Origin of the sequence: Frateuria terrea (genome assembly GCF_900115705.1) — a bacterium.
In the GTDB taxonomy this organism is placed as follows: domain Bacteria; phylum Pseudomonadota; class Gammaproteobacteria; order Xanthomonadales; family Rhodanobacteraceae; genus Frateuria_A; species Frateuria_A terrea.
The window spans coordinates 1-114245 of sequence record NZ_FOXL01000003.1 but is presented as its reverse complement, the minus strand read 5'-3'; the positions used below and the strand labels follow the sequence as shown (position 1 = coordinate 114245).

The 114245-nt window shown below is 68.5% G+C and carries 100 protein-coding genes, 1 tRNA gene and 1 other RNA gene (1 of these 102 running past the window's edge); 63 read left to right on the top strand and 39 right to left on the bottom strand.

Annotation, left to right across the window (positions count from 1 at the left end; all coding sequences use genetic code 11):
* The 3 genes in view from recC to recD are tightly spaced (each overlapping or abutting the next) and all read left to right on the top strand, a layout consistent with a single transcriptional unit that may run on beyond the window.
* Positions 1–3431, top strand: partial view of an exodeoxyribonuclease V subunit gamma gene (gene recC, locus BMZ38_RS04340; RefSeq protein WP_091334644.1) — the 3' portion only. It extends 40 nt beyond the left edge of the window; only the last 3431 of its 3471 coding nucleotides appear in the window; its start codon lies off the left edge, out of view; it ends in the stop codon at positions 3429–3431.
* On the top strand, positions 3428–6976 hold the full coding sequence (locus tag BMZ38_RS04335) for a UvrD-helicase domain-containing protein (RefSeq protein ID WP_091334640.1): 3549 nt from the start codon (positions 3428–3430) through the stop codon (positions 6974–6976). Before recC ends, BMZ38_RS04335 begins: the two co-directional genes overlap by 4 nt.
* On the top strand, positions 6973–8805 hold the full coding sequence (recD, locus tag BMZ38_RS04330) for an exodeoxyribonuclease V subunit alpha (protein ID WP_091334637.1): 1833 nt from the start codon (positions 6973–6975) through the stop codon (positions 8803–8805). The genes BMZ38_RS04335 and recD overlap by 4 nt, the downstream gene beginning before the upstream one ends.
* 163 nt (positions 8806–8968) lie before the next feature.
* Here recD and BMZ38_RS04325 read toward each other — a convergent pair whose 3' ends face one another.
* The 7 genes from BMZ38_RS04325 to BMZ38_RS04295 form a co-directional block, all read right to left on the bottom strand.
* On the bottom strand, positions 8969–10015 hold the full coding sequence (locus BMZ38_RS04325; protein ID WP_091334634.1) for a serine hydrolase domain-containing protein: 1047 nt from the start codon (positions 10013–10015) through the stop codon (positions 8969–8971).
* 163 nt (positions 10016–10178) lie between these two features.
* The gene (locus BMZ38_RS04320) at positions 10179–10856 is read right to left on the bottom strand and encodes a M15 family metallopeptidase (protein ID WP_091334629.1); all 678 of its coding nucleotides are present in this window, start codon (positions 10854–10856) and stop codon (positions 10179–10181) included.
* 62 nt (positions 10857–10918) lie between these two features.
* A complete protein-coding gene (locus BMZ38_RS04315; protein WP_091334627.1) occupies positions 10919–12526 on the bottom strand; it encodes a serine hydrolase domain-containing protein in 1608 nt (535 codons plus the stop codon).
* Positions 12513–13727, bottom strand: coding sequence for a dipeptidase (locus BMZ38_RS04310; protein ID WP_091334625.1), 1215 nt, complete (start codon positions 13725–13727; stop codon positions 12513–12515). Before BMZ38_RS04310 ends, BMZ38_RS04315 begins: the two co-directional genes overlap by 14 nt.
* Positions 13728–13741: 14 nt before the next feature.
* Positions 13742–15028 carry a diaminopimelate decarboxylase gene (gene lysA, locus BMZ38_RS04305; RefSeq protein ID WP_091334622.1) on the bottom strand — a complete coding sequence of 429 codons (1287 nt, stop codon included), beginning with the start codon at positions 15026–15028 and terminating at the stop codon, positions 13742–13744.
* Between the two features lie 65 nt (positions 15029–15093).
* Positions 15094–18129 carry a TonB-dependent receptor gene (locus BMZ38_RS04300; protein WP_091334620.1) on the bottom strand — a complete coding sequence of 1012 codons (3036 nt, stop codon included), beginning with the start codon at positions 18127–18129 and terminating at the stop codon, positions 15094–15096.
* A 63-nt stretch (positions 18130–18192) separates the two neighbouring features.
* On the bottom strand, positions 18193–19704 hold the full coding sequence (locus tag BMZ38_RS04295; RefSeq protein WP_091334615.1) for a transglutaminase-like domain-containing protein: 1512 nt from the start codon (positions 19702–19704) through the stop codon (positions 18193–18195).
* Between the two features lie 294 nt (positions 19705–19998).
* Here BMZ38_RS04295 and BMZ38_RS04290 point away from each other — a divergent pair, with 294 nt between their 5' ends.
* The 12 genes from BMZ38_RS04290 (at position 19999) to BMZ38_RS04235 (ending at position 32697) form a co-directional block, all read left to right on the top strand.
* The gene (locus BMZ38_RS04290) at positions 19999–21150 is read left to right on the top strand and encodes a DUF819 family protein (protein ID WP_091335610.1); all 1152 of its coding nucleotides are present in this window, start codon (positions 19999–20001) and stop codon (positions 21148–21150) included.
* A 19-nt stretch (positions 21151–21169) separates the two neighbouring features.
* Complete coding sequence (locus BMZ38_RS04285; protein ID WP_091335609.1) at positions 21170–22570, top strand: C40 family peptidase; 1401 nt, start codon at positions 21170–21172, stop codon at positions 22568–22570.
* Between the two features lie 89 nt (positions 22571–22659).
* Positions 22660–23757 (top strand): dipeptide epimerase, encoded by a 1098-nt coding sequence (locus tag BMZ38_RS04280; protein ID WP_091334612.1) that lies wholly within the window; start codon positions 22660–22662, stop codon positions 23755–23757.
* The gene (locus BMZ38_RS04275; protein WP_091334610.1) at positions 23757–24608 is read left to right on the top strand and encodes a MurR/RpiR family transcriptional regulator; all 852 of its coding nucleotides are present in this window, start codon (positions 23757–23759) and stop codon (positions 24606–24608) included. The genes BMZ38_RS04280 and BMZ38_RS04275 overlap by 1 nt, the downstream gene beginning before the upstream one ends.
* Positions 24609–24896: 288 nt before the next feature.
* A complete protein-coding gene (locus BMZ38_RS04270; protein ID WP_091334608.1) occupies positions 24897–25661 on the top strand; it encodes a L,D-transpeptidase family protein in 765 nt (254 codons plus the stop codon).
* Entirely contained in the window at positions 25658–26917 is a 1260-nt protein-coding gene (locus BMZ38_RS04265) for a dicarboxylate/amino acid:cation symporter (protein ID WP_091334606.1), read from the top strand. Before BMZ38_RS04270 ends, BMZ38_RS04265 begins: the two co-directional genes overlap by 4 nt.
* Before the next feature lie 69 nt (positions 26918–26986).
* Complete coding sequence (locus BMZ38_RS04260; protein ID WP_091334604.1) at positions 26987–28141, top strand: NAD(P)/FAD-dependent oxidoreductase; 1155 nt, start codon at positions 26987–26989, stop codon at positions 28139–28141.
* A 292-nt stretch (positions 28142–28433) separates the two neighbouring features.
* Positions 28434–29033, top strand: a complete 600-nt coding sequence (locus BMZ38_RS04255; RefSeq protein WP_091334602.1) for an anthranilate synthase component II — start codon at positions 28434–28436, stop codon at positions 29031–29033.
* The gene (gene trpD, locus BMZ38_RS04250; RefSeq protein ID WP_091334599.1) at positions 29030–30082 is read left to right on the top strand and encodes an anthranilate phosphoribosyltransferase; all 1053 of its coding nucleotides are present in this window, start codon (positions 29030–29032) and stop codon (positions 30080–30082) included. The genes BMZ38_RS04255 and trpD overlap by 4 nt, the downstream gene beginning before the upstream one ends.
* Before the next feature lie 64 nt (positions 30083–30146).
* Positions 30147–30941: an indole-3-glycerol phosphate synthase TrpC gene (trpC, locus tag BMZ38_RS04245; RefSeq protein ID WP_091334597.1), complete on the top strand. Its 795-nt coding sequence runs from the start codon at positions 30147–30149 to the stop codon at positions 30939–30941.
* Between the two features lie 3 nt (positions 30942–30944).
* The gene (locus tag BMZ38_RS04240; protein WP_091334595.1) at positions 30945–31619 is read left to right on the top strand and encodes an HAD family hydrolase; all 675 of its coding nucleotides are present in this window, start codon (positions 30945–30947) and stop codon (positions 31617–31619) included.
* A 124-nt stretch (positions 31620–31743) separates the two neighbouring features.
* Positions 31744–32697: a bifunctional helix-turn-helix transcriptional regulator/GNAT family N-acetyltransferase gene (locus BMZ38_RS04235; RefSeq protein ID WP_091334593.1), complete on the top strand. Its 954-nt coding sequence runs from the start codon at positions 31744–31746 to the stop codon at positions 32695–32697.
* Between the two features lie 64 nt (positions 32698–32761).
* Here BMZ38_RS04235 and crp read toward each other — a convergent pair whose 3' ends face one another.
* Positions 32762–33457: a cAMP-activated global transcriptional regulator CRP gene (gene crp, locus BMZ38_RS04230; RefSeq protein ID WP_091334591.1), complete on the bottom strand. Its 696-nt coding sequence runs from the start codon at positions 33455–33457 to the stop codon at positions 32762–32764.
* Between the two features lie 274 nt (positions 33458–33731).
* Between crp and speD the strand changes: the two genes are divergently transcribed.
* Positions 33732–34517 carry an adenosylmethionine decarboxylase gene (speD, locus tag BMZ38_RS04225; RefSeq protein WP_091334588.1) on the top strand — a complete coding sequence of 262 codons (786 nt, stop codon included), beginning with the start codon at positions 33732–33734 and terminating at the stop codon, positions 34515–34517.
* Between the two features lie 136 nt (positions 34518–34653).
* Here speD and coq7 read toward each other — a convergent pair whose 3' ends face one another.
* A complete protein-coding gene (gene coq7 / locus BMZ38_RS04220; protein ID WP_091334585.1) occupies positions 34654–35295 on the bottom strand; it encodes a 2-polyprenyl-3-methyl-6-methoxy-1,4-benzoquinone monooxygenase in 642 nt (213 codons plus the stop codon).
* A complete protein-coding gene (locus BMZ38_RS04215; protein ID WP_245747175.1) occupies positions 35292–36485 on the bottom strand; it encodes a (Fe-S)-binding protein in 1194 nt (397 codons plus the stop codon). The genes coq7 and BMZ38_RS04215 overlap by 4 nt, the downstream gene beginning before the upstream one ends.
* Before the next feature lie 140 nt (positions 36486–36625).
* Here BMZ38_RS04215 and rplM point away from each other — a divergent pair, with 140 nt between their 5' ends.
* The 4 genes from rplM to BMZ38_RS04195 all read left to right on the top strand — a co-directional run bounded on the left by rplM (position 36626) and on the right by BMZ38_RS04195 (position 39471).
* Positions 36626–37054: a 50S ribosomal protein L13 gene (rplM, locus tag BMZ38_RS04210; protein WP_091334580.1), complete on the top strand. Its 429-nt coding sequence runs from the start codon at positions 36626–36628 to the stop codon at positions 37052–37054.
* Positions 37055–37062: 8 nt separating this feature from the next.
* Positions 37063–37455, top strand: coding sequence for a 30S ribosomal protein S9 (rpsI, locus tag BMZ38_RS04205; protein ID WP_091334577.1), 393 nt, complete (start codon positions 37063–37065; stop codon positions 37453–37455).
* 52 nt (positions 37456–37507) lie between these two features.
* Positions 37508–37581, top strand: a tRNA-Gln gene (locus BMZ38_RS04200).
* 312 nt (positions 37582–37893) lie between these two features.
* Positions 37894–39471, top strand: coding sequence for an MASE1 domain-containing protein (locus BMZ38_RS04195; protein ID WP_091334574.1), 1578 nt, complete (start codon positions 37894–37896; stop codon positions 39469–39471).
* Positions 39472–39559: 88 nt separating this feature from the next.
* On the opposite strand, the gene BMZ38_RS04190 is transcribed toward BMZ38_RS04195, so the two are convergent.
* Positions 39560–40048, bottom strand: a complete 489-nt coding sequence (locus tag BMZ38_RS04190; RefSeq protein ID WP_091461977.1) for a hypothetical protein — start codon at positions 40046–40048, stop codon at positions 39560–39562.
* A gap of 293 nt (positions 40049–40341) precedes the next feature.
* On the opposite strand from BMZ38_RS04190, the gene BMZ38_RS04185 reads away from it, so the two are divergent.
* Positions 40342–42228, top strand: a complete 1887-nt coding sequence (locus tag BMZ38_RS04185; RefSeq protein ID WP_091334569.1) for a chloride channel protein — start codon at positions 40342–40344, stop codon at positions 42226–42228.
* Positions 42229–42269: 41 nt separating this feature from the next.
* On the opposite strand, the gene rpiA is transcribed toward BMZ38_RS04185, so the two are convergent.
* The 6 genes from rpiA to BMZ38_RS04155 form a co-directional block, all read right to left on the bottom strand.
* Positions 42270–42908 (bottom strand): ribose-5-phosphate isomerase RpiA, encoded by a 639-nt coding sequence (gene rpiA, locus BMZ38_RS04180; RefSeq protein ID WP_091334566.1) that lies wholly within the window; start codon positions 42906–42908, stop codon positions 42270–42272.
* A 54-nt stretch (positions 42909–42962) separates the two neighbouring features.
* On the bottom strand, positions 42963–43430 hold the full coding sequence (locus tag BMZ38_RS04175) for an EVE domain-containing protein (protein ID WP_091334564.1): 468 nt from the start codon (positions 43428–43430) through the stop codon (positions 42963–42965).
* The gene (locus BMZ38_RS04170) at positions 43427–44032 is read right to left on the bottom strand and encodes a 5-formyltetrahydrofolate cyclo-ligase (protein ID WP_091335608.1); all 606 of its coding nucleotides are present in this window, start codon (positions 44030–44032) and stop codon (positions 43427–43429) included. Before BMZ38_RS04170 ends, BMZ38_RS04175 begins: the two co-directional genes overlap by 4 nt.
* An 88-nt stretch (positions 44033–44120) precedes the next feature.
* Positions 44121–44306, bottom strand: a non-coding RNA gene (gene ssrS, locus BMZ38_RS04165) — 6S RNA.
* Between the two features lie 7 nt (positions 44307–44313).
* Positions 44314–44631, bottom strand: a complete 318-nt coding sequence (locus tag BMZ38_RS04160) for a cell division protein ZapA (protein ID WP_091334562.1) — start codon at positions 44629–44631, stop codon at positions 44314–44316.
* Positions 44631–44855, bottom strand: coding sequence for a TIGR02449 family protein (locus tag BMZ38_RS04155; protein ID WP_091334560.1), 225 nt, complete (start codon positions 44853–44855; stop codon positions 44631–44633). The genes BMZ38_RS04160 and BMZ38_RS04155 overlap by 1 nt, the downstream gene beginning before the upstream one ends.
* Positions 44856–44969: 114 nt before the next feature.
* On the opposite strand from BMZ38_RS04155, the gene BMZ38_RS04150 reads away from it, so the two are divergent.
* From BMZ38_RS04150 to cydB, 4 genes are all read left to right on the top strand, one after another.
* Positions 44970–45536 carry a UPF0149 family protein gene (locus tag BMZ38_RS04150; RefSeq protein WP_091334558.1) on the top strand — a complete coding sequence of 189 codons (567 nt, stop codon included), beginning with the start codon at positions 44970–44972 and terminating at the stop codon, positions 45534–45536.
* Positions 45533–46843, top strand: a complete 1311-nt coding sequence (locus tag BMZ38_RS04145) for an aminopeptidase P N-terminal domain-containing protein (protein ID WP_175483672.1) — start codon at positions 45533–45535, stop codon at positions 46841–46843. The genes BMZ38_RS04150 and BMZ38_RS04145 overlap by 4 nt, the downstream gene beginning before the upstream one ends.
* A 347-nt stretch (positions 46844–47190) precedes the next feature.
* Positions 47191–48594: a cytochrome ubiquinol oxidase subunit I gene (locus tag BMZ38_RS04140; RefSeq protein ID WP_091334556.1), complete on the top strand. Its 1404-nt coding sequence runs from the start codon at positions 47191–47193 to the stop codon at positions 48592–48594.
* A gap of 2 nt (positions 48595–48596) precedes the next feature.
* On the top strand, positions 48597–49607 hold the full coding sequence (gene cydB, locus BMZ38_RS04135) for a cytochrome d ubiquinol oxidase subunit II (RefSeq protein ID WP_091334554.1): 1011 nt from the start codon (positions 48597–48599) through the stop codon (positions 49605–49607).
* Positions 49608–49643: 36 nt separating this feature from the next.
* Here cydB and pepQ read toward each other — a convergent pair whose 3' ends face one another.
* From pepQ to rph, 8 genes are all read right to left on the bottom strand, one after another.
* On the bottom strand, positions 49644–50966 hold the full coding sequence (pepQ, locus tag BMZ38_RS04130; RefSeq protein ID WP_091334551.1) for a Xaa-Pro dipeptidase: 1323 nt from the start codon (positions 50964–50966) through the stop codon (positions 49644–49646).
* A gap of 105 nt (positions 50967–51071) precedes the next feature.
* Positions 51072–51419, bottom strand: coding sequence for a PilZ domain-containing protein (locus BMZ38_RS04125; RefSeq protein WP_091334548.1), 348 nt, complete (start codon positions 51417–51419; stop codon positions 51072–51074).
* Complete coding sequence (locus BMZ38_RS04120) at positions 51416–53557, bottom strand: DUF1631 family protein (RefSeq protein ID WP_091334546.1); 2142 nt, start codon at positions 53555–53557, stop codon at positions 51416–51418. Before BMZ38_RS04120 ends, BMZ38_RS04125 begins: the two co-directional genes overlap by 4 nt.
* A gap of 69 nt (positions 53558–53626) precedes the next feature.
* Positions 53627–53968, bottom strand: coding sequence for a hypothetical protein (locus BMZ38_RS04115; protein WP_091334543.1), 342 nt, complete (start codon positions 53966–53968; stop codon positions 53627–53629).
* Positions 53965–56235 (bottom strand): DUF1631 family protein, encoded by a 2271-nt coding sequence (locus BMZ38_RS04110; protein ID WP_091334540.1) that lies wholly within the window; start codon positions 56233–56235, stop codon positions 53965–53967. The genes BMZ38_RS04115 and BMZ38_RS04110 overlap by 4 nt, the downstream gene beginning before the upstream one ends.
* A gap of 82 nt (positions 56236–56317) precedes the next feature.
* The gene (hemW, locus tag BMZ38_RS04105; protein WP_091334538.1) at positions 56318–57484 is read right to left on the bottom strand and encodes a radical SAM family heme chaperone HemW; all 1167 of its coding nucleotides are present in this window, start codon (positions 57482–57484) and stop codon (positions 56318–56320) included.
* Between the two features lie 2 nt (positions 57485–57486).
* Positions 57487–58083 (bottom strand): RdgB/HAM1 family non-canonical purine NTP pyrophosphatase, encoded by a 597-nt coding sequence (gene rdgB / locus BMZ38_RS04100; RefSeq protein ID WP_091334535.1) that lies wholly within the window; start codon positions 58081–58083, stop codon positions 57487–57489.
* Positions 58084–58086: 3 nt separating this feature from the next.
* Positions 58087–58815, bottom strand: coding sequence for a ribonuclease PH (gene rph / locus BMZ38_RS04095; protein WP_091334532.1), 729 nt, complete (start codon positions 58813–58815; stop codon positions 58087–58089).
* A gap of 77 nt (positions 58816–58892) precedes the next feature.
* On the opposite strand from rph, the gene BMZ38_RS04090 reads away from it, so the two are divergent.
* The 7 genes from BMZ38_RS04090 to BMZ38_RS04060 all read left to right on the top strand — a co-directional run bounded on the left by BMZ38_RS04090 (position 58893) and on the right by BMZ38_RS04060 (position 64008).
* Positions 58893–59756, top strand: coding sequence for a YicC/YloC family endoribonuclease (locus tag BMZ38_RS04090; RefSeq protein WP_091334529.1), 864 nt, complete (start codon positions 58893–58895; stop codon positions 59754–59756).
* Positions 59753–60376 (top strand): guanylate kinase, encoded by a 624-nt coding sequence (gene gmk, locus BMZ38_RS04085; protein ID WP_091334526.1) that lies wholly within the window; start codon positions 59753–59755, stop codon positions 60374–60376. Before BMZ38_RS04090 ends, gmk begins: the two co-directional genes overlap by 4 nt.
* Before the next feature lie 174 nt (positions 60377–60550).
* Positions 60551–61378, top strand: coding sequence for an ABC transporter ATP-binding protein (locus BMZ38_RS04080; protein ID WP_091334524.1), 828 nt, complete (start codon positions 60551–60553; stop codon positions 61376–61378).
* Positions 61375–62145, top strand: coding sequence for a lipid asymmetry maintenance ABC transporter permease subunit MlaE (mlaE, locus tag BMZ38_RS04075; protein WP_091334521.1), 771 nt, complete (start codon positions 61375–61377; stop codon positions 62143–62145). Before BMZ38_RS04080 ends, mlaE begins: the two co-directional genes overlap by 4 nt.
* A 20-nt stretch (positions 62146–62165) precedes the next feature.
* Positions 62166–63014, top strand: coding sequence for an outer membrane lipid asymmetry maintenance protein MlaD (gene mlaD / locus BMZ38_RS04070; protein ID WP_091334518.1), 849 nt, complete (start codon positions 62166–62168; stop codon positions 63012–63014).
* Positions 63015–63040: 26 nt separating this feature from the next.
* Complete coding sequence (locus tag BMZ38_RS04065; protein WP_091334516.1) at positions 63041–63712, top strand: MlaC/ttg2D family ABC transporter substrate-binding protein; 672 nt, start codon at positions 63041–63043, stop codon at positions 63710–63712.
* Positions 63709–64008, top strand: a complete 300-nt coding sequence (locus tag BMZ38_RS04060; RefSeq protein ID WP_091334513.1) for an STAS domain-containing protein — start codon at positions 63709–63711, stop codon at positions 64006–64008. Before BMZ38_RS04065 ends, BMZ38_RS04060 begins: the two co-directional genes overlap by 4 nt.
* Before the next feature lie 67 nt (positions 64009–64075).
* Here BMZ38_RS04060 and BMZ38_RS04055 read toward each other — a convergent pair whose 3' ends face one another.
* Positions 64076–64906: an MlaA family lipoprotein gene (locus tag BMZ38_RS04055; RefSeq protein ID WP_091334511.1), complete on the bottom strand. Its 831-nt coding sequence runs from the start codon at positions 64904–64906 to the stop codon at positions 64076–64078.
* Positions 64907–65096: 190 nt separating this feature from the next.
* Here BMZ38_RS04055 and rpoZ point away from each other — a divergent pair, with 190 nt between their 5' ends.
* From rpoZ to BMZ38_RS04015, 8 genes are all read left to right on the top strand, one after another.
* Positions 65097–65387, top strand: a complete 291-nt coding sequence (rpoZ, locus tag BMZ38_RS04050) for a DNA-directed RNA polymerase subunit omega (RefSeq protein ID WP_091334509.1) — start codon at positions 65097–65099, stop codon at positions 65385–65387.
* Positions 65388–65500: 113 nt separating this feature from the next.
* Positions 65501–67660: a RelA/SpoT family protein gene (locus tag BMZ38_RS04045; RefSeq protein ID WP_091334506.1), complete on the top strand. Its 2160-nt coding sequence runs from the start codon at positions 65501–65503 to the stop codon at positions 67658–67660.
* A gap of 3 nt (positions 67661–67663) precedes the next feature.
* Positions 67664–68194 (top strand): isochorismatase family protein, encoded by a 531-nt coding sequence (locus BMZ38_RS04040; RefSeq protein ID WP_091334504.1) that lies wholly within the window; start codon positions 67664–67666, stop codon positions 68192–68194.
* 70 nt (positions 68195–68264) lie between these two features.
* Positions 68265–68648 (top strand): RidA family protein, encoded by a 384-nt coding sequence (locus BMZ38_RS04035; protein ID WP_091334502.1) that lies wholly within the window; start codon positions 68265–68267, stop codon positions 68646–68648.
* 97 nt (positions 68649–68745) lie between these two features.
* A complete protein-coding gene (gene recG / locus BMZ38_RS04030; protein ID WP_091334500.1) occupies positions 68746–70860 on the top strand; it encodes an ATP-dependent DNA helicase RecG in 2115 nt (704 codons plus the stop codon).
* A gap of 103 nt (positions 70861–70963) precedes the next feature.
* Positions 70964–71896, top strand: a complete 933-nt coding sequence (locus tag BMZ38_RS04025; RefSeq protein WP_091334498.1) for a nucleoside hydrolase — start codon at positions 70964–70966, stop codon at positions 71894–71896.
* Between the two features lie 109 nt (positions 71897–72005).
* On the top strand, positions 72006–72251 hold the full coding sequence (locus BMZ38_RS04020; RefSeq protein WP_091334496.1) for a type B 50S ribosomal protein L31: 246 nt from the start codon (positions 72006–72008) through the stop codon (positions 72249–72251).
* A gap of 252 nt (positions 72252–72503) precedes the next feature.
* Positions 72504–73799 (top strand): citrate synthase, encoded by a 1296-nt coding sequence (locus BMZ38_RS04015; protein ID WP_091334494.1) that lies wholly within the window; start codon positions 72504–72506, stop codon positions 73797–73799.
* A gap of 144 nt (positions 73800–73943) precedes the next feature.
* On the opposite strand, the gene BMZ38_RS04010 is transcribed toward BMZ38_RS04015, so the two are convergent.
* Both BMZ38_RS04010 and BMZ38_RS04005 read right to left on the bottom strand, forming a co-directional pair.
* Positions 73944–74618 (bottom strand): hypothetical protein, encoded by a 675-nt coding sequence (locus BMZ38_RS04010; protein ID WP_091334492.1) that lies wholly within the window; start codon positions 74616–74618, stop codon positions 73944–73946.
* A gap of 63 nt (positions 74619–74681) precedes the next feature.
* Positions 74682–77213 carry a penicillin-binding protein 1A gene (locus BMZ38_RS04005; RefSeq protein WP_091334489.1) on the bottom strand — a complete coding sequence of 844 codons (2532 nt, stop codon included), beginning with the start codon at positions 77211–77213 and terminating at the stop codon, positions 74682–74684.
* 250 nt (positions 77214–77463) lie between these two features.
* Here BMZ38_RS04005 and BMZ38_RS04000 point away from each other — a divergent pair, with 250 nt between their 5' ends.
* The 11 genes from BMZ38_RS04000 to BMZ38_RS03950 all read left to right on the top strand — a co-directional run bounded on the left by BMZ38_RS04000 (position 77464) and on the right by BMZ38_RS03950 (position 89770).
* Positions 77464–78522 carry a pilus assembly protein PilM gene (locus tag BMZ38_RS04000; protein WP_091334486.1) on the top strand — a complete coding sequence of 353 codons (1059 nt, stop codon included), beginning with the start codon at positions 77464–77466 and terminating at the stop codon, positions 78520–78522.
* Entirely contained in the window at positions 78522–79166 is a 645-nt protein-coding gene (locus BMZ38_RS03995) for a PilN domain-containing protein (protein WP_091334484.1), read from the top strand. The genes BMZ38_RS04000 and BMZ38_RS03995 overlap by 1 nt, the downstream gene beginning before the upstream one ends.
* Positions 79163–79825, top strand: a complete 663-nt coding sequence (locus BMZ38_RS03990) for a type IV pilus inner membrane component PilO (protein WP_091334481.1) — start codon at positions 79163–79165, stop codon at positions 79823–79825. Before BMZ38_RS03995 ends, BMZ38_RS03990 begins: the two co-directional genes overlap by 4 nt.
* Positions 79822–80364, top strand: a complete 543-nt coding sequence (locus tag BMZ38_RS03985; protein ID WP_091334479.1) for a pilus assembly protein PilP — start codon at positions 79822–79824, stop codon at positions 80362–80364. Before BMZ38_RS03990 ends, BMZ38_RS03985 begins: the two co-directional genes overlap by 4 nt.
* Before the next feature lie 53 nt (positions 80365–80417).
* Positions 80418–82610 carry a type IV pilus secretin PilQ gene (locus BMZ38_RS03980; RefSeq protein WP_091334476.1) on the top strand — a complete coding sequence of 731 codons (2193 nt, stop codon included), beginning with the start codon at positions 80418–80420 and terminating at the stop codon, positions 82608–82610.
* Between the two features lie 176 nt (positions 82611–82786).
* Entirely contained in the window at positions 82787–83782 is a 996-nt protein-coding gene (locus BMZ38_RS03975) for an AAA family ATPase (RefSeq protein ID WP_091334474.1), read from the top strand.
* A complete protein-coding gene (locus BMZ38_RS03970; RefSeq protein ID WP_091334472.1) occupies positions 83782–84711 on the top strand; it encodes a DUF58 domain-containing protein in 930 nt (309 codons plus the stop codon). The genes BMZ38_RS03975 and BMZ38_RS03970 overlap by 1 nt, the downstream gene beginning before the upstream one ends.
* Positions 84708–85202, top strand: a complete 495-nt coding sequence (locus tag BMZ38_RS03965; RefSeq protein WP_091334470.1) for a DUF4381 family protein — start codon at positions 84708–84710, stop codon at positions 85200–85202. Before BMZ38_RS03970 ends, BMZ38_RS03965 begins: the two co-directional genes overlap by 4 nt.
* Positions 85195–86193 (top strand): VWA domain-containing protein, encoded by a 999-nt coding sequence (locus BMZ38_RS03960; RefSeq protein ID WP_175483671.1) that lies wholly within the window; start codon positions 85195–85197, stop codon positions 86191–86193. The genes BMZ38_RS03965 and BMZ38_RS03960 overlap by 8 nt, the downstream gene beginning before the upstream one ends.
* Positions 86190–88094, top strand: coding sequence for a VWA domain-containing protein (locus BMZ38_RS03955; protein ID WP_091334465.1), 1905 nt, complete (start codon positions 86190–86192; stop codon positions 88092–88094). Before BMZ38_RS03960 ends, BMZ38_RS03955 begins: the two co-directional genes overlap by 4 nt.
* A complete protein-coding gene (locus BMZ38_RS03950; protein WP_091334463.1) occupies positions 88091–89770 on the top strand; it encodes a BatD family protein in 1680 nt (559 codons plus the stop codon). The genes BMZ38_RS03955 and BMZ38_RS03950 overlap by 4 nt, the downstream gene beginning before the upstream one ends.
* On the opposite strand, the gene BMZ38_RS03945 is transcribed toward BMZ38_RS03950, so the two are convergent.
* A complete protein-coding gene (locus BMZ38_RS03945; RefSeq protein WP_091334462.1) occupies positions 89757–90284 on the bottom strand; it encodes an O-acetyl-ADP-ribose deacetylase in 528 nt (175 codons plus the stop codon). The genes BMZ38_RS03950 and BMZ38_RS03945 overlap by 14 nt on opposite strands.
* 54 nt (positions 90285–90338) lie before the next feature.
* Between BMZ38_RS03945 and BMZ38_RS03940 the strand changes: the two genes are divergently transcribed.
* The 4 genes from BMZ38_RS03940 (at position 90339) to BMZ38_RS03925 (ending at position 95858) form a co-directional block, all read left to right on the top strand.
* Positions 90339–90809, top strand: coding sequence for a MarR family winged helix-turn-helix transcriptional regulator (locus BMZ38_RS03940; protein WP_245747174.1), 471 nt, complete (start codon positions 90339–90341; stop codon positions 90807–90809).
* A gap of 158 nt (positions 90810–90967) precedes the next feature.
* Complete coding sequence (locus tag BMZ38_RS03935) at positions 90968–92074, top strand: efflux RND transporter periplasmic adaptor subunit (protein ID WP_091334460.1); 1107 nt, start codon at positions 90968–90970, stop codon at positions 92072–92074.
* Between the two features lie 195 nt (positions 92075–92269).
* A complete protein-coding gene (locus tag BMZ38_RS03930; RefSeq protein WP_091334458.1) occupies positions 92270–95368 on the top strand; it encodes an efflux RND transporter permease subunit in 3099 nt (1032 codons plus the stop codon).
* A gap of 100 nt (positions 95369–95468) precedes the next feature.
* Entirely contained in the window at positions 95469–95858 is a 390-nt protein-coding gene (locus tag BMZ38_RS03925; RefSeq protein WP_091334455.1) for a hypothetical protein, read from the top strand.
* Positions 95859–95985: 127 nt separating this feature from the next.
* On the opposite strand, the gene BMZ38_RS03920 is transcribed toward BMZ38_RS03925, so the two are convergent.
* The 3 genes from BMZ38_RS03920 to BMZ38_RS03910 all read right to left on the bottom strand — a co-directional run bounded on the left by BMZ38_RS03920 (position 95986) and on the right by BMZ38_RS03910 (position 98684).
* Positions 95986–97419, bottom strand: coding sequence for a M20/M25/M40 family metallo-hydrolase (locus BMZ38_RS03920; RefSeq protein ID WP_091334453.1), 1434 nt, complete (start codon positions 97417–97419; stop codon positions 95986–95988).
* Positions 97420–97551: 132 nt separating this feature from the next.
* Positions 97552–97953: a large-conductance mechanosensitive channel protein MscL gene (gene mscL / locus BMZ38_RS03915; RefSeq protein WP_091334451.1), complete on the bottom strand. Its 402-nt coding sequence runs from the start codon at positions 97951–97953 to the stop codon at positions 97552–97554.
* Between the two features lie 44 nt (positions 97954–97997).
* Complete coding sequence (locus BMZ38_RS03910; protein WP_091334450.1) at positions 97998–98684, bottom strand: fumarylacetoacetate hydrolase family protein; 687 nt, start codon at positions 98682–98684, stop codon at positions 97998–98000.
* 471 nt (positions 98685–99155) lie between these two features.
* Here BMZ38_RS03910 and BMZ38_RS03900 point away from each other — a divergent pair, with 471 nt between their 5' ends.
* The 4 genes from BMZ38_RS03900 to BMZ38_RS03885 all read left to right on the top strand — a co-directional run bounded on the left by BMZ38_RS03900 (position 99156) and on the right by BMZ38_RS03885 (position 103660).
* Positions 99156–100391: an efflux RND transporter periplasmic adaptor subunit gene (locus BMZ38_RS03900; protein WP_091335604.1), complete on the top strand. Its 1236-nt coding sequence runs from the start codon at positions 99156–99158 to the stop codon at positions 100389–100391.
* Between the two features lie 79 nt (positions 100392–100470).
* A complete protein-coding gene (locus BMZ38_RS03895; RefSeq protein WP_091334445.1) occupies positions 100471–101157 on the top strand; it encodes an ABC transporter ATP-binding protein in 687 nt (228 codons plus the stop codon).
* A gap of 10 nt (positions 101158–101167) precedes the next feature.
* Positions 101168–102334: an ABC transporter permease gene (locus BMZ38_RS03890; protein ID WP_091334443.1), complete on the top strand. Its 1167-nt coding sequence runs from the start codon at positions 101168–101170 to the stop codon at positions 102332–102334.
* 9 nt (positions 102335–102343) lie between these two features.
* Positions 102344–103660, top strand: coding sequence for an ABC transporter permease (locus BMZ38_RS03885; protein WP_091334441.1), 1317 nt, complete (start codon positions 102344–102346; stop codon positions 103658–103660).
* A 38-nt stretch (positions 103661–103698) separates the two neighbouring features.
* Here the strand turns inward: BMZ38_RS03885 and BMZ38_RS03880 are convergent, their stop codons facing one another.
* The 5 genes from BMZ38_RS03880 to BMZ38_RS03860 form a co-directional block, all read right to left on the bottom strand.
* Entirely contained in the window at positions 103699–105117 is a 1419-nt protein-coding gene (locus BMZ38_RS03880) for a short-chain fatty acid transporter (protein WP_091334439.1), read from the bottom strand.
* A gap of 73 nt (positions 105118–105190) precedes the next feature.
* Complete coding sequence (gene yedA, locus BMZ38_RS03875; RefSeq protein ID WP_091334437.1) at positions 105191–106099, bottom strand: drug/metabolite exporter YedA; 909 nt, start codon at positions 106097–106099, stop codon at positions 105191–105193.
* Between the two features lie 28 nt (positions 106100–106127).
* Complete coding sequence (locus BMZ38_RS03870; protein ID WP_091334435.1) at positions 106128–106514, bottom strand: VOC family protein; 387 nt, start codon at positions 106512–106514, stop codon at positions 106128–106130.
* 198 nt (positions 106515–106712) lie between these two features.
* The gene (locus tag BMZ38_RS03865; protein ID WP_091334433.1) at positions 106713–107588 is read right to left on the bottom strand and encodes a methylated-DNA--[protein]-cysteine S-methyltransferase; all 876 of its coding nucleotides are present in this window, start codon (positions 107586–107588) and stop codon (positions 106713–106715) included.
* 72 nt (positions 107589–107660) lie between these two features.
* Complete coding sequence (locus BMZ38_RS03860; protein WP_091334432.1) at positions 107661–107936, bottom strand: hypothetical protein; 276 nt, start codon at positions 107934–107936, stop codon at positions 107661–107663.
* 77 nt (positions 107937–108013) lie between these two features.
* On the opposite strand from BMZ38_RS03860, the gene BMZ38_RS03855 reads away from it, so the two are divergent.
* On the top strand, positions 108014–108355 hold the full coding sequence (locus tag BMZ38_RS03855) for a Rieske (2Fe-2S) protein (RefSeq protein WP_091334418.1): 342 nt from the start codon (positions 108014–108016) through the stop codon (positions 108353–108355).
* 97 nt (positions 108356–108452) lie between these two features.
* Here BMZ38_RS03855 and BMZ38_RS03850 read toward each other — a convergent pair whose 3' ends face one another.
* Both BMZ38_RS03850 and BMZ38_RS03845 read right to left on the bottom strand, forming a co-directional pair.
* Complete coding sequence (locus tag BMZ38_RS03850) at positions 108453–109535, bottom strand: polysaccharide biosynthesis/export family protein (protein ID WP_091334413.1); 1083 nt, start codon at positions 109533–109535, stop codon at positions 108453–108455.
* 91 nt (positions 109536–109626) lie between these two features.
* Complete coding sequence (locus BMZ38_RS03845; RefSeq protein ID WP_091334411.1) at positions 109627–109890, bottom strand: hypothetical protein; 264 nt, start codon at positions 109888–109890, stop codon at positions 109627–109629.
* A 312-nt stretch (positions 109891–110202) separates the two neighbouring features.
* Here BMZ38_RS03845 and BMZ38_RS03840 point away from each other — a divergent pair, with 312 nt between their 5' ends.
* The 3 genes from BMZ38_RS03840 to BMZ38_RS03830 form a co-directional block, all read left to right on the top strand.
* Positions 110203–110637: a low molecular weight protein-tyrosine-phosphatase gene (locus BMZ38_RS03840; RefSeq protein WP_091335602.1), complete on the top strand. Its 435-nt coding sequence runs from the start codon at positions 110203–110205 to the stop codon at positions 110635–110637.
* A gap of 24 nt (positions 110638–110661) precedes the next feature.
* Complete coding sequence (locus BMZ38_RS03835) at positions 110662–112878, top strand: polysaccharide biosynthesis tyrosine autokinase (protein WP_091334409.1); 2217 nt, start codon at positions 110662–110664, stop codon at positions 112876–112878.
* 39 nt (positions 112879–112917) lie between these two features.
* The coding region (locus tag BMZ38_RS03830) for a UDP-glucose dehydrogenase family protein (RefSeq protein WP_091335599.1) at positions 112918–114245 on the top strand (1328 nt) is incomplete at its 3' end.

Sequence of the window (114245 nt, the reverse complement as noted above, 5' to 3'; positions counted from 1 at the left end):
GCGGGCTTTCCGTGATCCGCGCCAGCCGGCTGGAGGCGCTGCTGGATCCGCTGGTGGCGCTGCTCGACGCGGCACCGCCGGCCAACGTGCTGGCACCGCAGACGGTGATCGCCGCACACCCGGGCATGCGCCACTGGCTGGCCGGCGCGCTGGCGGGCAAGCGTGGCAGCGGCGGCATCGTCGCCAACCTGCGCATCACCCTGCCCAGCACCTGGCTGGATGAACTGGCGCTCGCCGTGCTGGACAGCGCCGCGGTGGCGCTGGCGCCGTTCCGCCGCGACCGGCTGCGCTGGCGCATCCACGAACTGCTGCCGGGCATCGACGACCCGCAGGTGCGCGCCTACCTGGACAGCGGCGATGCCGCGCGCCGGCGCTACCAGCTCGCCGACCGCCTGGCCCGGTTGTACACCCAGTACCTGACCTACCGGCCCGACTGGCTGCAGGCGTGGGAGCGGGGTCGGGACGACATCCCCGAGCCGACCTTCATGGCGCCGCTGTGGCGCCAGCTGCATGTGGCTATCGGCACGCCGCACCGTGGGGAACGGGTGCATGCGCTGGTACGCGAGCTCGCCAGGCATCCGGAAAAACAGGCCACCTTCGAGCCGCTGCACATCTTCGGCGTGAGCCACCTGGCGCCGGCAGAGCTTGATCTGCTGCGCGCGGTAGCCCAGGTGCGCCCCGTCGTGCTCTACGTACCCGATCCCTGCCGTGAATACTGGGCCGGCCTGCGCGGCGAGCGCGCCCAGTTGCGCGAGCTGGCCCGGCGTACCGACTTCACCGAGGACTCCGAGCGGTTCTTCCAGCAGCTGGGCCACCCGCTGCTGGCCGACTGGGGCCGCATGGGCCAGCACTTCATGCTCAACCTGCAGGAGGTCGACGACGCCATCCGCATGGACGTGCGCCACTGGCAGGACGAGCGCCCGATCGAAGGCGGCGGTCTGCTGCAACGCCTGCAGGAAAGCCTGCGCCAGCTCGACCCGGCGCGCACCGCGCCGCTCGCCGGCGGTTACGCCACGGCCATGGTCGACCGCTCCCTGCGCATACACCTGTGCCACACGCGCCTGCGCGAACTGGAAGTGCTGCGCGACGTATTGCTGCAGGAGCTCAGCGAGCGCCCGGAACTGAAGCCCTCCGACATCGTCGTGATGGCGCCGGACATCCAGGCCTACGTGCCGCTGCTGCCGGTGGTGTTTGGCGAGCCCGGCCGCGCACACGGCCCGCTGCCTTACCACCTGGCCGACGTGGCGGTGGCACGTACGCATCCGATGCTCGAAGCGTTCAGCCGCCTGCTCGGCATTTCGGACGCCCGGCTGGGCGCGCCCGAGCTGCTCGACCTGCTCGAGGTCCCCGAGATCGCCCGCGCGCTGGCGCTCTGCGAGGGCGACCGCGAAACGCTCACCCGTTGGCTGCGCCAGAGCCGCGTGGCCTGGGCGCTGGACGGCGAACACCGCGCGCGCTTCGGCGTGCCGCCGATCGAGGAAACCACCTTCGCCTGGGGCATGGACCGGCTGCTCGCCGGCTATGCCATGGGCGACGATGCCGCAGGGCAGGGCGAAGCCTGGTCGCTGCCGGACGGCGAGCTGTGGCCGGTCGAAGGCGTGCACGGCCCGCAGGCGCAGGTGCTCGGCGCCCTCGACCGCCTGCTGCTGGAACTGGCCGCGCTGCAGCGCGACGCGGCGCAACCGCGCACCGCGTCGGCCTGGGCCACGCGACTGGAACAACTGCTCGACGCGCTGTTCCGCATCGACGCGCGCGACGGTCAGGCGGTCGAGGCGCTGGCGCTGCTGCGTCGCTTCATCCAGGCCACCGCAGCGGAAACCGCCGATTGCGGGCTCGATCCGCTGCTCGATTTCGTGGTGGTGCGCGACGTGCTGCGCGAGCGCCTGGCCGCCGCGCCGGAGCGTCAGCGCTTCCTGCTCGGTGGCGTCACCTTTTGCGGCATGGTTCCGCAGCGTGCGATCCCGTTCGAAGTGGTCGCCGTGCTCGGGCTCAACGACGGCGAGTTCCCACGCAATGCCAGCGACGCCGGGCTCGACCTGATGGCGCGCCACCGCCGCCTGGGCGACCGCGACGTGCGCAACGACGACCGCTACCTGTTCCTGGAAACGGTGATGGCCGCGCGCGAAGTGCTGCACCTGTCCTATCTCGCCGAGGGCGTGCGCGACGGCAAGCCGCGCAATCCGGCCGCGCCGCTGGCCGAACTGATGCAGTTTCTCGACGAGCAGGCGCACTTGCGCGCGGTCGACGCGGACATCGACGAACAGCCGCTGCCACCGGGTACGACACGCAAGTTCCGCCGCCCGTGGCGGGTGCGCCACCCGCTGCAGCCGTTCGACGCACGTTACTTCGACGGCAGCGACCCGCGGCTGTGCTGCTACGACGCCGGCTTCGCCGCGATGCGCGCGGGCGCCGAGGCGCCGCGTCCTTTCCTCGATGGCGCGCCTGTGCAGGAGGCGGCCGCCGAAGCCGCGCCGATCCCGCTGCGCGAGGTGCGGGCCTGGTTCCGTGATCCCTCGCGCCAGGTGCTGGCGGGCCAGTTGCACGTGCGCCTGGACGCGCTGGAAGATGATCGCCTGCAGGGACGAGAGCGTCTCAGTGACGACATCCCGGCGCTGGAGCGGGTGTCCCAGCAGCTCTTCTTCGAGGCACTCGGCAACCGGTTCGAACTGCATGAGCAAGCGCCAGCGTGGCTGCGACTGAGCGGATTGCTGCCGCCGGGGCGTCTGGGGGTCGAGGCATGGATGAAGGAGCGCGCCAAGGTGCAGGTCCTGCTCGCGCGCGCCGCCGACCATCCGCTGTTCGCCGGTGCGCTGCCGCATCGCACGCCGGTGACGTTGCTGGAGCCGGTGGTCGGCCTGCTGGTCGAAGGGACGCTCGATCGCGTCTGGAGCACCGGTGAGGCCCGTTGGCAATTCGACGTCTATCCCGGCAAGGCCGAGGACAAGCTCGGCTTCCGCGAGCGGGTACCGTTCTTCATCGAGTGGGCGCTGCTGCGCCTGGTCACCGAGCCGGCCACGCCTGTACGTGCGTGCTTGCTCGCCGACGGCGACGAGCACGCCTGGGAGTCGATGTTCAACGACTGGGATGATGCCTATCGCACGGCGGGCCTCCAGACAGCGCAAGCGATGCGCGAGGATCTGGCGGCGCGCGTCCGCGCGTTGCTCGATCTGTGGCGCCAGGCCCAATGCCATCCGCTACCGTACTTCCCCAGGACCAGTTGGGCCGCGCTGGACGAGCGTCCGGACAGGGCACAGCAGACCTGGGCCGGCAGCTTCGGCCATCCCGGCGAGCGCGACTACGCGCCGGGTTACGCCTGGCTGCTCGCCGGCGACGCGGACTTCTCGCCGGGCCAGCCTGCGTTCGTCGAACTGCAGGCGTTCGCCGAACGGCTGCGGCACCTGATCAACCTTCACGTGGCGGTGGCCGCATGAGCCCCACCGTCGCCCGCGACTGGACCGCGCTGGACCTGGCCAGCCCTGGCCGCACGCTGATCGAGGCCAGCGCCGGCACCGGCAAGACCTGGACGATCTCGGTGCTGTACCTGCGCCTGCTGCTGGAGCATGCCCTTTCGCCCGCACAGATCGTGGTGACCACCTTCACCGACGCCGCCGCGCAGGAACTGCGCGAGCGGCTGCGCGCCCGGCTGGCCTGGGCCGAGGACCAGGCGCTCGCCCGGCCGTCCGAATCGCGGGCCGACGCACCGGCCGACCTTGCCTGGCTGCACGCGCGCTGGCGCACCGATGCCGCGCAGGCCGGGCGTGACCGCTTGCGCCTGCGGCTCGCGCTGGCCGACCTCGATCGTGCGCCGGTCACCACGCTGCACGGCCTGTGCAAGCGCATCCTCGGCGACTATCCGTTCGAGAGCGGCGCCAGCCTGCAGGCCGGCGAACTGGTTTCGGCCGAGGCCCTGCTCGACGAGTGGGCCGAGGACCTGTGGCGCCAGCTGCAGCAGGGCGCGGCAGCGCCGCCACCGGTCGCGCCGGCTTCTTTGACGGAATTGCGCAAGCTGCTCAGGGCTTACCTACGCCCGGGTGTCGAGTTGTGGGTACCGAGCGAGGACGAGCTGGCTCAGCTGACAACGGTATCCAAGGCCGCCGAGTTGGAAGCCTTCGCGGACCGGCCGGGCATCTGGGCGAAGACACCAAAGAAGGGCGATGACGTCACCAGCTTGAAAAATGCTTTGCGGGCGCTAGCAAGCTGGATGCGCGACCGCGACAAGCTGCCTTCCCAGACCCACCTGGATTACCTCGCCAAGCCCGAGAAGTTTCTTGATCCTGCACAAGCAAGCGCGCTGGTGGACGATCCTGCGCTGATCCTCGCCGCCAAGGCTTGCCGCATGCTCGGCTACGCCCAGTACGCCGATCATGTGCATGCGTGGCAGGGCTGGCTGGCCCAGGTCGACGCCTGGCGCGCCGAGCGCCTGGCTGCGCGCGGCCAGCTCACCTTCGATGAACTCATCGCGCGCGTGGGCGGTGCGCTGGGGCGATTGGACCGGCGGCTCGCCGAACGCCTGTTCGCGCAGTGGCCGATCGCGCTGGTGGACGAGTTCCAGGACACCGACGCGCAGCAGTACGCCATCCTCGACGCCATCTACCGCGACCGCGACGGTGCTGCGCGCGGCCGGCTGGTGATGATCGGCGACCCCAAGCAGGCGATCTATCGCTTCCGCGGTGGCGACATCCAGGCGTACCTGGCCGCCGCGGATGCCGCCGACGAGGTGCTGCGGCTGGGCGTGAACCAGCGCTCCGCCAGCGGCCTGGTCGAGGCGACCAACCAGTTCTACGCGCTGGTCGGCAAGACATTGGGCCGCGCGCCCGATACGCCGATCCGCTATGAAGAGGTGCACGCCGCTGGCCGCCGCGACCACGCGCCGCTGAGCATTGATGGCGTGCCGTTAGCGCAACCGCTGCAACTGCACTTCAACGTCGACGTACCCGAAAGCGCGCCGGCCCGCCGCCGCGCCGCGCTGGAAGCGTGCGCCGCGCAGATCGCGTCCATGCTGGGCGACGGTCGCCACCGCATCGGCGAGGCGCCGTTGGCGCCCGGCGACATCGCCGTACTGCTGCCGGGCAACGCCGACATTACCGCGCTGCGCGCACTGCTGCAGCGCTACCGCGTGCCCTGCGTCGGCGCCGGTCGCAGCAGCGTGTTCGACCTGCCGGCGGCGCGCGAGCTGCACGTGCTGCTGCATGCGGTCGAACACGCCAGTGACGAGGGCGCGGTGCGCGCCGCGCTCGCCACCCGGTTGTACGGCCTGACTTACTCCGCACTCAAGGCGCTGCGCGAGCAGCCCGATGCGTGGCTGGCGTACGAGCAGCAGTTCGCCGCCTGGCGCGCGCGCTGGCAGCGTGAAGGCGTGCTCGCCGTCGTGCGCGCGCTGATCGAGCATGCCGCGCCGCGGCTGCTGGCCGGCGAAGACGGCGAGCGCGCGCTCACCGACCTGCGCCACCTGGGAGAGCTCCTGCAGGCGCAGGCCGAGGCCACGCCGGGCCCTGCGCAGCTGCTCGACTGGCTGGCCCGCCAACGCGACGGCGAGGACGCCGGCGGCGATGCGGCGGAGGAACGCCAGCTGCGCATCGAAACCGACGCGCACCGCGTGCGCCTGCTGACCCTGCACGCCAGCAAGGGCCTGGAGTTCCCGGTGGTGTTCCTGCCGCTGATGTGGAACCACTGCCGCAACGACAGGGACACCGATGTGGCCATCCACGAGCCGCTGTGCGGCCGGCGCGTGGTCGGCTTCGGCAAGGCGGCCAAGGCGCAGTACGACGCTGAAGGCCAGGACGAGCGCTACCGCGTGCTGTACGTGGCGCTGACCCGCGCGGTCCACGCCTGCCACGTCTACGCGATGCCGCCCGACCGGCTGGCCAAGGCCAATGCGAAGGAACCGCAGAAGGATCCCGAGCGTGCGCCGCTGGATGCCTCGATCGAGCGCCTGCTGCAACGGTTGGAGGCGGGCGATGACCTCGCCACGATCGCCCCTCGGCTGGCCTGGTCGGCCGAAGGTTGGCCCTGGCATGCCTCATCACTGCCGCAGGTGCAGGACGATGCGCCGACACGCCAGGCGCATCCGCTGCCGCCGGCGCGACCGATGGCCCAGGTCTACAGTTTCTCCAACCTCACCCGCGGCGTGCACGCCGGCGCGCTGGAGGACCAGGCCGCAAGCGACGAGAGCGCGCCCGTGCCAGTCGGTGATGCCTTGGCCGTATCGGCCTTGCACTCGGCGCCGCATCCGGAGCTGCTCGCGATGGCCGGTGTGCGCGGTGCGGACGTCGGCAATGCGATGCACGCGATGTTCGAGCTGCGCACCATCGGCCAGCCTATGGATGTGCAGAAGGACCTGATCGACCGCTGCCTGCGCGAGTTCGGCGTGCGGCTGGAGGAGGCCGGTCGCGAGGCCTTCGTCGCGCGACTCGCCCGCCGGCTGCAGGCCAACCTCGACACGCCGCTGCTGCCGGGCCTGCGTCTGGGCACGCTGCCGGCCGAGCGGCAGCTGGCCGAGATGGAATTCCACTACACGCTGGACGACACCTCGATGGCCGCCCTGCGCGAAGCCTGCACGGCGCTGGGCGAACCGGCGCTGGTGCCGTTCGCGAGTAGCGGCCACCTGCGCGGGCGCATGACCGGCAAGATCGATCTGATCTTCGAGCACGACGGCCGCTACCGGGTGCTCGACTACAAGAGCAACTACCTGGGCGAGCACGTCGAGGACTACCTCCCCAGCGCGCTCGCCGTCGCCATGGACGCGCACCACTACCGCTTCCAGGCGCTGCTCTACACCGTGGCGCTCGACCGCATGCTGCGCCAGCGCCTGCCCCGTTACTCGCGCGAACAGCACCTGGGCGAGGCCATCTACCTGTTCGTGCGCGCGGTGGGCCTGGGGGCAGACGCCGGCGTGTGGCGGCACCGCTTCGACGATGCGCTGATCGAGGCCGTCGACAACGTGCTGGCCGGGCGCGAGCTGGAGGTGGTCGCATGAGCACCTACCGTTTCCAGCGCGCGCCCGCGGAATTGGCCGACACGCCGTGGCGTCCGCTCGACCGCGCGCTGCTGCGCTGGACGCTCGCACATGGCGGCTCGCCGCTGGTGGCGCGGCTGGCAGCGTGGGCCAGCTTCGCCGACGGCGAAGGCGACACGGCGTTGCCGCTCGCCGGTCCGCAGGCCGGACGCCACGGCGCGCCTGTCCTGTCGTTCGACGAGCTCGACACGGCGCGCGCCGATCCCATGGTCAGTGATGGCAGTACGCCGGCGCCGTTCGTGCTCGACGCGCATGGCCGTTTCTACCTGTGGCGCAACCATGCCGACGAGGCGGCGGTGGCGCAGCAGCTGCGCGCGCGTCGCGCGGCGGCCAGCCAGGCTGATGTGCACGAAACGACGCTTGATGAATTGTTCGGCGGCGTCCGCAGCGAAGCGGTCGCGCGCCAGCGCCAGGCCGTGACGCAGGTCGGCGGAAGGCGCCTGTTCGTGCTTACCGGCGGCCCGGGCACCGGCAAGACCACCACCGTGCTGCGCATGTTGCTGATGCTGCAGCATCTCGAACCCGGCAAGGCACCGACCATCCAGGCCGGCGCCCCTACCGGCAAGGCGGCGCAGCGGCTGGTGCAGTCGCTGCGGCAGGGCAAGCAGGCGCTGCAGGCGTCGTTGCCGGAAACCTGGCAACCGCTGCTGGAGCGTATTCCCGACAGCGATGCGCTCACCCTGCACCGCATGCTGGCCTACGATCCACGCCGCAACCGCTTCGCGCGCGATGCGGAGCATCCGTTGCCCGCCGACATCGTGGTGGTCGACGAAGCTTCGATGATCGACCTGGCGCTGTTGCGCGCGCTGCTCGAAGCGGTGCGTCCGGACGCGACCCTGGTGCTGGTCGGCGACGCGGACCAACTCACCTCGGTAGCGGCCGGCTCCGTGCTGATGGACGTGGTGGCGGTGATGGAAGCCGAACGGGCATCCGACATCGTGCGGCTGGAGCACAGCTTCCGCGCCGGCCAGCAGCTGGTGCCCGTCAACCGCGCCGTGCGGGCGGGCGATGCGACCGTCCTCCGCGACGCTGTGGCGCACGCGGGCGAGCATGCACGCTGGATCCCGGTCGAAGACACGGCGCGGCTGCGGCGGGAGCTGGTCCACTGGACCGAGGCGTTGGCGCAGCTGCCGATCCGCCCCGGCCTTCCCGCGCGGCATGCCGACCTGGAAGAGGCCGGGTCCGAACGCGGCACGCTCGCGCTGCGGGCACTGCACGCGCTGGCCCGGCGCCAGTTGTTGTGCGCGCTGCGCGAGGACGGCTTCGGCGCCCTTGCGCTCAACCAGTGGATCGAGCAACGCCTGAAACAGGCCTGGGGCGTACCGGAAGATCGCGCCTGGTATGCGGGCCGTGCCGTGCTGATCACGCGCAACGACTACGCCACGCGCCTGTACAACGGCGACGTCGGCCTGTGCCTGGCCGACGCGGGCGGCACGCTGCGGGTATGGTTCGAGACCACCACCGCCGACGGCCGGCCGACCGCGCGCAGCTTCGCGCCGGGCACGTTGCCCGCGCACGAGGGCGCCTTCGCGATCACCATCCACAAGAGCCAGGGCTCCGAGTACGACGAGGTCGCCGTGCTGCTGCCGCCGGATCCGGACAGCCGCATCCTGTCGCGCCAGCTGCTCTACACCGGCCTTTCGCGTGCGCGGAAGACGGCTTTGCTGTGGTCGTCCGAGGCCGCACTGGATGCGGCGCTGGCGCGTCCGGTGCGCCGTGCCGGCGGGCTGGCCGATCGGCTCGCCGGTGCGCGGCCCGTCGAAGAACCGCAGCAGCTCTCGCTGTTGTAGAACCCTCCGCTTGCGAAGACCTCCCGGCACCGCCCCGGGTAAGTCTTCTCTCGAGCGCCCTATGCCCGCAGGAGCGCGGCTGTGTGCGACCCCAGGGATGGCGTCGCGCACGGGTGCGCTCCCTGCCAACGGCCACGCGTGAGGCCGCTCTCTTTCCCGCCCGCTATTTCTGCAGGAACGGTTGCGCGATCTTCAGCACGGTCCGGTACGGCTCCGGATCGTTGCGGTTGCTGAGCAGGATCACGGTCAGGTGCTGCTTCGGCCAGCGCACGATCACGTTGCGGAAGCCGATGCTCTCGCCCGAGTGCCAAAGGGTGTCGCCGGTGACACGCCAGCCGTAGCCGTAGCTCGCCTGGTAGGGTTCGCCCGTCACCTTCACGTGCGGGCTGAAGGCGGCCTTGCGCGAGGCGTCGCTGAGCAGGCGGTCGTCGTAGAGCGCCGCGTCCCATTTTGCGAGGTCGTCGATGTTGGAGTAGATGCCGCCGTCGCCGCGGGTGGCCGAGGTGAGGTCCTGGTCGGTGCGCAGCCAGCGGCCGCCGGTCCTGCTGTAGCCGTAGGCGCGGTTCGGCACCCTCCTGGCATCGTGCACGTAGAGCAGTGTGTGGTCCATGTGCAGCGGCGCGAAGATGCGCCGCTGGAGGAAATCCTGCAGCGTGCTGCCGGACGCCTTTTCCACCACCAGCCCGAGCAGCACGTAGCCGGAGTTGCTGTAGCGGTAGGCGGTGCCCGGCGCGAAGTAGCTGCGGGGCGTGGCCGAGAGCATGCGCAGCACGTCCTGGTCGTTGAGCTGGGCCGTCTGGTCGGGCGGGATCAGGTCTTCGTAGTCGATCAGCCCGCCGGTATGGCTGAGCAGTTCGCGCAGGGTGACCTTGTCGGTGGTGGCCGGCAGCGACGGCAGCCAGTGGCGGATCGAATCGTCGAGCGTGAGCTTGCCGTCCTGCGCCAGCAGCAGGATCGCCGCGGCGGTGAACTGCTTGCTGACCGAAGCCAGGCGAAAGTCGGTGTCCGGCGTGACCTTCGCGTGCTGCTCCAGGTTGGCCAGGCCGAAGCCCTTGCTGAGCAGCGGCTTGCCGTTCTTGATCACGAGCAGGGCGGCGCCGGGGACGTCGCCCTGGTACTTCTGCATCAGATGGTTGGCGTTCTGCAGGGCGTCGGTGGCGTGGACGGCGCCGGCGGCGATGAGCGAGGCGAGCAGCAAGGCGAGACGCATGGTGTATCTCCGTGCTTTGGCTTGGAGCCCCTCTCCCGTTGGCAGAGGGGTTGGGGTGAGGGTTCGGCCAGCGCGGGATGCTCGCTCTGCCCGAACCCTCACCCGCCTGTCGGCAACCTCTCCGAGAGGGAGAGGGGTTCAGCCGTGTGCCATGCGGCAGGTGCTACTTCACCGGCACGTCGTAGATGGTGTGCGGCGTGGGCTCCGTGGCCCAGGTGTAGTGCCACCATTCCAGCGGGTAGTTCCTGAAGCCCTCGCGCTCCATCGCCACCCGCAGGCGCAGCCGGTTGGCGTGCTGCGCGGGCGTGACGTCCGGCGCGTCGGTGTGCGCGCGCACGTCGAAGAAGTCGAAGTGCGTGCCCATGTCCAGCTTCTTGCAGTGGCTGCCGTGCTCGTCGCACTGCTCCATCGTCAGGTCGGCCGTGCCGCCACGGCTGTGCCCCGAGACCGGCGCGATGTAGTCGCCCAGCAGCACGCTCTTGGCCAGGCGCGGATAGTGCCCGGCCTTGGTGCGTTGGTCGGACAGGTCGTGCGCCCAGCGCACGAAATGCGTCACCGCGCGCGCCGGGCGGTAGCAGTCCCACAGCTTCAGCCGCTGGTGTTGCGCGCGCAGGTCGCGCTCGACGCGTGCCAGAGCTTCGGCGACAGGGCGCTTGAGCAGGCACTTCGGCGCGAGATAGCCGTCCACCGGCGCGCCGACGAAATTGTCGTGGCCGGCATACTTGATGTCCTCGGCGATGTCGGGGACGAGCGTGCGGATGTCGACCAGGTCGGCTTCGGCGGCGGTTTTGGCGGGCGACAGCGTGGTCGCCTCTTCCGCCCGGGCTGTCGTGGCCGCCATCAAAAGACACAGGGCGGCCAGAAGCGCCGGCGCGGGCCTCCGCGGCGTTATCGAGCGTGCGGTCACGGGCAACCTCCGATGCGTTCGAAGTGCAGGTCCTCGTAGTCCGAGCTGAAATCGCCCAGCGGATCGAGCTTGGCCATGGTGAGCGTGGGCGGCGAGCCGGCGTGCGGGTCGAGCCAGGCGTCGAGGTCGACGGCCGGGTCGTCCCAGTGGACCAGGTAGCGCTTGCCCAGCTGCCGGACCGTGCCGTGCATGTGCGGCGACTTGAGCGATGCCCATTGCACGGTATCGCCACGCGGGCACAAGGTGATCTGTCCGAACCACGGATCGCGGTAGCGGCCGCTCCAGGCGAAGGCGCCGGGCTTCACCGTCGTTGCCGCGGACGTATCCGGCGGCCGGGCGGCCGCCGGGCGCTGTGCTGCTTCGTGGTCGAGCGCATCGGCATACCACGTCACGCCGCGGCCGTCGCCCGGCGCGGTGAAGTGCTTGGTCAGCACCTCGCCAAGCACCGTGCGTGCGTCCTCGGCCTCGCCGTTGATCATGAACACGAAGCCGCTCTTGCGATCCGGCAGCAGCGCCAGCATCGAGTACATGCCGCCCAGCGTGCCGGTGTGCCAGACCACCCATTGCCCGTCCACGTCGGCCATGCGCCAGCCGTAGCCGTAGGCCATGACGTGGGAGTGGTCCCAGGTGCGTCGCTGGTTGGAGACCGGGATCAGCATGTGCGGCGACTGCAGCACCTGGCGCTGGGTGGAGGAGAGCCACTGGAGCTGCGTTGGCGTGGGCACGAGCCAGTTCTTCGCCCAGCTCAGCATGTCGGTGAGGTCGCAGCGGATCCCGCCGGCGGGGTCGGAGGTGATCGCGGGGATGGTCGGGCCGTCCTCGCGCATGACCAGGTTGCGACCGTCCTTGCGGTAGTGCGGCTGGGCCACGTTGCCGACGGCGTCGCGACCCCATGTGCCGACCTGGCAGCGCGACAGGCCCAGCGGCTCGAACACCTCTCGGTGCATCAGCGTCTCGTACGGTGCGCCGCCCGCGGCCGCCGCCACTTCCCCCGCGACCACGTAGAGCAGGTTGTCGTACTGGTACTGCGAGCGGAAGCTGTAGCCGGGCTTGATGTAGCGCAGCCCGTGGATGATGTCCGCCCGGGTGAAGGCGTTGGGTTCGGGCCACAGCATCAGGTCGCCGCCGCCCTCGGGCAGGCCGCTGGAGTGGGTGAGCAGATCGGCCACGCGCATGTTCTTCGTGACCCACGGGTCGGACATGCGGAGGTCGGGCAGGTACTTGGTGACCGGGTCGTCCCAGGAGAGCCGGCCGGCATCGACCAGATGGCCGAGCAGGGCGGTGGTCATGGCCTTGCTGTTGGAGGCGATCTTGAACAGCGTCTCGGGCGTGACCGGCTGGCCCGATTCGGCGACCGTCTCGCCGCGGGTGGCGGCGTAGACGACCTGGCCGTTCTCGATCACGCCCACCGCGATGCCTGGGAGCTGGTAGCGGGCGACGACCGCATCGACGATCGGATCGTAGGTCGGATTGGCGGGTTGCGCCGCCACGCCGAGCGTGGCGAGCAGGAACGGAAACCCCAATGCGACGGTGCAGAAGCGCTTCCTGCTCCCAGACGGGCGCCGGTACGGGAGAGCGGGCGTCCTCCGCTCAATGGTGTGCATCGCGCTCCACCTCGCGCCACACGCGCAGCAGGTTGCCGCCCCAGATCTTGGCGATGTCGGCGTCGCTGAAGCCGGCGCGACGCAGGGCGGCGGTGACGTTCCGGGTCTCGCTGGCGTCCTTCCAGCCGGTGATGCCGCCACCGCCGTCGAAGTCCGAGGCGATGCCGACGTGGTCGATGCCGGCGACCTCGGCGATGTGGCGGATCTGCTTGACGTAATCGTCGACCGTGGGCAGCGGGAACTTTTCCTGGATCTTCGCCATGCCCGCGGCCATCGCGGGCAGGTAGTCGTGCTTGTCGCTGTCGTATTCCTTGTCGCCCGCCGCGTGCGCGACCTCGGCCTGCAGCTTCTTCTCGGCCGCCTCGCGGCCCGGGTCGCTCTTGAGGAACTCCTTGTAGGCCACCGCCTGGATCACGCCGCCCTTGGCGGCGATCGCGCGCAGCAGGTCGTCGGGCAGGTTGCGCGGATGGTCGAGCACGGCGCGGGCCCCGGAGTGCGAGGCGATCAGCGGCGCCTTCGACACCGCCAGCGCGTCGTGCACGCAGGCGTCGGAGGCGTGCGAGATGTCGACCATGATGCCCAGCGCATTGGCGCGCGCGACCACCTGGCGGCCGAAATCGGTCATGCCGTGGTCGCCCTTGCTGTTCATCGCCGGCTCGCCGTTGTCCTTGTCCGGCAGCGAGCTGGTGCACAGGTCGTTGTTGCCCACGTGGACCAGCCCGACGTAGCGCGCGCCGCGGTCGTAGGCGGCGTCCAGCCGGTTGAGGTCGTGGCCGAGCGAATAGGCGTTCTCGATGCCGATCATCGCCGAGAGCAGTCCGGCCTTGCGGTTGGCCATGGCCTGTTCCGGCGAGGTGGCCAGGCGGATGCGGTCCGGGTACATCATCAGCATGCGGCCGATCGCCTCGTACTTCTCTTCGGCCTGGTTCACCGCCTTGGCGTAGCCGGCCGCATCGAGCTTGTGCTGCGGTACCCAGATCACGAAGAACGCGGCATTCAGTCCGCCGCGCTCCATCTTGCCCAGATCCACCAGCAGCGGCGTGTCCTTGCCGGCGTCGAAGCGCGCCTCGCGCATGTAGGTGAACGGGATATCGACGTGAGTGTCGATGGTGATCGGCGGATCGGGCGGCGCCATCTGCGCGAACGCCGGGAACGTGCTGCCGAGCAGGGCGAGGAGGGCGAGGTGGCGAAGTCGGTTCATGCGTGTTCCTGCGGTCAGGGGGCCTGCCAATCCTGCGCCGGTTGTTCGCCGGCGACCATCTCTTCGTACGTTTGCCGGCGCCGGATGACCGCGTAGCGGCCCTCGTCGAGCAGGACCTCGGCGACGAGCGGGCGCGAGTTGTAGGTGGAGGCCATCGAGGCCCCATAGGCGCCGGCGCCCTGGATGGCGAGCAGGTCGCCGGGCGCGCATTCGGGCAGCTCGCGACCGCGGGCGAAGGTGTCGCCGGTCTCGCAGACCGGGCCGACGACGTCGTAGGTGGCGGGCGGACGCGGTTCGGGCGAGACCGGCACGATGTCGTGCCAGGCGTCGTAGAGGCTGGGCCGCAGCAGGTCGTTCATCGCCGCGTCGAGCACCAGGAAGCGTCGTTCGGTGCCTTCCTTGATGCGCAGCACGCGCGTGAGCAGCACGCCGGCCTCGGCCACCAGGTAGCGGCCCGGTTCCAGCAGCAGGCGGCCGTCGAAACCGGCCAGCGCCTCGCGGACCACGGCGGCGTAGTCGCCGGCGTCGATCGGCTGGTCCTGCCCGGCGCGGTAGCGCACGCCCAGCCCGCCGCCGACGTCGATGCTGGCGAGCGGGTGGCCGGCCTGCACCAGCTCGCGCCAGAACGCGGCGACGCGGTGCAGCGCCAGCCGAAACGGATCGAGGTCGAGGATCTGCGAGCCGATGTGCACGTGCAGGCCATCGAGCCGGACATGTCTCAGCTGCGCGCGTTCGGCGAACCAGCGGCGCGCCTCGGCAATGCTGACGCCGAACTTGTTCTCGGCGCGGCCGGTGGAGATCTTGGCGTGGGTGAGCGCATCGACGTCGGGGTTGATGCGCACGGCGGCGTTCGCCGTGGCGGAACGCGTCCCTGCCACGCGCTCGATCGCGTGCAGCTCGTCCAGCGACTCGACGTTGAAGCGGGCGATGCCGGCCTCGAGCGCCGCATCGATCTCGTCGTCGGTCTTGCCGACGCCCGAAAAGACGATGCGTGCGGCGGGAATGCCCGCCGCCAGCGCGCGCTTGAGTTCGCCAGCCGAAACGATGTCGGCGCCGAGCCCTGCGTCCGCCATCAGGCCGAGGATCGCCAGGTTGCTGTTCGCCTTCACCGCGTAGCAGATGGTGGCGTCGAGTCCGGCCAGGGCGGTCTGGAGCCCGGCGATGCGTTGGCGAATCGCGGTGGCGGAGTAGGCGTAAAGTGGTGTGCCCAGGCGCCCGGCCAGCGCGTGCAGATCCACGCCGTCGAATGCGGGTTGGGCTGCGGTTACGCGTGGTGAGTCGTTGGCGGAGGAGGCGCTCATCAGGGTCGTCAACAGCCTGAAAAAAGGACGGCCCGCGGAATGCCGCGGGCCGTCAGGCGGGGGGCTTAGAAGTCCACGCTCACCGTCAGCTGGGTGAAGCGCGGCGACTGGAAGCCGATCGGCAATCCAAAGGTCGAGTCGGTCTGGTTGGAGATCGCGCTCTGCAGGTCCTGGTCCACCTGCACCTTGCGCTGCTGGTTGAGCAGGTTGTAGACCGCCAGCTTCACGCGCAGGTTGCCGCCGCCCTCGAACGGCAGGATGTAGCTCAGGCTGGCGTCGAAGGTGTAGGTCCACGGCAGGCGGCCCTGGGCGCCACGCGCCGAGTGCGTGTAGACGCGCTCGGCGGAGAAGTCCGAATCACAGTTCTCCACGCAGATGTAGTAGCTGTGGTAGTTGCTCGCGTCGAACGGGTTGCCCACGCCGAAGCCGGTGATGGGGCCGCCGGAGTGGACGTCGGCGTTGGCGCCGAGCTGCCAGTGCGGCGTGATCGCGTAGGTGCCGCGCAGCTTGAGCTGGTGGCGGCGATCGTTGGGCAGGTAGCCGTTGCCGCCGAAGTTCACCCACGGATCGTCGAAGTTCTCGGTGCGGCCGGTGTCGTCGAAGTCGGTGTCGGAATTGACCGGGCCCTCGGCGTTGCCGCGGTTCCAGGCCAGTACGTAGGAGGCGTTGAACGCCCACTTCTCGTCCCATGCGCGGTCGAGCTGGAACTCGAGCGCGGAGTAGGTGCGCTTGGGCTTCACCCAGCCGCGCTGGCCAATGTAGGTCATGATCGGGTCGCCATTGGCATCCACGCCATCCTGCCGGTACATGGCCCAGCCTTCCTTGGACGTGTCCACGGTGACGTAGCCGTCCGCGGTGCCGTCGCAGTTGGTGTCGCCCCACACGGTGACCTTCTTGCCCGGATTGGCCATCACCCAGCCGATGTAGCCGTTCTCGCCGCATTGTGCGGTGGCGCTGATCTCCATGTCATCGATGGCGTTGTGCAGGCGGCGGTAGGTGCCGCTGACGCCCCACGACCAGCTGGCGTCGATCATCTGCTGGAAGCCGAGGATCGCCTCGTCCTGGTAGACCGGATCCATGTTGTGGTCGACCTCGGCGCGCAGGTCGCCCACCGTGCCGTCACCCTGCGAGGTGTCGGTGTGGCTGCCCGGCAGCGGATCGCCGACGATCGGCATGGCGTACTGGAAGCCGTTGATCTCCTGCGTCTGCCAGCCGAGGAAGCGGTGCGCCGAGCGCTCGTCGAGCAGGCCGCCGGCCTGCTTGATGTTGATCACGTTGGCCACCGGCAGGTAGTAGCGGCCCAGGTTGCCAAACAGCTTGGTCGTGCCGTCCCCCTTCATGTCCCAGGAGAAGCCCAGGCGCGGCGCCATCTGCTGGTCGATCTTGATGTAGCTGCGGCCCGCGGCATCCTGGTTGTCGAAGCTGTCGTTGCGCAGGCCGGCGTTGAGCACCAGGTTCGGGGTGAGATGCCAGTTGTCCTCCAGATACCAGGCGGCATTCTTGGTCGCGAAGGTGCCGGCGATCTCGTAGCGGCGCACGCGCACGTAGGCCACGTCGCCTACCGGTACGCGTCCGCCGCCATTGGAGTTGGTGACCTGGCCGTTGTCGGGAGCGTTGTACACGTTGTAGTAGTAGCCGCCGGGGCCCGGATAGCGGCGCGCATAGTCGGACGTGTCGACCTCGTGGTCATAGCCGAAGCGCAGCAGGTGATCGCCCAGCGTCCATTCGAAGTCGGCGCGGTACTGCTTGCGGGTGTCCTCGCGTGAAGCGACCTGCGAGCTGCTGGTGCAGCCCAGCGGGAGGTCGCCGGGCAGCGGCACGCCGGCCTCCACCGCCACGCGGTTGCACTCGGTGTCCAACTGCGAGCTGATGTTCGCCTGGCGCTGGTTGCGCCCGTACATCAGCTTCATAGACAGGTCGTTGGTCAGGTAGCTGGTCCAGGTCAGCGCCCAGTTGCGGCCGCCCGTGTCGGTGTAGACCTCGTTGGTCTTGGCAATGCGCGTGTTGGTGTCGAAGTTGTAGCTGTAGACGTCGCCGGTGTCCTTGTTCTTGTCCGAGAACGCCATCAGCGACAGCGTGTTGTTGTCGGTGATGTTCCAGTCGATGGTGCCGCCCCAGAAGCCCTGGTTGGCGCTGTGGTCGGTCATCGTGGTGCCGACGTTGTCGGTGTTGCGCGGGCTGGCGCCGCGCGCCTCGTACATGGCGAAGAAGAACAGCTTGTCCTTCACGATCGGGCCGGATGCCCAGACGTTGGTCTTGATCAGTGAATCCTGGTCGCGGCTGGAGGTGTAGTAGCGCTCGCCGTCGAAGTAATAGTCATGGCCGTGCGAATGCCAGTTGCCCGGCTCCATCGTGATCTCGGCGCCACCCTTGAACTCGTTGGTGCCAGAGCGTGCCACCGCGTTGACCACGCCGCCGGTGGTGCGGCCGAATTCCACCGAGTAGCCGCCGGTCTTGACCTGGAACTGGTCGTAGAAGGCGAACGGTGCCTCGGAGAAGCCGTTGCGGTTGTAGAAGTCGGTAACGTTGAGGCCGTTGACGTAAAAGGCGTTCTCGGCGATCGACGAGCCGCCGAACGAAATGCCGCCGAAGCCGGCGTTGCCCTTGACCACGCCCGGCGCAAGCAGCGCCACCGAGGTCACGTTCTGGTCGACCGGCAGGCGCACCAGGTCGGCACGCGAGACGATCGTGGCCGACTCGGTGGAGCTGACGTCGATCACCGGCAGCACCGAGCTCGTGACGTTGATGGTGGCCAGGCTGGTCGCGTTCACCGCGCCCAGGTCCACCGTGGTGGTGGTGCCCAGCGCCACCGTGACGTTGCGCGTCGGGCCGACCTGCTGGCCGCCGCTGCTCGCGCTGATGGTGTACTGGCCGACCGGCAGGAACGGCAGGCGATAGCTGCCGTCGCTGTCGGCGACCACGCTGCGGGTCAGGCCCGTGTCCGGATTGGTCACCGTGACCGTGGCGCCGGCCTGGGTGTGGCCGGCGACGGCGCCGTCGTTGTTGGCGGCGTGCGCCGGCGGCGCGCCGAAGGCGGCCAGCGCCAGCCCGAGTGCCGTGCCGAGCACGGTCCTGCGCATGTTCCAAACCTTGCTGCTCATTTCCCCTACTCCCCTCGACGCCGGGTCGATGTCAGTTGAATCGTTGATTGCTTGTGTTGTTGGTTACTTCTTGTTGTCGCGTCCGTGCAGGAACTGCCAGTCGAAGTGGTAATCCCACTTGTCGAAATAGAGGTTGCCGCCGCGCCACTCGACTTCGCCTCGCTGCGAGTCCACCGTCTCCGAGCGCGGGAACTGCTTGGCCGGCACGAACGGGCGGCTGTAGTCGTCGTTGAAGGCGATGCGGTAGGCGTCCAGACCGCCCAGGTAGAACCAGCGCAGGCGCGGGTCGTCGCCCGGCTTGGGCTCGAGCTGGCCAAAGGTGACATCGACGGGCACCCAGCCGTAGGGCGCGAAGTAGACCTGGCCCCAGTCGTGGATGTTGTCGTAGCTGCCGTCGGAGAACATCCAGCCGGACTGCCAGCGCGCCGGGATGCCGTTCATGCGCAGCAGCGTGAGCAACAGCAGGGTCTGCTCGCCGCAGTCGCCATGGCCAGCGTGCAGCGTGTAGTCGCCGATGTTGCTGATGGTCGAGTACTCGCGCGCGCCGGCCCAGGGGATCCTGTCGACGGCGGCGAACAGCTTCTGCGCGATGCGGTAGGGATTCTTCTCGTCGCCCACGACCTTGCGCGAGAACGCACGCATGTCGTCGGTGAACACGATGTGCGGCGGGCGCTGCTCGACGAAGGGCCTCAACTCGGGCGTGATGGTGGCCGGGACGACCTTGGCAGGATCGATCCGATGGTATTGCGCGCGCAGCGTCACCTCATAGGTGAGCTTGAATACGGTCGGCTGGCCGGCCCTGGCCGGCGCTTCCATGTAGGCGGTGCGCTGCAGCGTGTCGACCGGCGCGACGCGCGCGCCGGCCGGCTGGCTCGCGACCAGCCGGATGTCGTCCTGCTGGCCAGGGATGGCGCGCGGGTAGGGGATCCATGCCTTGAGCGTTTCGCCGGCGGGCACGGCATCGGGGTCGACCGTGAGCGTCTGCGTCACCCGCACACGCATCGGCAGCACGCCGGTCTTGCCGCTTTGGAGTGCCTCTCGGAGGGCGGCGCGGTGGTGGTCGTTGAGCGTTTCGTTCGGGCCGTTGGGGGGCGAGGTCGGCGGCGCGCCGCGGCGATCACGCGCCTCGGCGCTGAGCAGGAACAGGTTGGACGGGCCACGGTTGAAATACAGCGTGCGGCCGTCGATCACCATGTGCTCGATCAGCCCGGCATCGTCCCAGCGCGCGAACTCGGCCTCGGTGAGGTCGGGGATCTGCTTGCGGATGCGTGCCTTCGCGTCCTCGGCCGTGAGCGAGAAGTCGAGCAGGATGCGGCGCATGCGCTCCCGCTGGAACTCGAGCGCCTGGCGCGCTTCGGGCGTGAGGCCGGGCTGCGCCAGCGCCTGCGCGATGGCGGCGCGGGCGGCGTCGAAATGCCCGTGGTCGATCTGCGCCACGATCGCCGGCGGCGCGGACGGCGGCAGGCTGGCCAGCGCCGGCACCGCGCAGCACAGCAGGCCGGCGAGCACGGCGCCTGCCAGCGCGCGCCGGTGGCTCGTTTCGTGTTTGCGTTGCTTGCCTGGCACCTTCGTCATCCCGCGAACGCCCCCGCCAGTTGGCATCAAGGTCTTGTGTAGCACGCTTGCAAAAGGTGGTCAATAATTTATGCTTCATGTCAATCTATGAGGAATGACCTATTCCCGACGACGAGCGAACTCCGTATACCCGGCGTGTTTTTCCTTCGTACGGGCGATCCCATCCGCAGCCTTGGCGGCAGGATCACAATGGGCTCCCGCCTTCACGGAAGGGCCGCGGTGGATCGGGGCGCCGCAGGGGATGAAGCAAATGAGTAGAGGTTGCCCGGCCGGGCGCCCATCGAGGGGGACGAAGTGATCCACACGGTATGGCCGTACCTGGCCGTGATGCTGCTTGCCGCCGGCGTGTTCCCGGCCATGGAGCGGCGCTTCGGCTGGCGCGTGTTCAACGTGCTGCCGCCGATCGTCTTCACCTACCTGCTGGTGACCGCGCTGGCGGTGTCGGGCCTGTGGCAGGTCAACGAGGAGATCCACACCGCGCAGGCGATGCTGGTCTCGCACATGGTGCCCGCGCTGCTGTTCCTGCTGATGATCAACTGCGACTTGCGCGCAATCTTCGCGCTCGGGCCGCGCGTGCTGGGCGTGTTCGCCTGCACCTCGGTGGCGCTGTTCATCGCCTTCATCAGCACCTTCCTGATCTATCACCGCTGGCTGCCGGGCGATGCCTGGCATCCGCTGGCGGCGCTCTCGGGCAGCTGGGTGGGCGGCACGGCAAACATGATTGCGGTCAAGCAGGCGATCGGCATGTCCGACCAGCACCTGGCGATGAGCCTGCTCACCGACGCGCTCTGCTATTCGACGTGGGTGGCGGTGCTGTTCGCGCTGGCCCGCGTGGCGCCGGCCTTCAACCGCTGGACGCGCGCCACATCCAGCGGCGACCTGCAGGTGGCAGAGACGAAGGCGACCGGGCCCACCAACTACGAATCAGTCCTGCTGTGGCTGGGACTCGCGCTGGGCGTGGCGGCGCTGAGCGCGTGGCTGGCCGGCTATCTGCCGACCTCGACCATGATCAGCGGCACCACCTGGACCATCCTGCTCGCCACCGGCGCGGGCCTGGTCGCGGCGCACACGCCACTGGCGCGGTTTCCCGGCGCCAGCACGATTTCCAGCGCGATGCTGATCAGCGTGGTGGCCGTGCTCGCTTCGCAGAGCAACTTCCACGGCATCGGCGCCGCGCCGTTGTACCTGCTCTGCGGCGTCACCATCATTTCCATCCACGCCGTGATCCTGGCCGGCTTTGCCAGGCTGTTCCACTTCGACCTTTACCTGTGCGGGATCTCCTCGCTGGCGCACATCGGCGGCGTAGCCGCCACGCCGGTGCTGGCGGCAAGCTATTCGCGCGCGCTGGTGCCGGTCGGCATCCTGCTCGCGCTGCTGGGCTACATACTGGGCACCGGCTTCGGCCTGGTGGTGGCGTCGGTCATGTCGATGCTGGCCGGAACGTAAGGCCATGAGGACCACGATCATGCGAACTTCCCTCACTTCCGTGCTGCTGGCGCTGTTGCTGGCGGCTTCGCCATTGCACGCGCGCGACCAGGTCCCGGCGCTGCCGGTACCGCCTTCGGGCGTGCTGGGCGTGGGCGAGGCGCAGCTGACGCCCGCCTTCTGGATCGGCCTGCAGCCGCAGCCGGACCGGGAGATCATGAGCCGCCGGCAGATCGAGGCGCAGAACGAGGCGCTGTTCGCGCAGGACAAGTCCATGCACGAGCTGCGCAAGCTGCCGGCCACCTTGAGTGCGGCGCAGGTGCGCGGCTGGATCCAGGATCTGGCCCAGCCGCCTGCCAAGCCGCTCTACGACGTCGACGGCAAACCGGTACCGCAGGCCACGCTCGACGCCATCGTCGCGGCGCGGGCGCTCGATACGATCCCGGCGAGCCAGGCGACGCGGTACGGCATGGTGGTGCGCCGCGCGGCACTGCGGACGTTCCCCACCACGTTGCGCGTGTTCAGCCATCCGGGCGACACCGACATCGATCGTTTCCAGGAGACGGCCGAATTTCCGGGTACGCCGGTGGTGATCGCGCACGCCAGCCGCGACGGCCGTTGGCTGTTCGTGGTGAGCCCGCGCTACGCCGCCTGGACCGAGGCGGCCAACATCGCCGAGGGCAGCAAGACCGCCGTGTTCGGCTATGCCGACAGGACGCCGTATCGCATCGTGACCGGTGCGAAGGTCTATACCGTCTATACGCGCGAGGCGCCGGCGGTCTCCCAGGTGGAGCTGGACATGGGCACGCGCGTGCCGGTGCTCACCGACCTGCCGCCGGACCAGGCGGTCAACGGTCAGACGCCCTATGCCGCGCACGTGGTGGAGCTGCCGGTGCGCAAGGCCGACGGCTCGCTCGACTTCAGCCCCGCGCTGATCCAGAAGAACGCCGACACCGCCGCCGACTACCTGCCGCTGACCCCGCGCAACCTGATCACCCAGGCGTTCAAGTTCCTGGGCGAGCGCTATGGTTGGGGCCATGCCTACGACGGGCGGGACTGCTCCGGCTTCGTTTCGGACGTCTATCGCTCGATGGGCGTGCAGATGCCGCGCAACACCTCCAGCCAGGGCGTGAGCCCGGCCTTCGCCAAGCACACGTTCACCCAGTCGAGCTCGCACGACGAACGCCTGCAGGCGGCGCACGCGCTCCAGCTCGGCGACCTGGTCTACATCCCCGGCCACGTGATGCTCTCGCTGGGCCAGTGGAAGGGCCAGCCGTGGGTGATCCACGACGTGCTCGGCATGAGCTACCGCATGCCCGACGGCTCGACCCGGCACGTCAAGCTCAACGCGGTCTCGGTGACGCCGCTGCTGCCGATGCTCTACGGCAGGGACTCCACGTTCATCGACCACATGACGAGCAACGTGCGCATGCGGCCCTGAGCGGGCCGTCGGGCAGGACGCCCGCCACACGCCAAGAAAGGGCTGGTGGGCGCAAGCCCGCCCTACGGACAACACAAGACCGACAACCCATGAAGATCACAGACATCCAGTTCGGCATGCTGCGGGTGCCCTTGAAGACACCCTTCAAGACCGCGCTGCGCACCGTCAACCAGGTGGAAGACATCGTGGTGATGGTGCACACCGACACCGGCCAGGTCGGCTATGGCGAGGCGCCGGCCACCGCGGTGATCACCGGCGACACGCACGGCTCGATCGTCGATGCCATCCGCCACTACATCTCGCCGCGGCTGATCGGGCAGGAGATCGCCAACCTCAACCGCCTCACCCACCTGGTGCAGGGCTCGATGGAGAAGAACTCCAGCGCCAAGGCGGCGGTGGAGATCGCCATCTACGACCTGTGGGGCCAGCTCTACGGCGCGCCGCTGTACAAGCTGCTGGGCGGTGGCGATCCGGTGATCACCACCGACATCACCATCAGCGTGGACTACATCGACAAGATGGTGGCCGATTCGGTGGCCGCGGTGGAGCGCGGGTTCGAGTCGCTGAAGATCAAGGTCGGCAAGGACATCGGCGTCGACATCGATCGGGTCAAGGCGATCTACGCGGCGGTCGAGGGTCGCGCGCTGCTGCGCCTGGACGCCAACCAGGGCTGGACCGCCAAGCAGGCGGTCTACGCGCTGCAGACGCTGGAAGAGGCCGGCATCAAGCTGGAACTGGTCGAGCAGCCGGTCAAGGCGCGCGACCTCGAAGGCATGCGCTACGTCACCGAGCGCGTGCACACGCCGGTGATGGCCGACGAGAGCGTGTTCGGCCCGATGGAGGTGATCGAGCTGATCCGCATGCGCGCGGCCGACATCATCAACATCAAGCTGATGAAGACCGGCGGCATCTCCAACGCGATCAAGATCGCCGACATCGCGCAGCTGCACGGCATCGACTGCATGATCGGCTGCATGCTGGAGACCTCGATCAGCGTGGCGGCCGCCGTGCACGTGGCGGTGGCGCGCGCCGACGCGATCAGCAAGATCGACCTGGACGGGCCGTCGCTGGCGCAGTTCAACCCGGTCGACGGTGGGGTAATCTTCAATGAATCGGAAATCTCCGTGACCGACGCCCCAGGCCTCGGCATCCGCGAGATCCGGGGCCTGGAGAGGATCGACGACTGATGTCGCCGCTGGTCAAAATCCGCTCGGAACGCGACCAGATGTCGGCGGTCGAGCGGCGTGTGGCCGACTTCATCCTGGAAAACGCGCACCTGTTGCGCGACTACTCCTCGCAACAGCTGGCCAATGCCCTGGGCATCAGCCAGTCCAGCGTGGTCAAGTTCACCCAGAAGCTGGGATTCAAGGGATATCCAGATCTCAAGTACTCGGTCAGCGAGGCGATCGCCCGCGCCGACAACGGTGACGCGCCCGCGCTGGCGCGGGCCGGCGAGAGCGGCGAGGAAGGCCCAGGCGCGCTGTGGCGGCGCAAGTCCGAGGCGGAGGAGGCCACCCGGCTGATCAATCCGCCGGAAGTGATCCACGCCATTGCCGCGGCGATCGAACAGGCCGGGCGCGCGGGCAAGGTTTTCATGATTGGCCTGGGCGAGGACGACATCTACGCGCGCAACTTCGCGCTGCGGCTGTCGCTGCTGGGCATCCTCACCGTGCACAACTTTGACACGGCACGGATGACTGCCAATGTGTCGGCGGCCGGTGCTGGCGACGTGCTGCTGGTGTTCTCCGAGCACGGCAACCATCCGGCGCTGTGCAAGATCGCGCGCTATTTCCGCGAACGGCGCGGGCAGGTGATTACCGTCACCCGGCACACCGCCAACCCGTTGCGCACGCTGGCCGACATGCAGTTGCTGGTCAGCGCGCACGACGAGCGGCCGTACATCCAGCCGCTGCTCTACCAGTCGGCACTGCAGCACCTGCTCGACTGCGTGTTCGTGCTGCTGTGCGAAGGCCAGGACGACCGCCATGCGCAGCTGCTCGCCAACCTCGACCGCATCCAGCTGATGCTGGAGCCCTGAGTTGGGCGTCCCGACGTCCGCACTCTTGCTTCTGGGCCCCTCTCCCTCGGGAAAGGGCTTGGGGGAGGGCTCGGCCGCGCATACCCCGCTTCGCCCGAACCCTCACCCGCCTGGTCGGCATCCTCTGCCGAGGGGAGAGGGATTTGCCCCCGGGGCTTATGGCAGGCGCTTCGACTTCGGCCTGCGGCCCACGCTCAGCGTGAACGGCCATGGTCACCAGAAACCGTTCGCGCTGAGCGTAGCGAAGCGAAGTCGAAGGGAACCCACCCGTTTACCTCAGGAGTATCCATGCGCAATTGCGTGCTGCTGACTCTCGCGCTCGCCTTTGCCGGCAGCGCCTTCGCCGCCACGGACGAAACCACCGCCTGGTCGGACGCCCGCCAGATGGTCGTCGTCACCACGCCCGGCTGGAACGTCGACCACGGCACCTTGCGCACCTACGCGCGCACCGCCGATGGCTGGAAGGAAATCGGCCAGCCAGCCCCGGTCACGATCGGCAGGGCCGGCGCCGGCTGGGGGCTCGGGCTCAACGCTGCCCGCCACGACGGCCCGGTCAAGCGCGAAGGCGACCTGCGCAGCCCGGCCGGCGTGTTCGACATCGGCGAGGCGTTCGGCTACGCCGCCAAGGCGGACACGGCGATGCCGTACCGCGCGCTGAGCGCCACCGACTACTGCGTCGACGTCAGCGGCTCGCCGCAGTACAACCGCATCGTCGATGCCAAGGTGGTGGGCGAGAAAGCGGTCGAGGGTTCCACCGAACCCATGCGCCGCGACATCCACGTGCACGGCGACCAGCGCTATCGCCAGGGCTTCGTGATCGAGCACAACAGGCAGCAACGACCGCTGGGCGGAAGCTGCATCTTCGCCCATCTGTGGAATTCGCCGGTGGACGCCACCACCGGCTGCACGGCCATGACGCCTTCGCTGATGCATCGCCTGCTCGCGTGGCTGCGCCCGGAGGAGCATCCGGTGTTCGTGCTGCTGCCCACGCCTGCTTACGCCAAGCTGCAGGGCCAGTGGCATCTGCCCGTGCTGGGCGGAGTCGCCCGATGAGTCCTACCGCACGCGTGCTGGGCGGCCTGGCTGCCGGCGCCATCCTCGGCCTGGCGCTGGCGGCCTGGAATCCGCTCGTCGCCACGCAGGTGGCCGACATCGTCCAGCCGGTCGGCAAGCTGTGGCTGAACGCGCTGCAGATGACCGTCGTGCCGCTGGTGCTGGCGCTGGTGGTGGTCGGCGTCAACACGGCGACCGACGCCGCCGCGTCCGGCCGCATCGCGCGGCGCGCGATCGTGGTGTTCATCCTGTTGCTGCTGCTCGGTGCGCTGTTTACCGCCGCCGCTGCGCCAGCGCTGTTCTCGCTGTTCCCGCACAACCCGGCCTTGCGCAGCGCACTGGACCACGCGGTGGTGAGCGGCGCTGCGCGGACCGCTCCTGTGAGCTGGTCGGCATCGCTGATCGCGATGATTCCCAGCAACGCCATCATGGCCGCCGCGCAGAGCGCGATGGTGCCGCTGGTGGTATTCGCATTGTTCCTGGGCTTCGCATTGACGCGCATCGCGCCCGCGCGCCGCAGCATGCTGGTGGAGTTCTTCCAGGCGATCGCCGACGCGATGATCGTGGTCGTGCGCTGGGTGCTGTGGGTGGCGCCGCTGGGCGTGTTCGCGCTGATCCTGGGGGTGTGCGCACGCTCGGGGCTTAGCATGCTGAGCGCGCTGGGCGTGTACGTGCTGGCGGAGATCCTGCTCTACCTGGCGGTCACCGCGATGATGTACGGCGTGGCGGTGTTCTGGGGCGGCGAGAAATTCAGCCGCTTCGTCGCCGCATTGCTGCCGCCCCAGGCGGTGGCGATCAGCACGCAGTCCTCGCTCGCCTCGCTGCCGGCGATGCTGGAAAGCGCCGAGCAGAGGCTGGGCTATCCGAAGCAGGTCAACGCCCTGGTGCTTCCGATGGCGGTCACGCTGTGCCGCCTGACCAGCCCGGTGCAATACCTGACCTCGGCCGCGTTCATTGCCTGGGCTTACGGTGTCGACCTGTCCGCCAGCCAGCTGATCGCCGGCGCGGTACTGGCGGTGGTGATCAGCCTGGGCTCGGTGGGCCTGCCTGGCGCGGTGACCTTCATCGCCACCAACCTGCCGGTGGCGCAGTCGATGGGCCTGCCGGTCGGCCCGCTGGGCCTGATGCTGGCGGTCGACACTTTGCCCGACGCCTTTGCCACGCTGGGCAACGTCACCGCCGACGTCACCGCCACCAGTGTGGTGGCGCGGCAATCGCGCGACGTGGTTCCGGCGCAGGAAGCGGGCGAGAGGTAACCCGACCACGCACAACCTTCCCCGACCTCTCCCCCAACAGGGGAGGGAACACTTGAGACGAATCCGCGCATGCAATCGATCGAAACCGACGTGATCGTGATCGGCGCCGGCATGGCCGGCGCCTCGGTGGCCTATTTCCTCGCGCCGCACGCACGCGTGCTGGTACTGGAACGCGAGAGCTACGCCGGCATGCACTCCACCGGCCGCTCGGCGGCGCTCTTCAGCGAGACCTACGGCTCGCCGCAGGTGCGCGCGCTGACCCGCGCGACGCGGCCGTTCCTGGTCAGCCCGCCGGAAGGCTTTGCCCGTTCGCCGATACTGACGCCGCGCGGCGCCACCGTAATCGGTACGGCCGAAGATGCCGACCGCGTGCGCGCCGAATACGAGGCGATCCTGCCGTACACGCGCGATCTCGAACTGCACGATGCCGCCCGTCTGCGCGCGGCGGTGCCAGTGCTGCGACCGGAGGCGGCCGCGATCGGCATGCACGAGCCTGGCGCCGCGGACATCGACGTCAACGAACTGCACCAGGGCTTCCTGCGCGAACTGCGCGCGCGCGGCGGGCAGTTGCGCCTGGACGTGGCGATCCGCGCGATCGAACGCACGGCCGCCGGCTGGGAGGTCGAAGCCGGCGAAACGCTCTACCGCGCACCGCTGCTGCTCGATGCCGCCGGCGCCTGGGCCGACCAGGTCGCGCGAATGGCGGGCGTGGCGCCGCTGGGCCTGCAGCCCAAACGCCGCTCGGCGTTCGTGTTCGAACCGCCCACCGGCGTGGACATACATCGCTGGCCGTTCGTCTGCGATATCGCCGAGACGTTCTACTTCAAGCCCGACGCCGGCCTGCTGCTCGGCTCGGCTGCCAACGCCGACCCGGTCGATCCGCACGACGTGCAGCCGGAGGAGTACGACATCGCGCTGGGCATCCACAACATCGAGCAGGCGACCACCATGGAGATCCGCCGTCCGACCCGCACCTGGGCCGGCCTGCGCTCCTTCGTCGCCGACGGCGACCTGGTCGGTGGCTTCGCTCCCGACGCGCCCGGCTTCTTTTGGGTCGCCGCCCAGGGCGGCTACGGCATCCAGACCAGTGCCGCCATGGGCGAGTCGTGCGCGAACCTGGCGCTCGGGCGGCCGTTGCCCGGCCACCTGGTGGATGCGGGCCTGTCGGCCGCCCTGCTCAGCCCGCACCGGCTGCACTCCGTCGCCGCGGTGTCGGCTCCGTAACAAAGGCTGACGGGAGCTGGTCGGGCGCCGCCGGTGGTGAGGTGGCACCAGCCGTTCGATGGCAGTGGGATACCGTCGCAGTCCTGGCAAGGCAGCGGACGCCGCCGGCGTGGCAGGGCCACGCGTTTCGTGCCAGGCAGCCTGGCGCGGGTGGGCGTTCAGTGCGCTGCGACGGGCCGACTCACGGGAGAGGCTTGCCGTATGGACGTCCGTTGCTGACGGCAGTGGCCGAGGCACCGGTTGCCGGGGCGGGCTATCATGACGATTCGCCCGGCTTATCTGCGTGCCCACCATGCTCCTGATGATCGACAATTACGACAGCTTTACCTTCAACCTCGTCCAGTACCTGGGAGAGTTGGGGCAGGAGGTGAAGGTGGTGCGCAACGATGCGCTGGACGTGGCGGGCATCCGCGCGCTCAAGCCTGCGCACATCATGATTTCGCCCGGGCCGGGCACGCCAGACGACGCGGGCGTATCGCTGGCGGTGCTGCGCGAGCTCGCCGGCGAGATTCCGGTGTTCGGGGTGTGCCTGGGCCACCAGGCGATCGGCCAGGCATTCGGCGGCAGGGTGATCCGCGCCAAGCAGATCATGCATGGCAAGACTTCGCCGGTCCGCCATCGCGGGCAGGGCGTGTTTGCCGGCCTGCCCGATCCGTTCGAGGCGACGCGCTACCACTCGCTGGTGGTCGAGCAGGGCTCACTGCCCGAATGCCTGGAAGTGACCGCCTGGACGGAGCATGCAGACGGCTCGCTCGACGAGATCATGGGGCTGCGCCACAGGACGCTGCCGGTCGAGGGCGTGCAGTTCCACCCCGAGTCGATTCTCACCCAGTACGGCCACGACATGCTGGCCAACTTCCTCGGCCTGCCGCGGCGGAAGCTGGCGGCATGAGCCCGCGCGAAATTTCGATCACGCCGCAGGAAGCACTCCAGCGCACCATCGAACACCGTGAAATCTTCCACGACGAGATGATCGCGCTGATGCGCCAGATCATGCGCGGCGAGGTAAGCCCGCTGATGACCGCGGCGATCATCACCGGCCTGCGCGTGAAGAAGGAGACCGTGGGCGAGATCACCGGTGCCGCGCGGGTGATGCGCGAACTTTCGGCCAAGGTCGAAGCGCCGGCGCACCCGCACTTCCTCGACATCGTCGGCACCGGTGGCGATGGCGCCTCGAGCTTCAACATTTCCACCGCTTCGATGTTCGTCGCGGCGGCGGCCGGTGCGCGTGTGGCCAAGCACGGCGGGCGCAGCGTGTCGTCCAAGTCCGGCAGCGCCGACGTGCTGGAGGCGCTCGGCGCGGTGATCGACCTTGCGCCGGAACAGGTCGCCCGCTGCATGGAGGAGACCGGCATCGGCTTCATGTTCGCACCCAACCATCATCCGGCGATGAAGGTCGTCGCGCCGGTACGCAAGGAGATGGGGGTGCGCACGCTGTTCAACATCCTCGGTCCGCTGACCAACCCGGCCGGCGCGCCGAACATCCTGATGGGCGTGTTCCACCCCGACCTGGTCGGCATCCAGGTGCGGGTGCTGCAGGCGCTGGGCGCGCGCCACGCCATGGTGGTGTGGGGCCGCGATGGCATGGACGAAATCTCGCTGGGCGCGGCCACGCTGGTCGGCGAGCTGCACGGCGGCGAGGTGCGCGAGTACGAGATCGAGCCGGAGGATTTCGGCCTGGCGATGGCCTCCAGCCGCAACCTCCGCGTGGAAAGCGTGGACGAGTCGCGCGCCATGCTGCTCGACGCGCTGGGCGCCCGGCCCGGTGTCGCGCACGACATCGTCTGCCTCAACGCCGGCGCGGCGCTCTACACCGCCGGGGTGGCGGGCGACATCGACGAAGGCATCGTGCTGGCGCGCCAGACCATCGCCAGCGGCGCCGCCCATGCGAAAATGACCGAGTTCGTTGCTGCCACGCGCAGGCTGGCCGGTTCGTCGTAAGCGGCACCGGCGTTGCCGCTCCGTTGGCTTTTCGCGCACAGGTGCGCTCCTACCGTTCGACGCCATGACCGACATCCTTCAACGCATCCTCGCCCGCAAGGTCGAGGAAATCGCCGAGCGCAGCGCCTCGCTGCCGCTGGCCGAGCTTTCCTCGCGCATCGGGGACCTGCCGCCCACCCGCGGCTTTGCCGCCGCCATCGAGGACAAGCTCGCCGCTGGCCTGCCGGCGGTGATCGCCGAGGTCAAGAAGGCCAGCCCCAGCAAGGGGGTGATCCGTGCGAACTTCGACCCCGCCGCCATCGCGCGCAGCTACGCCTGCGGCGGTGCGGCCTGCCTGTCGGTGTTGACCGACTGCGATTTCTTCCAGGGCAGCGAGGACTACCTGAGGCAGGCGCACGAAGCCTGTGCCTTGCCGGTGCTGCGCAAGGACTTCGTGATCGATCCCTATCAGGTGTACGAGGCGCGCGCGATCGGCGCCGATTGCATTCTGCTGATCGTGGCGGCGCTGGACGATGCGGCGCTGCTCGAGCTCTCGCTGCTGGCTGCCGAGCTCGACATGGACGTGCTGTGCGAGGTGCACGACGGTGACGAGCTGGAGCGTGCGCTGGCGCTGCCGGTCCCGCTGATTGGCGTCAACAACCGCAACCTTCGCACCTTCGAAACCAGCCTGGACACCTCGCTGGCGCTCGAGCCGCGCATGGCGGGCGATGACCGCGTGCTGGTGGCCGAATCGGGAATCCACACGCGCGAAGACGTGGCGCGCCTGCGCGCGGCGGGCATCCACGCGTTCCTGGTCGGCGAGGCGTTCATGCGGGCCGAGGATCCGGGCCAGGCGCTCGATCGGTTGTTCGCGGCCTGACGCATGGAAGGGCAGGAAACCGCGGCCGCCGGTGTACCGCCGGTCGTGCTCTTCGATTTCGATGGCGTGCTGACCCACGCCGATACCTTCGAGCTGTTCGTGCGCGAGCGCTATGCACGTTCGGCCTGGCGCAAGCTGCTGGCCCTGCTGGCACTGCCCTGGCTGCTGTTGCTGTGGCCGCTCACGCGCCGGCTGCAGCGCCCGCTGGTGCACATCGCCCTGTTGGGCCTGGACGAAAAGCGCTATCGCGCTACCGTCAATGCCTTTGCCGCCGAGCTGGTGCGCCGCCCCGGCCACTTCTGTCGTGACGGCGTGCGTACGCTGCGCCGGCACCAGGCTGCGGGCGAACGGGTGATCGTGGTGACCGGCTGCGAGCACACGTTGGTCGAAAGCCTGCTCGCCCAGCTGGGCCTTGCCGGGGTGGAGCTGGTCGCGTCGCGGCTCAGGCGCGGCGCATTGGGCCTGCGCGTCGCATACCACAACGTCGGCGCCGGCAAGCTCACCGCGCTCACCGCGCACGGCGTGCCGGCCTGGCGGCGCGCCTACGGCGATTCGCTGCATGACCTGCACATGCTGCGAGCGGCGGCCGAACCCGTTCTGGTCAACGGCACGCCGAAGCTTTGCAAGCGAATGGAGCGGGCGCTCGGGCGGACGCTCGAGCGGGTGGCCTGGCGCTGAGAGTCTGCGGCGAACCGGCCGATGCCACATGCTTGGTTGCTTCCCTCCGGGCTCGCGAGAGGCTTGCGGGGATCGCTTTTCCAGAATACGTTAGCGCTTACATATTTTAACCGCGGCGCGATCCATGTATCTGGCATCCCTCGGCAAGCTGGCCCTCGGCAGCCGCCTGAAGGCCCTCAGCGACCACTTCTACGGAGCCGCGGACGAGGTATACCGCACGCTCGGTGCGCCCATCGAGTCGCGTTGGCTGCCGGTGCTGCGCTATCTGTGGGACGCAGGTCCCAGCACGGTGACCGACGTGGCCAATGCGATCGGCCAGACCCATTCGGCGGTGAGCCAGCTTACCGACAAGCTGGTCCGCGCCGGCATGGTCCGGCGCCGGCGCGACCCGGCCGATGGCCGGCGCACGGTGCTGGCACTTACCGACAAGGCGCGCGGCGCGCTCTCCACGCTCGGGCCCATCTGGTGCGCCGTGCGGCGCGGCGTGAATGCCTCGCTGGATGAGCATGCCGCGCATCTGCTGGATGCCATCGCGGCATGCGAGCGTGCGCTGCAGGATCGTCCGGTGGCGGAGGCGATCCTGGCAGAGCATGCCGCCATCAAGGCGGCGCCGCTGCAGATCGTGCCTTACGCGCCGGCGTTGCGCGGTGACTTCTACCGCCTGAATGCGCAGTGGCTGGAGCGTCATTTCCAGCTCGAGGAGATTGATCGCGCCGTGCTCAGCGAGCCGGAGCGCCACATCCTGCAGCCGGGTGGCGCGATCTTCTTCGCGCGCCTCGGCGACGAGGTCATCGGTACCTGCGCCTTGCTGCAGGAATCGCCGGGCATATTCGAGCTCACCAAGATGGGCGTGGACGAGACCTTCCGCGGACTGGGCGCGGGCAGGCGCCTGCTCGACGCGTGCATCGCCGAATTCCACCGCCGCGACGGCCGGATGCTGTTCCTGGAGTCCAACAGCCGTCTGCAGACCGCGCTGCGGATGTACCAGAAGGCCGGCTTCGTGATGCAGCCGTCGGTGCGTCCGGGTTCGCACTACGAGCGGGCAGACGTCTACATGATCTACCAGCCGCAGACGTGACCATGCGGTCGCACCGTCGGCGGTGCGGCTGCATGGTCACGCCCAGAAAACCAGTGGCGCAGCTTCAGCGCGTGCCACGCACCACGATGGTCTTGCCGGACACGTTGATCATGCCCTGTTCCTCGAGCTGCTTGAGCACGCGGCCGACCATTTCGCGCGAGCAGCCGACGATACGGCTGACTTCCTGGCGGGAGATGCGGATCTGGGTGCCTTCCGGATGGGTCATCGCGTCCGGCTCCTGGCACAGGTCCAGCAGCGTGCGCGAGATGCGGTTGGTGACGTCCATGAAGGCCATGCGGCTGACCTGGCGCGAGGTGCGCAACAGGCGGTTGGTCAGCTGCGAGCCGATCGCGAAGAGGATCTTCGGGCACTCCTCGCGCAGCGGACCTTCCATCAGCTGGAACAGTCGCTCGTAGCTGATCTCGGCCATTTCGCACGGCGTGCGGCTGCGCACGATCGACTCGCGCTGCGCCTGTTCGACGAACAGGCCCATTTCGCCGATGAACTGGCCGCGGTTGAGGTAGGCCAGGATCAGCTCACGGCCCTGCTCGTCCTCGGTGCAGACCGCGAGCGAGCCCTCGATGATGTAGTAGAGCGTGTTGGCCGGATCGCCAGGGCGGATGATCGCGGTCTTGCCCGGATAGCGCCGACGATGGCACAGCGCCAGGAAGCGTTCCATCGATGCCGGGTCGGGCGCGAAGCTCAGGGGCGCCTGGGACCGTTCGAAAGCCTGCTGAAGTTGGTATTTGAGTTGCGCCACGTTGGATTCCCGCTGGTGAGCCACGGCGCTGCCGCCAAGGCGTTACCATGCAACACGTGTCTCGCCTGATCAAGAGATGGCGCGACAAGGCGCACGTGAGTTCTGTTTTTCCGGGTTTTGCCGCATACTTCGCAGTCCTTCGGCCAGGCTGCGCTTCGGCCGGAACTTCAGGTCGCGCAGGATAAGGGTCCTGGCGCGTCTTTTTTCCTTCGCGGGGACCCTTGCTGCTAACCCGCCTCATCTGCTGGCCGTGTCCCGGCCATGGAGAGTCGCCGTGGTGAAACCGCTCCCGCGCCTGCGCCTGCAGGGCTTCAACAACCTGACCAAGGCCCTGAGCTTCAACATCTACGACATCTGCTACGCAGTGTCCGAAGACCAGCGCCAGCGCTACATCGAGTACATCGACGAGCAGTACGACGCCGACCGCCTCACGCAGATCCTCACTGACGTGGCGGAGATCATCGGCGCGAACATCCTCAACATCGCGCGCCAGGATTACGATCCGCAGGGTGCTTCGGTCACGATCCTCATCTCCGAAGAGCCGGTGGTGGAGAAGCTTGGCCGCGACACCATTTCCGGCGCCGTGGTGGCGCACATGGACAAGAGCCACATCACCGTCCATACCTACCCGGAAACGCATCCGCACAACGGCATCGCGACCTTCCGCGCGGACATCGACGTGGCCACCTGTGGCGTGATCTCGCCGCTGAAGGCCCTGAACTACCTGATCGACAGCTTCGAGTCGGACATCGTTGTGTGCGACTACCGCGTGCGCGGCTTCACCCGCGACGTCAAGGGCAAGAAGCACTTCATCGACCACAAGATCAACTCGGTGCAGGACTACCTGGCGCGCCACATCCGCCAGAAGTACGAGATGTTCGACGTCAACGTTTACCAGGAGAACATCTTCCACACGAAGATGCACATCAAGGACTTCGACCTGGACACCTACCTGTTCGAGGCGCACGCGGACGATCTGTCGTTCAAGGAGCGCCAGCGCATCGAGTCGCTGCTCAAGCGCGAGATCGAGGAACTGTTCCACGGCCGCAACCTGATGTGACGAAAGCCCCGCCGCCCGGCGGGGTTTTTCGTTGGGGGCATGTCCGCCAATCTGCCGTGCCGGTGTCCGGCTGCCGATGGTGATGTCGCGAACGACGCCAGCGCGACCGCATCACCCGTGGGCCCCGCCGCGGGCATCAGATGCGATAGGCGATGCTCTTCATCACCAGCGAACTCAGGTGCATCAACCCGGGAACCGGGAAGGGCAGATCGATGCCGCCGCGCGCCTTGGCCTCGTCCGCATGGCGCGTTTCGTCAGCCTGCATTTGAACGAGCACGGCGCGCGAGCGTTCGTCCTGCGGCGGCAGGCGCTGCAGGTGGTCTTCCAGGTGCGCCTCCACCTGGCGCTCGGTCTCCACCACGAAACCCAGGCTGACCCTGTCGCCGACCAGTGCAGCGGCGGCGCCGATGGCGTAGCTGCCGGCGTACCACAACGCATTGAGCAGGCTCGGGCGGCTGTCCAGTTCGCGCAGGCGTTGCGCGCACCAGGCGAGGTGGTCGGTTTCCTCGTCGGCCGCGTGCTGCAGGTGGAGGCGAGTGCCGCCGTCCCGCGCCAGTGCGGCCTGGCCGTCGTAAAGCGCCTGGGCGCAGACCTCACCGGTGTGGTTCACGCGCATCAGGCCGGCAGCATGCCGGCGCTCCTGCTCGTCCAGCGTGGCTTCCTCCAGCGGGCCTGCGGGTGAAGGGCGGGTCGCTTCCGGCGCGCCGGCCACGGTTTCGAGGGCGCGCTCGACACCGGCAAGCAGGCGGTCGAGCGGAGAGAGCGTGCGTACGTTCATGATGGACTTCCATGGGCAAGTTGCTGCGCGAGCAGCACCAGCGGATGCAGGGTTGGAACCGCCCGGTCTTGCTCGGCAAGGCCCGCGGCCAAGTGCAACCGGCAGCCGATATTGGACGACAGCAAAGCCTGTGGCGCCAGCGCATTCATGGCCTCGAGCACAGGCGCCCGCAACGATGCAGCGCGCTCGGGGAATTCCAGCATGTGGCTGCCGGCTGCACCGCAGCAGCCGGGCGGCAGCGGCACGATTTCCAATGCCGGTACGCGCCTGAGCAGGGACCGCAACGCTTCGTCGCTGCGCGCGACGTTGACCTGTGTGCAAGGCAGGTGCAGCGCGACGTGCAGGGGCAGCGGATCGAACTGGAATCGCCCGGCCTGCGCCGCAAGCAGCGCGTAGGGGTCGGTTACCGGCACGCCGGGCAGGGCGGTGCGCAACTGGCCGATGCAACCGGGCGTGACCGTCACCAGCATCGAGGCGCCGCTGGCCTGCCAGGCGTCCCGGACGCGCTGCATGGCGCGCACGGCCGCATCCGCCAGGCCACCATGGGCGTCCAGTGCACCACAACACGAGGCAGGCAGCCGGGTGACCGGATGGCCGGCGGCCTCGAGCAGGACGATGGCCGCCTGTTGCGCGGCGGTATCCTCGACGCTGGCTACGCAACCGACGAACAGGGCTACGCGTGCGAGCGTCGGCGAGGAAGCGAAATGGGTGGGAGCGGATTCGGCTTGCCGCGGCACAGCCATCATCGCCATTGCCGCGCGCCACGCGGAATGCCTCGGCAACCACCGCGAGAGGCGTGCCTGCCAATGAGGTAGCCAGGCCCAGCCAGCCAGCCTGCGGATCGTGCGCAGCCAGGCCGGGCGCTTGGTCAGAGCGAGCAGCACGCGCGGCCGCCGCGGCGCAGGGCCGAGCAGCGCGCGTGTTTCCACCAGCAGGTCGCCGAAGCGCACCTGGGCAGGGCAGACCCGCTCGCAGCTGAGGCAGCCCAGGCAATGGTCCAGCGGCTTGCGCAGCTCGTCGCTCACTGGCGCTGCCCCCCGTGCCAGCGCCGCTGCGATGGCGATGCGCCCGCGCGGCGATTCGGCCTCGTTACCGTCCAGCGCGTAAGTCGGGCACGCGGGCAGGCACAGGCCGCATTGCACGCACTGGTCGGCCAGTGCGGCAAGGCGCTCGGACTTGTTCTCGGGCATGACCGGCATGCTATCATTGGCAGCTCACAGCCGGCCGACCGGCGGGCTTGCGTGATCGATGACGGCTCCGCTATCATCTCGCGCCTTTGTTCCATCGATTCCGCTAACCGCCCCCGTGGCGGCAGACAGGTATTCTTCAAATGAAAACGTTCAGCGCCAAGCCGGAAAGCGTCAAGCGCGACTGGTACGTGGTCGACGCCACGGGCAAGACGCTCGGTCGTCTCTCCACCGAGATCGCCCGTCGCCTGCGCGGCAAGCACAAGCCGGAATTCACTCCGCACGTGGACACCGGCGACTACATCGTCGTGGTCAATGCCGAAAAGGTCGCGGTCACCGGCGCCAAGCTGGACGACAAGATGTACCACCGCTTCACCGGCTACGTCGGCAACCTGAAGACCATGAGCCTGAAGGACATGCTGGCGACGCACCCGGAGCGGGTGATCGAGATCGCCGTCAAGGGCATGCTGCCGAAGAATCCGCTGGGCCGTGCGATGTACCGCAAGCTCAAGGTGTACGGCGGCGCCGAACATCCGCATACCGCCCAGCAGCCGCAGGCGCTGGAGATCTAAGGAAACCCATGGCTATCCAGCAGAATTACGGCACCGGCCGTCGCAAGACCTCCGCCGCCCGCGTGTTCCTGCGCAAGGGCAACGGCGCGATCGAAGTCAACGGCAAGCCGCTCGACCAGTTCTTCGGCCGCGAGACCTCGCGCATGATCGTGCGCCAGCCGCTCGAGCTGACCCAGAGCGCCGACAAGTTCGACATCAAGGTCACCGTCGCCGGTGGCGGCATCACCGGCCAGGCCGGCGCGATCCGCCTGGGCATCGCCCGCGCGCTGGTCGAGTACGACGAAACCCTGAAGTCGCCGCTGCGCAAGGCCGGTTTCGTGACTCGTGACGCCCGCGAGGTCGAGCGCAAGAAGGTCGGTCTGCACAAGGCCCGCCGCGCCACCCAGTTCTCGAAGCGCTAATCGGCTTCGAGGGGCGATGCACCGGGTCAGAGCGCATCGTTCCCAAGGGTTTTGGGAGATCGTCTAACGGTAGGACAACGGACTCTGACTCCGTTTATCTAGGTTCGAATCCTAGTCTCCCAGCCAACCTAAGAGGCCCGCCATTGGCGGGCCTCTTTTTTGCACGTCTTCCTGGCAAGTTTTCGCGGTGACGGAAGAGTGGTGGCAGACCCGGGGTTCGGATACGAATCCTGCGACGCAGGGCACACCGGTGACGGCTCGACAATACGGCGCAGGGGTTGGCTTGCGCTAGGATGGCGAGGCCGACAGGGGCCGATAGGTTATTGGTTTCACTGGTTTTTCACGTAAAAAATTGTTGGATTGTCGGAATATCGCGCCGACGCGGGGCGCGTCGCCGGGTTGGGGTGACCCGGCCGAACGCGCCAAGGGGGAAGGACGATGCTGACGAGGATCTGGGAAAAAATCTGGCTTCGGCACCTGGCCGTCGCGGCCGGCTATGCCCTGGGTTACGCCCTGCTTCGTGAGGTTTCCTTTTCCCATTGGGTGTTGTTCGCGGGCCTGCGCCTGTGTGCATTGATGCTGATGCCCTACCGCTACTGGCCTGCGCTGCTGGTGGGTGAGCTGGTGCCGCTGGGCTACATCAGTCTCGCCTGCCTGGATCAGTACGGCTGGATGTGGTCGGCCGTCATGCTGGTGCCGCCGATAGGCCTGGCCATGCCGATCGTGCGCTTCTGTCGCGAGCAGCGGCGTCTGTTTCCCGCCCGCTCGATTACGAGCATCAACGTGATGCTGCTTTGTTCCCTGCTGGTGTCGGTCGTATGGACGTTCGCCGACACCATTGCCCTGATCCTCGCGACCATCCACACCTCCTATGACTATCGCGCAGCCGCCGGCCGCTATTTTCTCGGCTCCTACATCGGCATCCTCACGGTGGTGCCATTGGTGCTTGCCGTGCGCGAAGAACTGATCGGCAAGCCGGTCAGGCAGATCCTGGCAGGCGTGCCGGAAAGCCGCCTGGTGCTCGAAAGCATTTCTTTGCTGTTGCCGGCCCTGGCACTGCTGGTATGGCTGGCTTCGGGCGTCGCCGGCGATGCGACCCAGGCCGCGCGGATGGCCATGTTCCTGCCGGTCGCCTGGCTGTCCTTGCGCCATGGCTGGCGCGGTGCTGCGGTGGGTGGCACTGCGGCCAGCATTGCGGTGATCCTGACGATGCCCGTCCTGCGCGACCATGGGACCGTCCAGGCCCAAGCCTTCATCGCCTTCACGATCACCACCATGCTGATGCTCGGCGCACGCATCGCGGCGCTGCACGAACTGGAAAGGCAAGAGCGCATGGACTCGCGCCTGGCATTGGCCATGGCGCAGAGGAACGTCTACCTGGGCGAGCTGCAACTGCGGCAGACGTCCTATGCGCTGGAGCAGATGAGCAGTGCGGTCCAGGCCTCCTATACCCAGCTGCTGGGACGTATGCGCAGCCTGTTGCCAGGCAACGACGAACGTACCTACTACCGCCAGGCAGCAGTGGCACAGCACCAGATGTACCGCCTCGCCGATTCGCTGTATCCGCTGACGTGGCGGGACCGCGGACTGCCAGCCGCACTGCGCGAAGGGTCCATTCCCCGCGCGCTGGACGAGGGCGGCATCGTCTACTGGTGCGACATCCAGGGCGACGTCGAGCAGCTTTCCAGCAGTGTCCACATGGCGCTCTACCGGCTGGCATCGGAAGCCATCGGCATGGCCTGTTCCAAGCGCAACGTCAGCAAGATCCGCGTGAGCCTGCGCTGCGGCCAGTCCCGTGGCCGGCGCTGGGCGGTGCTTTGCGTGGACAGCGACGTGGACTACGAGCGGCTGGCCCGCGTGCGTTGGGACGAGGTCATGTCGGCGCTCGGCGGGACCGGCATGGGGCTGGGGGCGCTCAAGGACCGCGCCGGCATTTTCGAGGGCACGATCCATGCGCGTGTCCGCGGCACCGGCAACCGCATCAGCATGTTGCTGTTCGATCCCATGCTTTCCTGACTGCGGGCCGCCTCGCGGCGGCAGCAACGGTTGGTCGCAAAAAAAACCGCCCGAGGAAGGCGGCTTTTTGCTGTCCATGACGTCGGACTTACGGGGAATGGCTGCTGCATTCTTCCGGATCGTCACAGGGCGTGGTTGCAGCAGTCGTCGTGTCGGGGCCGGCGGTGAACATGGTCGTGCCGTCACTCATCGGCACGGCGTTCAGCTGCAGGGTCCCGTCGCGAAATACCGTTTCGGCGTAGGGGGTCAGCGGTACCGCCGTGGCGCTGGTCGAAGCGCTCTGCTGCGGTGTGGAAATGCGCCGGGCATCGCGCCCCATGGGCAGTACCAGGAATTGGCCGTTAATGTCCGCGAAGACCACGCGCACGTTCCCGTACAGGTCGTTTACCTGCACGTACTGCACCCCGCCGTTGCCGAACATGTAGACGTGCCAGTGCCTGCTCGCACTCAGGTCGCGAGCGTTGGGCCAGGCTTGACCCAGACCTGTGCCGGGCGTTGTCGCTGCCATGGCGGCGCCCGAGAGTCCCATGACGACCAGGCCGGCGCAAAGGGCGCGGCACGGCAGGAGGTTGATCATAGCCATGTCCCCTTGTTGGACTGCTCACTGACTGAGCTATCGCACTCTACCAGCAGGAAAAGTGATGTTTTTGCGAAGGTGCTGGTCAAATCTGGGCACCTTGTTAAGGCGCCTGGTTAAGGCTCCGGGGTACTTGTCGAACCGGATTCCGGCCGCCTCATGGAGCAGGAAGTGCTTACCGTACGGGCAGAAAAATCCCGGGGCGGGCGCCTCTTGGACGAACCGTGAGCCGTTCGCACTTCGGTTCCGCGGCGAGCGGGCGTAAAATCCCCGTTTTCCTTTGCGGTAAATCCATGACACCCCCGATCGACAAGCCGGCCTTTCCGCCGGCCGTGCGCCTGGAAGGCAGTACGGATGCCTTGCCCCTCTCCCCCGCGCTGGGCGTCAGCCTCGATGCGACACGCATGCCCAGGCGTTCGACCCTGGTCGACCGCCGCGTGCTGCGCATTACCGCAGTGTCGATCGTTCTGGGCGTCGCGGCGGCAATCATTGCGCAGTTGCTGACCGGCCTGATCGGCCTGGTGACCAACCTGGCCTTCTATGGCCGCGTGTCGACCGCGTTTTCCTCGCCGGCCGGCCACCATCTGGGCGCCTGGGTGATCGTGGTGCCGGTGATCGGTGGGTTGCTGGTCGGAGCCATGGCCCGGTGGGGCTCGCGTGCGATCCGCGGGCACGGCATTCCCGAGGCGATGGAACAGGTGCTGCTCAACGAGTCGAAAATCCCGCCGCGCATCACCTTCCTCAAGCCCGTGTCCTCGGCGATCGCCATCGGCACCGGTGGCCCGTTCGGTGCCGAAGGTCCGATCATCGCTACCGGCGGTGCGCTGGGGTCGTTCATCGGCCAGCTGCTGCGGGTGACCGGCGGCGAGCGCAAGGTGCTGCTGGCCGCCGGCGCCGCAGCCGGCATGGCGGCGGTGTTCGCCTCGCCGGTGGCGGCGGTGGTGCTGGCGGTGGAGCTGCTGTTGTTCGAACTGCGTCCGCGCTCGCTCATTCCCGTGGCGTTGGCGACCGTGGCAGCCACCTCCGTGCGTTATGCCTTCCAGGGCGCCGCGCCGGTGTTTGCCATGCCGCACCTGGCCGAACCCGGGGCCGTCGCGCTGGCCTGCTACGTCGGTGTCGGTGCGTTGCTGGGCCTGATCAGCGTGGGCGTCACGCGGATCGTCTACGGCATCGAGGATGCGTTCGAGAAGCTGCCAATCCACTGGATGTGGTGGCCGGCGCTCGGCGGCCTCGCGGTGGGCGTGGTCGGCTACTTTGCACCGCTCACGCTGGGCGTGGGTTACACCAACATCGAAGGCATCGTCAGCGGACAGTTCACGCTGCACACGCTGTTCTTCCTCTGCGTGATGAAGTTCATCTCCTGGTCGATCTCGCTGGGCAGCGGCACCTCCGGCGGCACACTGGCGCCATTGTTCACCATTGGTGGCGCCCTGGGCGCGTTGATCGGCCTCGGCCTGGCAGCGATGCTGCCCCAGTTCGGCATCGACCCGCGTATCGCCGCGTTGGTGGGCATGGCGGCGATCTTCGCCGGGGCGTCCCGCGCGCTGCTGACGGCAGTGGTGTTCGCCTTCGAAACCACCGGCCAGCCGGCCGGCCTGCTGCCGCTGCTGGGCGGTTGCACCGCGGCCTACCTGATCTCGGCGCTGATGATGCGCAACACCATCATGACCGAGAAGATCGCCCGCCGCGGCGTGCGCGTGCCCTCCGAATACGCTGCCGACTACCTCGACCAGGTGGCGGTGGGCGACGCCTGCTCGCGCGGCGTGGTGACACTGCGCACGACGCAGACCCTGGGCGAAGTGCGCCATTGGCTGGGCGAGGGTTCCCCCGAGGCCCAGCACCAGGGCTTCCCGGTGGTGGACGAGCATGAACAGGTGGTGGGCGTGCTGACCCGGCGCAGCCTGCTCGACCCGCAATGGTCCTACTCGCTGCCGCTGGCAGACCTGGTCACGCGCCCGCCGATGATGGTCAAGGAGGATCACTCGCTGCGCGAGGCCGCCGATCACATGGTGGCCGAACAGGTTGGCCGGCTGATCGTAGTCAGCAAGGATGCGCCGCACCGGATGGTGGGCATCATCACCCGCGGCGACCTGTTGAGCGCGCACAAGCGTCGCCTGCAGGAAGCCCGCCAGGCCAGCCGCCACCTGCGCTTCGGCAGGAATGGCATGCGCACGGCCTAGCGGCGCTGGACGTCCTCCCTGCGGGGAGGACGTCCACGCAGTTACATCTCCTTGTCGCCGACCAGCACGATGTCGGCCGGCCGTCGGGCGAACAAGCCGACGGTGACCACGCCCGGGATCTGGTTGAGTTCGGACTCGAGCGTGACCGGGTCGGTGATCTGCCAGCCGTGCACGTCGATCACCCAATTGCCGTTGTCGGTGACCACGCCGTCCCGCCACACCGGGTGACCGCCGCGCTTGACGATCTCGCGGCCGACCAGGCTGCGCGCCATCGGGATCACCTCGATCGGCAGGGGAAAACGGCCGAGCAGGTCTACGCGCTTGGCCGAATCGATGATGCACACGAACCGCGTGCTGGCCTCGGCGATGATTTTCTCGCGGGTCAGCGCGGCACCACCGCCCTTGATCAGGCGCTTGTGCGGGTCGCATTCGTCGGCGCCGTCGACGTATAACGACAATGGCCCTGTCGCGTTGAGGTCGAGCACGTCGATGCCATGCTGCCTGAGCAACGCCGTCGACTGCTCGGAGCTGGAGACGGCACCGTGGATGCGGTGCTTGATGCCGGCCAGCGCCGCGATGAAAAAGGCCACGGTCGAGCCCGTGCCGACGCCGACGATGGCGCCATCCTCGACATAGCGGACGGCGGCCTCGCCGGCGAGACGCTTTTCATTGCTGGTCATGGAAGGTTTCCTTGGACGATGTGTGCACGTCTGCCTTGGGCAGGCGTCGGATAGCTATTCGAGCGCGAGGATGAACTCCCAGTCCTGCGCGCCGACCGGCATCACGGACAGCCGATTGCCCTTGCGCACCAATGCCATCTCGGCCAGCGCCGGCTGGCCCTTGAGCTCGTCGAGCGTGATGACGCGCCTGAGCTTGCGTACGTACTTGACCTCGACCAGCATCCAGCGCGGGTTGTCGCGCGAACTGGCCGGGTCGAAATATTTGCTCTCCGGATCGAACTGGCTGGGGTCCGGATAAGCCTCGCTGGCCACCTGCGCGATACCGGCGATGCCCGGCTCGGCGCAGTTGGAATGGTAGAAGAACACCTTGTCGCCCTTGCGCATGCCGTCGCGCATGAAGTTGCGCGCCTGGTAATTGCGCACGCCGTCCCACGGCTCGTGCTTGCGCTGCTTCAGGTCGTCGATGGAGAACGTGTCCGGCTCGGACTTCATCAGCCAGTGGGTGTAGGGGCGCTCGCTCATCGGTTGGATTCCGGGTGGCAGTCGATCAGCTCGCGGTCGGTTGCGACGTAATCGAGCGGTACGTCCCAGCGTTCAGGCTTGATCACCGGCAGTTCCTGGAAGCCGTAGGCGATCCCCACCAGCAAGGGTTCGGTAGGACGCGCCTGGTCTTTGAGGAAGGCGAAGCTGCGGTCGTACCAGCCGCCGCCGTAGCCCAGCCGATGGCCATGGCGATCGAAGCCCAGCAACGGCACCAGCACCAGGTCGAGCTGGAACGGCGCGAACCACTCGCGCGGCGCTACCGGCTCCGGAATCCCATAACGGTTCGGCTGCACCTCTTCACCGGCGGCCCAGGGTGCGAAACGCAATTGACGGCTATCGTCCAGCACGGGCAGCAGGAAGCGTTGCCCACGCGCGGCCAGCGGCGGGATCACCAGGTTGAGGGGCAGTTCGCCGTCGCATGCCCAGTAACCGGCCACGCGCGCGTCGGTGTGGTACTCGGGCAGCTGTTCGAGGCTGTGCCGCAGGCCCTGGGCGGCGGTGATGCGCTGGGCCGGCGTGAGTGCGCGCCGCTGGGCGGACAGGTGCTGGCGCAGTTCGCGGCGTTGGTCGGTGGCGTCCACGATGCGCATCTCCTGGTGGACGGCGCGACGCGCCGCTCGCGCTCCCGGCCGGCGTTGCATCAACGTCGGCCGGGGCGGGGAAGAGGTGGCGTCAACCGCGATGCCGCTGCCCACCGAACGACCTTGATCCCTTTGGATCAGGTGGGAGGGCTACATGGCCTAAAAGGCTTTCCGCACGCGGCGGACATGCACAACAACCATGTGAAACCGACCCGGGGTCGTATGTAGGAACAAGGCAAATGTAAGAGTGTGCTGGCGCACACCGCAGAAAACGCCGGGGTCTATCTTACTTGCGCGTCGAGCGCCGCTTCAAGCTTGCGGCGCAGGGCGGCGAGGCCATCAGTCACGCTGCGATCAGCCCCGTCGTGCTGCTTGCGCAGGGCGAGGTATTCGTGGGTGATGCTGATCGCCGCCAACACCGCCAGGCGGTCGAAACCCGGGGTCCTGGCGTTGGCGCGCAGCTCGCGCATCTTCTGGTCGAGAAAGGTGGCCGCGGCAAGCAGGCCCTCGCGCTCGTCCGGCGAGCAGGCGATCAGGAATTCGCGGTCGAGCAGGCGCAGCGCGACCGGCTCGGGGGCGGGAGAGGGCGTGCTGCTCATCAGCCGTTGTTCTCGAGGGCTTTCAACCGTTGGATCATCGCCTCGACCCGGGTGCGCGCCTGGTCGTTGCGCGCCATCAGGCCCGCCCGTTCGTTGGCCAGCTGTTCCTGGCTGTGCCGCAGGCTGCGGTTTTCCTCCTGCAGCCGACGGACGAGCTCCAGCAGCCGGTCCAACTGCTGGTTCAGGGTGGCCAATTCCTGCTGGACGGGATCGGGCGTGCTCATGGCGTGAAATATAGCAAGCCTGTCGCGGGAAAAGGGTGCGGCATTGCGCTGTCCCAGGCGCCACGCGTGGGCGTCGGCGATTAGACTTGGTGGCCGCTATCCCGGAGCATTCCCATGAGCGCCACCGACTTCCTCGGTTACGACGAGCTGGACGCCGCCCTCGTGCGCCTGCGCATTGGCGCCGACGCCAGCGAACTGCACGGTTCGCTGTGCGGCTACCTGGCCGGTGGCGGTTCGCTGGACAAGCAGCCGCTGCTGGCGGCGCTGGAGTTCGAGGGAGGCGAGGCGTTGGTGCCGGCCCCCCACGACCAGGCCCTGCTCGAACGGCTGGCGACGCAATCCCGTGGCGAGCTGGCCGATCCCGAACTGGGCTTCGAGCCACTGCTGCCGGCCGACGACCGCCCTCTGGCCGAGCGCGTCGATGCGCTGGTGGAGTGGTGTCGTGGCTTCCTCGGCGGCTTCGGCCTGGCCGGCGTCGGCGCGCACGCGCAGCTTTCGGACGAGGCGCAGGAGATCCTGCGCGACCTGACCACCATCGCCGGTTCGGCTTTTGATTTCGGCGACGAAAGCGAGGACGAGGACGCGCTGATCGAAGTGCACGAATTCGTGCGCATGGGCGCCATGTTGCTGTTCGCCGAGTGCCACACCGCCCAACGGCCGGCCGGCGATACGCTGCATTGAGCATCGGAACGGCCGAGTTCGCGCGCCGCCGGCGCCAGCTGATGCGCATGGCCGGCGGCGACGCGGCGTTGCTGGTCGCCGCCGCGCCCGAGCGCATGCGCAATGCCGATGCCGCCTGGCCGTACCGGCAGGATTCGGACTTCCACTACCTCACCGGCTTTCCCGAAGCCGACGCGGTGCTGGCGCTGCTGCCCGGGCGCGCGCACGGTGAGGCGGTGCTGTTCTGCCGCGAGCGTGATCCGGCGCACGAGCGCTGGCATGGCGAGGTGGCCGGCACCGAACGCGCGGTCCGCGTCCATGGCGTGGATGACGCCTTTCCGATCGAGGACATCGACGACATCCTGCCCGGGATGATCGAGGGTCGCGCGCGGGTCTACTGCCATTTCGGCCGCGAACCGGACTTCGACGCGCGCCTGCTCGGCTGGATGCGCCGCCTGCGCCAGCTGCGTGGTGGCGGCGTCGTGCCGAAGGAATTCGTGGCGCTGGGCCACCTGCTGCACGACCTGCGGTTGTACAAGTCGCGCGGCGAGCTCAAGTTGATGCGCGACGCGGCCTCCATCGCGGCCGAAGCGCACCTCGCCGCGATGGCCGCGGCTTCGCCCGGCCGCCTGGAGTACGAGGTCGAAGCAGAGCTGCTGCGGGTGATGCGAAGCCGCGGCGCGGTGCCGGCGTTTCCGCCGATCGTCGCCGGTGGCGTCAACGCCTGCACGATGCACTACCTGGCCAACCGCGCGCCGCTCAAGGACGGCGACCTGCTCCTGATCGACGCCGGTGCCGAGGTGGACTGCTACGCCTCCGACATCACCCGCACCTTCCCGGTCAACGGTCGCTGGACGCGCGAGCAGTGCGCGCTGTACGAGGTGGTGCTGGCCGCCCAGCAGGCGGCGATCGACGAGGTACAGCCCGGCTGCCCGTTCGACGCCGCGCACCACGCGGCGGTGCGGGTGATCGCCGAGGGACTGTGTGCGCTCGGGATACTCAAGGGCCATGCCGACGCGGCCATCGAAAGCGGTGCGTACAAGGCCTTCTTTCCTTCCAAGACCGGGCACTGGCTCGGCCTGGACGTGCATGACGTGGGCGACTACCGGGTCGACGGCCAGGCGCGCCTGCTCGAGCCGGGCATGGTGGTGACCGTCGAACCGGGTATCTACGTACCGCCCGACGTGCGTGGCGTCGCCGAGCGCTGGCGCGGCATCGGCATCCGCATCGAGGACGACGTGGCGGTCGGCGCGGACGGCAACACGGTGCTTACCGCAGCGGTGCCGAAAGAGCCGCAGGAGTTGCTGCGGGTGCTGAGCAGGCGCTGAGCCTGGTGCAGCCCTCCTCCAGCAAAACCCGTGCGCGCCGAGCGTAGCCCGCAGGGCGAAGGCGAAGCGTTTGCTCGAGCTTCATGGCCGAATCCTTCTGCTTCGGAAGGGGCTGCCGACTGGCGGGTGAAGGTACGGGCGGGGCTGAGCGCCGGCGGGCCCGAAACGCTCCGCAACCCCTCTCCCGAGGGAAGGGGATCGAGCCTCAACCCGTTCCTGCGCCCGCTATCGAGCGAATCCGTGCTGGCTGCCTGCGACGCCTTGCCGCGCGGCGGCCTGTCGCGATGCCGCGGCCGTCACGCCCCGGGCGCCTATAGTCGCCGACGCCCTTCCATCGGGAGTGAAGCATGCCGACTGCCGAGTTCCTCTCGCGCCTGCAGTTCGCGTGGGTGATGTCCTTCCACATCCTGTTCCCCGCCTTCACCATCGGCACGGCGGCGTGGCTGGCATTCATCGAGGGCGTGTGGCTGGTCAAGCGCACCGACCTGTGGCGCGACCTGTATTTCTTCTGGCTGAAGATCTTCGCTGTCGCCTTCGGCATGGGCGTGGTGTCGGGCATCGTGATGAGCTTCCAGTTCGGTACCAACTGGGCCGGCTTCTCGATCGTCGCCGGCAACGTGGTCGGGCCGCTGCTCAACTACGAGGTGCTGACCGCGTTCTTCCTCGAGGCCACGTTCCTGGGCGTGATGCTGTTTGGCTGGAAAAAAGTCAGCGACGGCATGCATTTCCTGGCCACCTGCATGGTTTCGCTGGGCACGCTGCTCTCGTCATTCTGGATCATGTCGGCCAACAGCTGGATGCAGACGCCCGCGGGCTACACCATCCGCGACGGCGTGTTCTACCCGGCGGACTGGTGGCAGGTCATCTTCAACCCGTCGTTCCTGGTGCGCCTGCCGCACATGGTGCTGGCCGCGTTCATTTCCACCGCGATGGTGGTCGGCGGCGTGTCGGCCGTCTATTTGCTCGAGCGGCGATTCGTCGACCGTGCCGGGACAATGCTCAAGCTGGCACTGGCATTCCTGGCCATCGTGATCCCGGTCCAGATCGTGATTGGCGACATGGCGGGGCTGAAGGTGCGCGAATACCAGCCGGCCAAGCTGGCTGCGATCGAGGCACGCTGGACCACCGAAAGCAGCGTGCCGCTGGCGTTGTTCGCGTGGCCCGACGAGGAGGCGGAGGCCAACCGCTACGCGGTGGAGGTGCCGCACCTGGGCAGCCTGATCCTGACCCATTCCTGGAACGGCCAGGTCAGGGGACTGAAAGACTTCCCGCGCGACGAGCGACCGCCGGTGAAGATCCCGTTCTTCTCCTTCCGCGTCATGGTCGGCCTCGGCCTGCTGATGCTGGCGCTGGCCCTGGTGGGCCTGTGGCGATGGAAGCGCGGCACGCTGTTCTCGGGGCGCTGGTACCTGAAGGCCTGGGTGGCGCTGATCCCGTCCGGCTTCATCGCGCTGCTGACCGGCTGGTGGGTGGCCGAGGTGGGCCGCCAGCCATGGGTGGTGCAGGGGCTGATGCGCACCACGCAGGCGGCGACGAAGCTGCCAGTGGGTAGCGTGCTCGCCTCGCTGATCACGTTCGTGGTGGTCTACATCGGCATCTTCGGCGCCGGCATCTGGTACCTGCTCAAGCTGTTTCGCGACGGCCCGGTACCGGCGCCGCAGCGCGGGCAACCGGCCACGCCGGTGCATGGCAGCCACCACCGCACGCCGGCGCGTCCGCTGTCGGCACCCGACGACCCGATGGGAGACTGACGATGGACTGGGCGACCATCCTTCCGGTGGTGTGGTTCTTCATCATCGGCTTCGCGGTGATCATGTACGTGCTGCTGGATGGCTTCGTACTCGGGTTGGGCATCCTGCTGCCGTTCGCCGACGACGAGCACCAGCGCGACCACATGATGAACACCGCCGCGCCGATCTGGGACGGCAACGAGACCTGGCTGGTGCTCGGCGGCGCGGGCCTGCTGGCGACCTTCCCCAAGGCCTATGCGGCAGTCCTATCGGCGCTGTACCTGCCGATCCTGGTGATGCTGATCGCATTGATCTTCCGCGGCGTGGCGTTCGAGTTCCGCTTCAAGGCGCACACCTCGCGCTGGCTGTGGGGCGTGGCCTTCAGCGTGGGCTCGGTGCTCACCGCCTTCGCGCAGGGTTTGATCCTGGGCGCGCTGGTCGAGGGTATGCCGCTGACCGGCGGCAAGTACGTGCAGGGTGCATTTGGCTGGTTCAGCCCGTTCGCGGTGATGACCGCGGTGGCGGTGGTTTTCGGCTATGCGTTGCTTGGCGCGACGTGGCTGATCCTGAAGACGGAGGGGCGACTGCAGCGGATCGCCTTCGACCTGACCCGGCCGCTGATGCTGGCGGTGATCGGCTTCATGCTGATGGTCAGCGCCTGGCTGCCGTTCCTGGACTCGCAGCTGATGGAACGCTGGTTCACCGGCGCGCACATCCTGTGGCTGTCGCCGGTGCCGATCCTGACCGCGCTCAATGCCATCCTGCTGTGGCGGGCGGTGCTGGCTAACCGCGAGGTGCAGCCGTTCGTGCTGGCGCTGTGCTTCTTCGCGCTGGGCTTCATCGGCCTGGTAGTGGGCATGTGGCCGAACATCGTGCCGCCGAGCATGACCATCTGGGACGCCGCCTCGCCGCCGTCCTCGCAGGGCTTCGTGCTGGTCGGGGCGGCCTTCCTGATCCCGGCGGTGCTGGCCTACACCGTGTATTCGTACCGGGTGTTCCGCGGTAAGGTGCTGGCCGGCGAGGGCTACCACTGAGGCCTCCCCCGGCAGCGCGCCGGGGGAGCGGACCGGTCAGGCGAGTTGGGCGAAGGCGTCGCGGGTGAGGTTCTCCGGTTCGCCGTCGGTGCACACCACGTCGTCCTCGATGCGGATGCCGCCGTAGGGGCGGAAGGCATCGACGCGTGCCCAGTCGACGTTCCTGGCGACAGGGTTGGCGCGCAGTTCATCCAGCAGCATGTCGATGAAATACAGGCCCGGCTCGATGGTCACCACCATGCCCGGCTCTAGCACGCGGGTCATGCGCAGGTAGGGATGGCCTTCCGGCCGCGGGATGCTGCCGCCTCGCTCGCTCTGCTGGAAGCCGGCCACGTCGTGCACCGCGATGCCGATCGGATGGCCCAGGCCGTGCGGGAAGAACGCGGAGGTCACGCCGCTGGCGACCGCTTCTTCCGCATCGATGCGGATCAAGCCATGCTCGCGCAGCACGCCGGCCAGCACGTGGTGGGCGTGGATGTGCAGTTCCGGGTAGCTCTGGCCCGCGCGCACCTTGGCCGCGAAGCCGCGCTGCGCGGCGTCGACGCTGCCGATCAGTGCCTGGAACTCGCCCGCGCCGTCAGCGGCGTAGGTGCGGGTGATGTCGCTGGCGTAGCCGGCGCAGCTGGCGCCCGCGTCGATCAGGAGCGAGCGGTGCACGGCCGGCGGCCGGCGGTCGAAGTGGGTGTAGTGCAGCACCGCGCCGTGTTCATTGAGGCCGACGATGCTGGCGTAGGGCAGCTCCGCGTCGATCTGGCGCGCGGCGGCGAGGTAGCACATGTGGATGCCGAACTCGCTCTGGCCCTTGCGGAAGGCCGCCTCGGCCGCGCGGTGCGCGCGCGCGCCGATGCGGTTGGCCTCGCGCATCAGCGCAAGCTCGTAGGGCGTCTTGTAGCTGCGGTGCCAGTGCAGGTAATCGAGCACCGGCTGCGGGTTGTTTGCCTCTACGCCCTCGATGGACGGGCAGGCTGGTCCGATCACCGCATTGCCGCCGCCCTTGGGCAGTGCGGCGATGGCGTCGGCGTTGCTGCGCACCACCTGGATGTCGAAGTGCTCCACCCAGTAGCCGCTGGGCGCGGCCGGCACCACGTGCCAGTAGTCGCGCGGCTGCACGAACACCAGCTTCGGTTTCGCCCCCGGGGCGTACACGATCCAGCTACCCGGCGCGTCGGTCATCGGCAGCCAGTGGCGGAAATGCGGGTTGGAGACGAACGGGAAATCCTGGTCGTCGAGGAACTTGTTCAGCGGCGTGCCCGCGGCGATCAGCAGACGATCGAAGCCGCCGATGGCGAGCGCCTGGTCGGCGCGTTCGCGCAGGGTGGCCAGGTGCTGGGTGTAGAGCGGGGCGAAGTTCTCGGTCATGTGGCGTCCTTCATCGGTGGCAGGCGCGGGGGCTTGCCTTCGGGGAGTCGACCATGATCGCGCGGCAGCGGGCCGAGGGCCAGCCGCAAGCCTGGACTCGGCAGGTCAGCCAGGCATTTCCAGCCAGCGTTGGAGTTGTGCGGCCTCGTCCTCGCCGATGGCGATGATCCGGTAGCCGGCCCAGAACTGGCCGGGCATGGCGGCTTCCTCGTGCCACTGCTCCTGCACGCCGACCTCAATCGTCGGCGGTGCCTCCCCCAGCCCGGGCAGCGGCAGGCGCAGCTGGTAGATCGCCTCGTTGCGCGGCGCCTCGCTGCCGATCAACAGCATCCCGCTGGCCGAGAGGTTGCCCAGCTGGCCCATGCGCCGGCCACTGATCGCGTCCACCACTTCGGCGGCGATGTTGACCGGCTTGCGGTGAGCGCGGCGGCTTTCCTGCGGATTGGGCGTCACGAACGGGCTCCGGGCATCGGGTTGGCCTGGCGCAGGCTGTCGGCCAGCGAGCGCACGGCACGGTCCAGGTCACTCTCGTTAACGGCCGGCAGCTCGCGGACTTTACCTGCGCCGATGGCCTCGGCCAGTTCCGCCAGGGTCATCTCCTCGGCGCGCTGGCCCTGGCGCGTCACGAACAGGCCGCGCGCACCGCGGGGCGAGTACCAGGCCAGCTTGCGGCGGACCCGGCCGCCGCCGGCCTCGGCGAACTCGAACCAGGCTCCCGCGTGCTGGCTCAGGCGCTGGTGCAGTCGCAAGGCCTCGGCGGAAGGCACCACCGGTGCGGCTGGCGACGGTGCGCCCGGTTCGTCCAGCCCGCGGCGCTGCTTCAGGCGCATGGTCAGGCCGCTGGCCGGGTCCGGCGCATCGGCTTCCTGCAGCATTGCGCCTGCGCCGATCAGCCGATGCGCGATCTGGTCGGCCTCCTCGCCGTGCATGCCGATCTGCTGCACGCCCGCCACCACCTCGGCCTGCAGGGTTTCCAGGTTGCCCGGCGGCAGGCGGCCCAGCAACTGGTCGGTGATCACCAGGCGGCGCGCGAAGGTTTCGCTCTGCTCGCCGTGGCGCAGCAGGGTCAGCGCGAGCACGTCCGACCAGGCGTGTTCGAGCAGCGCCCGCAGCGCGGCGCGGGGCGGCGCCTTGGCAAGCAGGCCGGCGAGCAGCTCGGCGGCGCGGCGGCGCGCCTGCTCCAGCCGCTCGCGGCCCTGCATGGCCTCGACGTGGCGCCGCTCGGCGACCTGCGCCTTGCGCTGCAGTGGCTCCAGCTGACCGTCCAGGTCGGCGCGCAACGCGGCATACAGCGCCGCTGTCGGTGGTTCGCTGTCGAGACGGGCGAGCAGCGGTTCCAGCACCAGGCTGCTGTCGCTGCCGTCCAGCCAGTCGCGGACGGCCTCGAGCAATTGCTCGAGCAACCGGCGGGCTGGCTGTTCGGGACGGTCGAAGAAATCGCCCTCGGCCACGGCCGCGGCGAGCATCGGCAGCTGTACGCGGTCGAGCAATGCGTGGGCGGAGGACATGGGCGGCAACTGTCGGCGCAAGGTGTCGAACAGCCGCGTGCCCAGCTCCAATGCATCGTCGCCTTCCGGGGCCGGCAGGATCGGCGTGGCGTCCATCGGCTGGCCCGCGTTGAGCTGGTCGATCAAGGCCTCGCGCAACCGCTGGGGCTGTCGCAGCAGGCCGGCCTCGGCATGGTGACCGCGTTGGTGGTGCAGGGTGAGCAGCGCAGCCTGCAATTCGTCGGTGCTGGCGAAGCGTGCATGGCCGGATACCGGCCGCGGGCCGCGCTGGCGGGCGAGCCATTCGCGCAGGCCACCGGAGCGGGAAGAGGATGCTGCTACCTCCGCCGCCGGCGGAGCGGCGGGTGCCCCCGGCGACGGGCGCGGGCGGCGCGGAGGCCGCGGCGTGCGCGGCAGCGGGAACGGCCGCAGCCGGGGGAGAATGCCAGCGGACGCCAGGTGGTTGTTGATCACTTCGTGCAACGGGGTCAGGCCCTGGATCAACCGGCCTTCGACGGCCTGCAGCAACAGAAGGTGATGCTCGGCCGGCAAGCCGAGTGCGGCACTGGAGTCGCGGAACGCCTTGGCCATCGCCTGCGGTCCCAGCGGCATCGACTCGCTTTCCAGCGGCGGCGAGCCGATGAGCACCGCCAGCCGATAGCTCAGCTCCACCAGCAGCGGCCCCCCGCGTGCCGCGCTGCGGGCGACCAGCTGGTCAAGCGCGGCGGTCATCTCATGCTCGAGCGGGTCGAGCAGGCTCAGGGTCAGGCGTGCGGGGGGTGCCTTGGCGGCGGTCGGCTGCGCGCCCAACTGCAGCAACGCCCGGTCGATGCAGTCGATGAAGCCTTGCTCGAAAGCCCTCCGTTCCGCCACCAGACGCTGGCGTGTGGCCTGGTAGCGCTGCTGCTCGATGTGGCTGCGGGTGCCCGCCGCGTGCTCGTGCAGCGCGCGGTCGAAGTCGCCCAGGCAGACCTTGAGCGGCTCGGACAGCCAGTCCCGGCAAAGCAGCCGGATTTCGTCGATCAGCTGGCGCGTCTTCGCCGGCCAGTGCGCCGGTGGGGCGCCTGCGCCCGGGCGATGCCGGTCCGGTTGTTCGACATCCATGGGAAGCCTTGCCGTGCCACGATGCCTGCGAGTCTATGCCGATGAGGCAGGCGCGTCACGGCGACTCATTCATGCGCGCTGCAGCCATTGCACGAGGGTCACTGCGTCCTGCGGCGCGATCGCAATGATGCGATAGCCGACCCACACCTGGCCGGCATTGGCGGCCTGGTGCCACTGCTCCTGCAATCCCAGCTCGATCGCGGCCGCCGGGCTTTCGCCCAGCGGCAGGCGCACCTGGAACACCGCCTCGCTGCGTGGGCGACCCGGGGCGATCAGCAGCACGCCGCTGGCGGACAGGTTGCACAAGTGGCCCAGTGGGCGGGCGCTGATGGTATCGGTAACCAGCGGCGAGGCCGCCGCGCGCTTGCGCGGTGCGCGACGCTGTTCGAGCGGAATGACTTTCGCGGTCATGCGCGCGCGGTGGGGCGCTGCAGGCTACCGGTCAGGGCGCGCAAGGCGCGGTCGAACAGGCCGTCGCGCGGCGCTACCAGTTCGCGGACCCGGCCGCTGGCGATCGCCGCGGCCAGCTCGCGCAGGTTCATCTCGACCACGCGCTGGCCGCGGCGATTGACGAACAGGCTGTTGCCCGACAGCGGCGAGAACCAGGCCAGCTTGCGTCGCGAGGCCGCGCCGGTCTCCGGGTCGATGAACTCGAACCAGCTGCCGAAGGGCAGCTGCCGCAGGCGGTTGTGGATGCGCGCCTCCTGCGGACCCAGCGGCGGCTCGGGTGCCGGCGCGATCGTAGGCTGGGATTCCTGCCCGCGCTGCTCGCCCAGCCGTTGGCGCTGTTTCAGGCGCAACGCCAGGTCGGTCGCGCTGGGCGGCTCGGCCGCCGCAGCGTAGGCCGCCAGCGCCGGCATGTCGGCCGCAGCGGCCGCTGCCGGAGCGGCGGCAGGTTCGGTCGGCTTCGCGGCGCCTGCGTCACTGCCGATCAGTCGTTGCGCGACCTGCTCGGCCTCTTCCGCCTGCATGCCGATCTGCTGCAGGTGGTCCTCCACCGTCATGCGCAGGCCCAGTGAATCCTCTACCGGCAGCCGGCCGAGCAACTGGTCGGTGATCCGCAACCGTTCGGCGAACGCGTCGCTTTGCTCGCCGTGACGCAGCAACGCCAGCGCCAGCACGTCGGACCAGGCACGGTCGAGCAGGGCGCGCAGCAGGCCGCGCGGAGTGCTTTCGGCAAAGCGCGCCGCCAGTACCTCGGCCGCGCGCCGACGCGCCTGGTGCAGGCGTTCGCGACCTTGCATGGCCTCGACCTGACGGCGTTCGGTGACCTGCGCCTTGCGGCTGAGCTGGGACAGGTGGTGGCGGATGTCGGCCAACAGGCTGGTGTAGAGGCCGGCGCTGGGCTCCTCGCGTTGCGCCCGGGCGACCAGGCGGCTCAACTGCGCGGCCAGGTCGGGGTCGATGTCCTTGCCGTCGCCCCAGTCGTGGGAGGCCTCGGCCAGGGTGCCGAGCAGGTGGCGGGCCGGGTGCTCGGCACGCTCGAAGAAGCTGCGGTCGGTCATCGCTACGCGCAGGATCGGCACCTGCAGGTCGCCCAGCAGTGCGGTGGCGCCAGGCCCCTGGTGAAGCTGCTGGCCGAGCTGTTCGAACAGTCGGGCGACCAGCTCCACGGTGTCGTCCTGCTCCGGGCTGAGGCCGGTGCGGGTGGCTCCCGCCGGCCTGCCGGCGTTGAGGTGGGCCAGCAGCTCCTCGCGCAGACGCTGGGCGCTGCGCAGTTCGCGACTGGCGCGGTCGGTGACCTGCGCCAGGTGGCGCTGCAAGGCACCCAGCGCGGCTTCCAGCTCGCCCGGGGTGGCGGCGGGGCCGCTCGCGGTGTGGACCTCGCCGGCGCGCTGGCGCGCCAGCAGGTCGCGCAGGGTTTCCAGCACGGCGATGGGTTCGTGGCTGGCGGCCGGCGCGGCCTGTGTCGGTTCGGAGGCCGGGGCGGGCGCCTTCATCGAAGGTGGCGCTGGCGGCGCGTTGGCCGGGCGCGCGCCGGCAAACGCGCGCAGGTGCGGGAGGATGCCGTCGGCGAGCAGGTGCGCGTTGGTCGCTTCGTACAGCGCCGGCAGCACCGGCGCCAGCTTGCGCTCGAGCACCTGCACCAGCATCAGCTGGTGTTCCGGCGGCAGATCCAGCGCGGGCATCGCCTCGCGCACCGCCATGGCCAGATTGTGCGGCGACGCCGGCATCGCGTCGCCTTCCAGCGGCGGCGCACCGACCAGCACCGCCATGCGATAGGAGAGTTCGGCCAGCACCGGGCCGGTGTGGGCCTCGCCACGTGAAGCGAGCTGCTCGAGCGCGGCGCTGAGTTCGTGTTCGTGCCGGTCGAGCAGGCTAAGCGACGGCGTCACGGCAAGGCGGTCGGACGCCTCGCTGGACTGGCCCAGGCGCTCGAAGCTGGCGTGGACGTGTTCGGACACCAGCCGCAGGAAGGCGGCGCGGTGGCAACGGACCATGGCGCGGCTGTCGAAGCAGCGTTGTTGGTCCAGGTGGCTGCGCGAGCGTTCGGCTTGCTGGTAGAGGTTGTCATCCAATGCATCCAGCCCTTGCAGCAGCGCCGGTTGCAGCCGCGCGTCGCACAGGCCGCGCAGGTCCGCCACCAGGCGCTGGACGCGCATGGGCAGGTGGTGCAAGGCGGCCCGATCGTCCGATCCGGGCGTGGCGGCCAAGTGCTGCCTTTGCTCGACATCCATGACGCAGTTCTCGGATTCTTGACGTTTCGTAGTGTATGCGCCTGCCGTCCGGTCTGCCATAGGCCGAGTCAGGGCATGTCGGCTAGTCCAGGAACAGCCCGATCAAGTCGTTGAGGAAGCGCTGGCCCAGCAACGACGGCTGCAGCCGGTGCGGTTCGTCCTGAAGCCAGCCGCGCGCCCGGGCCTGGGCCAGGGCGGGGGCAATGCGGTCCAGCGGCAGGCCGGTCCGCTCGGCGAAGGCCTGCAACGACACCCCCTCGTGCAGGCGCAAGGCATTGAGCATGTACTCGAACGGCAGCTCGGCCGGGTCGACCGGGCCGTCGCCGCCGATGCGCGCGGGGCCGCCGGCGGCTTCCAGGTAGGTGCGTGGGTGGCGGCTTTTCCAGCGTCGACGCACGCGGCCGGCAATGGTGTCGGTCAGCTTGCCATGGGCGCCGGCGCCGATGCCCAGGTAGTCGCCGAATTCCCAGTAATTGAGGTTGTGGCGGCAGCGCCGCCCCGGGCGGGCGTAGGCGGATATCTCGTACTGGCCGTAGCCGGCGTCGGCCAGGCGCGCCTCGCAGGCCTCCTGCATGGCCCAGGCGTGGTCGTCGTCGGGCAACGGCGGCGGGTTGGCGGCGAAGGCGGTGTTGGGCTCGAGCGTCAGCTGGTAGTGCGAGATGTGCGTCGGTGCCAGGGCGATGGCGCGTTCGACGTCCGCCAGCGCGCCGTCCAGCGACTGTTGCGGCAACGCGTACATCAAGTCGAGGTTGAGATTGGCGTAGCCGGCATCCTGCGCCGACTTCACCGCCGCCTCGGCCTCGGCCGCCGAGTGGATGCGGCCCAGGCGCCTGAGCTTGTCGTCATCGAAGCTCTGGATGCCGAAAGACAGCCGGTTGACGCCTGCCGCGAGGTAGCCATCGAAGCGGCCGTGCTCGACCGTGCCCGGATTGGTTTCCAGCGTGACCTCGCAATCGCCCGTGAAAGGCAGCCGCACGCGCGCGCGCTCCAGGAAGCGCGCGATGTGCTCGGGCGCGAACAGGCTGGGCGTGCCGCCGCCGAAGAACACGCTGACGATCGGCCGCCCATGCGCGGCGGCACCGAACTCGGCCAGGTCGGCATCGAGGTCAGCCAGCAGGGTGTCGACGTAAGTCCCATAGGGAGGTGACCCGCCCCGCACGCCGTGGGAGTTGAAGTCGCAGTACGGGCACTTCTTCACGCACCAGGGCATGTGCACGTACAGCGCCAGCGGCGGCGCGAGGAGCGGCATGGCTATGCCTGCGTGGCCAGCTGGGCGTGCAGCCTGGCCAGCGCCTGGCCGCGATGGCTCAGGCGGTTCTTCAGTGCCGGATCGAGCTCGGCCGCGGACACCGACTGGCCGTCCGGCAGGAACAGCGGATCGTAGCCGAAGCCGCGGTCCCCCCGTTCGGCGTCCAGCACGCGACCGTGCCAGCGGCCTTCGGCGATCAGCGGGGCGGGGTCGTCGGCGTGGCGCAGCAGCACCAGCACGCAGATGAAGAAGGCGCCGCGCCGCTCGGCCGGCACGCCCTCCAGCGCGTGCAGCAGCTTTGCCCGGTTGGCGGCCGCGTCGCCGTGTGTGCCGGCGTAACGCGCCGAGTACAGGCCCGGCGCTCCGTCCAGGTGTTCCACGCACAGGCCCGAATCGTCGGCCAGCGCCGGCAGCCGCGTGATGCGTGCGGCGTGGCGTGCCTTCAGCAGCGCGTTCTCGATAAAGGTGGTGCCGGTCTCCTCGATGTCGAGCACGCCCAGGCTGCCCTGGGTCACCACCTCGAAGCCGCTGTCGGCGAGCAGTTCGTCGAACTCGGCGAGCTTGCCGCGGTTGCCACTGGCCAATACCAGGCGCCGCACCGGTCAGCCCTCCGCCAGCGCTGCACACTGGGCGGTGACCAGCTCGGCGATGCCTTTCTCGGCAAGGCGCAGCATGGCGTCCATCTCCTCGCGCCGGAATGCGTGGCCCTCGGCGGTGCCCTGCACTTCGATGAAGCCGCCGCCATCGTTCATCACCACGTTCATGTCGGTGTCGCAGGCCGAATCCTCGGCATAGTCCAGGTCCAGCACCGGCACGCCCTGGTAGATGCCGACGGACACCGCGGCGACCGCGCCGACGACCGGATTGCGCTTGAGGTTCTCACGCTTCATCAGGAAATTGACCGCATCGACCAACGCCACGTACGCACCGGTGATCGCCGCGGTGCGCGTGCCGCCGTCGGCCTGGATGACGTCGCAGTCCAGCGTGATGACGCGCTCGCCCAGCGCCTGGCGGTTGATGCAGGCACGCAGCGAGCGGCCGATCAGCCGCTGGATCTCCAGCGTGCGGCCGCCCTGCGAACCGCGGGCAGCCTCACGCTGGGTGCGCGTGCCGGTAGCGCGCGGCAGCATGCCGTACTCGGCGGTGATCCAGCCCTCGCCCTTGCCGCGCAGCCACGGCGGCACGCGGTCCTCGATGCTCGCGGTGCACAGCACGCGGGTGTCGCCGAAGCTCACCAGCACCGAGCCCTCGGCGTGGCGGGTGTACTGACGTTGCAGCGTCACCGGACGCAGCTGGTCGCTGGCGCGGCCGCTCGGGCGGGTCATGGTCATGCGAGGGCCTGGTTGGGCAAGGCGGGATGCGAGAGTTTACCATTGCGGCTTCCCCACCGACCGCAAGGGCTCGACGCATGATCCGCAGCATGACGGCCTACGCCAGCGCCGAAACCCAAGGTCCTGCCGGCACGCTCAGTTGCGAGCTGCGCACCGTCAATCACCGTTACCTGGAGCTCAGCCCGCGCCTGCCCGAGGAGCTGCGTGGCTTCGAGTCGGCGCTGCGCGAGCGCGTGGCCGCACGGTTGTCGCGCGGCAAGGTGGACCTGACCGTGCGCCTGCGCGGCGGCGAGGCACGCGGCGAGTCGCTGGAGGTGGACGAGGTGACGCTCGGTCGCCTGGCAACCCTGAACCGCGAGCTGGCCGGCCGCTTCCCCGGCATGCAGGTGCAATTGACCGAACTGCTGCGCTTCCCGGGCGTGCTGCGCCAGTCCGAGGCCGATCCGGAAGCCCAGCAGGCGGCGCTGTTCGAGGTGCTCGATCGCGCGCTCGATGCGCTCAGCGCCACCCGCGAGCGCGAGGGTGCTCAACTCGGTGCGATCCTGCGCGACAAGCTCGATGCGATCGAGCGCATCGTCGGCCAGGTGCGCCAGTGGATGCCGGAGATCCGCACTGCGCTGCGCGCGCGCCTGGAGGCGCGCCTGGCCGACCTCAGGCAACCCGCCGATCCCGGTCGCCTGGAGCAGGAGCTGGTGCTGCAAGTCACCCGCAGCGACGTCGACGAGGAACTCGATCGCCTTGCCACGCACGTCGCCGAGACGCGCCGCGTACTGGGCCTGAAGGAACCGGTCGGTCGCCGGCTGGACTTCCTGATGCAGGAGTTCAATCGCGAGGCCAACACGCTCGGCTCCAAGTCGGTCGATGCGCGCACGACCAATGCCGCGGTGGAGCTGAAGGTGCTGATCGAGCAGATGCGCGAGCAGGTGCAGAACATCGAATGAGCGCGCCCATGGCCGGTACGCTGTTCATCGTTGCCGCCCCTTCGGGGGCCGGCAAATCCACGCTCGTCAACGCGCTGCTCGAGCGCGAGCCGGCGATTTCGCTGTCGATTTCGCACACCACGCGGCCGCCGCGGCCGGGTGAGGAGTATGGGCGGCACTACTATTTCGTCGAGCGCGCGGAATTCGAACAGCAGATTGCCGCCGGCACCTTCCTCGAACACGCCGAAGTTCACGGCAACTTCTACGGCACGTCGCTCGCCACGGTGCAGGCCTTGCTCGATCAGGGGCGCGACGTGCTGCTAGAGATCGACTGGCAGGGCGCGGCACAGATCCGCCGCGCCAAGCCCGACTGCGTAAGCGTATTCATCCTGCCGCCCTCGCGCGCCGAACTGGAGCGGCGGCTACGTGGCCGCGGCTCGGATGCGCCGGAGGTGATCGAGCGGCGCCTGCACAATTCGCGCGAGGAGATCGGCCACGCGCATGAGTTCGACTACATCGTGGTCAATGATGGCTTCGACGACGCCCTGGCCGATCTGCAGGCCATCGTGCGGGCGGTGCGGCATCGCGGCGAGCTGCAGTGGAAGCGGCACGAGGCGCTGATTGCCGAATTGCTCGCCTGACTCGCTCCCCGTTCCTCTGGAAGAGGGGGGCGAGTGTCGGCCTGGGCGAGCAGCCTCCCGTTCGTCTGATCGAAGTTTTCCCGTGAGCCGGGCCGCCGGCCCTCTCCGTAGAGGGAGAGGGAGCAAGAGCGGCGGCTTGGCCTCCCTTCGCCGCTCGGCTACCTTTATCCGCTTATGACCGCCCCTGCCGCCCCCTCCGAACCGCTGGTACGCATCCGTGGCCTGACCACGGTACTCAACGGCAAGACCATCTTCGACGCGATGGATCTGGACATCCCGCGCGGCAGGGTGACGGCCATCATGGGCCCCAGCGGCACCGGCAAGACCACGCTGCTCAAGCACATTACCGGGCAGATGCGCGGCGATGCGGGACAGGTACTGGTGGACGGACAGAACGTCCCCGAACTGTCGCGCGAAAGGTTGTTCGCGCTGCGCGAGAAGATCGGGTACCTGTTCCAGAACTCGGCGTTGCTGACCGACTTCGACGTCTTCGAGAACATCGCCTTCCCGCTTCGCCAGCACACGAGGCTGCCCGAAGTCCTGATCCGCAACATCGTGCTGACCAAGCTGCAGGCGGTGGGCCTGCGCGGCGCGGCCTCCCTGATGCCGGCTGAGCTCTCCGGCGGCATGGCCCGCCGCGTGGCGCTGGCGCGGGCGATCGTGTTCGATCCGATGCTGATCCTGTATGACGAGCCGTTCGTGGGGCTGGACCCGATTGCGCTCAGCCAGGTGCTCAAGCTGATCCGCACGCTCAATGAGACGCTGGGCATCACCAGCGTGCTGGTGGCGCACGAGCTGGATGCGATCAAGCAGGTGGCCGACCTGGTCTATCTCATTGCCAATGGCAAGGTGGTGGCGCAAGGCGACCCGAAGACCATTGCAAACGATGGTTCGCCCTGGACGCGGCAGTTCTTCGGCGGAGACATCGATGGACCGGTGCCGTTCCAGTACCCCGCCGGGGACTACGCGCAGGCGTTGGGCCTGGGAGGAGACCGGGCATGAGCGCCCAGCCGCACCGCAACGTGATCACCAACGCCCTGGCGCAGATCGGCGAAGCCGGGTTGTTCCTGCTGACCCTGCTGGCGGCGGTGCCGCGCAGCCTGCGCTACGTGCGCGAGACCGTGCGCCAGCTGTGGTTCGTCGGCGCGATGAGCCTGACCATCATCACCGTCTGCGGCCTGTTCGTGGGCATGGTGCTGGGCCTGCAGCTCTATTACGTGCTCTCGATCTTCGGCGGCACGGCGGCCAGCGGGACGGTGGTGGCGATCGCCATCTACCGTGAACTGGGGCCGGTGGTCACCGCATTGTTGTTCGCCGGCCGCGCCGGTACCTCGATCACGGCCGAGATCGGCCTCATGCGTGCCACCGACCAGCTGGCTGCAATGGAGATGATGGCGGTCGATCCGATTGCCTACGTCGCCGTGCCGCGCTACCTGGCCGGCCTCATCGCCATGCCGCTGCTGTGCGCGGTGTTCTGCGCGCTGGGCATCTTCGGCGGGCACCTGGTCGGCGTGACCTGGCTGGGCATCGACAACGGCACCTTCTGGTCGAACATGACCGCGACCGTCGACGTCCACAAGGACGTCATCAACGGGATCCTGATCAAGAGCCTGGTGTTCGGTGCGGTGGTCTCGCTGATCGCCGTCTACCAGGGCTACACCACGCCGCCGACCAGCGAAGGCGTGGCCTACGCCACTACCCGTACCGTGGTCGCCTCATCCATCGCGATCCTCGCGCTGGACTTCGTGCTGACCGCGTTCCTGATGTGATTTCGTTGAGGACCTAAGCCGTGAGCCAGAGAAATTCCTACGCCGTGGGCACCGGCCTGTTCATCGTGCTCGGTTTCGCCGCGCTCGCGTACCTGGCGACCCAAACCACTTCGGTCGCCAATACGCACCAGGGCGCGAGCTACACGGTCGAGGCGCACTTTGCCAACATCGGTCAGCTCAAGGAACGCGCGCCGGTGAAGATCGCCGGCGTGCGCGTGGGCCAGGTGAGTTCGATCATGCTCGATCCGAAGCAGGAGGCGGCGGACGTGAAATTGTCGATCGACCAGGCGTACAGCCACATCCCGGACGATTCGATCGCCACGATCTTCACCAGCGGCCTGCTCGGCGACCAGTACGTCGGCATCCAGTACGGCAGTTCGAAGAAGGACCTGGCCGACGGCGGCACGCTGGCGCGCACCAAGCCGGCGCAGCAGCTGGAGGAGATGCTCGGCAAGTTCTTCGGCGCCGGCGGCGTGGCCGACAACCTGGGCGGCAGCTACACGGTGAAGGCGCGCTTCAGCAACGTTGGCGCTCTATCGGTCGGCGCGCCGGTGAAGATGGCTGGCGTCGCGATCGGCAGCGTGGCGGCCGTGCATGCCGATCCGGTCAAGCTGGACGCCGAAGTGGAGCTGTCGATCGACAAGAAATATGACCAGATTCCCGACGATTCGGCCGCTGCGGTGTTCACCAGCGGTTTGATCGGCACCCAGTACGTTGCGATCCAGCCCGGCGGCTCGCCGGAGTTCCTGAAGAACGGCGACGAAATGGTGCTGACACAGTCGGCCATGCAACTGGAAGACCTGATCGGCAAGTTTCTGGTCAACGGCTCGCCCGCCGAGAAGAAAGACGCCCCCGCCGGCAAGCAATGAGCCGGTTTCCCACGAGGAGTTTTCCCATGTTGCGCACTCTGGCTTTCGCCATGGCCATCGCGTTCGGCACCGTGGCCGCCTCGCCCGTGCTCGCCCAGGACGCGGCCGCACAGGCGCCGGCTTCCCAGCAGAACCCGGAGCAGGTGGTGCAGGAGATCGCCCACCAGCTGGACACCACCATCGCCGGTCATCGCGATCAGTTGAAGAACGACAAGGAAAAGTTGATCTCTGTGATCGACGACGTGTTCCTGCCGCACTTCGACATCGACTACGCCTCGATCCTGGTACTCGGCCGCCACGCCAGGGAGGCCACGCCCGAGCAGCGCGAACGCTTCGCGAAGGCGTTCTACAACTCGATCACCCACCGTTACGCCGAGGGCCTGCTGAACTACACCAAGGGTGCAGTGCAGGTGCTGCCGTTCAGCGGCGACCTCAACGACAAGCGCACCGTCGTGCGCACGCAGGTCGTGCTCGACGACGGCAAGAAGCTTTCGGTCGACTACGCCTTCCGCAAGAGCAAGGACGGCGACTGGAAGGCCTACGACGTGATCATCGAGGGCATCTCCTACGTCACCAACTACCGCAACCAGGTCGATGCCGAGATCCGCAAGGTGGGCATCGAGAAGCTGATCGCTAACCTGGAAAACCAGGGCGAGAAGGCGCTCGAGGCCATGGACAAGCAAAGCAAGGCCCCATGAAGGCGGCCGCCTTCCAGCTTGATCGCCCGGCACCGGGCACGCTCGGTGTCAGTGGCGTGCTGAGCTTCGACACGGCCGCTGCGGCACTGGACGCCATCGGTACCGCAATGGCCGCCGAGCCGGTGGCGCGGCTGGACCTGGCTGGCGTCGTGCGAAGCGACAGCGCCGGGCTGGCCTGCGTGCTCGCGGCGCAGGCCGAGGCGAGACGGCTGGGCCGGGCCATCGGCGTGGAAAACATGCCCGCAGGCATGCGTGCGCTGGCGCAGGTATGCGAGGTGGATGCGCTGGTCGGTTGAGTGGTGAGCGCAGATACGAGAAAGGGGCCCCGAGGCCCCTTTTTTTTGTCGCCTTGCCAAGTCTCGCCTACTGCTTCTGGTTGCTCGAGCCGGGATGCTTTTTCTCCCACTGGTGCTGCTCGTCCAGTAGTTGCTCGGGGTCGAAATTGTCGTCGTTCAGGCCTTGCATCTGCTGGATCACGTCGGCCGGCGGGTTGCCGTCGTAGATCTGGTACAGGCGCTGCTGGCGGTAGGCGTCGCGCATGAACACGTACGGGTCGTAGGCCGATTTGAGGAAGCTCTCCGCATCGATGCCGCGCGAGCGCAGCGTCACCAGATACAGCATCTGCGGCAGGTACTGCTGGCCGTACTTGTAATCGTGGCTGCTCGCGTAGATCGACAGCGGGTCGAAGAAGTAGCTGTCCACCGGCATGCGCCACACGTCTCGCACCGTAGTCGGGCCGATCAGCGGCAGCACGAGGTAATCGCCATCGGGCACGCCCCAGCGCGCCAGCGTCACGCCGAAATCATTGTCTTCCAGCGGAATGCCCAGCTGGCTGGCCGGATCGAAAAAGCCGCCCAGGCCCAGCGTGAGGTTGACCAGGAAGCGCCCGGTGCTCTGCAGCGCCTGCTTGGGCCGTGCCTGCAACAGGTCGTTGGCGACCGTGATGGGCATGCGGATATTGGTGAAGAAGTCGCTGACCGAGCGGCGCACCGGCGGGTTGGTGACCTTGCGGTAGCCCACCGCCACCGGGCGGATCACCGCCTTGTCCACCGCGTCGTTGAACGCGTAGACGTTGCGGTTGAACTTCTCCAGCGGGTCGTCGGTACGCGGCTTGGCGATGGTGCAACCGGCCAGCAGGGCCAGGGCGGCCAGCGGCAGCAGGCGGCTTGGGGAAAGACGGGGCAGGGAGAGCATCGGTGGACAGGATCCGCTACGGGTACCGCAAAAGTGTACCGCCTGGTTTTATATTTTGCAGTCAGACGGATCGGTGCCGGCTGCCCGGCGATCGAACCGCGCATGATACGCGCATGCCGCATTGCCAGCCAAGCCGCCGCTCCGTTACACTTCACCCTCTCTAAGTTGCCTTTGTGCCTGAGGATTTCGCATGGCCCGCATTACCGTGGAAGATTGCCTCGAGGTGGTGGACAACCGCTTCGAGCTGGTGCTGATGGCGACCAAGCGCGCCCGCCAGCTGGAAAAGGGTGCCGAGCCGGCGGTCCATCCCGACCACGACAAGCCCACGGTGCTCGCCCTGCGCGAGATCGCCGATCGCCGCATCGACCAGGCCACGATCGACGAGATCGACCGCGCCGAGCGCGAGCGCGCCGAGCGCGAGGCGCTGGAATGGGCCGCGGCCGAGGTCGACGACGACCTTTCCAAGGGCGGCGACGACTGATGCCCGCCGGCGGCTGCCGATGGTGCAGTCGCCCTGCCGGCCTTGCCGGCGTTTTTCCGGCATGTCCGGTAACCCACTGTACGGAAGCACCATCTGAACGGGGATCGTGAACCATGACGGCGACCACGCCCTCCGTTCCCGTGGACCCGTCCGTGCTGCCCCCCTACGTGCTGGCGCTCAAGGAGCGCGCGGCCTATCTGCCGGAAGCCCAGGTGGCGCGCGTGCTGCGCGCCTACGAGGTGGGTGCGCACGCGCATCGCGGCCAGGAGCGCAAGAGCGGGGAGCCGTACATCACCCACCCGATCGCCGTCGCCGGCATCCTGGCCGAGCTGGGCCTGGACGCCGAGACCATCATCGCGGCGATCCTGCACGACACGCTGGAAGACACCGAGCTCAGCCGTGCCGATATCACCGCCGAGTTTGGCGAGGTGGTAGCGGACCTGGTCGACGGCGTCACCAAGCTGGACAAGATGCGCTTCTCCAACCGCCAGGAGGCCGATGCGGAAAGCTTCCGCAAGATGCTGCTGGCGATGGCGCGCGATATCCGCGTGATCCTGATCAAGCTGGCAGACCGTCTGCACAACATGCGCACGCTTGGCGCCAAGGATGCACCGGCGCGCCGGCGCATCGCGCGCGAGACGCTGGAGATCTATGCGCCGATCGCCCAACGCCTGGGCATGAACAAGTTCAAGGCGGAGTTGCAGGATCTGGGGTTCCGCTCGCTCCACCCTGACCGCTACCGCGTGATCAGCGAGCGCATCCGTGCGGCGCTGGGCAATCGCCGCGAGGTGATGAGCAAGATCGAACACGCGCTGGCCGCTCGGCTGGCCGCCGACCATCTGCCGGCGCGCGTGGTCGGGCGCATCAAGTCGCCGTGGAGCATCTATTCGAAGATGCGCAACGAGCACAAGAGCTTCGCCCAGCTGATGGACGTGTACGGCTTCCGCGTGGTGGTGGATTCCGCGATGAGCTGCTACATGGCGCTGGGGGCGGTGCATTCGCTGTACAAGCCGGTGGACCGGCGCTTCAAGGACTTCATCGCGATTCCCAAGGCCAACGGCTACCAGTCGCTGCACACCGTGCTGCTGGGCCCGTTCGGCGCCCCGATCGAGGTGCAGATCCGCACGGCCGAGATGGACTCGGTGGCCGAGCGCGGCGTGGCCGCCCACTGGGCCTACAAGACCGATTCCGGGCCGGCCAACAGCGCGCAGGCGCGCGCGAGAGAGTGGCTCTCCGCGCTGGCCGACAGCCAGGCGCACACGCCTTCGTCGGCCGAATTCATCGAGAACGTGAAGATCGACCTGTTCCCGGACGAGGTCTACCTGTTCACGCCACGTGGCGACATCCTGGCGCTGCCGCGCAATGCCACCGCGCTCGACTTCGCCTATGCCGTGCACACCGACGTGGGCGACCACGCGGTCGCCGCGCGGGTGGACAAGAAGCTGCTGCCGCTGCGCACGCGGCTGGAGTCGGGCCAACTGGTGGAGATCATCACCGCACCTTCGGCGGTGCCCAACCCGGCCTGGCTGGAATTCGTCGTCACCGGCAAGGCGCGCACCGCGATCCGGCAGTATCTGAAGCACCTGCAACACGAGGACGCCGTCGACTTCGGTCACCGCATGCTCGACCGCGCACTGGATGCGCTGGGCACCAACATCGACGCGATTCCCACCAAGGCGCTCGACCGCTTCCTCGAGGAAGCCAAGTTGCGGCGGCTGGAGGAGCTTCTCGCCGACATTGCTCTGGGCAACCGCATGCCCGACCAGGTCGCGCATCACCTGGTCGCGCTGCGTGGCGGCGGCCGCGCAACGACCGCACCGCACGTCAGCGAGAAGATCCGCATTACCGGTGCCGAACGCGGTGTGTTGAGCTTCGGCAACTGCTGCCATCCGCTGCCGGGCGACGAGATCGTCGGCTACCTCTCTTCCGGCAAGGGCATCGTCGTGCACCGCGTGGAGTGCCCGAACGTCGCCGAGTTCCGCAAGTCCCCGGAGCGCTGCGTGGCGATCGAGTGGGACCGCGACGTGCAGGGCGATTACCGCGCCGAACTGCGCATCGAGGTCATCAACCGCCCGGGCGTGCTCGCCACCGTCGCCGCGGCCATCGCCGCGGCCGACTCCAACATCGAGAACGTCGAGTACGTCGAACGCGACGCCGCAGCGGCCACGCTGCTGTTCGCGATGGAAGTGAAAAACCGCAAGCACCTGGCCGACGTGATCCGCCGCGTACGCCGTACCGGCGTGGTCAGCGGCGCCTACCGCTATCCGCTCTGAACGATGACGACGGCGCTGCTCGTCATCGACCTGCAGGTGGGCGTGCTCCAGGACTGCTTCGACGCCGGCGGCGTGGTGGCCCGGTCCTGCGCGCTGGTCGAGCGCGCGCGCGGCCGGCGCGCCGGTGGTGTGGGTGCAGCACGTCGACCACAGGATCTGCCCGTCGGCAGCGCCTCCTGGCGGCTCGCGGACGGCCTGGTGCCGGCACCGGTAGAGCCGCGGGTGTCCAAGACCTTCTACGACGCCTTTGCCGACACGCCACTGCACGCCCTGCTGGAGGCACGAGGCGTGCGCCGCCTGGTGATCGCCGGCGCACAGACCGACTATTGCATCCGCACCACGGCGCAGCGTGCGGCGGCCGAGGGCTACGCCGTGGTGCTGGCCAGCGACGCGCACACCACCACCGCGGCCGAGTTCGGCGGCGTCATGCTGAGCGGCGAGCAGATCGTCGCGCACACCAACGGCTATTTCGCCGGCCTGCGCTACCCGGGCGTGGACGTGGGCATCGCCAGGCACGACGCGATCCCCTTCTGACCGGGTACCGCTGACCGGACGCCGGCGCGGCCGGTTTACACTGAGGGGCCCTACTGCCACGAGGCCCACCATGTCCCGCAGCATCATCCATTCCGAGCAGGCGCCCGCCGCGATTGGCCCCTACTCGCAAGCCGTGCGCCACGGCAACACCGTGTACTTCTCCGGCCAGACCCCGCTGGATCCGGCCACCGGCACGCTGGTCGAAGGCGACATCAGCACGCAGACGCGGCGCGTGTTCGACAACCTCGCCGCAGTGGCCAAGGCAGCGGGCGGGTCGTTCTCGCAGTTCGTGCGCGTGGGCATCTACGTCACCGATCTGGCCAACTTCGCCGCGGTCAACGCAGTGATGGCCGATTACTTCCAGCAGCCATACCCGGCGCGCTCCACCATCGAGGTTTCGGCGCTGCCCAAGGGCGCGCAAGTGGAGATCGACGCGATCATGGTGCTCGACTGAAGCCCATGTGCCGCGCCGCGGCCTGACCGCCCGGCGCGGCCTGCACCCACATCGGCATGCTGCATCCCGGCGGGACGCTGGGCTAGGCTAGCCATCCATGCCCGCCCGTAGCGCCCACGCCTTCACGCCGATCGCCGCCGATCCCGGCCTGTCGCCGATCGGTACGCTGCCTGGTGTCGGCCCGGCACTGGCGGCCACGCTCGCCAAGCTCGGGCTGGAGCGCGTGCAAGACCTGTGGTTCCACCTGCCGCTGCGCTATGAGGACAAGACCCGCGTCACCGCCATTGCCGAACTGCGGGCCGGCGAGCGTGCGCAGGTGCTGGGCACGGTCGAGGCGGTCGAGCGCGGTTTCCGCTACCGGCCGCAGCTCAAGGTCGCCATCGGCGACGACTCGCGCCAAACGCTGCTGCTGCGCTTCTTCCATTTCCATCGCGCGCAGGCCGAGCAGCTCAGGCCCGGCCTGCGGGTGCTCTGCTATGGCGAGGTACGCCACGGAGCGCAGGGCCTGGAGATGGTGCATCCGCAGTATCAGCGCGTGGCCGAGGGCGAGGCGGTGGCGGTCGACGAGCGCCTGAGCCCGGTCTATCCGACCACCGAAGGCCTCGGCCAGAAGCGGCTGGCGGGGGTGATCGGCAAGGCGCTCGCAGTGCTGCCGCCCGATGCGGCGCTGGAACTGATCCCACCATCGCTGTGCGCGGCGCACGGGCTCACCTCATTGCGCGAGGCCCTTTTGTACGTACATCGCCCGCCACCGGATGCGCCGCTGGCGGAACTCGTCAACGGCCGGCATCCGGCACAGCAGCGCCTCGCCTTCGAGGAGTTGCTGACCCAGCACCTGAGCCTCAAGCGCATGCGAGCGGCGGTGCGGCGGCGGCGCGCGGCGGTACTCGATGGCGCCGGCGAGCTGCGTCGGCGTTTCGTCCAAGGCCTGCCGTTCGAATTGACCGGCGCACAGCAGCGGGTGACGCGCGATGTGTTCGCCGATCTTGCGCAGGCCAAGCCGATGCTGCGCCTGGTCCAGGGCGACGTCGGCAGCGGCAAGACCGCAGTGGCGGCCCTGGCCGCCCTGGCCGCCGTCGAGGCAGGCTGGCAGGTGGCATTGATGGCGCCCACCGAGCTGCTGGCCGAGCAGCACCTGCGCAGTTTCCGGCATTGGCTGGAACCGCTCGGCGTAGCGGTCGAATGGCTGGCTGGCAAGCAACAGGGCAAGGCGCGCACGAGCGCGCTGGCCCGCGTGGCGGGCGGCACGCCAGTGGTGGTCGGCACGCACGCGCTGATGCAGGAGGGTGTGGTCTTCGGTCGCCTGGGGTTGGTCATCGTCGACGAGCAGCACCGCTTCGGCGTGCAGCAGCGCCTGGCGTTGCGCGACAAGGGACTGGAGGGCGGGCTGGTTCCGCACCAACTGGTGCTGACGGCTACGCCGATCCCCCGCACGCTGGCGATGAGTTCTTACGCCGACCTTGACGTCTCCTCCATCGATGAACTGCCACCTGGCCGTACGCCGGTGCAGACGGTGGCGGTCTCCAACGCGCGTCGTGCCGAAGTGATCGAGCGCATCCGCGCCGCCTGCACGGAAGGGCGGCAGGCCTACTGGGTATGCACGCTGATCGAGGAATCCGAGCAGTTGCGAGCGCAAGCGGCGGAGGTGGCGCACGCGGAACTCTCCGCCGCACTCGGCGGTTGCGGGGTCGGCCTGATCCACGGGCGCATGAAGCCGAAGGAGAAGCAGGCGGTCATGGACGCGTTCAAAGGCGGCGGCCTGGCCGTGCTGGTGGCCACCACGGTCATCGAGGTCGGCGTGGACGTACCCAATGCCAGCCTGATGGTGATCGAGAACAGCGAGCGGCTCGGCCTTGCCCAGCTGCACCAGTTGCGTGGCCGCGTCGGCCGCGGCGCGGTGGCGTCCAACTGCGTGCTGCTCTACCAGCCCCCGCTGGGCCAGCTCGCGCGCGAGCGGCTCAATGTGATGCGCGAGACCTGCGACGGCTTCCGCATCGCCGAGAAGGACCTGGAATTGCGTGGTCCGGGCGAGGTGCTCGGCACGCGCCAGACCGGCCAGCTCGCCTTTCGCATCGCCGATCTCGCGCGCGACGCGTATTTGCTGCCGGCGGTGCAGCAGGTCGGCCAAGCCATGCTTAAGGAGCAGCCGCGCGCGGCCGAACGGCTGATCGAACGCTGGATCGGCGCTGCGGCGCGCTATGTTCATGCCTGAGCGTGCGTGGCTGCACGCGCAACCGCCTTCGATCCAACGCGCCGAACGGATGTCGGCTGCCGTGCCCGATGCCCTAAGCTAGCCGTTTTGCCCCAGGCTCCGCATGACTCGACCACAGCTCCTGATCGATACCGACCCTGGCGTGGACGACGCGCTGGCCATCCTGATGGCGTATGCGCACGCCGACGTCGCCGGCCTTTCCATCGCGGCCGGCAACGTGGGCCTGGAACACACGGTGCGCAACGCGCGCGTGCTGGTCAAGCTGCTGGGCGCCGGCACGCCGGTATTCCCGGGATGTGCCACGCCCCTGGTGCGCCTGCCCGAGGAAGATGCGGCGTTCGTGCATGGCCGCGACGGCTTCGGTGACGTCGGCTTCGCCGATCCTGGCCACCCGGCTGCCGACGAAGCGGCGGCGCTGGCATTGCTGCGCCTGACCCGGGAGCGCCCCGGTGAATTGACGCTGGTCGCGCTGGCGCCGCTGACCAACGTGGCGCTGGCACTGCGGCTGGATCCGACCCTGCCGCGGAGGGTGAAGCGGCTGGTGGTGATGGGGGGCGCGGTAACCGGGCAGGGCAACACCGGCCGCGTACCCGCCGAGTTCAACGTCGGCTTCGACCCCGAGGCCGCGCATGTGGTGTTCGAGGCCTTCGGGGATTTCGATCTGGTCGACTGGGAACTGACCCTGCGTCATGCCTTCGACGAGGACGTGTTCGACGGCTGGATCGTGGCCGGGGACGGGCGCGCGCAGTTCTACGCCGACATCTGCAAGGTGGCGCGCAGGGCCAACCGCGAGCGCGGCCGGCGCGGCATCATCGCCGCCGACGCGCTGGCGATGGCCGTGGCGATCGACCCGGCGGTGGTGGTGCGCAGCGAGCGGCGCGCGGTGGCGGTGGAACTGGACGGTCGGCTGACCCGGGGCGCCACCGTGGTGGACTGGTCCGGCCGGCTGGGTCGCCCTGTCAACGCCAACGTGGTGCTGGAGCTGGACCAGGAGCGGTTCGCGGCCATGGTGCAACGGGCGCTCGGGGTGTACTGAGCTGCGCTGGCGTGTGGGCGGCGGGCTCTCCGCTTCCAAAGGCAAGTTGACCCCGCCGTCACCCGGTCGCTACAATGCCGCTCTTTTCACCCGCCGCTTTGAGTCCGTCATGAAGCCCGATATCCATCCCAACTACCGCCCGGTGGTGTTCCAGGACCTGTCGTCCGACTTCGCGTTTCTGACGCGCTCGACGATCTCCACCAAGGAAACCGTCAAGTGGGAAGACGGCAACGAGTACCCGCTGGTCAAGGTGGATATCTCCAGCCATTCGCACCCGTTCTACACCGGCAAGCAGAAGAACATCGACGCTGGCGGCCGCGTGGACAAGTTCCGCCGTCGCTACGGCCAGAAGTAAGCCGGTCGCACCCGGGCCTGCCGCCGCGGCAGTGGCGGGCCAGTGAATCGACGCAGGACACGGGGCGGGCCAGCGGCTCGCCCCGTGTCCTTTTGCATGCCCGTCGGTCCATCCGCGGGCGGATGTTGAGGCGGCCGATGTGCGATAATGCGTCGGTTGCATCGACCGCTTTCCCCAGCGCGATGCCATTCCCTTGCCGGGTGGTGCCTTTTCGCGGATGCCTCCGGTACGTCTTTTGCGAAGGAGGTTCCCGTGTCCGATCCGAAGGTCGTCAAGCTCGTCGATGAATCGAGCAACCGCAGCAGCACGCTGCCCCTGCTGAGCGGCACGCTGGGGCCTTCGTGCATCGACCTGGGCACGCTGTACAAGGACACCGGCCACTTCACCTACGACCCGGGTTTCGGTTCGACCGCCAGCACCAAGAGCGCGATCACCTACATCGACGGCGACAAGGGCGTGCTGCTGTACCGCGGCTACCCGATCGAGCAGTTGGCCGAGAAGTCGACCTTCCTCGAAGTGGCCTACCTGCTGCTCAACGGCGAGCTGCCGAAGAAGGGCGAGTTCGCGACCTTCGAGCACCAGATCACGCATCACACGATGATGCACGAGTCGCTGAAGAACTTCTTCCAGGGTTTCCATCACGACGCGCACCCGATGGCGATGCTCGCCGCTTCGGTCGCCTCGCTGTCGGCGTTCTACCACGACGACCTCAACGTCGACGATCCGAATGACCGCAAGCTTGCCGCGATCCGGCTGATCGCCAAGATGCCGACGATCGCCGCGGCCTGCTACCGCTACTCGATAGGCTGGCCGTTCCGTTATCCGCGGAACAACCTCGAGTATGTCGAGCGCTTCCTGCACATGATGTTCGAAGTACCAAGCGAGCCGCTGCAGCTGAACCCGGTGGCGGCCAAGGCGCTGGACCTGCTGTTCATCCTGCACGCCGACCACGAGCAGAACGCCTCCACGTCGACCGTGCGGCTGGTCGGTTCCACCGGCGCCAACCCGTATGCATCGATCGCCGCGGGCATCACCGCGCTGTGGGGCCCCGCGCACGGCGGCGCCAACGAGGCGGTGCTGGAGATGCTGCAGGAAATCGGTACGCCCGACCGCGTGGAGACTGCGGTCAACCGCGCCAAGGACAAGAACGACAACTTCCGCCTGATGGGTTTCGGCCACCGCGTCTACAAGAACTTCGACCCGCGCGCCAAGATCATCCGCGAGATGTGCCACAAGGTGCTCAACGAGCTGGGCGTGAACGATCCGCTGCTGGACGTGGCGATGAAGCTGGAAGAGGCCGCGCTGAAGGACGATTATTTCGTCGAGCGCAAGCTCTATCCGAACGTCGACTTCTACTCGGGCATCATCTACAAGGCGCTGGGCATTCCGACGGAGATGTTCACCGTGATGTTCGCCATCGCGCGTACTGCCGGCTGGATTTCGCACTGGATCGAGCAGCACGAGACGCCGGGATCGCGCATCGGCCGCCCGCGCCAGATCTATACCGGCGCGGACGTGCGCGATTACACCGCCGTCGACAAGCGCTGAACGCAGCGGCTGCGTCGATACGAAAGAGCCCCGGCCATGCCGGGGCTCTTTCGTTTGGAGTCCTCGCGGAGGCGCCGTTGGGCGCTACCGCGCGGCAGTTGCTGCAGGTGGATCCGGGCCGGTGCGCTTCCGCGAAGCAGATGCTTAGCGGCGGGCCGCGGCCAGCATGCGTTCGAACTCGTCGGCGGCGTCCGGTTCGGCCAGCAGCTCCTTGACCGCCCCCAGTGACGCGCGCCGCATCGGTTTCTCGTCGATGCGGTCCAGCGGCGCCTGGCGCAGGGCATCGCGCGGCATCACCGTGAGGTCGAACGGCAGGCCGTCTGCGGCGAACAGCAGCACCGGATAGTCGGCCTGTTCCTCCCGGCTGAGCCGCAGCCGGCGGGTCTGCACCTCGGCCGGAACACCGTGCTCGCGCAGAAACAGCGCCACTTCATCCGGGTCGTCGCTGAACACGTGCAGGCAGACGGCAGAGTGTGCGTCGGCCGTGCCTTCCAGCACCGGGCCAACCAACCGCGGATCGAAACGGCCGAGGAACCGCATGGCCTCCAGCGCACCTTCGCGGCGCACCTTGAGTTGCTGCGGCTGGCTGTCCGCATCGAACAGGCGCTGGCGTTCGCGCAGCGCCTGTTCGATTTCCTGGTTGCGCGGCAGCGCCTGCGCGTCCTGGATGCCCAGCCGTTCGGCGGCCTTTAGCTTGGCGTGGTGGAAGTCGCGGATGCCGTGCTCGCTCATCAGGCGGGCGGCCTCCTGGGCCACCCGCAAGCGGTTGCGTTGCTGGCGATCGTGCGCATGGATGCGATGGTGTTCGCCGCGTGCCATGTCACTCCTCCGGTAAGGCCGGACCGGCAGCAGAGCCGATCCGGCGTGAGTGGTCCGTCGCCGTCAGAAAATATCGTACGGATGCTGCTCGTCCTGGTTCTGCTGCTGCTGCGCGGCCTGGGCGCGCAGGCGATCGACGTCCTCCACCTTGAAGATCTCGCTCATCGAGTTCGGATCGTCCGGCGAGGTGGGCAGGCCGCTCTGGCGGTTGATCTGCACCGTGGCGATGCCCGGCGGCATCGGCAGCGCGTTGGGCGGCGCGCCCTTGAGTACCGTGCCCATGTATTCCATCCAGATCGGCAGCGCCGCCTGTGCGCCGAACTCGCCCACGCCGTTGGCCCGGCCGAGCGAGCTGAAGTCGTCGAAGCCCACCCACACCGAGGTGGCCAAATCCCCATTGAAGCCGACGAACCAGGCATCACGGTGGTCATTGGTCGAGCCGGTCTTGCCAGCCAGGTCTTCGCGTCCCAGCGCCTTGGCCGCGAAGCCAGTGCCGCGCAGGATCACGTCCTTCATCAGCGAAGTGATGAGGTAGTCGTTGCGCACGTCGATGACCTGCGGTGCGAGCAGCGGCGGGTGCGTAGCCTCGCCGTGCGCGTCGGCCGGCAGCACCGCATCGCCGACGCCGGCGACGGTGCTGGCCCCGGCCGGCACCGCGGCGATCGCGTTGGCTGGATGGCCGCCCACGTCCGCCGGCGGCGGGCCGGGCGGGCGGGTGTCGAGCAGGCGTTCCTGGCAGGTTCGGCACGCGCGGGTCGGGTTGGCGACGTAGACCGGCTTACCGTCGCGATCGTCGATCTCCTTGATGAAGTACGGCGTGACCAGGTAGCCGCCGTTGGCGAACACGGCGTAGCCGCGCGCCATGCCCATCGGCGAGACCGACGCGGTGCCGAGCGCCATCGACAGGTTGTTGGGCAGCGCATCGATCGGAAAGCCGAAGCGGGTGATGTAGTCGCGCGCGAAGCGCACGCCGATCGCGTCGAGCAGGCGCACCGAGACCAGGTTCTTCGACTGCACCAGCGCTTCGCGCAGGCGCATCGGACCGTCGAACTTGCCGTCGTCGTTCTCCGGCGTCCACAGGCCGTTCGGCCGCGACGGGTCAGGCAGGGCGAGCGGCGCGTCATTGACGATCGACGCCGGCGTGAAGCCGCGTTCGAAGGCCGCCGAGTACAGGTAGGGCTTGAAGCTGGAACCGGGCTGGCGCGCGGCCATCACGGCACGGTTGAACTTGCTGCGCAAGAAGCTGAAACCGCCGACCAGCGCCTGGATCGAGCCGTCCTCCGGGTTCACCGACACCAGCGCACCCTGCACCTTGGGCAGTTGCGCCAGCTCCCAGTCACCCTTGTCGTTGCGCGCCACGCGCACGATGTCGCCACGCTTGAGCACTGCATCGACGCTCTTGGGGGCGGCGCCGATGTGATTCTCGTTGCGGTAGGGGCGTGCCCAGGCCATCGCATCCAGGCCCAATTGCACGGTCTGGTGACTGGACAGGTAAAGCGTGGCCAGGCTCGGGCTGACCGCGGTGACGATCGCCGGCTGCATGCCGGAGATGTCCGTATAGCCGGAAAGCAGGCGATCCAGGCCCTCGTTGCCGGCGTCGGGCGGCAGCTCCTGATGTGCCTCGGGGCCACGCCAGCCGTGGCGGCGGTCATAGGCGACCAGGCCATCGCGCATCGAGTCGATGGCGGCCTGCTGGCGCGTGCTGGTCACCGTGGTACGCACCACGTAGCCCTCGGTCAGCGCATCGTTGCCCAGCCGGTCGAGCGCCTGCAGGCGAACCATCTCGGCAAGGTAGGGCGCATCCACCTCGATCGGCTGTTCGTGTGGGAATGCGTCGTTCGGTTCGCTGATTGCCTGCTCGTACTCGGCCTTGCTGATGTAGCGATGCTCCAGCATCTGTCCCAGTACCCAGTTACGACGCGCCAACATGCGCTTGGGGCTATTGATCGGGTTGACCAGCGAGGGCAGCTGGAAGGTCGAGGCGATGGTCGCGCATTGGGCGATGGTCAGCTGGTCCAGCGTCTTGCCGTAGTAGTACTCGGCCGCCGCGGCCACGCCGTAGGCGCGGTGGCCCAGGAACATCTTGTTGAGGTAGAGCTCCAGGATCTGGTCCTTGGTCAGCTCGTTCTCTATGCGCAGCGCGATGAAGATCTCGATGAGCTTGCGCGAGTAGAGCTTCTCGGGGCTCAGGAAGAAGTTGCGTGCCACCTGCTGCGTGATGGTCGAGCCGCCCGGGCCCTTGTCACCGCCGGAGATGATCACGTGCCAGCCGGCGCGTGCGATGCCGTGCCAGTCCACGCCCGGATGGTTGTAGAAGTCGGCGTCCTCGGCCGACAGCACGGCGTGCTTGAGCTTGTCGGGGACGTTGGCGATTTCGACCGGAATGCGGCGCGTCTCGCCGAAGGTGGCGATCAGCTTGCCGTCGGCGCTGAGCACTCGCAGCGGCACCTGCATGTGGTAGTCCTTCAGCACCGCCACCGAGGGCAGGCGAGGGGCGATCAGCCAGTAGGCGACTCCGACGGCGGCGATGGCCAGGACGAATCCGGTGAGGGCCAGGACCAGGGCCCAGCGCAGCAGACGCTTGAAAATTTGCATGGTTTGGAAGAGCGAGACTCAAGTCAAAACAACGTCGAGTATAGATGTTGCACTATCGATCGCCCGCCCGACCCGGGGCTGGATCGCGAAAACGGCCCGTCAGGGGCGGCGTCAACCAAATGTGCAGGTCATCACGTCATTTTGTTGAGAAAGTTGTCGTAGGCCGTTGCCATTGCGTTAAATTTTGGATCTAATGCCAACGCGCATCCGCCGGTTTCCGGCCCGGGCGCAAGGGGCAAGGGGGAAAATCGTGGGTCTGTTTACACCCAAGAAGCCGCCGCTGATCGGCGTCGACATCAGCTCGACTGCGGTCAAGCTGCTACAGCTGAGCCAGGCCGGCGGGCGCTATCGCGTGGAGCACTACGCGGTCGAGCCGCTGCCCCCCAATGCCGTGGTCGAGAAGAACATCGTCGAGGTCGAGGCGGTGGGCGAGGCGATCCGCCGGGCGTTGGCGCGTTCGGGCTCCAAGCTCAAGCATGCGTCTGCCGCCGTCGCCGGTTCGGCCGTGATCACGCGCATCGTGCCGATGTCGGCCGATCTGTCCGAGGAAGACCTCGAGGGCCAGATCCAGGTCGAGGCGAACCAGTACATCCCGTACCCGATCGACGAGGTCAGCCTGGACTTCGAGGTGCTCGGCCCGGTGCGCGACAACCCGGACATGAACAACGTGCTGCTGGCTGCGTCGCGCACCGAAAACGTGGACATGCGCGTGGCCGCGCTCGACCTGGGCGGCTTGACCGCGCGGGTAATCGACGTGGAGGCCTTCGCGATGGAAAACGCCTTCACGATGCTGGTCGACCAGCTCAACGTCAGCCGCGACGCGCTGGTCGCCGTGGTGGACATCGGCGCCACCATGACCACGCTGTCGGTACTGCGCCACCAGCGGACCATCTATTCGCGCGAACAGGTGTTCGGCGGCAAGCAGCTGACCGACGAAATCATGCGCCGCTACGGCCTGTCCTACGAGGAGGCCGGCCGCGCCAAGCGCAAGGGCGGCCTGCCCGAGTCGTACGAAGCCGAGGCGCTGGAACCGTTCAAGGAAGCGCTGATCCAGCAGATCAGCCGCCTGCTGCAGTTCTTCTTCGCCGGCAGCGAGTACAGCAAGGTCGACCAGGTGGTGCTGGCCGGCGGTTGCGCCTCGATCGAGGGACTGTGCCCGATGCTGGAGGAACAGCTGGGCGTGCCCTGCATGGTGGCCAACCCGCTGGCGCGCATGTCGCTATCGCCCAAGGTGCAGGCGCAGTCGCTCGCGCAGGATGCCCCGGCCCTGATGATCGCCGTCGGCCTGGCGCTCAGGAGTTTCGACTGATGGCACACATCAACCTACTTCCCTGGCGCGCCGAGCGGCGCAAGCAGCGTGAGCGGGAATTCTTCCTGCAGCTGGGCGCGGCCCTCGCGGCAGCGGTCGTGGTCGTGCTGCTGTGGGTGTTCTGGATGAACCTGCGCATCGACAACCAGAACGAGCGCAACGCCTACCTGCAGGGCGAGATCAAGCAGTTGGACGAGCGCATCGCCAAGATCAAGGACCTCGAGAAGGTCCGCCAGCGCCTGCTCGCGCGCAAGCAGATCATCGAGCAGCTGCAGGCCAACCGTTCGCAGATGGTCCACCTCTTCGATGAGCTGGTGAAGACGATCCCCTCCAGCGTGCGCCTGACCAGCATGAAACAGAATGGCGATTCGATGGTTCTCTCCGGTCTTGCACAGTCCAACGCCAGCGTGGCCGAGTACATGCGCAACCTCGATGCCTCGCCGTGGATGGCCGGCGCCGACCTGGACAAGACCGAGATCAAGTACCGCTCCGGTCGGATGCCCTACACCTTTGGCCTGAACGTGAAGCTCAGCCAGCCCAGCGAGGAGGAGCAGGCCAAGACGCCGGTATTGCTGCAGGGGAATGGCAAGCCTGCGGCGGCGGCACCCAATGCCGCGGCCGTCAGCGGGGGGGGCGGCAAATGAAGTTCTTCGATGAATTGCGCAGCCTCGACCGCAACAACATCGGTGGCTGGTCGAAGTCGATCAAGATCTTCTTCACCGTACTGGTGTTCCTGATCGTTGTGCTCCTGGGCTGGTACCTGCTCGTCAGCGACCAGCAGGACTCGCTGACCAGCCTGGCCTCGAAGGAGGACTCGCTCAAGCAGGAGTTCACCCAGAAGCAGGCCAAGTCGGTCAACCTGGAGGCGCTGCAGCAGCAGCTTGACGAGATGCAGGACATGCTGCGCCAGTTGCTGCGCCAGCTGCCCAGCAAGACGGAGATGCCCGAACTGCTGGTGGATATCTCGCAAACGGCATTGGCCTCCGGCCTGGAGATCCAGGTGTTCGATCCGGGCAGCGAGCATCCGAAGGACTTCTACGCCGAAGAACCGATCAATCTGAAGATGGTCGGCACCTACCACCAGTTCGGCAACTTCATCAGCGGCGTGGCCTCGTTGCCGCGCGTGGTGATCCTGACCATGCACGATGTTTCGCTGTCCACCCAGCAGCCCCTCGGCGCCAACGGCGAGCCGCCACCCGGTGGACAACTGGTGCTGCAGGGCACGGTCAAGACCTACCGCTACCTGGAAGACAACGAGACCGGGAGCAAGCCCGCGAAGGGCAAGGCAAGGGGGCATAAATGAGCAGGTTGATTGCCATCAGGCCTGGCCACTTTGCGCGGTTGGTGTTGATGCTCGGCGCACTGCTGGTGCTGGCCGGTTGCACCCGGGGCATGTCCGACCTGCGCGACTGGGTCGCACAGGAGAAGAGCAAGAAAGGGACACCGATCCCACCCTTGCCGGTCATCAAGACCTTCGAGACCTTCCAGTATTCCGACGAAGGCAAGCGCGATCCGTTCAGCGCAAGCACGGCGGAAATGCAGCCCACCAGCTCGACCAGCGGGCCCCGTCCGGACGAGGGCCGGTCCAAGGAGCCGCTGGAGATGTTCGCGCTGGACAGCCTGAAGATGGTCGGCACGGTCGGCACCGGCGTCGGCATGGAAGCGCTGGTGAAAGACCCCGGTGGCGTGATCCATCGTGTCCATCGCAATGAATACATGGGGCAGAACTACGGCCGGATCGTGGATATCGCGGAAGACCATATCGACCTGGTCGAACTGGTCTCCAATGGCAATGGCGGCTGGATGGAACGTTCGGCCAGCATCGGGCTCGGCGACAAATGAACACAGGGGCTGACGTAATGAGCAACCACTTCCAACCTGTCCGGGGCCGAGCCATGCGTCATGCACGCCGTTGCCTGATGGGCCTGCTGATGGTCGCCGCGGCATGGACGGGTGATGCCCTGGCGGCCACCAACACGCTCAAGGGAATCAGCTACGACACGCTGCCTGGCGGCCGCGTCGAGGTGCACATGAACTTCGCCGGCGGCCCGCCGCCCGAGCCGCGCATCTTCACCACCGGCAACCCGCCGCGCATCGCGGTGGATTTCGCCGATACCACCAACGCGGCCCAGCGCCATCTCGACGTCGGCAAGGGCTCGACCTCCGGTGTCTCGGCGGTGTCGGCCGGAGGCCGCACCCGCGTGGTGGTCGAACTGATGCGCGAGGCGTCCTACCGCACGCGCGTCGACGGTAACGACCTGGTGCTGACCGTCAACAACGGCAGCGATGCGCAGACCATCACCACCGCCTCGGCCATCGATCCGACCAAGGCGCTGCCGTCGGCCATGAACGGCCCGTCGGTCTCCGGCATCGACTTTCGCCGCGGTCCGAACGGCGAGGGCCGGGTGCTGGTCAGTTTCAGCAGTGCGGGTGCCGATGCCGACATGCGTCGCGAAGGCGACAAGCTGATCGTCAACCTGAGCCACGTGACGCTGCCGGCCAGCCAGGCGCAGCGCCTGGACGTGCTGGACTTCGCCACGCCGGTGGAATCGATCAACACCCATGCCGGCATGGGTGGCGGCGCGCGCATGGAAATCGCCTTCAAGGGCAACGTGGAAACCTCCTCCTACCAGACCGCCGACCAGTACGTGGTCGAGGTCGCGCCCAAGAAGGATGCAGCCGCCGACGGCAAGCTGGCCAAGGGCCAGCCGCCGGTCTACAGCGGCACCCGCGTGACCTTCAACTTCCAGGACATCCCGGTGCGTGCCGCCCTGCAGTTCATTGCAGAGATGTCCAAGAAGAACCTGGTCGTGGCCGACAGCGTCGGTGGCAGCGTCACCCTGCGACTGGTCAACGTGCCGTGGGACCAGGCGCTGGACGTGATCCTGCGCGCCAAGGGCCTGGACAAGCGCCAGGACGGCAATGTCATCTGGATCGCTCCGCAGCAGGAGCTGGCCAGCTACGAGCAGAGCCTGGCCGAGGCGCGCCTGAAGGCCGAGGACACCGCCGAGCTGGTCACCGACTACGTGCCGATCAGCTACGGCAAGGCGGCCGACATCGCCAAGCTGTTGACCACCGGCAGCAAGAGCGGTGGCGGCGGTGGCGGGACCGGTGGCACCCGCGGTTTCCTGTCCCCGCGCGGCAGCGTGTCGTTCGACGAACGCACCAATACCCTGCTGCTCAACGAGACGCCCGACAAGATTCGCGAGTTGCGCCAGCTGATCACCGTGCTCGACCGCCCGGTGCAGCAGGTGCTGATCGAATCGCGCATCGTGGTGGCGACTGACGATTTCACCCGCGAGCTGGGCGTGAAGTGGGGTGTGCAGGGCTTGCACACCACCAGCGGCGGCAACGTGATCACCACCGCCCCGCAGGGCGGCGCCAACGGCGCGGCCAGCCTGGCGATCGAGCGCGGCAACAACAACTCCGGCGCGAGCAACGCGAGCGGCGTGACCACCTACCAGACCGGCTCGGGCGGCTTCAACGTCAACCTGCCGGCGGCCAATCCGATGGGCAGCTTCGGCCTGGCCATCCTGGGCGCCAATTACCTGGTCGACCTGGAGCTTTCGGCCGCACAGACCGAAGGCCGTGGCGAGGTCATCTCCAGCCCGCGCGTGATCACTGCCAACCAGCAGGAGGCCGTGATCCGCCAGGGCCAGCAGATCGGCTACGTGACCTACCAGAACAGCGCCACCGGCGCCGCCGGCAGCGGCACTGCCACGGTGCAGTTCAAGGACGCCGTGCTGGAGCTGCGCGTGACCCCGACGATCACCGCCGACAGCCGCGTGTACCTGAAGATCAACGTCAAGAAGGACGCGCTGGCCAAGTTCATCGACGCCCCGGGCAGCGGCCAGGTGCCGCAGATCGACACGCGCGAGATCAATACCTCGGTGCTGGTGGACAACGGCCAGACCGTCGTGCTCGGCGGCATCTATGAGATCACCAAGGCCAACACCATCAGCAAGGTCCCGGGGTTGGGCGATATCCCCGGCCTGGGCGCGTTGTTCCGCCACACCGTGAAGAACAACAGCAAGGCCGAGCTGCTTATCTTCGTGACGCCGCGGATCCTCAGCGACACATTGCAGTAAGCACGCAGAGCCCAAGGCAAGAGAAAGGGCGGCTTCGGCCGCCCTTTCTCGTTTCCGCCAGCGGCAAGTCCGGTGACCGGGTGCTATGCAGTCCGGCACACGCGGCCCTTGCGCCGCCCTCCGTAAACTTCCGCCCGTTGTCGCGGTCAGTACCGCGTCGCCCCCTTGGATTGCCGATGGACACACCGCACACCGCCACGCCGGACCGCCTGCAACAGGCCTTCGTACACCTGCGCGAGGAACTGCAGCGCGAGGTGATCGGGCAGCCGCACCTCATCGATTGCCTGCTGATCGCCCTGTTGGCCGATGGCCATCTGCTGGTCGAAGGCGCGCCGGGGCTGGCCAAGACCACTGCGGTCAAGGCATTGGCCGCGCGGATCGAAGCCGATTTCCACCGCGTGCAGTTCACCCCCGACCTGCTGCCGGCCGACCTCACCGGCACCGACGTGTTCCGTCCGCAGGCAGGCAGTTTCGAGTTCGAGCGAGGCCCGCTGTTCCATAACATCGTGCTCGCTGACGAGATCAACCGCGCGCCGGCCAAGGTGCAGTCGGCGTTGCTGGAGGCGATGGCCGAACGGCAGATCACCGTCGGCCGCAGCACCTGGCGCCTGCCGGACCTGTTCCTGGTGATGGCGACGCAAAACCCGATCGAGCAGGAAGGCACCTTCGCACTGCCGGAGGCGCAGCTGGACCGCTTCGTGATGCATGTCACGATCGGCTATCCGGACGCCGCCTCGGAACTGGCCATCCTCAAGCTCGCCCGCGAGCAGGCCCGCCGCGTGCTGCACCCGGCCGCGCCGCCGCGTGCGTTGCTCACCCAGGCCGACGTGTTCGCCGCGCGCGATGCCGCGCTTGCTGTGCACATGGCACCGGCGCTGGAGGAATACCTCGCCCAGTTGGTGCTGGCCACCCGCGATGCCGGCCGCTACGGCCAGGAGCTCGAGCGCTGGATCGCCTGGGGCGCAAGCCCGCGCGCCACCATCGCGCTGGATCGCTGTTCCCGCGCGCACGCCTGGCTGGCCGGGCGCGACTACGCGTTGCCGGAGGACGTGCACGGGGTCGTGCACGAGGTCCTGCGCCATCGCGTGCTGCTCAGCTATGAGGCCGAGGCCGAGGGCGTGCGCAGCGACCAGGTGATCGACCGCCTGCTGGACCTCGTGCCGCTGCCGTGATGCCCGCCGTTCCCGTGCGTGCCGATGGCGATGGTCGCGCCCGCGTGTCGCTCGCCGAGCTGATCGCACTGCGCGCGCGCGTGGGCCGGGTCCGGCCCCAGCCGCTCAACAGCCGGGCGCTGGCCGCAGGGCAACGTTCGAGCCGGCTCTACGGTCGCGGCATGGATTACGCCGAGTCGCGGGTCTACCAACCCGGTGATGACGTACGTCGGCTCGACTGGCGGCTCACCGCACGCAGTGGCGAGCTGCATACCAAGCTGTTCCAGGAAGAACGCGAAGGACGCCTGCTGGTATTGCTCGACACTCACGCGAGCATGCGCTTTGGTACCCGCGTGCGCTTCAAATCGGTGCAGGCCGCGCGCGCAGCGGCGATCGCTGGCTGGTATGCGGTGCGCGCCGGCGAGCGGGTCGGCGCAATGGCCTTCGGCAGTTGCCGGCAATTGCTCAAGCCGCAGGGCGGCCCGCGTGGTGCGGTCGCCTTGTGCGGGGCGCTGTCCGAGTGGGACGGCGCCGCGCGTGCTGTCGAGGCGGCCGAACCGCTGTCCGAAGCGCTTGCGCGCGGTGGCCGCCTGCATGGCGCCAACCGCGTGCTGCTGATCAGCGATGGCATGAGCTGCGACGACGCGGCTCGCGGTCGCCTGCGTGAGTTGACCCGGCATGCCAGTGTCGCCGTCCTGGTGGTGGCCGACGCGCTCGAACTCGCATTGCCGCCACCCGGGCGGTATCCGCTCGAGCACGCCGGCCGGCGCCGCGAAGTCAGCCTGCTGGGCATGCGCCAGCGCACTGAGTTCCAGCGGGCGCTGGGTGCCGGCCAGGCCCGCCTGGGTGCGCTGGCCCAGGGGCTGGGACTGCGCTGGCGCAGCATCGACACGGTGGCCGATCCGCTCGAGGCCATCACGGCCTTGCTCGGTGCGAGGCAGGCGCGATGACCTGGCACCTGCCAACGCCGGACGGACCGGCCCTGCGCGACATCCATCCGCCGCCGCCGCCGCCGTGGTGGCCGCCGGCACCGGGATGGTGGTTGCTGGCGGCGCTGGTTTTACTGTTGGTCGGCAGTGGCGCATGGCTGTGGCTGCGCGCACGTCGCCGGCGTCGTGCGCGCGCAGGCATCCTGGCCGAGGTCGATGCGTTGGCCACGTGCCATGCCGGCGATGCGCAGGCGCTGGCCGCGGGACTGCACCAGCTGCTGCGGCGTGTGGCGCGGTTGTACGATCCGGCTGCCGCGCATTTGCGTGGAGAGGCCTGGCGCGAGGCTCTGGCGCGCGCGCCGGTCGATGCGGACACGCTGCAGCGGCTGCTCGCGCTGGAGCCGGCCATGTACCGGCCTCAGCCCTACGACACCAGCGCGGCGCTGGCCGCGGTGCGCCGCTGGCTGTGCGCCGCGCTCGCCGTGCAGAACCGGAGGGCGCGGCGTGCCTGATTTCAGCTGGCCCGACTTCGCCTGGCCCTGGGTCGTGCTGCTGCTGCCGTTGCCATGGCTGCTGCGCCGCTGGTTGCATCCCCTGCCGCCAGGCCAGGCGCTGCATCTGCCGCACCCGGGCGTCGCGTTGGCGGCGATCGAGCGGCGCCCCGGCCGCGGCGCGGCCGGCTGGTGGCTCGCGCTGGCCTGGTTGTGCCTGATCGCCGCCGCCGCGCGGCCGCAATGGGTCGGTCCGCCGCAGGCGCAGCAGCGCAGCGGGCGAGCCATGCTGCTGGCGATCGACCTGTCCGGCAGCATGCGTACCGAAGACATGCAACTGGCCGGCCAGGACGTCAGCCGCTTCGAGGCAGTCGAGGCGATCGCCGGCGACTTCATCACGCGCCGGGCAGGCGATGAACTCGGCTTGGTGTTGTTCGGCAGCCGCGCCTTTCTGGTCACGCCGCTGACCTACGATCTCGGCGCGGTGCGTGCGCAGCTGAAGGGTGCCGCGGTGGGACTGGCCGGCACCGAGACCGCCATCGGCGACGCCATCGCGGTAGCGGTCAAGCGGCTGGCGGGCCTGCCGCAGCAGGCGCGCGTGCTGGTCCTGCTCACCGATGGCGTCAACAACGCCGGCAGCATCTCGCCCGAGCAGGCCGCGGCGGCGGCCAAGGCGGCCGGCGTGCGTGTCTACACCATCGGTGTCGGTGCGACGCAGATGCGCGTGCCCGATTTCTTCGGCATGCGGCTGGTCAATCCTTCCGCCGACCTGGACGAGGCCATGCTCACGCGCATTGCCAACCAGACCGGCGGACGCTTCTTCCGCGCCACCGACACCCACGCGCTGGCGGAGGCCTATCGCGCCATCGATGCGCTGGAACCCATGCCGCAACACGGGCCGGTGCTGCGCCCCCGCCATGAGCTGTTCCGCTGGCCGCTGGGCGCGGCAATGTTGCTGCTCGCGCTGGTCCTGATGATGCGCGCGGGCAGCGTGCGGGAGCGCGCGGCATGAGCGAAGCGCTGCATCAGTTCCATTTCCTGCGGCCGGGCTGGCTGTGGCTGCTGCTCGCGCTGCCGCTGGTCGCAGCGCTGGCGATGCGTGGGCAGGGCGCGCGCGCGCAACTGGAACGGCTGGTCGATCCCGAGCTGCTGCCTTATCTGTTGCAGGGCCATGCGCAATCCCGCGGCGTGCCGCCCGCGTTACTGGCCTTCGGCTGGCTGCTGGCGGCGCTGGCCTTTGCCGGGCCGAGCTGGAGCCGCGTGCCGCAGCCGCTGTTCGCCGATCGCGCCGCGCAGGTGGTGGCGATCTCGCTGTCGCAACACATGCTTTCGCGCGACGTCACGCCGAGCCGGCTCGACCGCGCCCGCTACAAGGCGCGCGACCTGTTCGCGGCCAACCGCGGCGGGCTCAACGGATTGGTCGCCTACGCAGGGGAGGCGTTCGTGGTCGCGCCGCTGACCAGCGATGCCAACAGCCTCAACGACCTGCTCGACGCGCTGGCGCCCGACACCATGCCGGTCGAAGGCGACAACGCAGCCGCGGCGATCGCGCGCGGCGCCGAACTCATCCGCGATGCCCACGTTGGCGGCGGCTCGCTGGTGCTGATCACCGACGACGCCGACACGGATGCGCAAAAGGCCGCGCGCCAGGCACGCGCCGAAGGCGTCCACGTGTCGGTCCTGGGCGTGGGCACGGCCAGGGGTGGGCCGGTGCCACTGGCCGAAGGCGGCTTCCTGCGCGATGCCCAGGGCAACGTCGCTATGGCCGGACGCGATGACGCGGCGCTGGCGGCGCTGGCCGCGGCCGGCGGCGGGCGCTATGTCCCCATGCGCGACGACCGCGCGGACATCGCAAACCTGCAGGAACAACTGCGCAGCGGCGACGCAGGCGCCGCCACCGGCCAGGACAGCGCGCAGTGGGAGGATCGCGGCCCCTGGCTGCTGCTGCCGCTGCTGCCATTGCTGGCGCTGGCCTTCCGCCGCGGCTGGCTGTTGCTGTTGCCGCTGGTGCTGTTGCCGCTGCTGCCGGGGCGCGCCGAAGCGGGCACCTGGCAGGACCTGTGGCAGCGCCGTGACCAGCAGGCGGCGCACGCGCTGGACGATGGACACGCCAGGCAGGCAGCCGCACTGGCCCGGGATCCGGCGTTGCGCGGCACCGCCGCCTATCGCGCCGGTGACTACGCCAAGGCGATCGAGGCGCTGCATCCGCTCGGCTCCACCGATGCCCAATACAACCTCGGCAACGCGCTGGCCAAGGCCGGCCGCTACCAGGAGGCGCTGGCGGCCTACGACCGCGCGCTCGCGCTCGACCCGCACAACGCCGACGCCGCGGCCAATCGCAAGGCGGTCGAGGACTGGCTGCGCCGGCAGCCGCCCAAACAGGATTCCCCGAACGACGCACGGAACCAGGGCGGCGGCAAGTCCTCGAAGTCCAAACAGGGACAGGGCGACGAGCAGTCGAAGAAGGACAGCCAGGGCAACCGCCGTGGCGAGCAACAGGACGGCCGCCAGGACAACCAGGGGCAGCAGGGCCAGGGCCAGGGCCAGCAACAGTCCGATGCCCAGGGCGCCAAGGACCAGGCCGGCCAGCACGACGGCAAGCAGCAGGAACAGCAAGGCGCCAATCGTCCGCTGACACCGCAGGAACAGGCCGAGCAGCAGGCCCGCACGGCACGTGCGGGGCAGGCGCTCAAGCAACAGATGGATCGCGCGCTGGCCGCATCCCGCAAGGCCAAGGGCAACGAGCACCAGCTCGGTGCGCTGGACGAGGACGACCCGCAGGCACGCCTGCCCGCCGAACTGCGCCAGGCGCTGCAGCGAGTGCCGGATGATCCGGGCGCGCTGCTGCGGCGCAAGTTCGAGCTGGAGTATCGCCAGCGCCACGGCGGCGCGACCGAGGACGACCTGCCATGAAGCGATGGATCGCATTGCTGCTGCTCATGCTGTTGCCGCTGCTGGCGCATGGGGCGCAGGTAAAGGCTTCGCTCGACCGCAACCAGGTGCAGCTGGGCGACACCGTCACGCTCAACCTGCGGGTCGCCGGCGGTGGCCTGGCGCAGGCGCCGGATCTTTCCGCGCTGGCCGGCGACTTCGACGTGCTCGGCCAGTCCAGCAGCACCGGCGTAAGCATCGTCAACGGCCAGCGCAGTGTGCAGTTCACCGTAGGCATCGCTTTACGCCCGAAGCATGCCGGCCAGCTGGCGATACCGGCGCTGGATTTCGCCGGCGGGCGCACCCAGCCGCTCACGCTCACTGTCACGCCGCCCGATCCGACGGCGGCGGCGAACAGCGGCAAGGATGTATTCCTGGAGGCCAGCGCGCAGCCGACCACGGTGCGCGTGGGACAGCAACTGCTGTACACCGTGCGTCTGTACTTCGCCGGGGCCCTTAGCAGCGGCTCGCTGGAAGATCCGCAACTGTCCGGCATCGACGCGCGGCGGCTGGGCGACGACCTGGACTACGACGTGGTGCGCGGCGGTCGCGCCTACCACGTGATCGAGCGGCGCTACGCGCTGATCCCGCAGCATGCCGGCAGGATCGAACTGCCGTCGCTGCGCTTCCAGGGCGAGCTGATCGACCCGTCCAATCCGGACAGCTTCTTCGCCATGGGCACGCCGGCCACGGCCGCATCGCCGTCGGTGCCGATCGAGGTGCAGCCGGTGCCGTCGCAGTGGGGCAGCAGCACCTGGCTGCCGGCCCGTGCGCTCAGCCTGACCCTGGATGGCATCCCCGCCGACGGCAAGCTGCACGTTGGCCAACCGCTGGACCTGGCCATGACCGTGCAGGCCACGGGGCTGCCCTACGAGGCGCTCCCGGCGCTGAGCCTGCCGGACATCGACGGTGCCACGGTCTATCCGGACAAGCCGGTGACCGGCACGCGCAACGACGGCCAGTGGCTGATCGGCCGGCGCCAGCAGAATTTCGCGGTGGTGCCCGGCCGGGCCGGCACGCTGACGATCCCGGCCATCACGCTGAAGTGGTGGAACGTTCAGAGCGGGCAGCCCGAAGAAGCGCGCATTCCAGCGCGTACACTGACCGTGCTGCCCGCCGCCGGCGGCCAGAATGCACCCGCGCCAACCTCCACACCGGCGCGCGTCGTGCCGGCCAGGCCTGCCTCCGTGGCCGCACCGGCTTCTCCCGCGCGTGCGCCCGCGTGGCGCGTCGTGGTGCTGGTGGCGGTGGCACTGCTGCTGCTCGGCGGCGCGCTTGCGGCCGGATGGACGTGGCGTCGTCGCAAAAGAACGACCCCGGATGAATCCGCGCCTTCGGCAGGCTCGCAACGCACCTTGCGCCTGGCCTTCCTGGCTGCCGCGCGCGGCAGCGATGCAGCGGCCCAGGCGCACGCGCTGCTGGCCTGGGCGCGTGCGGAGCGCCCGCATCTGCCAAGCCTGGGTGCGCTGGCCGCGGCACTGGCCTCGGCCAGCCAGCGCGAGGCGATCGAGCAGTTGCAGCGCCGCCGCTTCGCCGCGGGCGAAGGCACCGCGGCACCCGACCTGGCTGCCGCCTTCCGGCAGGGTTTTGAGTGGCGTGGGGAGGGCGCCGGCGACGAGCCGCCGCTGCCGCCGCTCTATCCGTTCAAGCTGCGTTGAAGACGCGCTGCCACAGCTGCGTCATGGCTGTGTCGAGGAAGCACAGTCGCACGTCCATCGCTGGCGCATACGCTTCGGCCAATGTCCTGCGCAGGCTGCGGCAAGCGGCCTCGGCAGCCAGCTCCGGCGGATAGCCGTAGGCGCCGCAGCTGATCGCGGGAAAGGCGATCGAGCGCAGCCCGTGTTCACGCGCGAGTTGCAGTGCGTTGCGGTAGCAGGCGGCCAGCTGTTCCGGCTCGCCGTGGCTGCCGCCGCGCCATACCGGGCCCACCGTGTGGATCACGTGGGCGGCCGGCAGCTCGAAACCGGGCGTGATCCGCGCCTCCCCTGTCGGACAGCGCACGCCGGATGCCACCTCCGGGAGCGCGCGACAGGCTTGCAGCAGGCGCGGTCCTGCCGCGCGATGGATCGCGCCGTCGACGCCGCCGCCACCGAGCAACTGCCGGTTGGCGGCATTGACGATCGCGTCGACGGCCAGGCGGGTGAGATCGGCGGTAATCAGGGTGATCGACATGGACGATGGTTTTTCGCGCGGACGGCGCCTTATCCTTGGCGCTGGGATGGGGACATGCAGAACAAGAAGATGAAACCCGAAGACATTCCGTTCGGCTACCTGCTCAGCGACGTGACGTTGCTGTTCCGCAAGCACTTCGACCGGCGCGCCGTGCGCTTCGGGCTGACCCGGGCGCAGTGGCGGGCGATCAAGATGCTGCACCACCGCGCGGAAGACCTGCGTCAGACCGAGCTGGCCGAGTTCCTGGAAATGGAACCGATCGCCGTGGGCCGCGTGATCGACCGCCTGCAGGCCGCCGGCTTCGTCGAACGCCGGCCCGACCCGAAGGACCGCCGCGCCTGGCGATTGCACCTGACCCCGCGTGCGCGTGCGGTGATCGACGACATGCAGGACATCGGCCGCGGCCTGCGCAAGGACGCCACCGCCGGCATCAGCGCCGAGGAGCTGAGCCAGGCGCTGGCCGTGATCGGCCGCATCAAGGACAACCTGCAGGCGCTGGACCAGGCCGAGACCGGCGGCGAGTGACCCGGGCATGCCCTCTGGCAGTGGGCCAGCAGGCATGGGAGGGGGAAAATGCCATGACAGGTAAACCTCTGGCCGGCTGCCGCGTTGTGGCAGGCTCGCCCCATGGCAGAGGCCTGCCCGCGCGGTAACCGCGGGCTCTCCCCGGATCGAACGTCGGCATGTCCCCGAAAAGAACCCTGCTGCTCCTGGCCGTCCTCGTGCTCTTCGCCCTCGGTGCGCGTTTCGCGTGGCATCCTGGCACGAACGCCTCCGATGCCAAGCCGGCCGCCAGCGCTGTACCGGTACAGGTGGCCGCGGCCCGGCAGGGCAACCTCGACCTTTCGCTCGACCTGGTTGGCCGCGCCGAGGCCTGGTCCAGCGTGACGCTGCGCGCGCAGGTTTCCGGCCAGCTCGAGTCGCTGGCCTTCCAGCCGGGCAGCCGGGTGAGGAAAGGCCAACTGCTGGCTCAGCTCGATACCCGTCTGCTGAAGGCGCAGCTGGACCAGGCCAAGGGCGCCGTCGCGCGCGACCAGGCACAACTGAAGAAGGCCCAGGCCGACCGCAAGCGCTATGCCGATATGCTGGCCAAGGGCTACGTCTCCAAGGCGGACTACGACACCTACCAGGCCAACCTTGCCGTGGCGCAGGCCACGCTGCAGGGCGACCATGCCGCGCAGGAGCTGGCGCAGGCCAACCTCGACTACGCGCACATCGTGGCGCCGTTCGATGGCATCACCGGCGCGCCGCTGGTGTGGCCCGGCGCGCAGGTGAGCGCGCAGTCCACCGACATCGTGGTACTCAACCAGGTGCAGCCGATCCGCGTCGCCTTCAGCCTGCCCGAGGCCAGCCTGGGCGCCGTGCGCACGGCGCTGTCGCGCGGCCCGGTAACGGTTCGCGCCACCGTGCCGGGCGCCAAGCCACTGGCCGGCAAGCTCGAGTTCGTCGACAACGCGGTGGACAACACCACCGGTACGATCCTGCTCAAGGCACGCTTCGACAACCCGGACCTGCGCCTGACGCCGGGCCAGTTCGTACAGGTGACGCTGCCTACCACGCGCATCGACAACGCGGTCACCGTGCCGGTGGTGGCCTTGCAGAGTTCCTCGCGCGGCAGCTTCGTGTTCGTGGTGGGAGCGGACGACACCGTCACGCAGCGCTACGTGACGCCGGGGCCGGTCGCGGGCGGGCGGCAGGTGATCGCCAAGGGACTGAGCGCCGGCGAACGGGTCGTGACAGAAGGGCAGATGCTGCTGGTCGACGGGACGAAAGTCCGTGTCGCGTCCTAGGTCCCTTACGCCCTCTTCCCTTCCGGGAGAGGGCCGGGCTGAGGGGCCGGGGCTCGCGGGGCCGTCAACACGGAGCCGGATCAAAGAGCCACACGCCCGCGGGCAAGCCACGTCTCCCGCAAGAGCCGCCCCTCACCCCAACCCTCTCCCCGGAGGGGTGAGGGAGCTGCACTGCGCTACTGAATCGGTTTTCGCATGAACATCCCCCAGCTCTGCATCCGCCGCCCGGTGATGACCACGCTGCTGATGGCCGCGCTGCTGGTGTTCGGCATCGTGGCCTACCCGCGGCTGCCGGTGAACGAACTGCCCAACGTCGATTTTCCCACCATCAGCATCAGCGCGAGCCTTCCCGGCGCCTCGCCCGAGACGATGGCCTCGGAGGTGGCCACGCCGCTGGAAGGCAAGCTTTCGACCATCGCCGGCATCAGTTCGATGAGTTCGACCAGCGCGCTGGGCTCGACCTCGATCACGCTGACCTTCGAGCTGGACCGCAACATCGACGCCGCCGCGCAGGACGTGCAGGCGGCCATCTCCTCGGCGCTGCGCCAGCTGCCGAAGGAGATGACCACGCCGCCGACCTTCCGCAAGGTCAACCCGGCGGATGCGGCGATCCTGTACCTGGCGATGAGCTCCTCCACGCTGCCGCTGACGCAGGTGGACGAGTACGCCGAGACCGAGCTGGCGCAGCAGCTTTCGATGGTCGACGGCGTGGCGCAGGTGAACGTATACGGCTCGCAGAAGTACGCCGTGCGGATCAGCCTGGACCCGGACAAGCTCGCCGCCAGCGGCATCGGCATCGACCAGGTGCAGGCGGCGGTGGCCGACGCCAACGTCAACCAGGCCACCGGCTCGCTGTACGGTCAGCGCCAGCAGCTGCCGATCCGCAGCGATGGCCAGCTCGAGCGGGCGCCGGCATACAACGACGTGGTGGTGGCCTACCGCAACGGCGCGCCGGTGCGCGTGGGTGACCTGGGCCAGGCGCGCGACAGCGTGCAGGACGACCAGAAGGCCAGCTGGTTCGACGGCGAGCGCGCCATCGTGCTGGCGATCCAGCGCCAGCCCGGCGCCAACACGGTGGAGACGGTCGATCGCATCAAGCAGGTGCTGCCCGGCTTCGAGGCCGGCCTGCCGCCGTCGGTGAAGCTGCAGGTGCTGTACGACCGCTCACAGTCGATCCGCGCCTCGGTCGACGACGTGCAGTTCACCCTGCTGCTGGCCGGTGTGCTGGTGGTGCTGGTGATCTACCTGTTCCTGGGCAATCTCTCGGCCACGCTGATCCCGGCGGTGGCGCTGCCGATCTCGGTGATCGGCACGTTCGGCGTGATGTACGCGCTCGGTTACAGCCTGGACAACCTCTCGCTGCTGGCGCTCACCCTCGCGGTCGGCTTCGTGGTGGACGACGCGATCGTGATGCTGGAGAACATCGTGCGCCACATCGAGGCGGGCGAAGCGCCGTACGACGCCGCGATCAAGGGTGCCGGCGAAATCGGCTTCACCATCTTCTCGATGACCCTGTCGTTGATCGCGGTATTCATCCCGGTGATGTTCATGGGCGGCATCGTGGGACGGCTGTTCCACGAGTTCGCCGTGACCATCAGCGTGGCGATCCTGATCTCCGGCGTCGTGGCGATCACGCTCACGCCGATGCTGTGCAGCCGTTTCGTCAAGGCGCACGACCATGAACGGAAGAACTGGCTGATCGGCGGCTTCGACCGCGGCTTCAACGCCGTGCAGCGCGGCTACCTGGGCAGCCTTGGCTGGTGCATGGAGCGCCCGCGTCTGGTGCTCGCGGCGTTCGCGGCGAGCCTGGTGGTCACCGCGCTGCTGTTCGTGGTCGCGCCGAAGGATTTCATCCCTGCCGGCGACACCGGCCAGCTTCACGTGAACACCGAGGGGCCGGAAGACATCTCCTTCGACGCGATGGTCGCGCGCCAGCAGCGCCTGGCCGACATCGTCGCGCACGATCCGAATATTGCTGGCTACATGTCCAGCGTGGGCGCGGGCGGTTCGCGCGCGACGGTCAACAACGGCTCGATCTTCCTGCTGCTCAAGCCTGCCGGTGAGCGCAAGCTCGACGTGGACCAGGTCACCGCGGAACTGCGGCGCAAGTTCGCGCAGGTCACCGGCATCCGCACCTACATCCAGAATCCGCCGGCGATCCGCGTCGGCGGCAGGCAAAGCAAGTCCGAATACCAGTACACGCTGCAGTCGATCGACATCCAGGCGCTGTACGACTGGTCGGCCAGGGTCACCCATGCCTTCGCCGCGCTGCCCGGCTTCCAGGACGTCACCAACGACCTGGATCTGAACAGCCCGTCGATCATGGTGCAGGTCAACCGCGACAAGCTCGCGCCGCTGGGCCTGACCATGGCGCAGGTGCAGAGCGCGCTCGGCGCGGCGTTCGGCGAAAACCAGGTGTCCACCATCTACGGCGCGGCCACCCAGCACTGGGTGATCGTGCAGGTCGAGCGCGCGCTGCAGAACGATCCGGCGGTGCTCTCGCGCCTGTACGTGACCTCCAACACCGGCAAGGCGGTGCCGCTGGATACGGTCGCCAGCTTCGCGCGCAAGCCGCAGGTGCTCACCGTCAACCACCAGGGCCAGCTGCCGGCGGTGACGGTGTCGTTCAACCTGGCGCCCGGCGTGAGCCTGAGCGAAGCGGTCAGCGAGATCGACGGCGCAATGGCGAAGATGGGCCTGCCGGCGACCATCACCGGCTCGATCCAGGGCACCGCGCAGGCGTTCGCCGATTCGATGCAGGGCATGGGCCTGCTGCTTCTGCTCGCGGTATTCGTGATCTATCTGGTGCTGGGCATCCTGTACGAGAGCTTCATCCATCCGCTGACGATCCTCTCCGGCCTGCCCGCCGCGGCGGTCGGCGCGCTGCTCACGCTGGTGCTGTTCGGCGCGTCGCTGGACCTGTTCGCCTTCGTCGGCATCGTGATGTTGATCGGGATCGTCAAGAAGAACGCGATCATGCTGATCGACTTCGCGCTGGAACGTCAGCGCGAGGAAGGCATGGCACCGGCCCTGGCGATCTTCGACGCCTGCCGCGTACGCTTCCGCCCGATCATGATGACCACCATGGCCGCCTTCGCCGGCACCCTGCCGATCGCACTGGGCATCGGCAGCGGCGCCGACGTGCGCCGGCCGCTGGGCCTGGCCGTGGTCGGCGGCCTGGTGGTGTCCCAGGTGCTCACGCTGTACCTGACGCCAGTGATCTACCTGGCGCTCGATCGCGTGCGCACGCGACTGGCGCGGCACGACCAGGCCATGCCGCTGCGCGGAGGCTGAGTCCGGCCCGCGACCCAGACGGCCTGAGGACGTAGGCGCGATCTGGAGGTATCGCGGCGCAACTTGCGCTAGGGTGGCGAGCTGTCCACGGAGACGAGCCATGCCACGCATCACCTCGGTCGTGCTGTCGATCCTGTGCACCCTGGCCGGTGCCGGTTGCGCCACCCGCGCGAGCGAGCCGGGACTGCTAGGCGATGCGGCGCTGAAAGCCTACGCCGCCAAGCCATTCGACAAGCACGCGATGATGGGCCAGACGGTGGAGCTCGGCCGCAACCACGGCTTGCCGGTGGTGGTCGAATTCCCCTGCGCCGACGTCTGTCCGCAGTACACCGTGCGGATCATCCACTACCGGCTGCCGGCGGGCGCCGACTGTGCGGCCGCGGGCGGGGTGACCAAGAGCGTGGCCGTGCCGGTGGCGATTACAGTGATGCAGAAGACGTTCTGCATACCGGCGGCGCTGGCGGCCGACGGCGGCTACTACACGCGCTAGCCCCAGCCGAGGGGCGGGCGCAGGGCGGACACGGGGCGGGCATCAGCCCACGGCTCTTCTTCCGCATCAGAGACGATGGGCTGGAGCCCGCCCTGCACCCGCATCCTGCGCGCCTGTGCGAGGTACCTCAGTCGCCCGCGCCGTCGTTGGCGAAGGCGCCGGGCGCGGAGCCGAAATCGCCATCGGCCTGCGCGGCCATGTACGAGAACGCCGCGTACACGGCCACGTTTTGCGCCATGTCCTTCGGATCGATCTTGTCCAGCGTGTCGGCCGCAGTGTGGTGCCAGTCGAAGTAGTTCGTACCGTCCTGGGTCAGCGATAGCGCGGCCATGCCCTTGCCGTGCATCTGCGAGAGGTCCGAGCCGCCGCCGCCAGGGCGCTTGGCGTCGTAGGCCACGCCGATGGGCGAGAGCACCTTGGCGATCTGTTCGATGGCGCCGCGAGCCTCGGGCTTGACGCTTGCGCTCATGCGCCAGACCTGACCGGCACCGAAGTCCGATTCGGTGCCGAGCTGAAACTTGCGCACATCGCCGGCGTGTTTCTCGGCATAGGCACGGCCGCCCCACAGACCCATTTCCTCATTGGCGAAGGCAATCACGCGGATGGTGCGGTCCGGGCGCTGCGGCAGGTCGTGGATCAGCTTGCCCGCGGCCATGGCGATTGCCACGCCCGCGCCGTCGTCGATCGCGCCGGTGCCCGGGTCCCACGAATCCAGGTGGCCGCCGATCGCCACCACCTGGTCGGGATGCTTCGCGCCGGTGATCTCGCCGATCACGTTGGCGCCCGTGTACTGGCCCTCGATACCGCAATCGAGGTCGAGCCTGACCGTCACCGGCTTGCCGGTGGCCAGAGCCCGCTCGAGCTGGTCGGCGTCGGGGTTGGACACCGCGGCGGCAGGAATGGTCTTGGTCTGATCGCGGAAGCCGGTCACGCCGGTATTGGGCGTGCGGCTGTGCGGATCGGTGCCGACGGTGCGCAGCAGGTAGCCGGCGGCGCCCTTGGCCTGCGCGATCACCGGACCTTCCACGCGGATCGGCGACCCGACGCCATAGTCGTGGCCGTCCTTGTAGCGGTGCATGCGGTAGTCGACGAACACGATCTTGCCCTTGATCGCCGCCGGATTGGCTGCCTTGAGCGCATCCAGGCCTTCGAACCTGACGATCTGCGCGGTGAGCCCGCCCTTGGGCGTGCCCGGCGAGTAACCGAGCGCGGTCAGCACCAGCCGTTGCGGGAAGGGCGAGACGATCGCGCCGTGCTCGCTGCGGCGCACCCACTTCGGATAGGTGACCGGCTCGGTATAGACCTTGTCGAAGCCCAGTGCCTTGAACTCGGCCACGGCCCAGTCCACGCCGCGCTGGTCGGCCGGGCTGCCGGCCAGGCGCGGACCGATCTCGGTGAGCGAGGTGACGATGCGGTAGCCGGTGTCGTCGTGCATCGCCTTGTCGCGCAGCTGTTCGGCTGTCTTTACGGCTGCAGATGGAATGGTGGTATCGGCGGCGCAGGCGACGCCGCTGGCCAGCAGCAGGCTGGCGGCGAGCAGGGTGAGGGAGGGATGGCGCATCGGGGACTCCGCTTGGGATGAACGCCCGATTATTGGGGTCGCGCCGGACGGCGGCGTAGGCCAGAAGTCACGAAAGGCGGGGGCGGGGGCCTGCAAGCTGGATAGCGGCCAGGCCTCCCGTTCCCTCTTCTCTTACGGCCTGGTCTTCAGCAGGTCCCTGATCTCGGTCAGCAGCAGCACCTCTGGCGGCTGCACGGCCGGCGCGTCCTCCGGCCTGGGCGCCAGGCGGTTGATCGTCTTGACCAGCAGGAAAATCACGAAGGCGATGATCATGAAGGTGATCACCGTATTGATGAAGGCGCCGTACTGGATCGCCACCTCGGCGGTCCTGGTGGCTGGATCGGCCGGCTTGAGCACCCATTTGAGGTGCGAGAAATCCACGCCGCCGGTCATCAGGCCAATCGGCGGCATGATCACCTGGTCGACCAGCGAGCTGACGATCTTGCCGAACGCGGCACCGATGACCACGCCGACGGCGAGGTCGATCACGTTGCCGCGCATCGCGAACTTCTTGAACTCCTGCAACATGCCCATGCCCTGGTCCTCCGGTTGCGGTGAGACGAACGTTCGTGCGGCGCTCAGGCCACGCGGCCCTCCAGCACGGCGAGGCCTTCGAGCTCGGCGCGGAACCGATCGCCGCGCTGCAGCGAGGCCACGCCGGCCGGGGTGCCGGTGAAGATCAGGTCGCCCGGCTTGAGCTCGAACAGCTTCGACAGCGCCGCGATGATCGACGGCACGTCATGCACCATGGCGTCGAGCGCGGACTGCTGGCGCAGCACCTCGTTGACCTCCAGGCTGAGCTGCGTCCGCGGGCCGGGCCGGCCCTGCTCGACCGGGCACAGCGCCGACACCGGCGCGGAATGGTCGAAGGCCTTGGCCACGTCCCAGGGATGGCCCTTGGCCTTGGCCTGTGCCTGCAGGTCGCGGCGGGTCAGGTCCAGCCCGACGCCGTAGCCGAAGATCAGCGTGTCTGCCAGCTCGGGCGCGATGTCGCGTCCGCCGCCGGCCAATGCCACCACCATCTCGACCTCGTGGTGAAGTTCGGTGGTGCCCGAGGGGTAGGGCACGTCGGCACCGTCGGTGACCACCGCGTCGGCCGGCTTGCAGAAAAACATCGGCTGTTCGCGGTCGACCGTTGCGCCCATCTCGCGCGCGTGGTCGGCGTAGTTGCGGCCGATGCAGAAGATCCGTCGCACCGGGAAGCGCGAGTCGCTGCCCAGGATCGGCAGGCTGGGGACGGCAGGCAGGGGGATCGCGTAGCGCATGGCCGGAAGCGTAGCAGAGCGGATCGTGGTGACGCCGCCAACGGCGTGTGCCGCTGCCGGACAAAAAAGGCCGCCGGGGGGGCGGGGCCCGATCTGGGATGTGCCGGGTGTCGCCGCCTCTGCAACGGCGGTGTTTCTCGGCCATGCGCTCGCCGAGGGCTCTCGGCTGCAAGCGGCCCACGTGTATTACGCCCGGCCGCCCGAACACCTGACCTTGCTGCTGCGCTACCTCGATGTTCCGGATGGGAGGATCGAGGGGGCCGCCGCGTGCCTGGCCCGCACCGTCAGCGGCTTTGCCCGGACCACGGACGCTGCGGCTGGCCGGCAGGTCGCCAGATCGGGCCTGGCCGGGCCGGTCCCGCGGTAGCGAGTGACATCTGTCATCGCCGATAGTTGATGGCGATCGCTGTCCTCCGGCGCCCGCTTGCCGCATCGTTGGCGCCTGCAAAAATGGATGAAGGCCGGGTTGGCGTGGATAACGGGGAACTGCTCAAGCAGCTGAAGATCGAGCGCAGCCAGCGCGAGACGGTGCACTCCGCGCCGCCGCGCTGGCCATGGGTCGTCGGCGGCGTGCTGCTGGCGTTGCTGGCGCTGGGCGTCGGCGGCTGGTGGGTGCTGGCGCATCGCCCGGTCGCGGTGCAGACCGCCACGGCGACGGCGCCCGGTGGCGCAGAGGGAGCCGGCGCGGTGCTGCAGGCCACCGGTTACGTGACCGCGCGCCGGCAGGCGACGGTGTCGGCGCAGATCACCGGCACGCTCACCGACGTGTTGATCGAGGAGGGTGACCACGTCAGGAAGGGCCAGGTCCTGGCGCGTCTGGAAGACAGCGCCTACCGCGCCAACCTTGAAGCCGCCCAGGCCAGCGCCCGCGCGGCCCAGGCGCAGATCGGCCAGCTGCAGGCGCAGCTGGCGCAGGCCCGGCACGACGCCGCGCGGCAGGAGGCGCTGGTCGGCCGCGGACTGGTCGCCAAACAGGCTGCCGAGCAGGCGCGTACCCAGGTGGACGCGCTGGCTGCGCAGCTCATCGCCCAGCGCAGGCAGGCCGAGGCCGCCAAGGCGCAGGCGCAGGTCGCCCAGGTCAACTTCGACTACACCGTGGTGCGCGCGCCGTTCGACGGCGTGGTCACCGACAAGGCCGCGCAGGTCGGCGAGATCATCTCGCCGCTGTCGGCCGGTGGCGGCTTCACCCGCACGGGCGTGGGCACGATCGTCGATATGGACTCGCTCGAAGTCGATGTCGACGTCAACGAGGCCTACATCGGCCGCGTCAAGCCCGACATGCCGGCCGAGGCGGTGCTCGACGCCTATCCGGACTGGACCATTCCGGCGCACGTGATCGCGATCGTGCCGGCCGCCGACCGCGGCAAGGCCACCGTGAAGGTGCGCGTAGCGCTGGAGAAAAAGGATGCGCGCATCGTGCCGGACATGGGCGTGCGCGTGTCGTTCCTCGAAGCCAAGCCCCAGGCCACCGCCCAGGCGCCGCGCGGCGCGCTGGTACCGGCCTCGGCCGTCGTCCGGCGCGATGGCGGCGAAGTGGTGTTCGTGGTGCAGGGTGACCGTGCGCAGCAGCGCCGCGTCCAGCCCACGCCGATGGGCGAGCAGCGCCTGCTGCCCGAAGGTGTGCAGCCGGGCGAGACGGTGGTCGTTTCGCCACCGGCCGAACTGCGCGACGGCGCCGAGGTAAGTGTCGAGGACAAGCGATCCTGAACGTCGCTAGCAGTGTGGGCGCCACGCAGGCGGCACCCATCGAAGGACAAGCAACCATTACGGCTGACTGGAGAAGCCCATGGGCAACCTGATCGAAATTCGCGACCTGGCCAAAGTCTATGCGCGCGGCAAGCAGAAGGTCGAGGTGCTGCACCACATCGACCTCAACATCGCCGAAGGCGACTTCCTGGCACTGATGGGCCCCTCGGGCTCGGGCAAGACCACCCTGCTCAACCTGATCGGCGGGCTGGACACGCCGACGGCCGGCACCATCAGCGTGGGCGGCCAGCGCATCGACCAGCTCGGCGCCGGCCCACTGGCCAAGTGGCGCGCGGCCAACGTCGGCTTCGTGTTCCAGTTCTACAACCTGATGCCGATGCTCTCGGCGCAGCGCAACGTGGAGCTTCCGCTGCTGCTGACCAAGCTGTCCTCGGCGCAGCGCAAGCAGAACGCGGCCATCGCGCTCAAGCTGGTCGGGCTGGACGAGCGTGCTTCGCACAAGCCGAGCGAACTTTCCGGCGGCCAGCAGCAGCGTGTGGCGATCGCCCGCGCGATCGTCTCCGATCCCACGCTGCTGGTCTGCGACGAGCCCACCGGCGACCTCGACCGCCAGTCGGCCGAGGACGTGCTGGGCCTGCTGCGCACGCTCAACCGCGAGCACGGCAAGACCATCGTGATGGTCACCCACGACCCCAAGGCCGCCGAGTACGCCAACCACACCCTGCACCTGGACAAGGGCACGCTGGTCGAGCAGGCGCTCGCCTGAGGAGGCTCGCATGAAATACCTGCACCTGATCTGGGCCGCGCTGTTCCGGCGCAAGACGCGCACCATCCTCACGCTGGTGTCGATCCTCACCGCATTCCTGCTGTTCGGCATGCTCGATGGCGTGCGCACCAGCTTCGCCAACGTGGGCAAGAGCGCCGCCGGGGCCAAGCGGCTGCAGACCGGCTCGAAGCTGTCCTTCATCGAGACCCTGCCGCAGTCGTTGCAGGCGCGCATCGCGCAGGTCCCGGGCGTGAAGGACGTGGCCTATGCCAACTGGTTCGGCGGCGCCTACCAGGATCCGCACAACCAGGTGTTCTCCTTTGCGGTGAGCCCCAACTACATCGACCAGTACCCGGAAGTGAGCGTCACGCCCGCCGAGCGCAAGGCATTCGACGCCACCCGTACCGGCGTGCTGGTGGGCGATACGCTGGCCAAGAAGTACCACTGGAAGGTAGGCGACAAGCTGCCGCTGCAGTCGAACATTTTCCCGAACCGGGACGGCAGCAAGAACTGGAGCTTCGACATCGCCGGCATCATCCGCGCGACCAAGCCGGACGACAAGCAGTTCCTGCAGGGCGTCGTGCTGATGCACTGGAAGTACTTCGACGAATCCAACCCGTACAACCGCGGCCAGGTCGGCTGGTACGTCACTTCGGTGGCCGACGCCAGCCAGTCCGACCGCGTGGCCAGGGCGATCGATGCGTTGTCGGCCAACTCCGACCACGAGACCAAGACCATGACCGAACAGGCCGCGATGGCCTCGTGGATGAAGCAGATGGGCAACATCAGCTTCATCGTGGTGTCGATCATGGGCGCGGTGTTCTTCACCCTGCTGCTGCTGACCGGCAACACCATGGCGCAGGCGGTGCGCGAGCGCACTTCCGAGCTGGCGGTGCTCAAGACGATCGGCTTCTCCAGCCAGGCCGTGCTTGGGCTGGTGCTGGCCGAGTCGGTGCTGCTGGTGCTGCTCGGTGGCGTGATCGGACTCGGGCTGGCCGCGATGCTGGGGCCGATCATGAGCGCCGGCAGCGGCGGCATGCTCAACATGCCGCCGGTGGGGGCAGGCAGCTGGGCGATCGGCGTCGGCCTGATGGTGGCCATCGGCCTGCTGGTCGGCGTGCTGCCCGCATTGCGCGCCATGCGCCTGAACATCGTCGATGCGCTGGCCGGGCGCTAAGGAGATTCCATGAAAACGTTCCTGCGTGGTTTGACGCTGGCCATCGTCGTGCTGCTCAGCATCGTCGCCTGGACGGTGCTGCCCTGGCCGGTGCTGCTGGTAATGGCGGTGCTGTTCTTCCTGTGGACGCGGTTCACGCGCATTGGCCGCCAGGCCGGCTCGGCCACCGGCGTGGGCATCAGTACCTTGCCCCAGCGCGTCGGCTCCTCGTCGGTAGTGGTGGTCGGCATCGCCGGCGTGGTTGCCGTGCTGGTGTCGCTGCTGGCGATGGGGGTGGGCTACCGCGAAACGTTGAGCAAGAGCGGCAGCGCGGACACGGCGATCGTGATGCGCGGTGGTTCGGCGTCCGAGGTGTCCTCGGTGCTCGACCATGCCAGCGTCACGGCGATCGCCGAGGCCCCGGGCATCGCGCGCGACGCGGCCGGCAAGCCGATCGCCTCGCCGGAGCTCGTGGTGGCGGCCAACCTGCCGCTCAAGGACGGCAGCGGCGACGACGGCAGCGTGCAGGTGCGCGGCGTCGGCGACGAGGCGTGGACTTTGCGCCCGGACGTGAAGATCGTCGCCGGCCGCAAGTTCAAGCCGGGCTTGCGCGAGCTGGTCGCGGGCAAGGGCGCGCAGCGCCAGTTCGCCGGGCTGGAGCCAGGACACGAGATCAAGCTGGGCAGCCAGACCTGGACCGTGGTCGGCATCTTCGACTCGGGCAACGCGCTCGGCTCGGAGCTCTGGGGCGATGCGGACATCATCGCCTCGGCCTACCGCCGCGGCAGCTCGCGTACCTCGGTGTTCGTGCGACTGACCGACGCCAGGGCCTTCGACGCGTTCAAGGCTGCGCTGGCCGGCGACCCGCGCCTGCAGGTGGACGTGGACACCACGCTCCACTACTTCAGCAAGCAGTCCGAAGGCTTCACCAAGGTGATCAGCATCATCGGCATGATCGTCGGCGGGATCATGGGCATCGGCGCGATCTTCGGCGCGCTCAACACGATGTTCGCCGCGGTCGCGGCGCGGGCGCGCGAGATCGCCACCCTGCGCGCGATCGGCTTCCGTGGGCCCCCGGTGGTGGTGGCGGTGATGCTGGAGACCATGTTGCTGGCGGCGCTGGGTGGTCTGCTGGGCGGGCTGATCGCCTGGGCGCTGTTCAACGGCTACAGCGCCTCCACGCTGGCCCAGGGCACCGTCGGCTCGCTCAACTTCGAGTTGCGCGTGACGCCGGCGCTGCTGTGGACGGGGCTGAAGTGGGCGCTCGCGATCGGCTTCATCGGCGGCCTGTTCCCGGCCGTGCGCGCCGCCCGCCTGCCGGTGACCACCGCCTTGCGCGAGTCCTGACCGGGAAGACGCGGGTGGGCGCAAGTCCACCCGCGTCTTCATCCGGGCATGAGCGGCGGTACGTACTCCAACGTCAGTCCCAACGCCCACAGCAGGCCGAGTACCAACGGCACGTGCACCAGCAGCTGGATGAAGGTGAAGCCGACCACGTCGCGCGCCTTCAGCCCCAGCACGCCCAGCAGCGGCAGCATCCAGAACGGGTTGATGAGGTTGGGCAGGGCCTCGGCCGCGTTGTAGACCTGCACTGCCCAACCCAGGTGCACGTGCAGGTCGTTGGCCGCCTGCATCACGTAGGGCGCCTCGACCAGCCACTTGCCGCCACCGGAAGGTACGAAGAAGCCGAGTACCGCCGAGTAGCCACCCATCACCAGCGGAAAACTGTCGGTGGTCGCCACGTGCACGAATACGCCGGCCAGCCGGTGCGCCAGCGTCACGCCATCGGCGCTGGGCGCGCGGGTGAGCAGGGCGGCGATGCCGCCGTAGAGCGGAAACTGGATCAGCACGCCGGCGGTACTCGGCACGGCTCGCGCCACCGCGTCGAGAAAGCTGCGCGGGCGCCAGTGCAGCAGCAGGCCGACGGTGAGGAACAGCAGGTTGTAGGTGTTGAGGTCGGCGATGGCGGTCGCCACCGGCACCGCGGCGAAGCGCTGGACCAGCCAGCCCAGCCCCAGTGCGCCGACCAGCAGCGTGAGCAGCGGGCTGTATTCGAGCCACTCCCCCGGACGCGTGCGGGGCGGCAAAGCGGGCACGGCGGCGGCGTCTTCCACGCCGCACGCGTGCACGGTGCGTGCGGCTGCGCCGGTTGGCGTGGTGAGCCAGCACACCAGCAGCGAGGCGCCGATCAGCGCCGCGGTGAGCAACAGCGACTGCCACAGGAAGATGGTTTGGGCAAACGGCAGCACGCCGGTGATCGCCAACAGCCCCGGCGGCATGCTTGCCGGGTTGGCCTGCAGCTGGGCCGCCGAGGAGGACAGGCCCATCGCCCATACCGCGCCCAGGCCCAGGTAGGCCGCGGCGCCGGCGGCGCGGTAGTCCATGTCCAGGTCGTCGCGCCGCGCGAGCGCGCGCACCAGCAGGCCGCCGAAGACCAGCGAGAAGCCCCACGACAACAGCGAGGCCAGCATGCTCACCAGCGCCACGCAGCACACCGCGCCACGTCCGCTGCGCGGTACCCGCGCCAGCGCATCGATCAGCCGCGCCACCGCCGGCGCGCTGGCCACCAAGTAGCCACCGATGACCACGAACGCCATCTGCATGGTGAACGGGATCAGGCTCCAGAAGCCGTCGCCGAAGGCCTGCACGGTGGCCGACGGCGTGGCGCCGAATCCCAACGCGAGGGCCGCCACCAGCGCCACGCCCAGTGCGGCGAACACCCAGGCGTCGGGAAACCAGCGTTCGGACCAGGCGGCGCAACGCAATGCCGCGCGCGCAGGCAGGCTTTGCTGCGAGGGGTTCATGCCGCTCTCCGGTGCCTTGGCTCCGGCCATGGTGGCGGGCGGCATACGCCGGGACAAGCCGGCGAGACCCCCGCTAGCGTGCCGGCTTCCGGGCCAGCGTGATCACGCACACGCCGAGCAGGATGATCGCCATGCCGGCCAGGTCGAACGGGCCCACGTGCTCGCCGGCCAGCAGCACGCCGAACAGCACCGCCACCGGCGGGTTGACGTAGGCGTAGCTGGTCGCCAGCGCCGGGCGGGCATGCTTGAGCACGTAAAGGTAGGCGCTGAAGGCGACGATCGATCCGAAGATGGCCAGGTAGACCACCGCCGCGGTGGCGCGCAGGGTGGGATGCGCCGGCAGGTGTTCGCCGGTGCCGAAGCCGACCCATAACAGTGCGACGCTGGCGCAGAGCATCTGCGCGGCGGTGTTCATCGGGCCGGCGGGCATGTCCTGGCGCTTGCTCCAGGCTGAGCCGAAAGCCCAGCACATCGCCGCCGTGATCAGCGCGAGCGCGCCGAGCCGCGAGCCGGACAGGCCGCTGCCAAGGTTGAGCACGACCACGCCGAGGAAGCCGACCAGCAGCCCGATCGCCTCGCGCCGGTTCGGCCACTGACCGTACATGCCGGAGAACACGGCGGCGAACAGCGGCATGCTAGCCACCGCCACCGCGGCGATGCCCGAACTGACGGTTTCCTCCGCGTAGCACACCAGGCCGTTGCCGCCGAGCAGCAACAGCACGCCGGTAATCGCCGCGTTGCGCCACTGCCGCAATGTCGGCGGGGTGACGCCGCGCAGGCGCAGGAACGCGTACATCGCAAGGCCCGCGCCCAGGAAGCGCACGCCGGCGAGCAGGAAGGGCGGATAGCTCTCCAGCGCGAAGCGGATGCCCAGGTAGGTCGAGCCCCAGATCACGTACAGCGCGAGCAGCGCGACCGGGATCAGCAGGCGAGGGTTGTCCTGCGTTCGCGGGAGGGTGGCGGATTCGTCGATGGTGGACATGGTCGGCGGGCGAGGAAGAGGGAACGGGTCAGCCGCCCAGGTGGGTGCCGATCCACCAGAGGTTGCCTTCGGCGTCGCGCAGCCCGGCGGTGCGGTCGCCATAGGGTTGGTCGGCAGGCGGCGAGATGCACTCCGCGCCGGAGGCGAGGCCCCGGGCATGGCAGGCGTCGACGTCGGGCACGTAGACGTGGGTGGAACCGCACAATGCGGCGGCGCGTTCGGGGCGCTCGCCGATCATCAGCAGCGAATCCTCGATGCGCACTTCGGCATGCATGATCGAGCCGTCTTCGCGCACCTTGCGGAAGAGCTCCAGCGCGCCGAAGGTCGCGGCGAGAAAGGCCAGCGTGGCGCGGGCATCGGCGACCAGCAGGTAAGGCGAGACGGCGGGATGGTCGGCAGGCTTGTGCGCAGGCATGGGGGTCCTTGGGCGGCGGGCACGCCCGCCGCCGGCGGCTGCCGGCGCGTGGGGTTCAAGGGGAAGGCCCGAATGCCCACGATAGCCGGAGCATCTGCGCGGCGGTAGCGAAAAACGTGCAAGGCAGCCTTGACCGATGGTCAAGAAGCGCAAGGTGGCGCGATTGCTCTGGTGCCGCGCTTCAAGTTGTTGATGGCTTCAACCTGTGCCCTTTGCCGCGCTGCACCCGACGGGGCGAGCCCGGCTGCGTTCGCGCGCCAGCAGTTCGCGCTTGCGTTCCACGCCCCAGCGCCAGCCGCCCAGCGAGCCGTCTTCGCGCACCACCCGATGGCAGGGGACGATCAGCGCCAGCCGGTTGTTGCCGCAGGCATTGCCGACGGCACGGGCCGCCTTCGGCGTACCCATCTCCTCGGCCAGCGCCCGGTAGCTGCGCGTTTCGCCGGCGGGAATGCGGCTCAGCGCATTCCACACGCGCCACTGGAAGGCGGTGGCGGCGATGTCCAGCGGTGGCATCGCCGGCGCCGCCTTGTCGCTCCAGCCCAGTTCGCAAGCGATGCGGGCGATCACCGCGTCCAGCCATTCCTCGCGGCCGGCGTCGACGCGCTCCCGAGCGGCATGCGGGAATTCCGCCACCAGGCGACGCTCCAACGCCGGGTCGTCCTCGCCAAGCGTGACCGCGCAGATGCCGCGCGTGGTGGTCGCGACCAGGAGCCGGCCCAGCGGCGTGGCGGTGGTGGTGTAGCGGATGCTGGCGCCCGCGCCGCCGGCGCGGTAGCTGGCCGGGGTCATGCCGAGCAGGCGGTTGCTGTGTTCGTAGACGCGGCTGCCCGAGCCGAAGCCCGCGTCATAGACCGCGTCGGTCACTGCGGCACCCTCCCGCAGGGCGGCCTTGAACTGGCCGAAGCGGCGCGAGCGGTGGTATTCGGCCGGACTCATGCCGAAGCGCCGGCGGAAGGTGCGCTGCAGATGCGTGGGACTCAGCGCAACGGCGCTGGCCAGCTCGTCGAGACTGGGAGCGGTGTCGGCCTCGTCGAGCAAACGACGGGCCTGTTCAAGGGGTTCGATCGCGGACATGGCGGCGTTCCGGTTTCCAGTGGCCGCCAGTGTGGCCCGGACGGCCCGCGTGGACCATCCGCTTCTTGTGCGTCAGCGCGGGATCGGACCGCGCTCGTGCAGCACCACGAAATCGCCTTCCAGCACCGGCGCGCGCGCGTTGCCGGCAGCCGGTGCCGAACGACCGACCGCACGCGCGCGATTCCACTGGCGCACGGCCAGCCACAGGCCGCCGCCGACCAGCAGCACGCCGGCCACGAACAGCCCGAACACCAGCATCGCGCCCAGCAGGGCAACCCCCACGACCAGCGACAGGGCCCGCGCAAGCGGGTGGCGGGGACGATGCGAAGGCAGCTGGAACAGGCGCATGTTAAAAATCCGTGTGGTAAAATCAACGACTTACGTGCGCAAACGATGGGGCTTTCATGCCCCCGAGGCAAGTGCCGATGGATACACCCCCCGGGGCGCTCTGCCGCCTCGATCACATTCCCGACGGCACTGCCGTGGCGGTGGATGCCGTCTTGCCCGACGGCCCGGAAAACCTGATCTTGCTGCGCGACGGCGAGGATGCGCGCGCCTGGATCAACGTCTGTCCGCATGCCGGGCGGCGGCTGGACTGGGCGCCGGGACAGTTCCTCATCAGCCGGGGGACGCTGATCTGCGCGGTGCACGGCGCCGGTTTCCGCACCGGGGATGGGCTCTGCGTCGGTGGACCGTGCCGCGGTCAGTCGCTGCGCGCGGTGCCGGTACGGGTCGAGCGCGGGGTGGTCTGGCTGGCCGAAAGCTAGGCGTTCCGTCCGTCGGCGTGTACAAAAAAGCCCGGCATGAGCCGGGCTTTTTCGTCCGTGCCGGCGAGCCCTCCATGGCTCGCCAGCCAACTCGGCGTCAGAAGTTGTTGGCGCGGTCCGCGGCGCCGGCGGTCTGGTAGATCAGGCCCGACAGCGGCAGCAACTGGCTCAGGAAGCGGTTCCACTTGGTGATGCCGGCTGCACCCACGAACACCACGTCACCCGGCAGCACGCGGAAGTTGTCTGCCAAAGCGTAGGAGGCCGGCGAGCGCGCATTGAGGTGGAATACCTGCGCCGGGGTCTCGCTGAGCTTCTCCGAACCGCGAATCACGTAGACCGCATCGCCCGAGGAGGTGATCGGGCTCAGGCCGCCGGCACGACCCAGCGCCTGGGTGAGCGTCAGGGTGGTGGTCTTGAAGGTGATCGCCTGCGGACGGATCACCTCGCCCACCACGTACACTTCCTTGTTGTCGTTGTACGGCAGGAACAGCTTGTCACCGGGCTTGAGGTAGATCGGCTGGCCGTTGTCGGCCTGGCTGATCTGGGTCAGGTCCAGGTGATAGGTCCGCCCGTCACGGGTCAGCGTGAAGCCCGAGAGGTCGGCGTTCTGCGCATCGATGCCGGCCATGCCGATCGCTTGCGACAAGGTCACCGGGACCGAGTTGAGCACCTGCGCGTCGGTGTGCTGGAACGCGCCTTCAAGCGTCACGCGCTGACTGCCGTAGCCGACTACGTTGACGTCCACCTGCGGCTGGCGCACGAAACTGCTCAGCCTCTTGGTCAGCGACTGGCGCAGCTCCTCGACGGTAAGCCCGGCCGCCTTGATGGTGCCGGCGTAGGGATAGAACAGCGTGCCGTCAGGGCGCACCAGGCGGCCGTTGGCGACCGTCTGCTGCTGCGAGCCTGCCGGCGAGGTCAGTTCCGGGTGGTCCCACACCGTGATGTACAGCGTGTCGCCGGGGCCGATGCGGTAGTCCTGTGGCTGGTAGGAGAGCAGCTCCTGCGGGATCGTGGCCGGCTGCTTGCTGCTGTCCACCAGCTCCGGCGTGATCTGCACGAGCTGCATGTGGCTGCCCTCGCGTTGCAGCGCGCCCTCGTCCATGCGCTGGCCGGGAATGATCGCGCAGCCGTTCAGCGCGACCACGAAGAGAAGGATGGCTGCTGCCGATAGCGTTTTCATATTGCGTCCTTTCTGCAAGGCCACTGCGGGATAATCATGACGGGGGAATGAATGCCCGTCCGACCCAAACCCCGTTCGCGGCGGTTTTGACTTAATGGCGACGGTTAATGTGACCTGAAATATCGTTGCTCTTGGCGGGTGCGAGCACTGGCACCATGCCGGGCAATGCGGACGTCCCCTGGACACCTCGCCCACTCACCTCGCCAAGCAGTGCCGTCGGGCTGGTGTCGGTCCGCGACGCCGCCAGTCGGGTGGGTTGCATGATGTTCGTGCCGGCGTGCAAAGCCTTGTGCGCCAAGGCTTGGCCGCTCACCAGCAAGCCGGCAAGCGGAAGCGCGAGCTTCAGGATGTGCATGGGCTCAGATCCCCCGGAGTTGAATGGTTGCCAAGCGGGCTCTTCGAATCTAACGCGATCGTTCGTGAACCCCGCGAGAAAGCGGGGTCTTCAAGTTGGCGATTGAAGGCGGCGAGCCAGCGTGAAGGAAAGATGCAGCGTCGAAAGCATTTTCTTCACGTAAATGAAGGACGTGTCCAACATGATTTTTTCACGGAACAGGAGTTTAGACTGCCGGCTCTCTCCCGACCGGTTCGGCGCTATCCATGCGCCCTCGCCGGCCGGGCGTCGACAGGGGCCACATGGCCTTGGGTATTCGGGAGTGTGCGGATCGTGTTCAACAGCATCCTGGTGGTCTGCGTCGGCAACGTTTGCCGCAGCCCGGTGGCGGAGTTCCTGTTCCGCCGCGAACTGGGCGAGCGCGACATCCGTGTCAGCAGCGCCGGCCTGGGTGCGCTGGTCGGGCGGCCGATGGAAAAGGACGCCGCCGAACTGCTGCACGAGGAGGGCATCGACGCCAGCGGGCACCGTGCGCGCCAGCTCGAGCCTTCCATGCTGCGTGACGCGGACCTGGTCCTCGCGATGGAACACCGGCACCTCAAATCGGCGGTCCGGCTCGCGCCGGAGGCCAGCGGCAAGATTTTTCTCTTCGACAAATGGCACGCGGGCGGCGACGTGCCGGATCCCTATCGACGTTCGCGCAGTGTGTTCGAGCAAGTACACGACTCAATCGAACGTGGCGTTGGCCGTTGGCTGCGCTACCTGTGAACCCTCCAGCCTAGGAATCGGGCTATGACCACCAAACAGACTTTTCCGTCCTCACCGCGCCGCGATGACGACATCGACCTGCACGCGCTGCTTGGCACGCTGCTCGACCACAAGTGGTTGATCATCGGCGTCACCGCGGTGTTCTTCGTCATCAGCGTGTTGTACGTCACGCTGACCACGCCGATCTACGAGTCCACCGCCACTGTGCAGGTGGAGCAGAAGGTTCCCAGCCTGCCCGGCCTGGACGATCTTTCGCAGACGCTCGGCGCTTCCACCTCGCAGGCGACCACCGAAATCGCCCTGATCACCTCGCGCACGGTGATCGGGCAGGCGGTGACCAACCTGAAACTGGACATCAGCGCACAGCCGGAGCGCTTCCCGCTGTTCGGCGCCTACATGGCCCGCCACTACAGTCCGCAGATGCCTGGCGACGTGGCGCCGCCGTTCATGGGCATGTCCAAGTACGACTGGGGCGGCTCGCAGCTGGACATCTTCCAGCTTGACGTGCCCTCGGCACTGCTGGACCAGCCGCTGCACCTGATCGCCGGCGAGAGCGGCAGCTACCAGCTGACCGATGACGACGGCAACGCGTTGGTGGAAGGCCGCGTGGGCCAATCGGCAACCGGCAACGGCATCACCATGCAGGTGCAGACGCTGCATGCCAATCCTGGCACCGTGTTCGACGTCGCACGCCACTCGCACCTGGGCACGATCACCGCGCTGCAGGGCGCCATCCAGGCGACCGAGGTCGGCAAGGACTCGGGCATCATCGTGCTCACCTACGACAACCCCGATCCGGTGCTCGCCACCCGCTTGCTCGACCAGATCAGCTCGCTGTACGTGCAGCAGAACGTGGAGCGCAACTCCGCCGAGGCCGCCAACAGCCTGAAGTTCGTCAAGGAGCAGCTGCCCAAGGTCAAGATGGACCTGGAGAAGGCCACCGCCGCGCTGAACGCGTTCCAGATGCGGGCGCACTCGGTGGACATCAGCCTGCAGACCAAGGGATTGCTCGACCAGACCGTGGCGCTGGATACGCAGATCGAGAACCTGCGCATGCAGATGGCCGACGTCGAGCGCAAGTACACCTCCAACCATCCGACCTACCAGGCCCTGGCCGCGCAGATCGGCCAGTTGCAGGCCAAGAAGGCGGCGCTGGAGAAGCAGGTCGGCCACCTGCCCGACACGCAGCAGGAACTGTTGCGCCTGACCCGCGACGTGCAGGTCAGCAACGAGACCTACACCAACCTGCTCAACCAGGCCCAGCAGCTCGACATCGCCCGTGCCGGCACCGTCGGCAACGTCCGCGTGGTCGACCGCGCCGCGACCAACACCAACCGTCCGGTATGGCCGCCGAAGATGATCCTGGTGCTGGCCGGCACCGTGCTGGGCGGCCTGCTGGCGCTCGCCTTCATCTTCATCCGCCAGTTGCTCAACCGTGGCGTGGAAGACCTGGCCGCGATCGAGCACGTGGGCCTGCCGGTGTACGCCTGCGTACCGCTGTCGGCGGCCGAGCGCGAGATCACCGATCGCAATGGCAAGGTGCGGCGCGGCGTGCATGCGCAGCACCTGCTGGCGCAGAGCGCGCCGGACGACCTGGCGGTGGAGGCGCTGCGCAGCCTGCGCACCAGCCTGCACTTCGCGCGCCTGGAAGCGAAGAACAACCTGCTGATGATCTCAAGCCCGGGCCCGGGCGCCGGCAAGACCTTCGTCGGCGCCAACCTCGCCGCGGTGATCGCGCAGGCCGGCCAGCGCGTGCTGCTGATCGACGCGGACATGCGCAAGGGCGCATTGCACACGGTGGTCGGCGGCCGGCCGGAACAGGGCCTGTCGGAACTGATCTCCGGCCAGATCGGCCTGTCCGAGGCGGTGCGCACGGTGGAGGGGACGAACAACCTCTACTTCATCTCGCGCGGCAAGGTCCCGCCGAACCCGTCCGAGCTGCTGATGCATTCGCACTTCACCGCGTTGCTGGAGAAGCTCAAGCCGCGCTTCGACCTGATCATCATCGACACGCCGCCGATCCTGGCGGTGACCGATGCAGCGGTGATCGGCCACCACGTGGGAACCAGCCTGATGGTCGTGCGCTTCGGCGTGAACCAGGCGCGCGAGATCGCGCTGGCCAAGCAGCGCTTCGAACAGAACGGCGTGCCGATCAAGGGCGCCATCTTCAACGCGGTCGAGAAGCGCAGCGCGGGCTACTACGCCTATGCGTACTACGAGTACGCCGGCGCCAAGGCCTGAGTCGCTCCCGACATCGAAACGTAAGGATCTAGCATGACACTGAAAGTCACCCTGTTCGGCACCGGCTACGTTGGCCTGGTCACCGGTACCTGCCTGGCGGAGATGGGCAACCACGTGCTGTGCGTGGACGTGGATGGAGCCAAGGTCGCGCGCCTGAGGCAGGGCGAGGTGCCGATCTACGAGCCGGGCCTGGCGCCGATGGTCCGGCGCAACCACGAGAGCGGCCGGCTGGACTTCACCACCGAGGCGGAGCCTGCGGTGCACCACGGCGAGGTGATCTTCATCGCCGTGGGCACGCCGCCGGACGAGGACGGCAGCGCCGACCTGCGCTACGTGCTGGAGGTGGCGCGCAGCATCGGTGCGCACCTGAGCCGCTACGCGGTGGTGGTCAACAAGTCGACGGTGCCGGTGGGCACCGCCGACAAGGTGCGCGCGACGATCGCCCAGGCGCTGGCCGAGCGCGGCGCGGTGATCCCGTTCGACGTGGTCTCCAACCCCGAGTTCCTGAAGGAAGGCGACGCGGTGGAGGACTGCCTGCGGCCGGACCGCATCGTGATCGGCAGCTCCAGCGAGCGGGCGATCGGCGTGCTGCGCAAGCTGTATGCGCCGTTCAACCGCAACCACGACCGCACGGTGGTGATGGACGAGCGTTCGGCGGAGCTGACCAAGTACGCGGCCAACGCGATGCTGGCGACCAAGATCAGCTTCATGAACGAGATCGCCAACATCGCCGAGCGGGTCGGCGCGGACATCGAGCAGGTGCGCCGCGGCATCGGCGCGGACCCGCGCATCGGCTATCACTTCATCTATCCGGGCGCCGGCTACGGCGGCTCGTGCTTCCCCAAGGACGTGCAGGCGCTGGAGCGCACCGCACGTACGGTGGACTACGACGCGAAGCTGCTGGGCGCGGTCGAGGCGGTCAACCACGCACAGAAGGGCAAGCTGTTCGAGCTGATCGAGCGGCACTACGGCGGGGCGCTGAAGGGCAAGACGGTGGCGCTGTGGGGGCTGGCGTTCAAGCCCAACACGGACGACATGCGCGAGGCGTCCAGCCGGCGGCTGATGGAGCAGTTGTGGGCGGCCGGCGCGAAGGTGCGGGCGTTCGATCCGGAGGCGCGCGCGGAGACGACGCGCATCTACGGCGAGCGGGCCGACCTCGCGCTGTGCGAGGACGCCTACGCGGCGCTGGAAGGGGCCGACGTGCTGGCGATCGTGACCGAGTGGAAGGCATTCCGTGCGCCGGACTTCGCGCAGATCCGCGACACGCTGAAGGACCCGGCGATCTTCGACGGACGCAACCTGTACGACCCGGCGCAGGTGGAGGAGGCGGGGCTGGCCTATTACGGCATCGGGCGCGGGCGTTCGCT

Coding starts and splice junctions, on each gene's coding strand:
- BMZ38_RS04335 (WP_091334640.1), top strand. CDS start 3,428: ATGAGCCCCACCGTCGCCCGCGACTGGACCGCGCTGGACCTGGCCAGC.
- recD (WP_091334637.1), top strand. CDS start 6,973: ATGAGCACCTACCGTTTCCAGCGCGCGCCCGCGGAATTGGCCGACACG.
- BMZ38_RS04325 (WP_091334634.1), bottom strand. CDS start 10,015: ATGCGTCTCGCCTTGCTGCTCGCCTCGCTCATCGCCGCCGGCGCCGTC.
- BMZ38_RS04320 (WP_091334629.1), bottom strand. CDS start 10,856: ATGGCGGCCACGACAGCCCGGGCGGAAGAGGCGACCACGCTGTCGCCC.
- BMZ38_RS04315 (WP_091334627.1), bottom strand. CDS start 12,526: ATGCACACCATTGAGCGGAGGACGCCCGCTCTCCCGTACCGGCGCCCG.
- BMZ38_RS04310 (WP_091334625.1), bottom strand. CDS start 13,727: ATGAACCGACTTCGCCACCTCGCCCTCCTCGCCCTGCTCGGCAGCACG.
- lysA (WP_091334622.1), bottom strand. CDS start 15,028: ATGAGCGCCTCCTCCGCCAACGACTCACCACGCGTAACCGCAGCCCAA.
- BMZ38_RS04300 (WP_091334620.1), bottom strand. CDS start 18,129: ATGAGCAGCAAGGTTTGGAACATGCGCAGGACCGTGCTCGGCACGGCA.
- BMZ38_RS04295 (WP_091334615.1), bottom strand. CDS start 19,704: ATGACGAAGGTGCCAGGCAAGCAACGCAAACACGAAACGAGCCACCGG.
- BMZ38_RS04285 (WP_091335609.1), top strand. CDS start 21,170: ATGCGAACTTCCCTCACTTCCGTGCTGCTGGCGCTGTTGCTGGCGGCT.
- BMZ38_RS04280 (WP_091334612.1), top strand. CDS start 22,660: ATGAAGATCACAGACATCCAGTTCGGCATGCTGCGGGTGCCCTTGAAG.
- BMZ38_RS04275 (WP_091334610.1), top strand. CDS start 23,757: ATGTCGCCGCTGGTCAAAATCCGCTCGGAACGCGACCAGATGTCGGCG.
- BMZ38_RS04270 (WP_091334608.1), top strand. CDS start 24,897: ATGCGCAATTGCGTGCTGCTGACTCTCGCGCTCGCCTTTGCCGGCAGC.
- BMZ38_RS04265 (WP_091334606.1), top strand. CDS start 25,658: ATGAGTCCTACCGCACGCGTGCTGGGCGGCCTGGCTGCCGGCGCCATC.
- BMZ38_RS04260 (WP_091334604.1), top strand. CDS start 26,987: ATGCAATCGATCGAAACCGACGTGATCGTGATCGGCGCCGGCATGGCC.
- BMZ38_RS04255 (WP_091334602.1), top strand. CDS start 28,434: ATGCTCCTGATGATCGACAATTACGACAGCTTTACCTTCAACCTCGTC.
- trpD (WP_091334599.1), top strand. CDS start 29,030: ATGAGCCCGCGCGAAATTTCGATCACGCCGCAGGAAGCACTCCAGCGC.
- trpC (WP_091334597.1), top strand. CDS start 30,147: ATGACCGACATCCTTCAACGCATCCTCGCCCGCAAGGTCGAGGAAATC.
- BMZ38_RS04240 (WP_091334595.1), top strand. CDS start 30,945: ATGGAAGGGCAGGAAACCGCGGCCGCCGGTGTACCGCCGGTCGTGCTC.
- BMZ38_RS04235 (WP_091334593.1), top strand. CDS start 31,744: ATGTATCTGGCATCCCTCGGCAAGCTGGCCCTCGGCAGCCGCCTGAAG.
- coq7 (WP_091334585.1), bottom strand. CDS start 35,295: ATGAACGTACGCACGCTCTCTCCGCTCGACCGCCTGCTTGCCGGTGTC.
- BMZ38_RS04215 (WP_245747175.1), bottom strand. CDS start 36,485: ATGCCCGAGAACAAGTCCGAGCGCCTTGCCGCACTGGCCGACCAGTGC.
- rplM (WP_091334580.1), top strand. CDS start 36,626: ATGAAAACGTTCAGCGCCAAGCCGGAAAGCGTCAAGCGCGACTGGTAC.
- rpsI (WP_091334577.1), top strand. CDS start 37,063: ATGGCTATCCAGCAGAATTACGGCACCGGCCGTCGCAAGACCTCCGCC.
- BMZ38_RS04195 (WP_091334574.1), top strand. CDS start 37,894: ATGCTGACGAGGATCTGGGAAAAAATCTGGCTTCGGCACCTGGCCGTC.
- BMZ38_RS04190 (WP_091461977.1), bottom strand. CDS start 40,048: ATGATCAACCTCCTGCCGTGCCGCGCCCTTTGCGCCGGCCTGGTCGTC.
- BMZ38_RS04185 (WP_091334569.1), top strand. CDS start 40,342: ATGACACCCCCGATCGACAAGCCGGCCTTTCCGCCGGCCGTGCGCCTG.
- rpiA (WP_091334566.1), bottom strand. CDS start 42,908: ATGACCAGCAATGAAAAGCGTCTCGCCGGCGAGGCCGCCGTCCGCTAT.
- BMZ38_RS04175 (WP_091334564.1), bottom strand. CDS start 43,430: ATGAGCGAGCGCCCCTACACCCACTGGCTGATGAAGTCCGAGCCGGAC.
- BMZ38_RS04160 (WP_091334562.1), bottom strand. CDS start 44,631: ATGAGCAGCACGCCCTCTCCCGCCCCCGAGCCGGTCGCGCTGCGCCTG.
- BMZ38_RS04155 (WP_091334560.1), bottom strand. CDS start 44,855: ATGAGCACGCCCGATCCCGTCCAGCAGGAATTGGCCACCCTGAACCAG.
- BMZ38_RS04150 (WP_091334558.1), top strand. CDS start 44,970: ATGAGCGCCACCGACTTCCTCGGTTACGACGAGCTGGACGCCGCCCTC.
- BMZ38_RS04140 (WP_091334556.1), top strand. CDS start 47,191: ATGCCGACTGCCGAGTTCCTCTCGCGCCTGCAGTTCGCGTGGGTGATG.
- cydB (WP_091334554.1), top strand. CDS start 48,597: ATGGACTGGGCGACCATCCTTCCGGTGGTGTGGTTCTTCATCATCGGC.
- pepQ (WP_091334551.1), bottom strand. CDS start 50,966: ATGACCGAGAACTTCGCCCCGCTCTACACCCAGCACCTGGCCACCCTG.
- BMZ38_RS04120 (WP_091334546.1), bottom strand. CDS start 53,557: ATGGATGTCGAACAACCGGACCGGCATCGCCCGGGCGCAGGCGCCCCA.
- BMZ38_RS04115 (WP_091334543.1), bottom strand. CDS start 53,968: ATGACCGCGAAAGTCATTCCGCTCGAACAGCGTCGCGCACCGCGCAAG.
- BMZ38_RS04110 (WP_091334540.1), bottom strand. CDS start 56,235: ATGGATGTCGAGCAAAGGCAGCACTTGGCCGCCACGCCCGGATCGGAC.
- hemW (WP_091334538.1), bottom strand. CDS start 57,484: ATGCCGCTCCTCGCGCCGCCGCTGGCGCTGTACGTGCACATGCCCTGG.
- rph (WP_091334532.1), bottom strand. CDS start 58,815: ATGACCATGACCCGCCCGAGCGGCCGCGCCAGCGACCAGCTGCGTCCG.
- BMZ38_RS04090 (WP_091334529.1), top strand. CDS start 58,893: ATGATCCGCAGCATGACGGCCTACGCCAGCGCCGAAACCCAAGGTCCT.
- gmk (WP_091334526.1), top strand. CDS start 59,753: ATGAGCGCGCCCATGGCCGGTACGCTGTTCATCGTTGCCGCCCCTTCG.
- BMZ38_RS04080 (WP_091334524.1), top strand. CDS start 60,551: ATGACCGCCCCTGCCGCCCCCTCCGAACCGCTGGTACGCATCCGTGGC.
- mlaE (WP_091334521.1), top strand. CDS start 61,375: ATGAGCGCCCAGCCGCACCGCAACGTGATCACCAACGCCCTGGCGCAG.
- BMZ38_RS04065 (WP_091334516.1), top strand. CDS start 63,041: ATGTTGCGCACTCTGGCTTTCGCCATGGCCATCGCGTTCGGCACCGTG.
- BMZ38_RS04060 (WP_091334513.1), top strand. CDS start 63,709: ATGAAGGCGGCCGCCTTCCAGCTTGATCGCCCGGCACCGGGCACGCTC.
- BMZ38_RS04055 (WP_091334511.1), bottom strand. CDS start 64,906: ATGCTCTCCCTGCCCCGTCTTTCCCCAAGCCGCCTGCTGCCGCTGGCC.
- rpoZ (WP_091334509.1), top strand. CDS start 65,097: ATGGCCCGCATTACCGTGGAAGATTGCCTCGAGGTGGTGGACAACCGC.
- BMZ38_RS04045 (WP_091334506.1), top strand. CDS start 65,501: ATGACGGCGACCACGCCCTCCGTTCCCGTGGACCCGTCCGTGCTGCCC.
- BMZ38_RS04040 (WP_091334504.1), top strand. CDS start 67,664: ATGACGACGGCGCTGCTCGTCATCGACCTGCAGGTGGGCGTGCTCCAG.
- BMZ38_RS04035 (WP_091334502.1), top strand. CDS start 68,265: ATGTCCCGCAGCATCATCCATTCCGAGCAGGCGCCCGCCGCGATTGGC.
- recG (WP_091334500.1), top strand. CDS start 68,746: ATGCCCGCCCGTAGCGCCCACGCCTTCACGCCGATCGCCGCCGATCCC.
- BMZ38_RS04025 (WP_091334498.1), top strand. CDS start 70,964: ATGACTCGACCACAGCTCCTGATCGATACCGACCCTGGCGTGGACGAC.
- BMZ38_RS04020 (WP_091334496.1), top strand. CDS start 72,006: ATGAAGCCCGATATCCATCCCAACTACCGCCCGGTGGTGTTCCAGGAC.
- BMZ38_RS04010 (WP_091334492.1), bottom strand. CDS start 74,618: ATGGCACGCGGCGAACACCATCGCATCCATGCGCACGATCGCCAGCAA.
- BMZ38_RS04005 (WP_091334489.1), bottom strand. CDS start 77,213: ATGCAAATTTTCAAGCGTCTGCTGCGCTGGGCCCTGGTCCTGGCCCTC.
- BMZ38_RS03995 (WP_091334484.1), top strand. CDS start 78,522: ATGGCACACATCAACCTACTTCCCTGGCGCGCCGAGCGGCGCAAGCAG.
- BMZ38_RS03990 (WP_091334481.1), top strand. CDS start 79,163: ATGAAGTTCTTCGATGAATTGCGCAGCCTCGACCGCAACAACATCGGT.
- BMZ38_RS03985 (WP_091334479.1), top strand. CDS start 79,822: ATGAGCAGGTTGATTGCCATCAGGCCTGGCCACTTTGCGCGGTTGGTG.
- BMZ38_RS03980 (WP_091334476.1), top strand. CDS start 80,418: ATGCGTCATGCACGCCGTTGCCTGATGGGCCTGCTGATGGTCGCCGCG.
- BMZ38_RS03975 (WP_091334474.1), top strand. CDS start 82,787: ATGGACACACCGCACACCGCCACGCCGGACCGCCTGCAACAGGCCTTC.
- BMZ38_RS03970 (WP_091334472.1), top strand. CDS start 83,782: ATGCCCGCCGTTCCCGTGCGTGCCGATGGCGATGGTCGCGCCCGCGTG.
- BMZ38_RS03965 (WP_091334470.1), top strand. CDS start 84,708: ATGACCTGGCACCTGCCAACGCCGGACGGACCGGCCCTGCGCGACATC.
- BMZ38_RS03955 (WP_091334465.1), top strand. CDS start 86,190: ATGAGCGAAGCGCTGCATCAGTTCCATTTCCTGCGGCCGGGCTGGCTG.
- BMZ38_RS03950 (WP_091334463.1), top strand. CDS start 88,091: ATGAAGCGATGGATCGCATTGCTGCTGCTCATGCTGTTGCCGCTGCTG.
- BMZ38_RS03945 (WP_091334462.1), bottom strand. CDS start 90,284: ATGTCGATCACCCTGATTACCGCCGATCTCACCCGCCTGGCCGTCGAC.
- BMZ38_RS03940 (WP_245747174.1), top strand. CDS start 90,339: ATGCAGAACAAGAAGATGAAACCCGAAGACATTCCGTTCGGCTACCTG.
- BMZ38_RS03935 (WP_091334460.1), top strand. CDS start 90,968: ATGTCCCCGAAAAGAACCCTGCTGCTCCTGGCCGTCCTCGTGCTCTTC.
- BMZ38_RS03930 (WP_091334458.1), top strand. CDS start 92,270: ATGAACATCCCCCAGCTCTGCATCCGCCGCCCGGTGATGACCACGCTG.
- BMZ38_RS03925 (WP_091334455.1), top strand. CDS start 95,469: ATGCCACGCATCACCTCGGTCGTGCTGTCGATCCTGTGCACCCTGGCC.
- BMZ38_RS03920 (WP_091334453.1), bottom strand. CDS start 97,419: ATGCGCCATCCCTCCCTCACCCTGCTCGCCGCCAGCCTGCTGCTGGCC.
- mscL (WP_091334451.1), bottom strand. CDS start 97,953: ATGGGCATGTTGCAGGAGTTCAAGAAGTTCGCGATGCGCGGCAACGTG.
- BMZ38_RS03910 (WP_091334450.1), bottom strand. CDS start 98,684: ATGCGCTACGCGATCCCCCTGCCTGCCGTCCCCAGCCTGCCGATCCTG.
- BMZ38_RS03895 (WP_091334445.1), top strand. CDS start 100,471: ATGGGCAACCTGATCGAAATTCGCGACCTGGCCAAAGTCTATGCGCGC.
- BMZ38_RS03890 (WP_091334443.1), top strand. CDS start 101,168: ATGAAATACCTGCACCTGATCTGGGCCGCGCTGTTCCGGCGCAAGACG.
- BMZ38_RS03885 (WP_091334441.1), top strand. CDS start 102,344: ATGAAAACGTTCCTGCGTGGTTTGACGCTGGCCATCGTCGTGCTGCTC.
- BMZ38_RS03880 (WP_091334439.1), bottom strand. CDS start 105,117: ATGAACCCCTCGCAGCAAAGCCTGCCTGCGCGCGCGGCATTGCGTTGC.
- yedA (WP_091334437.1), bottom strand. CDS start 106,099: ATGTCCACCATCGACGAATCCGCCACCCTCCCGCGAACGCAGGACAAC.
- BMZ38_RS03870 (WP_091334435.1), bottom strand. CDS start 106,514: ATGCCTGCGCACAAGCCTGCCGACCATCCCGCCGTCTCGCCTTACCTG.
- BMZ38_RS03865 (WP_091334433.1), bottom strand. CDS start 107,588: ATGTCCGCGATCGAACCCCTTGAACAGGCCCGTCGTTTGCTCGACGAG.
- BMZ38_RS03860 (WP_091334432.1), bottom strand. CDS start 107,936: ATGCGCCTGTTCCAGCTGCCTTCGCATCGTCCCCGCCACCCGCTTGCG.
- BMZ38_RS03855 (WP_091334418.1), top strand. CDS start 108,014: ATGGATACACCCCCCGGGGCGCTCTGCCGCCTCGATCACATTCCCGAC.
- BMZ38_RS03850 (WP_091334413.1), bottom strand. CDS start 109,535: ATGAAAACGCTATCGGCAGCAGCCATCCTTCTCTTCGTGGTCGCGCTG.
- BMZ38_RS03845 (WP_091334411.1), bottom strand. CDS start 109,890: ATGCACATCCTGAAGCTCGCGCTTCCGCTTGCCGGCTTGCTGGTGAGC.
- BMZ38_RS03835 (WP_091334409.1), top strand. CDS start 110,662: ATGACCACCAAACAGACTTTTCCGTCCTCACCGCGCCGCGATGACGAC.